Here is a 115,343-nt window from a genome sequence, read left to right on the forward strand (position 1 = left end):
ATACTTCGCCTATCCAGGCTCGTTTCCTCACTACGTTCCGGACGCCTCAATGGCTTGCCTCACTAACGTTCGGTAAGGCTAAGCATCCATCGCAAAATTCCGAACGAAGTAAGACAAGGACACCATCGAATAAAATGGCGTCCGCCCGCAGAAAAACGAGGAAGCGAGAGCAAAGCTCGAAGCATCGTTAAAAGACTAATATCACCCGAACGCGGGGTGGAGCAGCCCGGTAGCTCGTCAGGCTCATAACCTGAAGGTCGTAGGTTCAAATCCTACCCCCGCAACCAATAAAATCAACGCCTTAGTGGAAACACGGTGGGGTGTTTGTTATTGTCGGGAGACTGCCATGTTATTTGACCGGGCCTAGGGATTCTCGTATGCACAAAGTCGTTTCAAGTTTTATGCTTTTTTCTTTGACTTTACGGCCTGTTACTAGATTGACAAGAATTTGTGCGGCGTCTTTACCCATTTTCCTGTGGGGTACATGAACGGTTGTCAAAGAGGGGGATACAATGCTGGCGAGCTGGAGGTCGTCAAAACCAGTAATAGAAATATCCTGAGGTATTCTAATACCCATTTTCTTGGCTTGTCTCATCGCACCCGCAGCGAGAACATCATTTCCACAGAGGATTACTGTCGGTCTTGTTTTTGTTTTTATGACTTTTTTAAAAGCTTCAGCACCTTCGTCTATACCGTAGGATGTTTCGTAAATCGTCAAGCTTTGTTCTTCGATGTTTGCATCTTTAAGGGCGGATTTTATACCCAGAACACGTTGATAGGCCCGGTCATTATTGTGCATAGAAGCAGAAATTACGGCAATATTTTTATGCCCCAGATCAATTATTTTATTGGTTAATTCTTTCATGGCTTCACAGTTATCAAAACCAACGGAGTACTGATTAAGATCTGGTCGAAATACCCAACTCAATACAACTGGAATATTTCGTTGCTCCAGAAACTTATATATTTTATCAGACCGATGAGCTCCAATGAGAAGTAATCCGTCAGCACCACGTGACACCAGTTTATGGATTTGTTCTTCTTCTATCTCCTCCCGATAGGATGAACTTGCTACCAGTAGCGTAAAACCATGATACTTAAGCTCTTCCTGAAAAGCCTGAAGACCCCGAGCAAAAATTGCATTTTCCATTGTCGGAATTATTGCGCCAATTGTATTTGTCCGTTTGGCAGCTAAAACACGTGCACCAAAGTTTGGTGTGTAGCCTAACTCAGTAATTGCTGACATAACTCTATCTCGAGTCGAGGCTGAAACCTGATCCGGAAAATTGAGACACCTGGATACAGTTGCTGTGGAAACTTTAGCGCGTTTCGCAACATCGGCTAAAGTTGGAAGAGCCTGATTTTTCAATTACTTTGTGATCTCCGTATTGTTGCTGAATTGGTTTTTATATCTACCGGGCATCAAGGGCTTTTAGACGACTTAACTATACATGATAAATGTAAGCGCTTGCAAAAAATAATGTAAGCGCTTACATTGTGCTTAATAACGAAACTAAATGATCACCAGACACGGGGGAGCTTATGCTCCGAATTATTGCAATTCTTCTGTTTCTTATCTTTGCAAGCAATGTCGTTTTGGGATCATCTGGACAAGCCGTCTTCCTTGGTGATGTGACAGAAATGCTTGTTCTTTTCGCTGCGGTTATCGCTTTTGTGGCGATGATTTTGCAAAAGGAAGCTGTTCAAAAAGAAAAAAACAAGAGCAGCTGAAAATATAGCCATTTGGGAGGCTTGAAATGGATAACGATCATAAAGAAATTGAATCAAACGAGCGCCGTAATTTTTTCAAACTGTTTGGATCGAGTGCTTTTACTGCAGCCGTTGTAGCTGGGGCTGCCGGCACCTTGTGGTCTGAAGAAGCCGCAGCGCAGACTGCAATTGAAGAAAATGAGCGTGAAAAAGCTGCTGATCATATTATGACTATTGCGACGGCCTATATTTTAGGAGCATCGCGGAGTTACCCAATTCTGCAGCTGGATCTAAAAGAGAACATTCAAAATGCAACGAATGGTAAGGTCTATGTGAAACTTGCACCTGGCGGTCAGTTGGGGGCTGGCGGGGCTTTGGCTCAGAAAGTTCAAACAGGAACAATTCAAGCTGCTCAGCATTCACTGTCAAACTTTGCACCTTTTGCTTCTACCGTTGATCTAATTAATATGCCTTATTTTTGTGGTTCTAATCAGCGATTTACCAACCTTGTTACCTCTGAGGCATGGAAAAAAGAAGTCCATCCAAAGGTTGAAGCATCTGGTTTCAAAGCACTGTTTTATGTTGTCATTGACCCGCGTGTTGTTGCCGTCCGTAAAGGAGGGAATGCTGTTATTACACCAAGCGATCTGGCTGGTGTTAAATTTAGAGTGCCTGGGTCCAAGATGTTGCAACAATATTACCGCCTTGTAGGGGCGAACCCGACACCAATCGCCTGGGGTGAAACACCATCTGCGATCAAACAGGGCGTTGCCGATGCTTTGGATCCATCTGTTGGGGCACTTTATGTCTTTGGATTTAAAGATATTCTAAGCCATGTAACCTTCACGCAGGCAGTTCCTGACAGTCAGGTCTATTCTTGCAATCTGGAATGGTTTAATTCCCTGCCCGCGGATGTTCAGGAAGCTATCGAATTTGCTTCAGAGATCACGGCCCAGCAAAACCTTGCTAAGGTTCCAGCTGCAAGAGCCTATGCTATGTCTGAACTCACTAAATCGGGTGTTGAATTTCACAGTCTGTCGCAGGATCAATTGGCAGAGTGGAAAGAAACCGGGGGCTATCAACATCCTGACTGGGATGTTTTCAAGAAAGAACTGGCGGGCTCCCTTGATGCTTTCTCAAAGCTGGAAGAAGCAGCATCTACTCAGGGACGTTATTACGTACATGACGCCTGATAAGATATATAATGCAAGGTTTCAAATTAATGGAACCTTGCATGAATATTTGTTTCATGGTTGAGGCCAAGCCAATAGTGCCTTTGGGCGCATGACTTATGGCAGGCTGAAAATACTGAATCCATCAACAAGTCTGAAAAATATTAATCTGTTTTAGATTATTGGTTTGGAGGCAAGCCCATGAAGGGTTTTCTGAAAGCCCTGGATTTGAATGCCGAACGGTGGGCATTACTGGTTTTCTATACAATGCTGGTTGTTACCATGGCAGTTGAAGTCCTGCGGCGTGAAATATTCAGCTACTCATCAATCTGGGGTGAGGAAATTGTCCGATATTCCTTCATCTATCTGGCATGGGTTGGGGCTGCTGCGGCTGTGAAAGAAAGAGCTCACATTCGTATTGATGTAGTCATGCACTATCTTGGCAGGCGGGCAAAAACGTTACTTTATATCTTCGGCGATATGGTGATGTTTGCTGTTGCGCTTGTTGCTTTGTACTGGTCGTTTGAAACAGTTCTTGTTTCTGCGAAGTTCGGGTCCGTCAGCCATGGTCTCCGCGTATCAATGGTCTGGTTCCTGTTTGCTGTGCCTTTTGGGTTTTCTCTGATGATTTGGCGTTTAATTCAATCTTTTTTACGAGATGTGAAAAGCTTGCGTGATGGAAATCCTGTGTATGAAGGCGATCGCCTGTTTGACTGATTGGGGAATTTAATGCTCTGGAACACTTTAAATCAGGCAGTTGATCTTGGATGGGATTTTTATCTTCCAATCCTTTTGTTTGTTGTGCTTTGCGCAACGGCGGTGCCTGTTTGGGCGTCTATTGGTGTCGCGGCAATTGCGATGCTGGTTATGTCTGGTGACTTGCCTTTATCTTTAATTGGCGAAAGCCTTTTTGATGGAATAGATGCATTTGCGCTAACGGCTGTGCCTTTATTCATCTTAACAGGGGATGTTCTGGTCAGAACAGGATTGAGCCGGAAATTTCTTGATGTGGCAGATGCCTTAACCTGTTGGACACGAGGTGGTTTTGGTTCTGCAACAGTCCTCGTTTGTGGCATGTTTTCAGCCATTTCCGGGTCGGATGCTGCGGGTGCTGCAGCTGTTGGACGTATGACAATAGATCGTCTTGTCGAGAGCGGGTACCCACGCCCTTATGCATGTGCATTGGTCGCAGCAGGAGCTTGTACTGGAATCCTTATTCCGCCATCGATTGCGTATATTATCATCGGTTTGGTTCTTGGAATATCGGCTTCAACACTTTTCCTTGCCGCTCTGGTCCCGGGACTGGCAATTCTTATATCTATTCTGATCACCAATATCGTGATGAATCGAATTTACGCTTATGAAGGCGGAGGTGAAATCTCAGCAGGGGAATGGCTGGGTAATGTAGGGGCTGCTATAAAATCTGGATGGTATGCTTTTGTTGTACCGGGGATCATTTTTTACGGGATTTTTTCTGGCCGCTTAACGCCGACAGAAGCAGGTGCTGTGGCAGTTGTTGTTACTGTTATTCTCGGGTTGGCTCTGGGAACTTTAAAGTTATCTGATTTCCCCTCAATGCTGGTTAGTTCTGCTAAGGTTAACGGCATTATTTTACCAATTATCGCCTTCTCTCTTCCCTTGGCTCAAGCGCTTGCAATTATGGGTGTGCCGCAAGGCTTTGTTTATTCCGTAACATCTTTGACCAGCGATCCCGTCATATTGATTTTATTGATGATCGGTATTTTGATTGCGGCTGGTTGTATCATGGAAACAACGCCTAACATTGTCATTCTGGCGCCAATTCTCAAACCATTGGCAGATAACATTGGTATGAACGAAATCCAGTTTTGTATCATGATGATTACGGCGCTTGGTGTTGGATTTATTACACCGCCTTTGGGTTTAAACCTCTTTGTCGTTTCCGGAATCACCGGTGAATCAATCCTCAAGATTGCGTCACGTGCTGTCCCCTTTGTCTTCTTTATGCTGATGGTTGTGCTGCTCATTGCGTACGTTCCAGAAATCTCGACAACACTTTTGCCTGATATTTACAAGTAGGATTAAGAAAGATGTCAATTACATATTTAAAGAAGGCAACTTTAACCTCTAAATCTGATGCGAATGATGTATCTGATATCGTTCAAAATATCCTTGATGATATTGAAGCTGGTGGTGATGCTGCTGCATTATCATATGCTGCCAGGTTTGATCAGTACAAAGGCAATGTCATATTGACAAAGGAAGAAATAGAGGCGGCAATTGCCTTGGTCCCTGATCGTTTGAAGCGTGACATCGACTTTGCACATGATAACGTGAAGCGTTTTGCTGAAGCACAAAAAACGACATTACAGGATATCGAAGTTGAAATCATTCCAGGCTTGGTTGCGGGACAAAAATCTATCCCTGTACACACAGCCGGATGTTACATCCCTGGGGGCCGATATAGCCACATTGCCAGTGCGATCATGACTGTGACAACAGCCAGAGTAGCAGGCTGTGAACGAATTATTGCCTGTTCGCCACCACGCCCTGAAGACGGAGTTGCACCGGCAATAGTTTATGCTGCGTATAAAAGCGGTGCAGATACAATCATGGCAATGGGGGGGGTGCAGGGCGTAGCTGCAATGACTTTTGGCCTGTTCGATTTGCCCAAAGCAAATATTCTTGTCGGTCCAGGTAATCAGTTTGTTGCAGAAGCCAAGCGTATACTGTTCGGACGTGTTGGGATTGACATGATTGCTGGTCCAACCGACAGTTTGATTTTAGCTGATAAAACCGCGGACCCAAAAGTGATCGCTGTGGACCTGGTGAGTCAGGCTGAACACGGTTACAACTCGCCTGTGTGGCTTGTAACGGACAGCCAGATGATTGCCGAAGAAGTTATGAAACATGTCCCTGATTTAATTGATGATTTACCCGAGTTGAATCGTGATAACGCAGCAGCAGCTTGGCGTGACTATGCCGAAGTTATTCTTTGTGACACGAAAGAAGAGATGGCCCGGACATCTGATCGTTATGCTCCTGAACACCTCACGGTTCAGGCCGAAAACCTGGATTGGTGGCGTAATCGTTTGACCTGTTATGGCTCTTTGTTTCTGGGGGAAGAAACGACCGTATCGTATGGGGATAAAGCATCAGGTACTAATCACGTTTTGCCAACATCTGGTGCTGCGTCTTATACAGGGGGACTTTCTGTTCACAAGTACATGAAGATTGTGACTTGGCAGCAATCGACGAAAGAAGCCTCCAAACGAATAGGAGAAGCGACGGCAAGAATTTCACGCCTGGAAGGGATGGAAGGGCATGCGCGGGCTGCGGATGTACGCCTTGCCAAATATTTTCCTGATGAAGTCTTTGACCTGACAGTGGGTTGATCCAATGCATAATCGTGTTTCCACTCTCTTTGATGTTAGGGGCAAAGTTGCCTGTGTAACGGGTGCCAGTTCTGGCCTGGGACGAAGAGCTGCAACTGTTTTGACAGGGGCAGGGGCAAAGGTCATTGGGGTCGCCAGACGTCAAGATGTTTTGCAAGAATGGCAGGCTGAATCTCACGGAGATACGCATACCATTTCTTATGATCTTTGTAATCGGGATAACATCGAAGATTTAGCTCGACAGATATGCGAACCGTATGGTTATCCAGATATCCTAATTCATGCTGCGGGTATTAATACCCGTGAAGCTGCCGATGATGTTACAGTAGAAGGATGGGACACGACCCTCGCACTTAACCTGACCATACCCTTTTTTCTGAGTAAACACTTGCTTGAAGGGATGAAGAAAAAACAATGGGGGCGTATTGTTAACTTTGCATCACTTCAAACAACGCGTGCGTTTCCAGGTGGCATTGCGTATGGAGCCTCAAAAGCTGGTATTGGTCAACTAACTCGTGCAATGGCAGAAGCTTGGTCTGAGTATGGAATTTGTATAAACGCTATCGGACCTGGTTTTTTTAAAACAGAACTGACTGCAGCTGTCTTTGCTGATCCGGAACGTGCATCAAGAAATGCTGCTCTGACTTGTTTGAAACGGAATGGTGAACCAGAAGACATGGATGGCCCTCTGCTATTCCTTTGTTCGGAAGCATCTGGATATGTCACAGGCCAGGTTCTGATGGTTGATGGAGGGTTTACTGCAAAATGAAAGCTTTGCTTTATATGGGCCCAAAACAACTCGATTATCAGGATGTCCCCGATGCTGTTCCGCAAGAAGGTGAAGAGCTGGTCTGTGTTTCTCATGTGGGGATTTGTGGATCGGATATGCATGCTTATCTTGGGCATGATGAACGTCGTCCAGCACCTTTGATCCTCGGGCATGAAGCAGCTGGTTTTATTCAGGGCGGAGAAAATGACGGGAAACGGGTCGCGATTAATCCTTTGGTTTCATGCCTGAAGTGTTCGGTCTGTTTATCTGGTCGTGAGAACTTGTGTGCAAAAAGGCAAATTATTTCGATGTTTCCTCGCGAGGGGGCTTTTGCTGAATTGGTTGCTATACCACGCAATAACCTCGTGTTTATTCCTGATCATGTTTCTTTGACTAAAGCAGCTTTAACAGAACCGATTGCTTGTGGATGGCATGCATCACGTATGGTTCAAGAATCTTTGGATAATTCAATCACAAAACCTTCTGCTTTAATATTAGGCGGGGGGGCTATCGGAGTAGGTGCGGCCTTGAGTATCAAGGCGCAGGGTGTTCAAAATGTAACTCTTCTTGAAACCAATCCTGTGCGCCGAGATTACCTTGCTCGTATAAGAGAAATCAATGTCATCGGGCTTAATGAACTAACTGATAATATCATGTTTGATATCGTTATTGATGGTGTTGGTTTTGCCGGAACAAGAGAGGTTGCAACTAAATATGTTTTGCCCGGAGGTGTAATCGCTCATATAGGGTTGGGCGACAATGAAGGTGGTCTTGATATTCGACGTATGACGCTGCAGGAAATTACATTTATTGGGACTTACACCTACACTCAAAAAGATTTTAATCAAACGGCGATAGCAATATTTGATGATCGTCTCGGTGAATTGAACTGGGTTGAAAAGCGTTCACTTTCAGAAGGTGCGCAGGCTTTTAAAGATATTTATGAAGGTCAATGTTCTGCACCTAAGATCATTTTACAGCCTGAAATTTTGCCATAATTTAAGAGACGCAATTATGTATAAGCGCATCATCCTTTCCCTATCACTGGCTCATGGTTTTGCTCACAAAGCGATGACCCTTGCGCGTAATCTTTGTGATGAAAAAGGGGAGATTATTGCAGTCCATGTTTACGAAACACCTAGTGGATCCGTACGCTTTTTTGGACGAAGATGTTGTTGCCAAAGCCTACGCAGCTGCTGAAGATCGCCTTGCTGAAAGAGTTGCAGGAGAAGAGGGAGTTCAGGCCAAGATGCTCAAAGGGCATTCGGCTCAGGCTATAATGGATTATGCAAAGGATATTGATGCCGATCTGGTGATCGTTGGTTCTCATAAGCCAGGGCTAAGTGATTATTTCCTTGGCTCGACGGCTTCGCGTATCGTTCGACATGCTTGCTGTAATGTTCATGTGCTCAGGCATCTGTAAACTTATTGAATGTATTGAATTAATTATTTCAGATAGGAGTAATTAGAGTGTTATCAATTGATAAGACGATTGTGAAGGATCTGGTGGCCAATGACATTAGTTTCGTAACCACGGTTCCTTGTAAGCAATTAGCTGGCGTCATTGATGAAATAGATAACCACCCTGACGTTTTTCATATTCCATCAAATAAAGAAGACGAGGGCATGGGGCTTTGTGCTGGTGCCTGGATGGGGGGAAAACGCCCGGCAATTATTATGCAAAATACTGCTCTTGGCGTCACTCTGAATACGTTAGCAACTTTGACACAATACTACCGAATGCCTCTACCGATGCTAATTTCTTACCGCGGGGAATTGGGTGAACCGGTCGCTTGCCAGGTCGAGATGGCGTTGCATACCAAAGCATTATTGGCACAAATGAACATCCCGACTTATCACTTTCATAAACGTGAAGATGCTGAGGAACTGGATAGTATTTTGAAGTACACTTTTATGTGTAACAAGCCTGTCGCCATATTAACCGATGCGACGTTTTGGGGAGGGTACTAAGTAATGATCCGTTCTGAGATATTGAAAGAGATAGCACCAGTTATCCGTAATGAATTGGTGATTTGTAATATCGGTATTCCGAGCCAGGAGCTGCATGCTATTGATGATCAGGCAACTAATTTTTATATGCTTGGTACGATGGGCTTGGCGTCTTCAATAGGGCTTGGATTGGCCCTTTCCCAAGAGAAAACCGTTGTTGTGATTGATGGTGATGGCTCTGTGTTAACTAATCTTGGTACTTTACCAACAATCGCGAACAATGTTGCAGACAATTATATTCTTCTAATCGTTGATAATGGATCTTATGGTTCTACGGGGGATCAGGTTACCTATGCCGGTAAAAAAACGTCTCTGACAGAAGTTGCCAGAGCTTGTGGTTGCGACAATGTAGTTGAGTGCTGTGCGGAAGAGACTGCTAAGGTTCTAAGGGATGCAATTACTTCGCGAAGAATGACAGTTATTGTCTCGAAGTGTGAAAGCGGTAATGCAAAGATGCCAGTGATAACAATGGATCCTGTTGTTATACGTGATCGATTTATGAAAGCAGTACAGGCATAAAACATGTTATTTGAGGCTGGTATACATTCGGTTGCAGATGCCCGTCGGTTAGCACAACGTAGATTGCCCTGGATGGTTTTTGATTACATTGATGGTGCTGCTGGTGATGAAACTGGTCCGGAAGCAAACCGCCGGGCTTTGCAGGATGTTCATTTGATGCCTAGAGTCTTGCGTAACGTAAGTAATCGCAGTCTGTCGGTTTCTCTTTTTGGTGAGGAAAAAGAGCGACCATTTGGTATTTGCCCTATGGGAATGTGCAATCTCTCAACTCCGGGCGCAGATCTCATGCTTGCCCGCCTTGCTGCTAAATACAAAATTCCCCACGGTGTTTCTACTGTTTCCTCGACTACAATGGAGGAAATTTACGAAACATCCGAAGGACAAGCCTGGTTTCAGCTCTATTTCAGTGGAGATGGGGTGGGCACGATGAAACTTCTCGAACGGGCCAAAAACATTGGCTATAAAACGCTTGTTTTAACTTTGGATGTACCTGAAGTGGGCCGTCGTCCTCGTGAACTACGTCACGGATTTAAGATGCCTTTTAAAATTGGTCTCAGCCAGTTTGTCGATTTTGCAATGCATCCCCGCTGGTCTCTTTCAACTCTTTTAGCCGGGAAACCCCAGATGGCAAACTTCGACGGCAAAGAATATGTTTTTGATCGTACAGAAAGCCGGGCCGCTGCGGATTGGAAAACTTTTGAACGTATACGTGATTCCTGGCCAGGAAATCTGGTAGCCAAAGGAGTTTTGGCCTGTGAGGATGCAAGGCGTTTGAAAGATTCTGGAGTGGATGCAATACAGGTGTCTAGTCATGGTAGTCGCCAACTTAATGCGGCGCCGCCTCCTATCTTGGCTTTGCAAGAAATTCGTAAAGAAATTGGGGAAGATTTTCCTCTTTTTTATGATTCTGGTATTCGTTCCGGTGAAGATATTGTCAAGGCGTATGCTATGGGTGCCGACTATGTATTCCTTGGTCGTGCTCTCCTTTTTGCATTGGCTGCGGGTGGGGAAAAGGGACTGGTAAGGTTATTTGAAATTCTTTCTCGAGAAATTGATATTTCTTTAGCTCAATTAGGTGCAACCAAGATTTTACTGGGTAAGGATAGAAATAAGTTTGGTGTATCTTTAACTGTTAAGCCTTGAGTATCCTTTGGTAAATTCATGAATATGAAATTCATTATTCTTTTGGAAGGTACAGGCATCACGAAATTCGGTTAACAGAAACATTGGCGATTGTGTGCTTTCGTAATCAATGAAGGGGCTGTACCAGTTTGAAAAGAAGCGGGTTTTGAGCTTATGAAAGACGCGCTTGTACTTAATATCAAGATCATTAAACTCACTCGTAATAGGTACTATGAATTGAAGTGAAAAGAAGATTTTCATATGAGGCAGTGTGGATAGATGAAAACGTTTCTTCATCGGCTTGTTTGGGCGGGTGTGTTTATCGGGGTGATCTTTCCTGTCGGGCTGATCCTGTTTTATCGGGTGCTACCGCCCTTGGTGACGCCTCTTATGGTGCTTAGAGGTACGCCTGTGAGGTATGATTTTGTGAAGTTGGAGGATGTCTCGCCAAACTTGGTGAAGGCAGTTCTGGTTTCGGAAGATCAACGATTTTGCGATCATACAGGCTTTGACTGGAGACAAATGGAAATCGTTTTGAAAGAGGCCCTTTACAAGGGATCAGCTTCGCGTGGAGCCAGCACGATTTCTATGCAGACTGCGAAGAACCTGTTTCTGTGGCCCTCACGCAGTAAAGTTCGAAAGCTTCTTGAGGTCCCGCTTACTCTGATGCTTGAAACATTGTTACCGAAGCGACGCATTTTGGAGCTCTACTTGAACATCGCGGAATTTGGCGATGGTATTTATGGTGCAGAAGCTGCTGCTCAAAATCATTTCAATACAACAGCGAAAAATTTAACCCGACGTCAGTCAACTCGCCTTGCCGCAGTATTGCCGAACCCGCTGACTCGAAATGCGGCCCGACCCAGTCAGAATGTGCAAAATCGGGCTGATAAAATTCGAAGAGGCATCAGGATTGCTCCTGCTTCCCTATGGTCTTGTCTCTAGTTTGTATTTTCACTCAAACAGCAGAGATATATTTTGCGGTTCTTTTGCTGTTAATCAGATGGTTTCCTTGATGAGTTAACTTGATCATTTGCAGTTGTTATCCATGAGAAAATATAGGGTGAAATAAACACAGATATCAGGTTTGCAGAGAAGTGTAATAAGTCACATGCTATTATATGAATGGAGAGCTTCAAGAAAGGTTAAGCGTAGTGCCGAAACACTTTACTATCGATTTAACTAAGCGGAGTTAAATCTTTATGATTTCAGCATCCATTCATGGGCCGGGTCGTTATGGAATTTCCAGATACGTTTGGGGCCAGCCATAACATTGAGATAATAGAGGTCATACCCGTGAGGGGCACCGCAAGGATGGTAACCTTTCGGCACCAAAACGACATTGCCATCTTCTACCGCAAAGGTTTCGTCCAGTGATCTGTCATCTGTATAAACTCGCTGGAAGGCAAAACCCTGTGCTGGGTTCAGGCGATGATAATAGGTTTCTTCAAGCAATGATTCATTTGGCAGTTTATCCTGATCATGCTTGTGAGGGGGATAGGAAGACCAGTGTCCACCGGGTGTTATAACTTCTACAACAAGCAGGCTGTCCGCAGGCTCGGTTTCGGGCAGAATATTGGCTACATGGCGAACGTTTGTACCCTGTCCACGTGTCTCTCTGCTTGCCTGTTCCGGCGAAATGACACGAGGTTTGAGGCGTTTATCAAGAGAGGATGTTACAGGGGCTGAGCAAATCGCCAATTCCACATTTGTTTTTGCAGTTAAAGACCATGTGCATCCTCCGGGGATATAAACTGACCAGGGGCCGCCCTCGAAAGGGGACATGCGTTCGCCCAGAGAGCCGAAGTCCTGACCATCTACGATGACCTGACCTTTGCCCGAGATGAAAACGAGACAAATTTCCCGGTCAGCTGTTTGTTTAGACAGGGTCTGATCTTTTGCAAGTTTATGGATATTAAAGCCAACATATTCCCAGTCAGCACTGTCGGGGGTAATTTCTATCACTTTTCCATTTTGGTCAGGTGCTGATGGTTTTATAAGTAAATGGCTCATTCTGATTTCTCGTACGCTTAAACGGGGTCATCTAAATTCAATTATTCATTGGTTGCTGTGTTCTGTTTTACGCTGCTTCTTCAAGCAAACCTGATTCCGGCAAGATCGCTACCAAACTAGCACAACTCGTTTTCCAAATTCGGCCCACTCTTCGCCTTTTAAGATCGGGTGTTTGAAAAGGCTTTGTTGGTATGGGCTCTTGTTCATGAAGCGCGTGTTGCTTTTTCGACTTCTATCCATGCATCTGTCAAACGGCGGAATTTATTTTCCATATCTGCAATTGCGGCTTTGTCATCAATCTCGCCCTTTAACCATGCATTTGCAGCGGCGGCAAATATTGTGCGTCCAACCGCGAAGCCTTTGACCCAAGGAGAGGATATCGCAGAGGCAAAAGCTTCTTTGAGTTCGTCTTCGGGTGCTTCCAATCCTAAGAGTACAATCCCCCGGCAATAGGGATCGTTTTCTTCGATTACACTGCTTATGTTTTGCCATGCAACGGTGCTGGTCTGTGGTTCCAGTTTCCACCAGTCCGGTTTGATGCCTAGATTATAAAGTCTGCTCATGACCGTGGAAATTGTTTCGTCATCAAGAGGACCATTTTTCCCTGCAATGATTTCAATAAGAAGTTCACGGCCAACTTTGCGTGCTGCTTCGTGAAGCCTTAACAGAGCTTTTTCCTGTTGTTTCTTGAGGCTTTCTTCGTCGTCTGGATGGTAAAAGCAGAGACATTTTACAACATGATCCACCGGCCATTCGTTCAAATGTGATCCCAAATCTTCGATCTGGTCAAAATCCAGAGGGCGAGAACCCGGTAATTCCACAGGACGCCCAATCCATAAGGGTTCTTTTGCGACATCAAACAGTGCTTTCACACCATAGGTACTGTCTAGAAGCATGCCATAATTCGGACGTCCCTGCGCGATATTGCTGGCTGCTTGTGCGGCTAATTGTTTGAAGTAAGAGATGTGATCGCGAGATACACCGGCACGATCGGCCATATCTTCTAGTTGTGATCGGTGGTCAATGGCAAAAGCCATGAGGCTTGTATCCGCCGGGCGTCGTGTTGTTGCCCAGTGAATGTGATTGATATCCTGATCCTTGCGTAATACATGGTATTTGCTGCCGATTTTCAGGAAGTATTGTAGTTCGTCCCATGTCGGAATCTCTGGCGAGCAAAGCAGGCGTGATACGGCAAAAGCACCACAGGCATTGGCCCACTTTGCACAGATCTCAAAGTCTTCACCCCGGAGCCACCCTCGTAAAAAACCGGACATAAAGGCATCACCAGCTCCAAGCACATTGTAAACTTCAACGGGAAAGCCGGGACCTGTGATGCCTTCTTCGAGATTTGCCGGTATCGTGTCAGGATAGACCACACAGCCCATAGGGCCGCGTTTGAGCACAACCACAGCCTTGGAAAGAGATCGGATGACTTTAAGGGCTTCGAGTGTGTTTTCCGTGCCGCCAGCAATGTGAACTTCTTCTTCGGTGCCAACAATAAGATCACAGTCCGCTAGAACAGATTGAAGGTGCTTTGTTACAAGATCCGATTTAATGAAACGTTCTTCACCGGCTTCATGACCGGCCAACCCCCAAAGATTGGGGCGGTAATCGATATCAAGAATAACTTTGCGACCTGCAGATTTGGCAATGGATACAGCTTTTTGGCTTGCAGCAAGAACATTAGGTTTAGACAAATGTGTGCCGCTGATGAGAACCGATTGTGATCTATCAATAAACGCAGGATTAATGTCTTCTTCACACAGAGCCATGTCTGCGCAATTTTCGCGATAGAAAATCAAGGGAAAAGTGTCATCATCCTTTACCCCCAATAGTACCAGTGCAGTCAGTCGCTCTTTGTCGGTGATGATACCGTCGGTAGCGACGTTTTCACGGGCCATTTGCTCTCGGATATAGCGCCCCATCTGTTCGTCTCCGACCCGGGTGATGAAGCCGGAATGCAAACCCAATCTCGACGTACCAATTGCGATGTTTGCCGGGCATCCGCCGACAGATTTTGCGAAGCTTGCCATGTCTTCCAGACGGCCACCAATCTGCTGACCGTAAAGATCTACCGAAGCCCGCCCAATGGTGATAACGTCAAGATCGTGTTGCTTTGTCATGATTTTTGTCATTTCTTCTTAACAGCTTCATACCTTGTTCTTGTATTAATGGAACATGTATTCTATAAAAAAGTCAACTAGGAATAAATATTCCTTATGGAGGGTTTTTTGATTGGTTTTGGATTAATCGGTGCGGGTCGGATTGGCCAACTCCACGCAGATAATATTGTGACAAACAGTCGGGCAAATCTGATTACTGTTTCAGATGCTTTTGTTGAGGCTGCAGAATCTTTGGCGGTAAAAACAGGTGCCAAGGTCTCGTCAGTTGAAGACATGTTGGCGCGAGATGATGTCCATGCAGTTTTTGTCGCTTCTTCAACGGATACTCATGCAGATTTTATCGAAGCTGGAGCGCGTGCAGGCAAAGCTGTTTTTTGTGAAAAGCCTGTGGACATGGATGCGGACAGAATTCGTTCTTGCCTTGACGTTGTTGAGGGGTGCAAGCAATCGTTGATGATTGGTTTCAATCGCCGTTTTGATCCTAATTTTGCGTCATTACAACGACGATTGTCTGATGGTGAAATTGGGGATATTGAAATCGTTACCATTCAATCAAGAGATCCTTCACCACCTCCGGTTTCCTATATTGAGAGATCCGGTGGATTGTTCAGGGACATGATGATCCATGACCTTGATATGGCACGCTTTCTTTTGGGAGAAGAGCCGGTTTCTATCTACGCCACTGGTTCGGCATTGGTTGATCCAACTATTGGGGATGCTGGTGATGTGGATACTGCACTTGCTGTTCTCAAAACTGCAAGCGGCAAGGTTTGTCAGATCTCCAACTCACGCCGGGCAAGCTATGGCTATGACCAGCGCATCGAAGTTCACGGATCAAAAGGGATGCTTCGCGCGGGAAATGTCCATGAAACAACTGTGGAAATCGCAACGTCTGCCGGTTTCAAGACTGATCCTGTTCAGCATTTCTTTCTAGAGCGTTACATGGCGGCGTACCGAGATGAACTCAATGCCTTTATCGATGTTGTCGAGCAGGGCAAAAAACCTTCGCCAGATGGTTACGACGGCCTTATGGCGCAGACCCTGGCAGATGCAGCAACAGAATCCTTGAAAACGGGTGATCCTGTTTCACTTGTCTGACCTCAAGAACGAGAGGCTATTTGATGACTTTGCCTGATACCTATGATGCATTGAGGGATGAATTGGCATTACGCCATGGTGAACTTAGCAAACGCTTGAAGCAGATCGCAGAATATGCACTGGATAACCCAAACGATATGGCGCTGGAAACCGTTTCTGCAGTTGCAGAACGTGCAAAGGTTCAGCCTTCGAGTCTTATCCGTTTTGCCAAAACTTTTGGATACTCGGGCTTTAGTGAAATGCAGAAGGTTTTTCGTTCGCGCCTTGTAGAGAGTGATTCCAGTTATAAAGAACGTATCCGATCATTAAGTAGAGATAACGTACGTCAATCCAATAGTTCCAGCGTGGTGCTGGACAATTTTATAGACGGTGGTGTCGCTGCGTTGAATAACCTGCGTGAAGTGCTTGATCCAGAAAATCTGGAACAGGTTGTTGAGGTTCTGGTGAGTGCAGATGTTATATATCTGGCGGCGCAAAGAAGGGCTTTTCCTGTTGCGAGTTATCTGGCGTATGCATTGGCACAGCTGGAAAAACGCTGTGTGCTTATAGATGGCAATGGCGGCATGTTTTTTGAACAGGCACGCTCCATCCGTAAGGGAGATGCATTGCTGGCGATTAGTTTTAAAAGCTATGCCCCTGAAGTTATTCAGCTCGTTAGGGAAACGAAGAACAAGGATATATCCGTCGTTTCGATCAGCGATGGCGTTTTAAGTCCTTTGGCTCAGCATTCAGATGTGTGTTTGGAGGTCGAGGAAGTCGAAGTACATGCCTTCCGGTCACTTTCTGCAAGCATGACTTTGGCTCTGACGCTGGTTGTGGCTTTGGGGCATGCTTTGGATCAAGAGGTTTGATTTATGATGTTAATTGGACAGCGCCCTTTAGGGCAAAGAGACTCTAGGGGCGCTGTCGAGTTTCGCCAGATGTTATCTAGCGTGCTTTTTAACTAGAAGGCTTTATTTGTCATCCTTTTTCATCTTCTGGAACTCTTTGTTGAGTTTGTATTCTTCAGAAGACACATGTTTTTCCATATCTGCAGTTCGGCGTTCCAGATCCTCGAACTCTCGGCAAAGTTCGGAAAAATCCAGATTGTCATCTCTGCTATATTCATGGGGTGACGTTTGTTCCGCGCCTGCATAGGCATATTGTGTTTGGTATTTACTGCTATTATTACCGCTCGCCCAGTTTTTTGCTTTGTTGGCCATTTTGTTGAACTTTCCCTCTAGCCGGCCAGGGTTATTTACCCAGTAGAGGGAGAGAAAAAAAACGATTAAGGTCAGAACAAAGTTTATAAAAAGACCAATAATAAAGGCGGCCAGAACAAGTTTTCGTGGTACGCCAAAGCGATCAGCGATAGCGCGCGTTACCCGTTTGACCGGACCGTGATGATGATAGGCCTGATAACTGTGACAGCCTGATTTTTTTCTTTGATTGTGCATTTGAATAATCCCGTTCTCTTCTGGTCGCTGTTTTATTTGGTGAGAGTGCTGTTGGTGTCTAGGCACAGGTTTGGTTGTCAATCCTGTTCAAGTACTTTTTCTAGTGTGGCAACGCGGTCAGCCAGCTTTTTCGCAACGTCACGCATCTTTAAAAGTTCTTCTTTGGGGACAGCAACCATACCATTTCCCAGGTCTTGTTTTTTCATCGTTTTCCACTTTGTTATGTAATGGAAAATGATCCAGAGTGGGGCGACGATAGACAGGAACACCACCAAGGGGACGAAGAAAGCTACAGCGAAGCTCATTGTTTTGTTTTCTTTCTCAGTTCAAAATCTGTTTATTCTAAATCCCGGCCACTCTGGACCGTTGCAGGCTAGGGGCATTATTTCTTGGACTTCGACATTTTTGCCTTCAATGCCGCAAGTTCGTCAGCGATTTCTGATTCTGCTTCCAGTTCCGAGAATTCATCGTTAAGCGTTTTGGTGCGCCCGAGGTCATATGAATCAGCTTCCGCATCCAGTTCTGTGATTTTACGTTCCAGATTATCGTAACGAGCCAGAGCGTCATCAACGCGCCCATCGTAAGTTGTCTTACGAAGTTTTACTCTTTTTTCAGCTGTATTTAAACGAATTTCCATAGACTTCTTCTTGGCCTTGGCTTCGTCCAGTTTTGCCTGAAGTTTTGAAAGGTCGTCGTTGGATTTTGCAAGGCTTTCTTCTATATAGCCAAGTTCAGCTTGAAGGGCGTCAGCTTGCTCCTCAATCTTTCTCTTTGCCAAAAGAGCGCCTTTGGCGAGATCGTCACGACCTTTTGAAAGTGCGAATTCAGCTTTGTTTGCCCATTCAGCCTTGGACGTTTCAAGTGCTGCGAGCTTTTTCTCAATGTCTTTTTTGTCGGCAATTGCCTTTACAGAAGATGAACGGACCTCAATCAAGGTGTCTTCCATTTCCTGAATCATTAGGCGGGCCATTTTTTCCGGTTCTTCCGCACGGTCCAACAGGGAATTGATGTTGGAATTAACAATGTCGGTCAGACGGGAAAAGATACTCATAACAATTTCCTTTCGAGGAGTAAGAATGCTTTGATCGATTGCATGAGGTGTGCCAATTCTAAATCATATTTAAAAACAATAACTTAGAGAATGGACTTGAAAATTCATCTACTAATTCCGATATTAATTAGCGAATATAGATAACTTATGTAGCTAATTATATGGATGCTCTTGTCAATATTATCGGGGAAGACCCACATTTCCTGGATGTGGTCGAAAAAGCCTCTCAGCTTGCTTTGATCGATAAGCCATGCCTAGTGGTTGGAGAGCGGGGGACGGGTAAAGAGCTATTTACATCTCGTTTGCACTATTTATCCCGACGCTGGGATGGCCCCTTGGTCAAAATTAACTGTGCTGCTTTAACTGATAGCTTGTTGGAGAGTGAGTTGTTTGGGCATGAACGTGGTGCTTTTACGGGGGCGCAACGGACACATGTTGGGCGGTTCGAGCGTGCGGATGGCGGTACTTTGATACTGGATGAGATTGCGACGGCATCCAGTGCGGTCCAGGAGAAAGTTCTTCGTGTTATCGAATATGGAGAATTTGAGCGAGTTGGTGGCAGTGAAACGCTTCATGTGGATGTGCGCGTAATTGGGGCTGCAAACGTTGATTTGCCAGCTCTTGCCGCCGAGGGTGGATTTCGGGCGGATCTGTTGGATCGTTTGGCCTTTGATGTTCTGACATTACCGCCTTTACGTGTGAGGCCCAGAGATATTCTGACGTTGGCTCATCATTTTGCGTTGGAAGTCATCCGGGAAGTTGGGCGTGATCTTTTTCCCGGGTTTTCAGAGAAGGCGCGAAAGCAGCTTGTCGGCTATGCCTGGCCGGGTAATGTGAGAGAGCTTAAGAACGCCGTTGAGCGGACGATTTGCAGATTACCAGTCTCTGAGGCAGCAATTGATGAAATCTATATAGATCCCTTTGATAGTCCTTGGCGGTTCGGAGAAGTCGAGAAGAAAAAACAAGATGCCATAGAGGCAGAGAGTGTCGTCGTTAATAATTTTGCCGAAGCGGTTGCCGGTTTTGAACGTGGTATTCTCACGCAGACTCTCGAGAAGTATCAATTTAACCAAACTGATGCAGCACAAGCCTTGTCATTGAGTTATCATCAATTTCGGAGACTCCTAAAGAAGTATGATGTGTCTGTGCGATCAAAATAAACAGCCCACACACTTTCAGAGCCTAGAGAGCCAGTTTCAGGAACTTTATTTTCCGGTGTAGCGTTGCGCGGCTTATGCCCATGGCACTGGCAGCAGCAGAAACATTGCCATTTGTGTGGGCGAGTGCCTGAAGGATAACCCGACGTTCCGCGCGTTCGTATTCTTTGGCATGATTGACTTCTCTGCCTCTGAGATCGGCAAGTAGAATAGGTTCTTTTATGGGGCCATTCTCAAGCCCATAGAGGCGACGTGCCCCCCGGGAGGCACCAATGACAAGTCCATCCTGATCAACCGCTAAAAGAGCCGTTTGCAGGGTGGAGGATATCTCGGGTTGTCCGTTAGGCGGTGTGGCGAGAATAATATCGACGTTGTGGTAGGTTTGCCGAAAATACTCTGATTCTATTTGTCGGGCGGCATCGATAACAGAGAAAGAGATAATCTTTGCAAAATCAGGTGTTAAGTCTGCACGGCTGGATGAGACGTCAATGGCGGCGAGTAAATGGCCTTCGTGGTCAAATATAGGCGCTGCGCTACAAGACAGGTTCGTGTTTTTACTATGGAAATGCTGATCTTTGTGGATCGTCAGGGGGCGTTTTTCAACGATACAGGTGCCAATGCCATTGGTGCCCTCGCTCTCTTCACTCCATAATGCGCCAGTGCAAAGGCCCCAATCATCATAGGTTCTGTCGTCACCAACGGCGCCTCTTCTGTCAACTGCGATACCGCTTGCATCAGCAAGGACAACGCAACAGCCTGCATTTCCAACGGCTAGATAAAGACGGTCAAGACTCGTCTCTGCAGTGTGAATTAACGGGCCGAGTTTTTCCCGAGCCTGTTTCAGTTCCGAAGAAGATATACGTTCAGGTGGTCGCGTGTAATCGGGGGAGAGTTGGTGCAAAAGTTTGGAGCGACGCCATGAAGCTGCGATTGCATTCTGAGCGGCGGCGTTTGTCTCTAATGTATTTTCCACATGTGCTGCGTGGTTATTTGTCGATCCCATGTTCGTTGCCTCAAGAGCATCTCACAGGCAAATACACAGCTGTATTCCGGATATTGCTCTATTCCTGACGTTTTTAGTGTGCCGTTTATTTGTGTATTGTTATACTACGGTTTCACTATCCCTTTTGTTCTTTTGTGTAGAACATTGTTTTGTTATGAGCGCTTGTTTTGCACTCTTGTTATTTCTTCACGTTAAAACAAGTGGAATCATTTCGCAAACTTTACAAGTTTGCGAAGCTTTGCGTCTTGGCGTTGTTAGGGCAACTATCTCTGAATTTCTTAGGGCTAAAGAGACGCTGCGGCTCTGGAGGCTTGATCGTAAAGTCCGGAAATACTGCGCAAAATCTGGGCGGTATGAGTGACTTCATCAAATCTTGTGTCGGTGGCAACTGCCGGATCGATCAGACACAGTTCCCTGATTTTTCTATACTCAGAGCAAGCTTCAGCGCCTTCCTCTGTTGTAGAATAAAAAATCTCTTTCCCTTTTTTGGTTCCTTTGACCAGCTTGCCTTTTATCAGCTTTTTTAGTGAATAGTTCACTGTGTGGGGATCTTCTACGTTTAGAACAAAACAAATGTCGTTCAGTCGTTTTTCCCTATTGCGGTGGTTTACATTGTGAAGCACCAGAACATCCAGAGGGTTGAAATCCTGATGCCCAGCGGCATTCATGCAGCGAACCATCCAACGGGAAAAGCCATTAAATGCGATGATTAATCCATATTCCAGCTCACTCATCTGCCATCCCTGATCACTGGCCAGGTGTTCCGATGAAACGATGTGGCGCGGAGTTTTGGGTTTGTCAGACATACAGGAACCTTTTGATCAATAGAACGGATTATTTCGCAGTTGGCATGGTTATTTTGCCTACATATTGTTCGGAAGGTAGGTCACGATTTCCGGAACGGCAATGATAATAGCAAGCGCCAGTATCAACAGGCCAAAGAATGGCAGGGCAGCCTTTGCAACCGTTAAGATGTTTCGCCCGGTTAATGCCTGTAGAACAAAGAGATTGAAGCCTACGGGGGGCGTAATCTGTGACATCTCGACGACAATGACGATGTATATACCAAACCAAAGCGGATCAATGCCTGCCTGCTCTACCATTGGCATGATCACTGATGTGGTCAGAACGACAACACTGATCCCATCAAGGAAGCAACCGAGTACAACAAAAAATACGGTCAGTGCCGCGAGGAGGGCATAGGGGCTGAGTTCTAGCTCGCCAATCCATTCTGCTAATAGTTTGGGGATGCCAGTAAAGCCCATGGCCACTGTTAAAAAGGCAGCGCCAGCCAGAATAAAGGCAATCATGCAGGATGTTTTGGTTGCGCCCATCAAGCCTTCGAAAAATGTTGTTTTGTTCAGGTCCCCTGTAAACCAGGATAAGAGGAGGGCCAGAACGACACCAACAGCTGCGGCATCAGTCGGAGACGCGATGCCCGTATAAATGGAGCCAATAACACCGCTGATGAGAATGATGACCGGGAGCAGGCTTTTTGCACGTTTCAGCTTTTCGCCCAGAGATATCTCTTCAATAACGTCGGGCAGAATATCCCTATTCATCATGGCCCAGATAATGACAAAGCCGACAAAAAGGCCTACAAGAAGCAGGCCTGGCAGGACACCAGCGATAAAAAGACGGGCGATGGACTGCTCCGTGGCAACGCCATAAACAATCAGAATGATGGATGGCGGAATAAGCAGGCCAAGAGTGGCTGATCCGGCCAAGGTGCCAATCATCATACTTTCCGGGTATTTGCGTTTGGAAAGCTCTGGAATTGACATCTTGCCAATGGTTGCTGCCGTTGCGGCGGATGATCCAGAAACCGCTGCGAAGATTGCGCAGCCAAAGATATTGACGTGTAGAAGCTTGCCCGGAACTTTCCCCATCCAAGGGGAGAGGCCGCTGAACATATCTTCTGATAAGCGGGATCGAAACAGTATTTCCCCCATCCAGATAAAGAGGGGTAAAGCGGCAAGAGCCCATGAATTACTTGCCCCCCAAACGGTTGTGGCAAGAACATCTCCAACCGGTGCATCTGTGAAGAGTGTCATACCAAACAGGCCAACGCCAAAGAGGGAGAAGGCAACCCAGACCCCTGATCCCAGAAGAGCAAACAGGGTGAGCATGAGAAGAAGGGTTAAATAAATTTCTGACATCGTTCTTACCCTCCTTATTCAGCGTGATCTTGTTCTAGCAAGTTTTCACCCTTGCCTTCGTAGCTCGGTTGGCCACCTGTCATAACGCAAAGTAGCTCATCTATCAGGGCAACTGCGAGAATGGCTAACCCTATGAGCATGGGCAGCATGGGTGTCCAGATTGGTATCGCGACCATGCCCGGCGACAGGTCGTTGTATATGTATGATTCGTGCACCAAAAAGCCTGTGTAGACCGTGAAGTAAGCAGTCATTGTCGCTGCGATAGCCAGGCACCAGATTTCAACGCCATGACGTAGCTTTGGTGAGAGGTGTTGCAAAACCAGAGATACCCTGATGTGGCTGCCGTCTCTTAGTGTATAGGCAAGGGCGAGGAATGAGGCGCCAGCTAAAAAAAAGCCGGTAAAATCAGCGTAAGATGGGATTGTTAATCCTATTGCTTCACCGGTGATACGGCTACTGAGGCGATCAAGGAGGTTCAGGAAAACCTGTGCCATGACTATGAGGCAAATCGCGACAATAAAAAAAGCTGCCGTCCAACCGCTTATTGAGTATATTTTATTGAGTATTTGTCTCATGGTCATACACATTCTTGAGTGATGAACACGCCCGCAGGCATTTATTCAAATCAAGCTCTGATTTAAAGGCTCGGGATTTAAAGCCTAAATGAAAGCCGGTATAAGAAAGGGCGATTTATCCACAAACTATGGTGAGATGAACCGCCCAACAGAGAACTTATTTGTTGTAGGCTGTGAGGATCTCTGATCCTTCACTTCCTGCTGATTCTTTCCAATCAGAAAGCATACCGGCACCGACTTCTTTCAGGCCAGTCATCAATTCAGCCGCAGGCGGGTTCACGATTGTCACGCCGTTGTCTTGCATGACTTTGATTTTTGCAGCTGTTTCTTCCTGACTCATTGCCCAACCGCGCTTTTCAGCCTTTTCTGCGGCAGCTAAAACAGCTTTTTGTGTCGCTTCGTCAAGCTTGCGCCAGTATTTTTTGTTAATCACCACAATGTTTTTTGGTACCCACGCTTGAATGTGTGTGTAATGAGAAACAAAGTCCCAGGCTTTGCTGTTTGCGCCAGTGGACGGGGATGTGATCATTGCTTCCACACGACCAGTTGCGTAAGCTTGTGGAATATCAGGAACTTCTACCTGTGTCGGTGCTGCACCTGAAAGCTGGGCGAACTTCTCTAGCGTTGCGTTATAAGCTCTGAACTTAAGGCCTTTGAGGTCATCAACAGTGTTGACTTCCTTCTTGGTGTAAAGCCCTTGTGGTGGCCATGGAACAGAGAAAAGAGGCATCAGACCCTGTTTGTCTAGTAATTTGCTGATCACAGGTTTTTGAGAGGACCATAGCTTTCCTGCTTCGTCATAATTTGTCGCAAGGAATGGAAGCGAGTCTGCGCCAAATGCAGCATGTTCATTCGATAGGCGAGACAGAAAGAATTCTCCGATTGGAACCTGACCACTACGAACAGCATTTTTGATTTCGGGGTGTTTGAAAAGTGATCCGGCGGAATGAACTTTAATTTTCAGGTCACCGTTTGTTGCCGTTTCTACATCTTTGGCAAATTCAATGATGTTGGCAGTATGAAATGTTTTGTCCGGGTATGGTGTTGGCATATCCCAGGTGTCAGCAGCTGCTGTGGCAATTCCACCCATCGCAAGGGCGGCAATACCAGCGGTGAAGTTACGTAAGAGTTTCATTTTTAAAACCTCCCAGGTTTTTCTATCGGTTGGCCTAATATTCGTAGCGATATTTGTGGCCTTAAACGTTCTTTTTGGCTCAATCCTCTTCGTTGATTCGGGAAAAGGTGAGCAATACAGCGCGATGAATGAGCCAAAAATACTTGTGTCATCATTAACGCATGAATTAACGATGACGTTTTGTTGACAAAAAGTCAATAAAACAATAACGATTTATAGTTGATGCGTATCTAATGCTGTAGTTCAATAACGAAAAACTCAAAGAGAGCTAAATTGGATATCCGAGTCCTTACATTAGGCGACAGTGCCTTTACGATTGAGTTTTCTCAGTTTAAGGGAGCAGTCGGAGCGCGCTCAGTCCGCGCTTTAAGACGCTCTGTTGAGCAAGAAATTGAAGAGGGGCGTTTGCCCGGCGTTTTCGATATTATCTCTGCGAGTCGCTCTTTAACGGTGTGTTTGAACCCGGATTTGGTTGATTATAATCAGGTGACAGAACGCGTGGGTGCACTGGCACAGATGCCATCGAATGATGAGGGGGCAAACAAAGAACTTTGGATTCTACCCGCGTGCTACGAGGGTGAATTTGCCCCTGATCTGGAGGAAGTTGCCCAGCGTAGCGGGCTTTCGGTGGCTGAGGTCATAGATGTTCACTCGTCAGCAACATACGACATTTTTTTGATTGGCTTCTTGCCGGGTTTTGCCTTTATGGGAGAGATTGATCAGAGGTTACAATTCCCCAGAAGAACAAGCCCTCGAGTAAGAGTCCCGGCGGGATCTGTTGGTATCGCGAACGAGCAAACGGCTGTTTACCCATGGGAAAGCCCTGGTGGGTGGCATTTGCTTGCCCGCTGTCCGGTTCCTTTCTTTAACAGCGCTTGGGCACAGCCAAGTTTACTCTCCGCGGGTGGCTCGGTGAAGTTCAGGCCTGTTACCACAGAAGAATATAACGATATTAAAGCTGATCTATCTGCGGAGCGACTTGCGCCGCAGAGCTTTCTTTCTTGTGAAGGGGAGAGCTGATGGCAGCAGTCTTAAAAATCCTTTCTCCGGGCATACTCGCGTCTCTTCAGGATGAAGGGCGTCAGGGCTATGCTGGATTTGGTGTGCCAAGAAGTGGTGCGGCAGACTCACTGTCTTTGCAATTGGGAAATGCTTTGGTTGGCAATACACCCTTTGAAACCGCAATAGAATTTCGATTTCTGGGGCCAAAAGTGATCGCAGAAGGCGGGCGAATACGTCTTGGTCTTGCCGGCGACGTAACTGCTGAACACAAATTTGCTGATAGTGGTGAAAGTATAGCCATAAAACCCTGGCAATCATTAACTCTGGATGATGGGGATGTTCTTGCTGTCGATCCATTGAAAGATGGTGCAACTGGCTATCTGACCGTAGAAGGCGGTTTTGATTTGGCCCCAGTACTTGATAGTTGTTCGACGTATGCCCGGGCACGGTTGGGGGGGGTGAATGGTCTTCCTTTGCAAGCAGGGGATAAAATTCAAACAAAGCAGCTTCATCCCCAGGATGGTCTGGAGAGAATTGTTTCTGACCCCATCTCTACATTAACCAAAACGATCCGTGTGCTAGCTGGTCCACAGGATGACTATTTTTCTGAGGTCGAGATCTCTAAGTTCATTGGGGGGCACTATAAAGTTAGTTCCGATGTGGATCGAATGGGTATTCGGTTAGAAGGGCCTGAGTTGGAGCCTTTGCCGGAAAAGGGAAGTGATCTTATTTCAGATGGAATTGTGCCCGGAGCGATTCAGGTGCCGGGAAGTGGGCAACCAATTATTTTGTTTGTCGATTGCCAGACAATTGGCGGTTATCCCAAAATAGGCGTAGTTATTACATCGGACCTTCCGCTTCTTGGGCAGTTGGTGCCTGGGAATGAAATTTGCTTTCAACTGGTTTCGCTTGAGGAGGCGCAAGCTGCGCGGAAAGCTCGAAAATCAGAATTGGAGCGGGCCATATCATCTATTCAGGATTATTTCGGCGAAGGGGTGATGGATTTGAAGGCCTTGTACGAAGTAAATTTGATTGGTGGTGTTGTGAATGCCAGCTTAACAGGGCATTTCCCCGGCCATCTAGAGGGAGGCACAAATGAAAAAAATTAATTTAAATGCTGATATGGGCGAAGGCTTTGGAATGTATTCCATTGGTAATGATGCGGCGATGCTGGATATCATTGGATCTGCAAATATAGCCTGTGGTTACCATGCGGGGGATCCGTTGGTTATGTCAGATGTAACCCGTGCAGCCAGGGATAAAGGGGTGAGTATTGGTGCGCATCCGGCCTTCCCTGATTTGCAAGGGTTTGGGCGTCGTAAAATGCATCTGCCATTGCCCGAGCTGGAAGCTATGATGGTGTATCAAATTGGTGCTCTGATGGCCGTGGCCAAAAGCCAAGGCACCAAGGTCACGCATGTAAAACCGCACGGCGCATTAAATAATATGGCAGCTGTTGATATGGGGATGTCTTTGGCTATTGCCCGTGGAATTGCAGCTGTTGACCCTTCTCTTATCATGTTGGCAACTGCGGGATCTTGTCTATGTAAGGCTGGTCTTGAGCTCGGCTTGCCAACAGCGGGTGAGATTTTTGCAGATAGAACTTATGATGAGAACGGAAACCTGACTCCAAGGTCTGAACCTCATGCCGTAATACATGATCCTGAGCAGTCTGCTGACCAGATCCTCTCTTTTGTAGAGGAAGGTAAGATTATCACGCCATCTGGTAAGCGCATTGATACGCCTATTCATAGTATTTGCGTTCATGGTGATACTGCTGAAGCCGTTGCAATCGCCCGTCGTGTGAAAGAGCGACTGGAACAAGCTGGTTTTGAGTTGGCAACTCTGCCCCGAGTTATGGAAAGCTAGAGAAGCAAAATGCTTTAGCTTTAGTTGCAAGGGTTTAAGTTATTGAGGTTTATGTTACTAAACCTCTTGCACTTACCGCTGTTTTTTCAAGATGATGGCCGTCTAACAAGTAAACATAATCCACCATATTGGATACGACGCAGGCGTGGTTGGGGATGATATGAATTTGGTCCCCGACTTTCGGTGACCATTTACTGTTGCTGAGGTCAAGGATACCGTGTTCTTCACTCAGGCTGGCAATTTTTGCGTCTTGGGCTTCTTTGATCAGGCCGAAGCCTTCCATGCCCAGAAGATCCGATGTCAGCATTTTTGAGCCTGCATCTATGACCGCGCGATCATCTGTTGGGCGGCTGACAACCGTTGCCAGAACGCTCAGGGCGCAATCTTCAATCCGACAAAGGCCTGCTTGAACAAGGGACCTGTCGTTATAGATGTAGGTGCCTGACCTGTGTTCTGTTGCTACAGAAACGTCCTGTGAACGCCACATGTTTGGCGTGCCGCCGTTACTTATTTTAGGGCAGGGAAGACCATTTTCTATCAGTAGATCTTTTGCACGTTTCAGCCAGTTGTTCACTTGGCTCTGGTCGCCCATTGGGGGATAGGTCATTAATCCACCAAGTGTCAGGCCACTTGCGTTGTGAATTAAACGGCCGAGATCAAGTGCTTCCTCAGCCGATTGTACACCGCAGCGATTTGCCCCGGTATCGCACTCAATCAAAACTTCCAGCGGATATTCGGCCTTGGTAAAGGTTTTTGCCAGGCCGTCCACGACATAAGCATTATCGGCAACAACAGACAGGCTACATCTTTGAGCAAGCTTCTCCAGTCTATGTAACTTTTGAGCCCCGATAATGTTGTAGGTAATGAGGATGTCTTTGATGTCTGCCTTAGCCATCGTTTCAGCTTCACCAATCTTTTGACAGGTAATGCCGATTGCACCGGCTGAAATCTGGCGCTGGGCCATAGAGGGTAATTTATGGGTTTTGATGTGGGGGCGAAGCAGGATACCGTGTTGGTCACAGTGACTTTGCAGTTTCTCAATGTTTTTTTGAACGATGTGTGTGTCGATTATAACCGCGGGGGTCATGATATCGTTTGTTACGACAGTTTCAGCCTGTGAAGTATAATCCATACTCAATCCCCAATTGGCTGTGGGTCTGTATTGCCATGAAGAGCAGTGAGGGATGCTCTGATCCGGCGCAGCTTCTCTTTGGTTTTTTCGGGCATCTGGCGTGCGACAGATGCTGCCAAAATATCAATGACAGCAAGGAAGACTAGGCGCGACGCCGTGGGTTTATATATGTCCGGGTCTTCGGGAAGCTCCATACCGATGGTGATGGTGCAGACTTGAGAAAGCTCTGAATTTGGTTTGGTCAGACACACGGTTGTGGCGCCGTATTGATTAGCAATCTTGGCCGTGTCAATCAAAGCTCTGGGGGTGCCCGTTGATGAAATAAAGAACATAAGGTCATCCGGGCCGAGAGTGGCGGCATGCATTCTGAGAAGATATGCATCATGAAGAGACAGGGCTGTAATGCCAAGTCTGAAGAATCTGTTGGCGGCATCAAAGGCAACCGTTGTCGAGCCGCCACCAACGCCACAAAAGATGAGTGTCTTCGTTCGGGTCAGAGCATCGACGGCTCGGGCTATCTCCTCGTGATTTATTTGATTTTTGGCGATCTCGGTCGTTGAGATAAGGGCATCCAGAACCTGATCAACTGTGCTGTCTGTTGATGTGGTAGGTTTATCCGAGCGGGATAGGTATTGCATGCTGACAGCGACGTTTTGTGCCAATTGGATTTTAAAATCCTTGAAGCCATCACAACCAAGTTTTCTGCAAAAGCGAATGACAGTTGGTTCACTGACATCGCAAAACTTGGCTAATGAATTCACGCTGATTTGGCTAACGCTTTCAAGGTTGTTCAGTACGTAGGTTGCGACCTGTTGTTCTCGGGCTTTAAAGCTGCCGTCCATTTTTTTTATTTTTGTGATCAGATCAAAAGTCGCAGCCAATTGAACATCCTTATGCATTTAAGTTCGATATAAATCCATACTACGTAGTTAAATTACAAAAACAATGGTTTTTGATTATGAGGACTAGTTATGTCCATAAAGTTACGTCATGTTACTGCAAAATGAAATTAATTTACGTAATTTTACTTTACAAAAATCGATTCTGAACAGTAAATGTAGTTAAGCTACGTTTTGGGAGGGGTGATGAGAGCTTTTGCCGCAAAAGCCAGTAAAAGAATGAATTGGGTTGTGGAGCGCATTGTTGCTGTACTGATGCTGTTATTGGTTCTGGATGTATGGTTGGGTGTTGTTGATCGATATCTTTTTCATTGGCAACTACCCTGGCCAGAAGTTCTGGCCCGCTATCTGATGATCTGGGCGGCACTTCTGGCTATCTCGGCAGGGATTGCACGCAGAGAACATATCGGCCTTTCCCTCCTAATTGATCGTTTGCCACAGGTTTTCCGCAAGCCCCTCCTTATTCTAGTTGATGTGATGACTTTTGCCCTGTTCGCTTTTTTATGTTGGTACGGCATAGATTTTACTGTTGGTGGCGGGAACCGTCAGGCCATGATTTTTGGTATGACATTGGCGATGCCTTTTGCCGCGATACCGGTTTCTTCTGCTGTTGCTGCGATCCAGGTCTTGTTGGTTGCTTTCAGGGATCAGGGCGACGTAATGACCGATTCTAACGATAGCTTACCGTCTGGTGCAGGAGCAGTTCAATGATCGTTGGTATTGCTTTTGTCGTTCTGGTTTTGATTGGAATGCCCATTGGTTTTGCCCTCGGGCTTGCGGGGGTTATTGGGCTTGTTGACATGGGGGGAGGTGCTTTTTTTGCACTGGCTCCAAGTAAGATGTTCAATGGACTGAATATCTTTCCTTTTCTGGCAATGCCTTTTTTTATCCTCGCTGGTGAAATTATGAACCACACAGGGATTACACATCGTCTGGTGACTTTGGCACAGGCATTGGTCGGGCATTTCCGGGGTGGATTGGCGCACACCAACATGCTTGCTTCGGTTTTCTTTGCCGGCTTAACGGGGGCGGCAACGGCAGATGCTGCGGCTTTTGGCAAGACACTTGTTCCGGCAATGGTCAAGCGGGGCTATAGCCGGGATTATGCCTGTGCAGTAACAGCAGCGGGGTCCATTATTGGTCCGACGATTCCTCCCTCTGGTTTGATGGTTGTTTATGGCTCTTTGATGGGGGTTTCCATTGGTGGGCTGTTTGCAGCGGGAATTCTGCCGGGCTTATTGATTTGCCTTGTTTGTATGATTGTTATTGCTGTTGGTGTTAAGGCAAATAATCTTCCAGAAGCGGAAGAGAGGTCCAGTTTTAGAGAGCTTTGGCAGGTTTTTAAGTCTTCGATATTGGCACTCTTTATGCCAATTATCATTCTTGGCGGCATACTTGGTGGCATTGTTACACCTACAGAGGCTGCTTCGATTGCCGTGGGTTATGCGTTGTTTATTGGTGTTGTGGTTTATCGTGCAATTACAGTCTCTGATTTTATCGGAATGTTGATCCGCACAGCCCGTATCACCGGGGTAATTTTTGTCATCATTGCCTTTGCCGCAATTTTGGGATGGTGGATGAGCTTTAACCGCATCCCACAGGAAATTGCCGAAGCTATTCTGTCGATTTCAAACAACCCTTACATCATTATCGGTTTGGTTATCTTTTTGCTTCTTGCCATTGGGATGGTGATGGATATCACAGCCATCTTGATTTTGCTGGCCCCGGTTCTTGTACCATTGACTGAACATGTTGGTCTGGAACCTATTCACGCCGGGATCATTTTTGTTCTTGCTTTGAACATATCCTTGATGACGCCACCGGTAGGGGCCTGTCTCTTTGTCTTGTCTTCTGTAACGGGGGAAAGGCTGGAACGTATAGCGGCAAAGCTATGGCCTTTCCTTATTGCCGAAATCGTCATCCTGTTCATTTTTGCCTTTTGGGAGGATCTGGCCCTGGCCCTTCCCCGATTACTGGGATTTGCCTGATCCCAGCGAGATGAGGAGTGGCGGCTGCTCCTTCATTTTATTGAAACTACAGACGCAAGTTTGAAAAAGAAATAAATATAGGGAGACGTAAAATGAAGTTACTGAAAAAAGTGGCGACTTCTGTTGCAGTGGGTGCTTTGCTTTGTTCAAGTGTTACGGGGGCAATGGCGGGACCTAAAGTTCTCAAGTTCGGTCACGATAACAAGATGGACCCGTTTGAAAATCCGGCACATGCCTGTACAGCGGTTTTTGCCAATATTGTTGAGGCCGATACGAACGGTTCTATCGAAGTTGAAGTCTATCCTTCGAATCAACTCGGGTCTGCGAAAGAACACGTTCAGTTGGTGCGTGATAATGTGATACAGGCGACATTGACTTCCACGGGGGCAATCTCGTCTTACTATCCACGTATTGATGTTTTGAATCTGGCTTTTGCCTTTGATCATAATGCAGCGACCTATGACGTTTTTGATGGTCCCTTTGGTGCCGAACTATCCAGAGATATCGAAGAAACTGTCAGTGGTGTAAAGGTACTCGGTTTCCCCGACACAGGCGGTTTCTTTGCGGTGACAAACTCTAAGCATCCGATTAAAAATCTTGAAGATTTCAAGGGAATTCGTGTTCGTACAATGACCTTGCCATCTCATCAGAAGATTATTCAATCACTTGGTGGCGAAGCCTATCCTTTGGCGTGGGGTGAAGTTTATTCCGGTTTGCAGACAGGTGTAATTGACGGGCAAATGAATCCGGTGCCGATTATCTCGTTTGCCAAGTTCTCTGAAGTTCAGAAATACATGACCCTGACCAACCATCTTTTTGCGCCTTATACCTTTATGGTCTCAAAGGCTTTCTGGGATGACCTTACTGCTGATGAGCAGCGTGTTTTGAACTACGCGGCCAATTCCTGTGTGGTTGCGAGCCGTGGCCTTAGTCGTGTTATTGAAGCTTCTGATCGTGGCTTGGCGGGTTTGAAAGACAAGATTGAGGTTACCGCCCTGTCAGCAGAAGCCCGTGATCAGTTTAAATCTGCGGCACAACCTGTTGTTCTGAAACATGTAGAAGAAACACTTGGGGAAAAAGGTATTACGCTTCTGAATCTTTTCCAAGAAGAACTGGGTAAAGCCAATACACGTAATTATCTCAAATAATTACTCATTTAACCCGAGGGAGGAATCTCCCTCGGGCTTTCTTTTAGAATATTTATACGATTACTTTATAAGGATTTCCTGTGCGAATATTTTGCGCATCAATCGCTACCGAGACAAATACCTTTTCTCCACTGCGTGCAGATCTGAATGATTTTAAGGAAAGCTTCTACGCCGCGCCGGGGGAACACCCTGAAACGCCAACGCTTTGCAGTGCTGTTTTCCCTGTGTGTCGAAGAAAAGCAAAAGAAGAGGGGTGGGAGCTTGTTGAGGGGACGGCAACCTGGGCAGAACCGGGAGGCATTGTAAATGCGAAAACCTGGGATGCATTAAGAGAAGAAGTTCTGGATCAATTGCGATCAGCTCTTCCTGTTGATGCTGTTGTCCTTGGGCTACATGGGGCCATGGTCGCCCAGAACTGCCAGGATTGTGAGGGGGCATTACTCGAGGCTGTTCGGGAAATTGTTGGTCCGGATGTTGTTATCGGGGCGACCCTTGATCCGCATAGCCATCTTTCGCAAAAACGAACCAAGAATGCTGATATTCTTGTTGCCTTCAAAGAGTTTCCTCATACGGATTTTGTTGAATGTGCCGAGAGTTGTGTTGATCTGATTGCGCGTACGGTAAAAGGAGAAATTATCCCCGAACTTCATGTGGCCGATTGCAATATGATCGAAGTCCTGCCAACAAGCCGTGAACCAATGCGAAGTTTTGTGGACAAGATCAAGAACCTTGAAGGCCAAAAGGGTATTTTATCCATTTCTGTTATTCACGGTTTTATGGCCGGAGATGTTCCGGATATGGGGACAAAAGTACTGATTGTTGCTGAACAGGGACAAGAGCAAGCCTCGTTATTGGCTCAAGATCTCAGTCAGGAACTGTTTTCCTTTCGGGGGGCAACACGCCCGGAATTTTTGTCTGCGTCAGAAGCCGTTGCCCGGGCAAAGGTTTCTGATAGCTCCCCTGTTGTTATTGCTGATGTCTGGGATAATCCTGGCGGAGGTGTGCCGGGCGATTCAACAATTTTACTTCGCACCTTGGTTGAGCAAAAAGCCTTTGATGCGGCTGTTGGCACAATTTGGGATCCAATAGCTGTAAAGACATGCATTTCAGCAGGCGAAGGCGCCAGGCTCAAATTGCGATTTGGAAGTAAAATGTCGAACACAGCTGGCCCCCCCATAGATGCTGAAGTGACGGTTCTCAAAATTGTTCTGAATGCAACGCAGAATTTTGGGACATCTATTGTTCCGTTGGGGGATAGTGTTGCGATTGATTACCTCGGGATCACTGTCATCCTCAATTCCAACCGCAGTCAGAGCTTTGATCCAAGCTTGTTCCGAAACCTTGGTGTTGAACCGGAGTCAAAAAAGATTTTGGTGATTAAATCCACCAATCATTTTTACGATGCCTTTGCTCCCGTAGCATCGGAAATTCTCTATGCCAGTGTCGACGGACCTTATCCTAATGATCCCAGAACAACGGATTACAAGTTTGCCCGTGCAGATATTTGGCCGAGAAGAGGGGACGGAGCTAATTAATATTTTTGCCTGCTTCAGCAATGTCCCAAAAAAGCCCAGCCATGTTTCTAAGGCCATCTTTTACAATTGACTTGAGCAGGTGTTCATTGGGGGCATGTTGCGAGCAACCACCATAAGAGTGGGGCACCCATACTGTTGGAAGGCCTAGAATTTCACTAAAGGTTTCGTTAGGGAGAGATCCGGCGAGATTGGGAAGTATGTGTGGTGATTTGCCACTTGTTTTTTGAATGGATTTTGCGGCAAAATTTACCCAAGGATGGTCCGGGTCAAGGCGGGTCGCATGGAAAAAAGCTTCTTTACTTGGAATAATTTCAACAGAAGAAAAACCGGATTTATCAAGATGCCTGCGGAGTGCGGGGAGAATGTCATCCGTGTCAGTCCCAACCACAAATCTGAGCTGGCAATGGGCATTGGCATGACCTGCAATGGCATTCACCGGAGCTTCAGGGATACCACTTTTCATGGCAAGAACTGCAAAGGAATTCCAGCCAAAAGCACGTTGCGCCGGATCCAGTCCTTCTTCCCCCCAATCGTGGTTGATTTCCGGACCACCATCTATGGGAAGATCTTTTAAAGTATTTTTAATGTCATCTGTCAGACTTGATGGGCGCCATTCTGGAATTTGAATTTGACCTTTGGCATCTGTGATTGTTGATATGGCGTGGGATAGTATTATTGCAGGATCTGCGAGCAAGCCGCCCCAGTTACCTGAATGGTTCGCGCCATTCCGTAAATTAACCGCCAGGTCAAAGTTAATGGCCCCACGAGTTCCCATGAACAAGGTTGGGGTATCTGATTGAAGTCTGGGGCCATCAGATGCAATCAGGACATCGGCTTTCAAAAGGTCTTTGTGACTCTCAAAAAATTGAGCAAGGCCGGCTGATCCAGTTTCTTCGGACGTTTCAATAATAACTTTCAGATTGAAACCCAATGCCCTTCGTTCTTCTAGAAGACATGTCAGCGCGGCAAGATTGATTAGATGCTGTCCTTTGTTATCTGCGGTTCCCCGGCCATAGATTTTTTCGCCTTTGGTTTCGACTTCAAAGGGATGTAGCCCTTCCTGCCATTGATCCGTTTGTGCACGAATGACATCACCGTGACCATAGGTGAGAACTGTTGGTAAATCAGGAGATTCGAGTCGTTCGCCGATCAGGAAAGGTCCCCCGGCTGGATCAGGGTTTTCGTATATATGGCCCTTGATACCGAGTTTGTCCAAGAGCGGGGTTATTTCTTCGCGAAGATATCGATAAAGCTCTGTATGCTGATCCGGGTTTTGACTTTCGGTTTCAACCGCTATCAAACGCTCCAGATCAGTGAGAAACTGGCCATTATCAAAGTAATTTTCAGCCCGTTTTATCGTTGCTTCACGTGTCGCCATTATTCCGTTTCTCCCTCTGCAACAGCATCACCCCATGGTGACATGATTTCTGTGCATCCTGAATTCATGCCGTTTTCTCTGGAGACACCAGCAGGGCAGGCAAAGGCGTAGGGGAATACGGTTCGTTTTGTTGTGGTAACGTCGTGCTTCCTGGATAGTTCTGTAAGAATTTCAGGGGCAAGATCTTCGTCCGCAATAATAACATCACCGCCGGAAACATCCATTCTGGGATGATGAAACGCGTCTTCGAGGCTCATGTTATGATCTGTCATAAAAGAAGAAAGCTGCATAACTGCGGGCATGATTTTTCGTCCGCCCGAGGCACCAATCGCAAAGCGTCGCAGGTTCTGCCCATCTGCTCCCTGTTCGTCGATGACCTGCTCGCCGATTATGGGACAGACATTCATCAGGCAGCGTTTGTTAGGTGCAAGGGAATTTGGATGCCCCTGTTCCGGATCAAACCACATGATGCCATTATTCATAAGCAATCCGGTACTCGGTGAGATAACCCGCGATCCAAAAAGAGACAGCAGCGTTTGAGTCATGGAAACCATATTGCCGTGTCGATCAACAATGGAAAAGTGTGTGGTGCAGGATGGGGCATGGGGAGCATCCTGGTCCCCCATTGTTGCCAGTCGTCTTTCATATGCTTTATTCAAAGCCTCAGCATAGGCACTGAAGCTTTTCACTGAGGGAGAACGTTCAGGCGTAAACATCTGTTCCATTTGCCCTAAAGTATCTGCGAGTGTTGGTCCGGCAGTAAGCATTGGTGTGGCGAATATACGGTTGCCTCTATAGGGAATGGCCAGAGGATCTTCAAACTCGATTGCATAGGAGGCAAGATCATCCAGAGAAAGAAAGCCGCCTTTGCCTTGAATGTCTTGCACCATTGAGGCGGCGATATCTCCCCGATAGAAGTCTTCGGGACCTTGTTCCGCTAAATGGGTTAACGTGCTGGCAAACAAAGACTGATCTATGCGTTTTTCGGATAAGGCTGTCCAACCCGCGATAGTTGGCCATTGTCCATTTTCTAAAAACATCGCAGCTGCGTCTGGGTCTTTGGACAGTGCCTGAGTGGCCGAGGCTATAATCAAGGCAGCATACCAATCAACGAGCAACCCGGATCTTGCTTCCTTGATGGCGGGCTGTAACAGATCTTTCCAGGGCATCTTGCCAAATGCTTTGTGGGCTTTTCCTGCGCCCGCAACAGTACTCGGAACGGCAATGGAAAGAGGTCCCTGGACGTTTAAATCACCTTCTACGGCGCGCCAGGGGAAAAGGTCAGCGGCTTTCCCGTCTGCTGATAGTGGAAAGGCGTTAATATCCAGTGATCTAGGTGATTTCATTCCGTAAGTGAGAGCATAGGATTTTTGTTCCGCCTCGCGCCATATCATCATGGCCCCTCCACCTGCCGGGCCACTCATCCAGGGTTCAAGAACGCCCATTGCAAAGGAAACGGCAACCGCAGCATCAATCGCATCTCCACCTTGTTCCAGAACTTCTGCACCTATTTCTGCTGCTTTTATGTGTTGAGCTGCGACAATGCCGCCATTTGATTTCGTGGCAGGTTTACGGACGATTTGAGATCTGGAAAAACTATGTGACACAGGGAGTACTCACTGAAAATCATGAAAGGATGATACGGTCAGGAAAGCTATTTTGTCGATCTTATGAACAGAGGTCAAAGAATTGCTGACACATAGTGTGATTGGATGAATAGCAAGGAAGCAATCATCGGATTCTGAAAATTAACCATATATATTCATTCTGCCATATATATTCATTTTGATTGTATGCTGTAAGAAACTCAGATGAAAAGTTTTTTATGGCGATAAGAGCACGCACTGATTGATAACAGGGAAAGGGAAAAGAATGGGCGAGATCATATCGTTGCTGGCAGCATCCGTAATCGCGGTTTTGTTGTTTAGTCGATTGGGTCTTGGATCAGTTCTTGGATATCTTGCCGCGGGCGCGTTTATTGGCCCGGCTGGCTTTGGTCTTGTAAATGATGCCGACTATATGCGTCATATCGGCGAATTTGGTGTTGTTTTCCTCCTCTTTTTAATCGGTATAGAAATCAAGCCACAGCGTCTTTGGGTGCTGAGAAAGTTGGTGTTTGGTCTGGGCGGGCTTCAGGTTGCCGTTACGGGGGTATTTATCGCTGCTCTTAGTTATTTTGCTTTCGGAATTACGCGGGAAACAGCACTGGTTATCGGCTTTGGCTTGGCACTTTCTTCTACGGCTTTTGGTGTTCAGATCCTGGCTGATCAGCATCAAACGACCAGCCACTGGGGACGGACAAGTTTTTCTATCCTCCTTTTTCAGGATCTTGCGGTTGTTCCTTTATTGATTCTGCTGCCTCTATTGTCATTTGGTGAGATGCGGTTTTCTGTGTCCATGGGGTTTGCGCTTTTACAATCAGTGGGCATTTTTATCTCGGTTCTGATTGCCGGGCGTTATGCCATCAATCCGATACTACATGCTATTGCCCACAGTAAGAATAGTGATGTTTTTGTCGCGACCGCTCTTTTGCTCGTACTTGGCTTTGCCTGGATTATGGAACTTGTTGGGCTTTCCATGGCAATGGGCGCTTTTATTGCCGGTGTCCTGCTTTCTGAATCAGAATACAAACAACAGATTGAAGCAGACGTAATGCCATTTCGGGGTCTGTTGCTCGGGTTGTTTTTTATGAGTGTAGGCATGTCGTTTGTGCCAGAAACTGTCCTGGATAATCTGGAAGTCGTCATCCTTGGTGCTGGTGCTCTTATTGCTGTTAAAGCAGTGGTTATTATTGTCTTGGCCAAACTATGGAAGACGCCAGTTGCAATTGCTGTTAAGTGTGGATTCCTACTCTCTCAGGCCGGGGAATTTGGATTTGTACTCTTTACCCTCGGCGATAGCCTGGGTCTGTTACCAGAAGACATGATGGAGACATTGATCGCTGTCATTGTTTTGAGCATGGTGACAACGCCTTTGATGGTTAAAATAGGCGAATTACTTGCAGAATGGCTGAAATCGCCAGCATCGGATGCGATGGAGGTTTCTGAACCTGTGCCGGAACGCCCCGTTATTGTTGCTGGATTTGGGCGGGTAGGGGAGGTGATCGCCGGGATGTTACGGAAGGTTGATGTCTCGACTGTGGCAATTGATATGGATGCCAAGAAAGTCGCCGAAGGTCGTCGTCTTGGTTACAATGTTCTTTTTGGCGATGCCAGCCGCCCAGAAATCTTAAAATCAGTCGGGGCAGGTCGTGCGCGTCTGGTTGTGATAACGCTGGATAATTATAAAGCTGCCGAAGGAGTCGTACGGACAATGAAGAGACACTATCCTGACATACCACTCCACGTGAGGGTCAGGGATTGGCCGGATGCGGATCACTTTACAGGGCTCGGTGCATCCCACGCGATCCCGGAGACTGTAGAGGCCAGTTTGCGCCTAGGGGCTTCTGCTCTTGAGGCAGCAGGGGTCGGGGAAGAGGAACGGCGTACGCTGTTTGAATATCTTCGTGAAGGTGATTACGAAAAACTTCGGGATTATCACAAGCTCTAGTGATACCAGCTTATACCGTATTTATCGGAGAGTTCAGTTGCTGTTTCCCGCATGGAAGCATTAATCTTTGTTCCTGTTATCATTGAGGATTGAAAGGCAAAATGGCAGATTTAATAATCAGATTTTGAGATGCGCCCTCGGCCCTTTTTTATTTCTCCGCGCTGTTTCTTTTTGTCCGTTCGTTTGGCCTTGGCGGATTTTGAAGGCTTGGTTGGTCGGCGGAATTTTTGCTGCACTGTCGCTTTCTTGATTAAATCGGCAAGTCTTTCACGGGCATCCTGACGGTTTCGTTCCTGAGTACGATGGCTGTTTGCGGTAATCAGGATCTCGCCGTCCTGTGTCATCAGATGACTGGCAATATTCTTTAAGCGGTTGAATACAAATATCGAAATAGCAGGGCTGGTTTTTGCATTAAACCTTAATTGTACAGCCGTAGATACTTTATTGACGTTTTGACCGCCAGAACCCGAAGCTCTGATAAAGGTTTCTTGCAGTTCTTCCTGAGCAATCTGAATAGTGTTGGTAATCTTTAACATGATTTTGCCTTTGGAAAATCAGCATGCGTTCATTGGAACTACTGTTCTATTCGTTATCCCGTTTTTACTTATGAGTTTTTATATTTGATTTTCTTTACGATTAGACTTTTTTAGTCAGAGTGTTGTTCCGGGAAATAGGTTATGGGATCACCTGTGGCCCATACAGGGTATTTTTTCAAAATCCCTTTGAAGCGAGAAGAGTCAAGAAACTCATATAACCAGAGCTTCAGATGTGGATAATTTGTTTGATCAAACCACGCACGGTCAACATTGGCGAACTGCCTGATAAAAGGTGCTATGGCCATATCAGCCAGTGATCGTCGCGAGCCAAATAAAAAGAGGTCTTGGGTGAGTAATTTGTTTAATTCATCCAAAAAATCTTCAGCCTGCGTGCGATGCATTATCGGATCGGCACCTTCATAACGCGGGGCATATTTGTATCGATCCAAATGCTCCTTGAACTCAACCTCGCAACGATTAATGAGATCCAGCATTGTATCCAGGGTGCCTATTTCAGGGTTTAGCCAGCTCTCTGGATCATTTTGATTGAGGGCCCAGAGCATAATATCCAGGCTTTCTTCCAGAACATCATCATTTGACAGTACGAGAACAGGAACTGTCCCCTTTGGTGAGGCCTGAAGCATTTCCGTAGGTTTATTGCGTAAAACAATTTCCCTTATTTCACAGATCTGATGGCTACTTTGCAAGCCTAACCTGGCTCGCATGGCATAGGGACAGCGTCTAAAACTGTAGAGAAGGGGAATTTTTTGCGGCATGATTAATGGGTCCGAAAAATAATTATCTTTATGAATTTATCGCTATCGTTTTGTCGTTTCAATGCCTTATACACCGCACATATTCTGTTGCTTTAATGGAAAATTATTCTCTAGGTATTATTGCGGATAGAGATAAATTTTATATGTAAATATATATTTATGATAAATGAAGTAGATAATTGAAATGCATTGTCTGTATTTGTTCACATCAAAAGGATGTAACAAGGTCAAGAGATGAAACAGGGTGGCGTTCTGCTGCTGCAGAGCTGGTTTATGGGGCAGTTTATAGAATGAAGTCAGAATACGACAGATTGATAACACTGGATTTTCTTGACTCCTGTCCAGAAAACATTCGGGAATTCTACAAATATTGGGATTCAAAACGTAAAGGGCGTTCAATGCCTTCACGCTCTGACCTTGAGCCAGTTGAAATGAAGTCATTTCTGGCAAGTATGATTTTGGTTGATGTCAAGCGAAAGCCGCTTGATTTTATCTATCGCCTTGTTGGGACAAAAGAAGTCGAAGCACGCGGGTTTGATCCTACCGGTAAACCTGTTGCAGAAGGTAGCTTTGGCATAACAGTAGAAGACGTATTGACAAACTATCGCATTGTGTCAGAAAAAAAGTGCCCGGTTTATGATCGCGAAGGTGTTCCATCAGATATTCCGCATTTATGGCAAGGGGATGTTATTTTACTCCCACTATCGGATGATGATGAAATCGTGAATATGGTTGTTACCTTTACGGATTTTATTCATCTTTAATGACGAGATAAGTTTTTCTTTTTTAGTATCGTTTGATGCGAAGCGAGCTTTATGCTGCTTGGCGCTTGGTGAATCTTTTCTGGGATCTGTTTTCACCATTGGTGTTTTGAGCCTGACGATTGCCAAAACCACCATTGCCGTTACCTGCGGAACGACCACGCCCTGAACTGCCACGTCCGGGGCCACCGCGACCACGATTACTTCCGGGCTTGCCACCAGGTTTGCCAAAGTTCCGACCACGACGATTGTTCGGGCGCTGGGAATTTGCATCGCGTTTGCTGATTTCAACGTGGAAAGGGTGATCCTTTTCAACGGTGATATCCTGACGGATGGATTTCTCAATGCGTTTCAGCGTACCAATTTCTTTCGGTGAGCAGAATGAATAGGCATCGCCAGTCGCTTCGGCACGACCAGTACGACCAATACGGTGCACATAATTTTCCGGGTCGGTCGGCAAGTCGATATTCACAACAACCTTGATGCCTTGTACGTCAATACCACGGGCAGCAACATCGGTTGCAACGAGAACGTCAATATCACCGCGACGGAATTTATTGAGAACTTTTGTTCTGATGCGCTGTTGTTTGTCACCGTGAATTGCATCCACGCGGCGCCCATCTTCGCGAAGGGCGTCAGACCAGCGATCACATTCTGCTTTGGTCTGCATGAAAACCAGAACACGCTCGCCGGGATGTTTATCCAGAATATGGCCCAGAAGAGCCTGTTTCTGTCCACCGTGAACATAAAACGCACGCTGTGTAACGTTGGTTGCAGTTGTTGACTCTTTCGCTGTTTCAATGCGAACCGGATCTTTCAAAAGCTGTGTGATCAGACGATCAACAGATTTTGGCATTGTCGCAGAGAAAAGAACCGTCTGATGTTCACTTGGCAGACTGTTTGCGATTTCAATTACTTCATCTGAGAAACCAAGATCAAGCATGCGATCAGCTTCATCGAGAATAAGCGTTGTTGTGTGGTCGAATTTAACAGATCCACGCTTTACGTGATCGATCAGACGACCAGGTGTTGCCACAAGAATATGCACGCCGCGATTAAGGTCACGGAACTGTGGGAACATTGGTGCACCGCCAGTAACCGTTGTGTAACGGATCGGCAAGAACTTTGACAAGCCGCGAAGAACGTGACCAATCTGCATGGCTATTTCACGTGTTGGTGCAAGAATTAATGCTTGTGGATGGTTGGCAACATAGCGCTCTTTTCGTTCGTACAGACGCTGTAATAGCGGAAGAACGAAGGCAGCTGTTTTTCCACCACCTGTTTGGGAAAGACCAATAACATCTCTGCCTTCCATAAGGGCAGGAATAGTTTTGGACTGAATAGCAGTAGGCGTGGTGAAACCTTGTGCGTCGATAGCACGTTGAAGCGGCTCAATCAGATTGAGCTCGGAAAACTGAGTCATGCAGGAAAGTTCCTTTAAAAGCATGGTGAAGGCTATACCTGGATCAATCTAGCTCTTCGCCGCACTTTTGGAGACATCAATGTCCAACACAAGGATAAGCGCTATCGATCTAGGCGGGGCTATTACACAACCCCATCAGAGCGAAAAACCATGTGCCGAAACCCACGCTCTCTCGCGAAGTGACGCTTGAATATAGGAAGGGCCTCTTGGGGTCAAGCCCGATCCACTGATATCTTTTGCATGGCGCCTATGCATTGATCGTAATCGCAATCAGATTTGGACAGTGATTCAATGAAGTGGAAAAGACGCTCAAGTCTTAGGATACTCTATTTTCGGCGATAAAAAGTTGCCTGTTCCAAGCCCTTCGACTACCGTATCCGCCATAAAAATATAGGGAGGTTCCGGGCTGTTGGCTTCGGACCGTAAATCGCGAGACAAGTTCTTGGCTCGTTTTTCAAGGGGCAAAAAATGAAAAAAAACAAACATCTGTTACCAATGTTAATGGCGGGTGCAATGGCACTAAGCGCAGGTTTTGCATCACCAGCAGTTCAGGCTGCGGAACCTGTTAAAATTGGCATGATCACAACATTATCCGGTGGCGGCGCCAGCCTTGGTATTGATATTCGTGACGGGTTCATGCTCGGTCTGAAAATGAAAGATGGCAAGCTGGGGGGCGTTGAAACGCAAGTTATTGAAGTTGATGATGCCCGCAAGGTTGAAAATGCGAAGCAAATTGCGACGCGGATGATCAAACAGGACGATGTTGATATTGTAACCGGAATTGTCTGGTCAAATCTGGCGATGGCTGTTGTTCCAAGTGTGACTCGTGCTGGCAAGTTTTACATCAGCCCGAATGCAGGTCCTTCTGCTTTGGCGGGTAAAAAATGTCATGAGAACTATTTCAATGTCGCATGGCAAAATGACAATTTGCACGAGGCTGCCGGGCAATATGTGACCGATAAGGGGTTGAAGAACGTTTATCTCATGGCCCCGAACTACCCGGCAGGTAAAGATGCGATTGCCGGTTTCAAGCGGTTTTATAAAGGTAACGTAGCAGGCGAAGTTTATACGAAACTTGGTCAGGTCGACTATGCTGCTGAGTTGGCGAACCTTCGTGCGGCAAAACCGGATGCCGTTTATTTCTTCCTGCCAGGTGGTATGGGGATCAACTTTGTGAAGCAATATTCTCAGGCTGGTCTTGGTGCTGATACACCGCTTTTTGGCCCTGCGTTCTCATTTGACGAAGGCATTTTGAAGGCTGTTGGTGACGCGGCTATTGGTGTTTACAACACATCACAGTGGAACAAGGATATTGATAACGCTGCAAATGCATCCTTTGTGAAGGCATTCAAAGAAGCTTATGGGCGTAATCCGTCACTCTATGCCAGCCAGGGGTATGATGCTGCGCTTTTGATTGATTCAGCAATTACGTCTGTCGATGGGGATCTTTCTGATGATGACAAGTTCCGCGATGCCCTTCGCAAGGCAGAGTTTGAGTCCGTTCGGGGCGACTTCAAATTTGGATCAAACCAGCACCCGGTACAGGATATTTATGTACGCATTGTTCACAAAGACGGGGACACTGTAACCAACAAAATTGTGAGCAAAGTCTTCTCTGCGCATCAGGATGCTTACGCGGCAGAATGTAAGCTTTAAGTATAACCAAAGCCGAATGATAGGCCCTTATAGTGTCAGGGTCGGTTACCATCTGGACAAGTGTTTTGCACACTTGGGATGACAACCGATCCTGCTGTTATATGAGGGTATCTGGCTTGGTCATATCTAGACCGTTTCTGGCCATATCTGGAATGTATTTATGTTAACGATAGAACTGTTTTTTGAACAGTCGCTGAACGGGCTTCAACAGGGGGTAATGCTTTTCCTTATGGCAGCGGGATTGACGCTGGTTTTTGGGATTATGCATCTTATTAATTTGGCTCATGGTTCTCTCTATATGATCGGGGCTTATGTCGCGGCCAGTGTAACGCAGGCAAGTGACAGTTTCGTCCTTGGCATTCTTGCCGCCCTGACGGCGGCGGGATTGACCGGAATGTTACTGGAATTCTCTGCTTTGCGCAGATTGTATAACCGCGATCATCTTGATCAGGTGCTTGCAACCTTTGGCATGATACTGTTTTTCAATGAGTTGGTTAAAATCCTGTGGGGGCCTCAAGCTCTGTTTCTATCAACGCCGGAACTTCTTTCCGGAACACTGGAATTTATTCCCGGTGCCCCATATCCATCCTATCGGCTGTTTATTATTGGGGCAGGTCTTGTTGTGGCTTTGCTTCTGCGACATCTGATCATTCACACCCGGGTCGGTATGTTAATTCGGGCAGGGGCAACGCACCGTGAAATGGTTGGGGCCCTAGGGGTGAATATTGATCAGCTTTATACAATTGTCTTCGGGTTAGGGGCGATGCTGGCGGGCCTTGCCGGGGCTTTGGCCGGGCCGATGCTGGCGGTTGAGGTCGGGATGGGGGAGAAAATTCTGATCCTTACCTTTGTGGTTATTATCATTGGAGGAATTGGCTCTGTTCGTGGCGCATTGGTTGGTGCGTTACTGGTGGGGATGGTCGATACCTATGGTCGCGCTTTTTTACCCACGATCATGCGGGAACTTCTTGATCCTGCATCTGCTGATACTGTTGCTGCCTCTATGTCTTCTGTTGCCATTTATGTGCTGATGGCAGTGGTGTTGATCTGGAAGCCTCGCGGCCTGTTTCAGGCATATGGGAGCTAGCTGATCATATGTTTCTAAATAAAATTATTGGTTCTGAGGCTAATTTAAGAGCAAAGATTGTTGCCTTGATTGGACTTTTTGTGCTTTTTACCGTTCCGCTATTGGCCAACCTTTTCAATGAACCTTTTCTGGTTGATATCGCAAGTCGTATTCTGATCTATGCATTGGTTGCTGTTAGTCTTGATCTTATCCTTGGCTATGGAGGAATGGTTAGCTTTGGTCATGGTGCTTTTCTCGGATTGGGGGCCTATGTTGTCGGTATCTTGACCCATCACAGCTATGAAGGCACCGCTGTGGCCTTTTTGCCGGGTGAATGGCGGGGAACTACGCAGGCCTTTATCCAGTGGCCGCTCGCAATGTTTCTCAGTGGCTTTCTGGCATTGATAATCGGGGCATTAAGCCTGCGAACATCAGGTGTGTACTTCATCATGATAACGCTGGCGTTTGCTCAGATGTTGTACTTTTTCATGATCTCTATTCCGACCTATGGCGGCGAAGATGGCCTTAATATCTGGGAGAGAAGTGAAATTCCTCTGTTGGATCTTTATGACGCCCAAAGCTTCTATTTTACCTGTTTATTTCTTTTGCTTTTGTGTCTGTGGTGTTGCTTGCGGGTCGTGAAAAGCCGTTTTGGTATGGTTTTACGCGGGTGCCGACAGAACGAAGTCAGAATGAAGGCGCTGGGGTATCCTGTATATCGATACAAGCTGATGGCTTTTGTTTTGTCAGGTATGATCGCTGGCCTTGCAGGCGCTTTGCTGGCGAACCATACCGAGTTTGTTGGTCCCGGCCTGATGCATTGGACCCGTTCGGGTGAGATCATGATCATGGTCATTCTCGGTGGGATGGGGTCTTTGGTTGGTCCGGTTCTTGGGTCTGCGGCCTTGTTGATGATGGAAGAAATTTTGGCAGGTTTAACCGAGCACTGGATGATTTTCCTGGGGCCAATGCTGGTCTTGACTGTTCTTTTTGCGCGCAAGGGGCTTTACGGATTACTTGTCGGGAAGGGAACAGATCATGGCTGATCCTATTCTCGAAGTGATAAGTTTGACGAAATGCTTTGGCGCCATTGCTGCAAGTGATGGCCTGACCTTTTCTGTCAAGCGCGGCACCATTCATGGGTTAATTGGTCCGAATGGGGCGGGTAAATCCACAGCGATTGCACAGTTGTCCGGTGAACTGCAATCTGACGCAGGGCGTGTTCGGTTTGATGGACAGGATGTGACTCGCTGGCCTGTGGACAAGCGGGCAAGATCTGGATTGCAACGATCGTATCAAATCACCAGCTTACTGCCGGAATTCACGGCTGAAGACAATGTGGCAATGGCGATACAGTCCCAGCAAGGTCACAGTTTCCGTTTTTGGGATAATGCGCGCAGAGATCACAGCTTGCGTACGCCTTCGCGGAAAATACTGGAACGTGTCGGCCTCTCAGATTTTGCAGATAGTCCGGTTATGGATCTGGCGCATGGACAGCAAAGGCAGTTAGAGTTGGCAATGGTCTTGGCGACAGCGCCGTCGATGTTGTTGCTGGATGAACCTATGGCCGGTATGGGGCAATCGGAATCTTTACGAATGATGGAACTTTTACGTCCCTTGAAAGGGGATGTAACGATGCTGTTGGTTGAGCATGATATGGATGTTGTATTTGCGCTTGCTGATATGATCACAGTTTTGGTCAAGGGACAGGTACTGGTAACGGGAACACCTGACGAGATCAAGAACCATCCCGAGGTGCGGCGTGCATATCTGGGGGAGTATTAAATGGGTAACTTGAAGCTCTCGAGTGTTGAAACCAGTTATGGTCCCAGCCAGGTTCTGTTTGGTGTTGATCTGGAAATCAAGGCTGGAGAGGTCGTAACGCTTATGGGACGTAATGGTATGGGTAAAACCACCACTGTTCGTTCAATTATGGGACTTACGCCTGCGCAAAAAGGCGAGATCTCTTTTGGTGGTGTCGCCATTCAGGATTTTCGAAGCCATAATATAGCACAGCTGGGTATCGGTTATGTTCCTGAAGGCCGACAGGTTTTTTCAAACCTGACCGTGCTTGAAAATCTGGTTGCTACTGCAGCCAACCACGCTGGCGTTGACGACCCCTGGTCCATTGATATGGTTATGGATTTATTCCCCCGCCTTAGAGAAAGAGCCAAGCAATATGCACGGACACTTTCTGGCGGTGAACAGCAGATGTTGGCGATTGGTCGCGCCTTGATGACCAACCCTAGCTTTATGATTCTAGACGAAGCCACGGAAGGGCTTGCCCCTATTATTCGCGATGAAATCTGGCATGTTCTGGAGCATAATCTCAAAAAATCCGGACAGGCAATTCTCGTAATTGATAAACATCCCGAGGCGATGGCCCGGATAGCTGACCGACACTATGTAATGGAAAAGGGACGCGTTGTCTGGTCGGGAACCTCTGAAGATCTCTTGGCAAATGAGGATATGCAACATCGCTATCTGGGGGTATAGGCTGTGATGATAGATCCAGAACGAGACAAGCTTTATAATGTCCGTGCTGCGATACCGGACCATATGGATATTTTTGCGAAATGGGAACGATGCGCGGCGGATTTCAACCAAACCTACGCCGGATTGTTGGATCTTCCTTATGGGACTGGTGAACGGACGAAGCTGGATCTTTATTTGACTGAGAATAAAGAGGCGCCATTGCATGTCTTTATTCACGGTGGTTATTGGCAGGCAATGGATAAAAGCCAATCCAGCTTTTTGGCCAAGGCTTTTCTGGATGCAGGCGTGAATGTTGCCATGCTTGGCTATGACCTTTGCCCAACAGTAACATTGAGAGAGCTTGTTGAAGAAGTCAGGCAGGCTTTTGTCTGGCTTTGGCATCGTGCGAATGAATATGGCTATAACCAACATAAAATTCAGATCAGTGGACACTCGGCAGGGGGGCATCTGGTTGGCATGCTATTAGCCACAGATTGGTCGAAATATGATCTGCCATCTGATGTCGATCCAATACACAGTGCAATTGCAATTAGTGGCCTTTTTGACCTTACACAGTTGGTTCCGACATCTATCAATAACAAGTTGGGGCTGGATATGGGGGAAGCAAAGGCGTTAAGTCCTTTATTTGTTGAACCCGAAAATATTTGCCCTTTTCTTCTCGTGGTCGGTGATGATGAAAGCAATGGTTTCCATCAACAGTCTGATAATCTGGAAAGGACGTGGGGAGACAAGTTTGAACAAATTGACCGCATGAGTGTGACAGACTGCCATCACTTATCTGTTGTGGCTTTGCTGGCCGAGAAAGAAAGCGCTTTGTTCCAATGGGCTATACATCAGCTTGGATACTGATGCATAGCCTCATTTTTGTATAACCGAAATGATTGCTTATTATCGCCTGCTTTGTGCGATGTAATAAATAAAATCGTTGAGATGTTTGTCATTGAAGTCGATAATTTTCTTTAGAATATCAGGATTATTCTCTCGAAAGCGATTACCTGCATCAGGTGTGTCGTAATAGATAACAACCGCTTCATCTGGGGTGGGAATACCATAGGCTTGTGATACGCCGACAAAGGCCTCTGTTTGGTAGGTATCTGTTCTTGGATGAACAAGTGTTCCCAATGTTGATAGATCTTCATCTCTCTGGGCAGGATTACTGTTATTGTAGTAGCTTACCTTGAGGATAAAGGAACGGGTAGTTGCTGTTCTTTCGAAAGATGCTTCATCATGTAAAATAGTAACTCCTTCTACGGCAACCGCGTATTCAAGGCCTTGGTTCAGTTGTGATATTAACTTTCTGCCATCTGTATGTCCCAGAAATGAAGATGAGCAAGTCATATAGATAAAGCGGTTGGGTTGATCCAGATCTATATCCCCGTCTTCAGCAAGAACGGGGCCTTCACGTAGAATACGACAGCCCTGTGCGTTAACCCGAGTTTCAAAGGTGCCAAGTTTATTGTCATAGGTGGCAACATCGTCTGTATTGATCAGGGCAAGGACTCCTTTGCTGGTTGTCTCTGCAAGGGATAAAGAGTTGCTACTGACAAAGAAGCTTGTTGCCGTGAGAAATAGTGCCATCAATTTCATTTTTGTCTCCATATAGATGCATTTAAGTCGTCAGATGATCTTTAAACTTCGAATTCGACGATGTTGTTTTTAAAGACATCAACAGGGGATGTTTCTGGTGTTGGTTTCAGTGCATTGATGCACTCAATCGGCTTGCCGAGGAAGGTCATAGGGTGGGCTGGTTTGGGCATGCTAGGCGCGAAGCCATTAAAGCGTGCAGTGAAATGTTCCGGCGTCCAGAAATAATCAAGAGTTGCCAACGTTTCACCTTTCGTTTCGATTGCCAAGCTCATTTCGCCGTTCATGGCTTCGCGAATATCAGCTTCAATTAGTGTTACTTGGTATTTCATTTTTCTATCCATCTTGTGTTTGTGTGAGCAGGAATAAGAAAAAGATGGCATGAAGTAAGTGGATGTGAAATTATCCAAAATTAAACCGCTGTGGACGAAAAATGATCCAACCATTTAATTGGGATGATATTCGTATCTTTCTGGCATTAACCCGATCTGGTTCTGTTCGAGAAGCATCCCGACGATTAAACGTGACGCATGCCACTGTTTCCAGGCGGTTACGGATTTTGGAAGAAAATGTTGGTGTTCCTTTATTTGAACGTGTCACAACTGGACTGCATTTAAGTGAAGCCGGGCGTGAAATTCTATCCGCAGCCGAAGATGCTGAAGCCTCTATGCAAGAACTGGATCGCAGGGTTTTTGCGCGCGATACGCAAATTGCGGGCAAAGTACGGCTATCAATGTCAGAAACACTTTTCCTAAGTTTGTTGCATCCAAAAATCGCATCTTTTCAAGAGCTTTACCCCATGGTGGAGCTGGTGCTGGAAAGTTCTGACCAAATGGCAAAGCTCTCGCAACGTGAAGCCGATGTTGTCATCCGTATTACCCGTAATCCTCCACCGGAAGCCGTGGGGCGGCGAATTGCCGAAAGCCCTCTGGGATGTTACGCCTCTACAGAGTATTTGGCGGATCGCCCCAAGCTGGATCGCTGGATTTCACAAAGCTACGAAGGGGCCGCAAAACCTGTCTTGCCAGCGCGGATTTCTGCGACGGCTACCTCTGCCAATTCTGTACAGGTTATGCTGCGAAATGGTATGGGGATTGGTATGCTTCCCTGTTATATGGGGGATACTGATCCTCATTTGGAACGTGTCCCGGGGACAAAGTTGATTCCTGATAATACGATGTGGGTTTTGGTGCATGCCGATATAAAAGAAAATCGTCGGGTAAGAGTTCTGCTTGATTTTCTATATGAAGCAATGGAAGGCTATAAACCTGTTATCGAGGGGAAAGGCAAGCAAAGTAGATAAAGACTTAGCCGGGCATGAGAGAAAAAAAGGCTCCGTAAAAAACGAACCAAAACCCAAAGAAAATTTTTATAATTTGTGATTGAGAGAAGATTTTTTGAAGATAAAAGAGAACGAACTGGCAGAACACAATGACCAGTGCCCATCGAAAAAGGCGTGCTGGAATACTTATCAGAACAAATTGTACGAGGTTTATTGATTGTTGCCCTGCTTCATAAGAATACAGTTTATAGGGTACACCAGTGAACGATCCGACAACTAAACTGCTTAATCCATACTGGGTTTTCTCTCTCACTTCTTGCATCATATCAGTGTTGATAGCAGGCAGCCTTTCCAGCAAATTATATATGATTTCAGGATAAGCACGTCCCAAATAATATAATAAGACACCCCCGACTAATGCCCCAGCCAATGTCAGCAATGAGAAACAAATGGCTTGATATGCGTTATAACGAATGCAAATCAGACTGAGGAAAAGGTCCGGTACAATAAAGAAGAAAGTCGCTTCAGAGATCCCCCATAAAAATGCAACATAATATAGTGAAACTATACTGATGAGAGGGAATAGTCTTTGGTTTGCGGGTTGATGATTCTGTTTGGAATGAAACATTCTGAATCAATTTGAAGTTCTGATGGTAGCTGAGTTTATCAGCTACCATCAGAAGGTACAGGCGTTTTAGATTACCTGGTCAGTATACAATGATATGTCAGTTTGTAGGAAAAGATCTGCACCAGAAACCAAATCTGTGTAGTGAGTAAAGGTTTCTCCATGCGCTTCAACTGTTCCAAGATTTTGCATATTGGCATCAATCGTGACGCTGTCTTGATTGGCATCACCAAATACAAAAAGTTGATCATCATCATTCATATCCAGAATATCACTAATATTCAGAGCAAGAGTATCTGATTCAGGGTTCTCCCAATCTCGCATGTCAATTGCTTCGATATTCAGCAATCGTCCTGTTAGCGAGATTTCATCTGAAGTATTCTCTACTGCTGCCAGTGATAACGTATCAAAACCATCTCCACCTGATGTCCATGAATCTGCTGCATCGTAGAACAACACATCGTCTCCATCTCCACCATAAAGATAGTCTGCACCTGCACCGCCATAGAGAACATCGTTACCATCGTGACCAAATAGTTTTTCACCAGCATGATCACTTCCGATGACAATATTGTCCTCTGCGTTACCATTCATATGTTTTCCGGCGCTGTGACCATCATTGATAAGAACTTCAACATGATCGGCAAGGGTATATGCCCATCCTCCTTTCCAGATTACGGCATCCAGGCCTTGGCCTGCAGTCTCGACGATTTCATGCTGGCCATTGGCAAGATAAACATCATCTCCCAATCCGCCAGTTAAAGTTTTCATACCTTTTGTCACAGCTTCCAAAACGTCATTACCGTCTGTGCCGTTCACAGTATGTGTACCCCAGCCTTTGCTGAAATAGAAGCCGTCATTATTGCCTACATTATCAATATATTCAGGCATAAACTGTGCTAATGCATCAGGAATCTCTATTTCAGATACTCCGGATTCATCAACATGGCGTGCACCATCTGGTATCACTGGTGGTTCAGGATCCGGGTCCGGGATTGGATCCGGATCGGGTACTATTGGTTGTGGAGTATCTCCACTATTAATGAAATCAAGGATATCGTTATATGTATATACCCCTTCATTCATAGCCACGTGTTCTACATTGGCCATTATGGTGTCTGTATTTCCATTCTGATGTGTGAGACGAATTTGTGAAGAATTACCAATCAGAGTGAAATCGGTTAGATTTCCTGAAATAATAACGGTGTCTTCACCGTCGCCTCCATCAAAGCGATCTCCGCCATTTGCGCCACCAAAGAGAATGTCATCTCCATCATGACCGTTGAGGCTTTCCCCGGAGAACTCACTGCCGACAATAATATTGTCTATGGCGTTTCCATGCATGTGGGTGCCTTTGCCTCCGGCATTGAATAGAACTTCAACATTGTCGGCCAAAGTATAAGCCCATCCACCGTTCCAGATTAAAGTGTCAAAACCTTCATTTGCATCTTCAATCACTTCATGTTGACCATTGGCCAGATAAATATCATCGCCAAGTCCGCCGGTCAGAGTTTTCATACCTTTTGTTACTGCCTCCAGAACATCATTACCGTCTGTTCCGTTTACAGTGTGTGCACCCCAACCCTTGCTGAAGTATCTACCTCCGTTTTGTCCGGCTTGCTGTTCAAAATCCGTAAGGTAGCTGTCCAATTCTGCAGGTATATTGTATTTACCTAGTTCTGCATCATCGACTGGCAACCCAAGATCAGGATCAGGAGTTGGATCGGGATCGGGATCGGGATCAGGATCTGGGTCCGGATCAGGATCAGGAATTGGATCCGGATCAATCCCGGCAATAATATCCTGTAGTTCCGAGAAGGTGTACGTTGCATCCGAAAAGGCAATGTTTTCTACATTCCCAAGAATTGTATCAGAAAGCCCATTTTCATAGGTCACTCTGATCTGGCCTGTTCCGGAAAGTTCATAATCGTCAAGAGCACCGTCAAATACGACAGTATCAGTACCATTACCTCCGTCGTATCTGTCTCCGCCTGAATTCCCACCAAACAGAACGTCATCACCATCGTGGCCGTTAAGGTTCTCACCGCTATGCTGGCTACCCATGATAACGTTGTCAAGATCGTTACCATTCATGTAACGCCCTTGCGAATTCCCTTTGTTGATAAGGTTTTCTACATTCTCCGGAAGAGCAAAGGCCCAACCGCCATTCCAGAATACCGTATCTGTTCCTTCGTTGGCGTTTTCTCTTATTTCATACTGTCCATCCAGAAGGTATACATCATCACCAGCTCCGCCGGACATGATCTTGTTACCTTTGTAAATAGCATGCAATACGTCTCGCCCGTCAGTTCCTTCCAGATGGGCATCACCCCAGCCAGCCAGCTTGTAAACACCACCATCGCTTACCCAGTTATACTCAGGCTGTGCGCCGGGAAGGTCTCCAAAATCAAAATGTTTCGGTGGCTGGAGTTGGAAATTATCCCACTGTGGATCAAATGATCCATTCTCCATAGGAGTACCGTTTAAGGTATTTCCTTCACTCTCATAGCGGTTGTTTGTGATTTTAAGCTGTCCGCCATGATCTGTAATGATATTGTCGTACAGATTAATAATAACATGCGGATCATCTGTTCCGACGCCAATAATCGTACCGCCTTCGCTGCCCTGATTGTAGTGGTTGATAATTTGATTTCCGCGGATAATAACTTCACCGCCTTCAATGGAATTATCCCGGTCCGTTGAATACCACATAATATTGGGATTATCAGAGGCGTTTGACTGGATGATAGTGTTGTTTTCAACCAGCATGTCACCACCGGCAGTCACATCGACAGCCATACTGGCTGTGCCGTTACCATCATCAAGAATACTGTCACGAACAATTGTTTTCTCTGCGAGGGATTTTACATGGTGACCGATATTGGTGTCTTTGAACTCGCTGCCCTCAACGATAAGCGCATCGCCTCGGTTTGCGTATATGGCGTGGCTGAAACCGTCACCCATGCCATTGTCGACAAATTCTGAATCAATGATGTGGATTGTATGTCCGTCTGCGCCACCCAGAATACCGTTTTCGTTTGATTCAAAAGTTGAATCCACAACGGTCAGATCCCCGTCCTGATGACGGATACCGGCACCGTTGAAGTCTCTGTTGTTTGCACCCTGGAAATGGATGTTTTCAACGTACAGACTTCCGCCTTCTGTTGTAACCAACGCACCTTTGGAGACGTAACCTATGTCAAATACAACATCTCCCACGCCAATAATCTGTGTTTGCTGAGAAATGTTAAGCGGATGGTCATCGTCATAGCGATGATAATATTCGTTCCCTGAAAAGGAATATGTTCCCTCGAAAACGAGAATTGTATCTCCTGGCTGAGATGCTGCCCACGCTTCTTGGGGGGTCGCATATTGTTTGCCGGCACCGACTTCCAGATAAACTCCGGAACCTGGGGGACGGATATGATCGTATTGTGAATTTAAGTTTACAGTCATTGAATACCTACCTCTTTAAATTGAGTTTCTCAAATTCTCACAGGTACATCGATCTGCAACTTTTTGGCATAAACAGACATACCCCCCCGATGTGAGGGTGACATAATAAACGTTAGCAATAGCTTATTTATTGTGACAAAAAAGAGGCCTGGTAAGAAAATTGTCTATACTTCATTTAAGTGATTGATATAAAACAATTTATTTTTTGTGAATTATTTTTACCCTTATGATTGAAATTGTTGGTACATGATATGTTAAATGATGTGTTAACTATACTTTGATCAGAAGTTTATTAAATGTTCTTATGATATGTTGATTCCTGCGTTTTCAGAAACAGGTAAATCATAACCTTGGTAGATTATGTTTATCGTGAATTAGTAATGATTATGAGATGAGATTTGACGTTATGATACTATTCCCATTCGGGAAAGTTCCCTTGCTGCGAAAGGTCGGCGATCTGTGTTTCCAAATTTTGCATAAAATAATCTTTTTCTCCATACCAAAATTGAGCATCTCCTACAAATATATCGCAAAAGAACGGGACAAAGACGGCATCTCCTTTGGGAAGAGCTTTTCCTAATCCATGTAAAAATAATGGCGTTATTGGGACGTCCGGGAATTTTTTACTGATCAGGGAAATACCCTTTTTGAATTTTGTTAATTCTTCAGGCTGACCACGAGATCCTTCGGGATAGATAATGAGAATTTCATCGTTCCGTAGTGCCTCAAAAGCTTGATGTAACGGATTTCCACCTTTGCTTGATCGTTGAATGGGAATGATGCCAATAATCTTGGTCGCAAACCAGGCGAGAACAGGATTGCTGAGAAAGTAATCCGCAGCAGCAACGGGACGAACTCTGGGTAAGAGAGACAGGGGGAAAAGAGACAGGATCACCAATGTATCAAGGTGCGAATTGTGATTGGCAATAACCACAGCAGGACCTTGGGTTGGTAATGACTGTCTGTTGCGAATATTGATCCCTAAGCCGATTAGTACCAAGGGACGGACAAGCAACATAAAGAACAGCGATCTAAGAAGAGTATTGATCATCGTTAATAATAAAAATAGCGAAGGAAATGGAAAAAGATCGGTGCCGTGTAGGTCAAACTATCTACCCTGTCGAGTAAACCGCCGTGACCGGGTATTGTACTTCCTGTATCTTTTACTTTCAGGTCTCTTTTCACTGCAGAAATGGTGACGTCACCGATAAACCCTGTAAAGGAAATGATTACGCCGGCCAGAGCTGCCATATGCAGTGACATAGGCGAGATCACGAGTGACAGCAGCATAGATAGTAGCGCTGTCGAAACGATACCTCCTAAAAAGCCTGCCCATGTCTTCCCTGGACTTACCTTGGGAATAATTTTAGGGCCACCAATAAGTCGCCCCCACACATATTGAGCGACATCATTAAACTGTGTCAGCAGTACGAGTAAGAATAAAAGCGCTGCACCACTTTTATCAAACACAGGAGTATGGTGCTCCGAAGCCGTTTCGGGCAATACAATCAGATACGCGGCATGTGAAAGGCTGAAGACTGTCATCATCAGTCCCCAATTCAGGGTTCCAATAGCCTTGAGGAAACCGTCAGTCTCCCCCTTTAGAACCATTCGGAAGGGAAGGAAAAGGAAGACCCAAACGGGAATGAAAATAATAAACATGCCGTACCAACCGCTATAGACCCAATAGTACTGCAAGGGAATTGCGATGTAGGCCCAAAAGAGTACACGACGATCGGCACGTCGGGTTGGGATCATCGACAGATATTCTTTCAAAGCCAGGTAGGATATCAGGCCGAGGAAGATAACGGATAGTGTACGGTTTATGCAGATTGCAAAGGTAAAGATGGTAATCATATACCACCAGGATTTTACCCGGAGCCAAAGTTCCAGATGTTTTTCCGGTGCCTGTCCTCGACGCATCAAGGAAACAATAACTGTTGCCAGGCACAAGAGTACATAAACGCCAGCAATGATATAAAGCAGGTTTTGTGTGATTGGTAATTGCTCAAGGAGATTCATGATGATTTCCTTGCTTCTCGCAGTGCTTGCCTTGCTCGATTAAATATTGTGTAACAAGACAGGGCAATTAAGGCGGAAAATAATATATTCAGCCAAAAGTCGGGTGCAAAATCCAAGGCTAAGACGACGGCAATAAAGCCGAAGGCAAAAGCGCGATCACTTTTCCCAAAAGGGCCGTCATAACGACGGGACGCACCAATTTGAATAGACACAACCCCAATCATTTCGACCAGAATTCCAAGTGTTACAAGAGCGACAATCAAATAGGCATTGATGCCGGGTATAAGCGCAAAGGGCAGATAAAGCAGAGCGTCGGCGATTACATCTGTAAGTTCATTGAGTATGGCACCCAGATTGCTTTTTTGATTAAACTCCCGCGCCATCATACCGTCGATGGCATTAAGAGCCATTCTGATAAAGAGTAAGACAGGCAAAAGTAACAAAGGTACCGAGCTTGTTGAGTAAAACAAGATTGCAGCCCCGCCAGCTGCGGATAATACAGCTGCGAAAACAGTGACCTGATTTGCTGTTATCCCCGCGGATACAAGTTTGGTGCAAAGAGGGCGAAGAAGATTTTGAAACCTGGGTTTCAAGTCATATATAGTAATCACGTTTAGCCTGCGTGGATTATTTGTAGCTCATAAATAAGTTACAATAGAGGCTTGAAGATAGGGTTGCAAACATTTGGGAAGTCATTCAATCAAACGTTTTCTGAGATTGCTGTCTGGCAATAGGCAGCTGTCAGCGCGCCCAAATAAACGATATCGGTTTTGCGCGACCAGATCATACAACCAGTTATCAATCGGAGAAGGCAGAAGTCTGGCTAGACTTAGGAATTTGGCAGGATAGGGTAAGAGAGACGTTGTTTGAGAAAATGCAGACATCTTGGCATAGGCTTTGCCTTTTGAAATCAAAAGGTTGGTTTCAAAGTTTACAGTATCCAAATTATAGTGCGTGAAGAGTGCCTGACCTAAACTGGATTGTCCTGTTGTAAATTGAAATTCTTCAAACTTATCGTGTCTGATAACAAATTGAATAAAAGCAGAACAAAGAGCACATTCGCCATCGAAAACAATTATCGGTCTGCTGTCGTCAAAGTTAGAAAACTTGATGGCATCTCGGTAACTATAGTCTTTAAAGGGCAGTGCATTTGTTGACATAGGTTTTCCTGATAAGGTTTTGTATCAGTATTACCCAAGCCTAAAACAAAGAAAAGTTGTTAACCTATTTGTGATATAGTTCCTCTTTAGTGGGTTTAAACATCAGCTTGACTGATGGAATATAAAGAGGTTGGCGATGATATCGCGCGTATGTTCGGTTGTTTTCCTAAGCATTTTAGCATGCTTTTGGGCGCAGGTTGCGACTGCGGCTGCTTGTGAGAGAGCTTATTCTATTGCTTATTCCAATAATTATATTCCCTATCAATATGTTCCCAAAAACTTGATTCCTACCGGGTTGGACATTGATGTTGTGAAGTCTGTCATGGCAGAAATGGGCTGTGAATATAATTTGCTTTTGATGCCTTCTAAACGTGGACAAATGCTTTTGAAGCGCGGTGCATTGGATATTATGCCTGCGGCTTCTATAACCGTCGAACGATCTGAATATGCTCATTTCTCAGCGCCTTATCGCGATGAAACTGTGACGATGTTTGTTCGGGCATCAGATTATGATCAATACAAAGGCTATAAGTTCAAGGATGCTGTCGATCAAAGGTTGAGTATAACTGCCGGGTTAGGCGGGTGGTATGGTCCAGAGTATGGTAAGGAGAAGCAAAGAGCGCTGGATACCGGTGCGCTGAGTTTAAATGCGCAAACTGAGGCCCGTATTCAGCAGTTATTGCATAATCGTGTGGATATGGTTATTGCAGATTTGTACGTTGGATACCACCATGTTATCAAAGCACGTCAACTCGATGCCATTCGTCCTTTGCCCCATTTTCTTAATACTGATCCCGTACACTTTATGTTAAGCAAGAAGTCTGTATCTCCTGACTTTGTGTTAACGTTCAATCAGGCTTTGGCGGTTGTTTTAAAAAGCCGGGAATACAAAGAGCTTCTTGGAAAATATCGACCAATAAAGAGCACTCCGTCAAATTAACCCTGTTTCAGGATAATGTTAAGAGTATATAGAGCGCCAAGCCCACCAATAATACCTGACGTAACATTGATGTTGGTAATGCCCCCTGGCGAAAGTCGGGTGCGTAAAACACTGCCTATGAAGATAATAATTATCCACTATCCCAGAGATCCTAAGAAAATTTCCGTGGTTATAACCGATTTCCCTTCATGAGGTACTTCATCCTCTAATCCAGAAAATATCGCCAGAAGGACCAGTATGGCCATCGGATTCATCTTGCCCTGTTGCTTGTTCTGTTGTGATTGATTTCTTTTGTGAAGGAGATGGTTTTTTCTGGACTTGAAAAATAACCAAGCGATCATAATGTTTTAGGTTGTGTTTCTTATACCTTTTAGGTGAAATTTACTTCTTGCTATTCTATTCAGGTGAAAATTGTGTCCGGACATATTTCGCAATCGACAATTTTGAATGCTCACGATTTGATACGCGCGCATATTCGCCGCACCCCGATTTTAAGAGTACCTGCGGGTGAACTTGTCGATAACGTTCCTGTAACCTTAAAATTTGAACAAATGCAGTATTCCGGCTCTTTTAAAGCCAGAGGCGGGTTCAATGCGCTTTTGTCTGGGGATGTTCCCGAAACTGGAGTTATTGCTGCCTCTGGTGGAAATCATGGAGCAGCTGTTGCCTATGCCGCAAGTAAATTAGGGGTTCGAGCTGAGATTTTTGTCCCTGAAATTATATCACCCGCAAAATTGGCAAAGCTGGAACAATACGGTGCTCGGATTAATGTCATCGGAGAAAATTTCTCTGAATCTTTAGCGGCGTGCCTTGAACGTCAGAAAGAAACTGGCGCCAAATTACTTCACGCTTATGACCAACCGGAAATTGTGGCTGGTCAAGGAACTGTCGGCCTCGAATTTGAAGAACAGGCGCCCGAGCTTGATAGTCTGTTGGTGGCTGTTGGCGGTGGTGGACTCATTGGCGGTGTGGCGTCGTGGTATCGTGGACGAATCAAAATTATCGCTGTTGAAACTGAAGGAACGGCCACATTACACTCTGCGTTAAATGCGGGCCATCCCGTTGGTGTTTCTGTCTCTGGCCTTGCTGCGGATGCTTTGGGGGCTAGCCTGATTGGTGATCATGGCTTTGAAGCTAGTCAGAATTTTGTTCATCAATCTGTTCTGGTTAATGATGGTGATGTCAAAGCCGCACAGGATTGTCTTTGGAATAGTTATCGTCAGATAGCTGAACCGGGTGGGGCAACCGCGCTGGCTGCCTTGTTATCCGGAGCTTATGTTCCGGAACAAAATGAGAAGGTCGGCGTTTTGGTTTGTGGTGGTAATGCTTTGCTATCTTCTTTTTAGCGTTATTACTCTTCTTGTCGCGTAAGATAGAAAACGGCTAACCAATTAAATGATTAGCCGTTTTCTTGTGAATAGGCCTTTCCGGGGGGGGGCGCCTATTCTGTAACCTTCGGGAGCTTAGGTTACTTTAGCCTTGCAACGCCGAGAGGAACGTCGAATTTTTCACACCAAACATAGATTTCGTTGAAGTTTGCCGGGTTGATGTTTGCTGGAAGGCTATATTCCTGTTTGCCGGTTTTGCTTTTGAGAGGCGCAAAGATTGTGCTTCTGTCAACACCATCTTTACCAAAGGCAAGTTTTGGATCCGGGGCTCCATCAAGTGAGAAGTTGTCAGCAAGAATGACAATGTAACTACCATCACTTGCTTTTTTGATTTCAACATTGCCAGTCGTGATGTGATCGCTTCTGCCTTCAAAAGATCCTTTTGAAACGCTACCGCCGGCGTGCGCAGATGTGATTGAGAAAGTTGTCGCTGCCAAGAAAGCTACGGCGAGGAATTTGAATAAACGTTTCATTTTTTGTCTCCACAATAAAGAAGTAGCTGAACGGTTTTAATTAAGCCATCCATCATCTGATATAGATCTCTACCCGACCGAACACTTGATCCGGCTTCCTAGCTAATATAGTATTAGGAACTGATCAGTCAAAAACACAAAAGCGTGATGATGACGTTATGTGGGTGTACCCCAATGTTTTGGCGACCTAATGCGAAAGAAGTGCCAGTTAAATATTAGATTATATGGACAAGCTAAAAGGATAGAATAATTGGCAAGACCACGTGAGTTTGATGAAGCGGATGCATTAGACAAAGCAATGCAGGTTTTCTGGTTCAAAGGCTATGAAGGGGCTGGGATCAGTGACCTTCTTGAGGCCATGCAAATTGCCCGGGGGAGTCTTTATAAAGCTTTTGGTGACAAAAAAGGCTTGTTTCTCGCTGCATTAAAGCAATACGAAACCAGCTGTATTGAACCGGGGTTACAGCTGCTAAATGACAAGAAAATTCCAGACGGGGCGCAGCGGATTCAACTGTTATTGGAAACGGTTGTTGCGGTTGTTGAAAACGGCAATGATCGCCGGGGATGTTTCCTCTGTAATACTGCTGTTGATCAGGCCCCGCATGATCCGGAAATAAGTAAAACCTGTCAGGATATGATGGGAAAAATGGTGCAGGGATTTTTCTGTGCCTTGAAAGATGCCGCCCAACATAAGGATCTCGATGAAGAGGCTTTACAAAAGAAAGCAATGGGGCTGAACATTGCGTATAATGGTCTTCGTGTGATAGTCAAAGCGGGCTATACGCCGGAAGACGTTCGAAAAACAATCAATTCTATATTGGCCGAGTTTGATCTTTTGGAATAATGCCTGTCTGTATAATTTCGATCTCTAAAGCGTCGCATTGATCTTTTTGAGAATGAGAACTTGCAGATCTCAATGATAGTTTCCTACGATTCATGCCTTGATGAATGCCATTTCATGCCTTAGCTTCCTTTTGCCTGCATGTGGTTTGCACAAACAATGCGGGCAAAATTCAAAAACGTCTGGAAATGGGGCCTGCAAACGAGGCCTGAAAAAGGGGTGTGAATGTCGTCTCAACGCTGGGCAATTCTGTTTCTGATAATTGCGCAATTCCTTTGGTCGGGGAACTTTATTGTTGGGCGCGCTGTTTCTACAGAGATAGCGCCTCTTACGCTTTCTTTCTGGCGTTGGACCCTTGCTCTTACTTGCTTGTTTCCCTTCACGGTCTTTTCACTAAAGAAAGATTGGCATCTGTTTCGTCCGGTTATGGGGAAGATGATTATCTTGGGATTATTGAGTGTTGCGAGCTTTAATACGCTTCTTTATTTTGGGCTACAGACAACTGCTGCCACGAATGCTGCGCTTTTTAATTCTATGATCCCGGTTATTATTATTGCCCTGTCTTTCCTTGTCTTTGGCGACAGAATTCGGTCAATACAGGCTGTTGGAATTGTGATTTCCTTTTGCGGCGTTATGACTCTTCTTGTCAGAGGTCATCCGGAAAATCTTTTCAGTTTGACCCTCAATAGCGGTGATTTGTTTGTTCTGGGTGCTGTGATGAGTTGGTCTTTGTATTCCTTATTACTTCGCTGGAAACCAACGGGTGCATCACCGTTTTCATTCATTTTATTAAGCGTGCTTATTGGTGAAGTCGCTCTTGCCGTGCTCTATTTACCCGGTTGGATAGAGTCAGCTCCTTTGGAAATGACAACCAACAATTTGCTTGCGGTGTTCTATGCCGGGGTTCCGGTTTCTATTGTTGCCTTCATTTGCTGGAATGAAGGGGTGAAACATGTTGGCGCCAGCTTGGCAGGGCAGTTTATTCATCTCTTGCCTGTCTTTGCTGCAACCCTGGCTATTCTTTTGTTGGGGGAAAAACCAGAGGTTTATCACGCTGTTGGCGCAGTATTAATCGGGTTTGGTGTCTGGCTATCCGTTCGGAAAAAGCGTAAGCCAGTGGTCGTGTCGTCGCAATAACAGCACGTTGTTAAAGATTCTATGAGATCGGGCAGGTAAGACTTATGGGGGCACTATCCATACTGTTTACGAGTATCGGGAACAGAGCTTCTGTTATTTTAGCACTGAGCTTACCGCTTTGTGCCTATCTTCCTTCTGCAGTTAGCAATGCTCTTCTGCCCTATATGACCTTTATTATAATTGGTCTTATATCAGTTGCTATGATCAGGGTTGATTTAACGCGTGTCGTCGGTCACTTAAAGAACCCGGTTTCTCTACTGATTGCTCTGGTTGTTTTGATGCTGGCCTTTCCTTTGGGTGTGCATTGGATTGCAAGATATTTTTCACTTGCTGGACCTGTTCATATCGCACTTGTCCTGATGGCTTGTGCGCCCCCCTTAGGTTCTGCGCCAAATCTCGCGTATCTTTTGAAGCTTGATGGCGAATTGGTGTTCAATATCACCTTGGCGGGAACTGCGATTGTTCCTCTGACAGCACCCTGGATTATTGGCATTACACTGGGGGATCAGATGTCGTTTGACCCGTGGATGCTTTTTCAAAAACTGTTGATTACGGTTGGAAGCTCTTTTCTGATTGCGATTGTCGTCCGTAAGGTCTTGGGGCGCGAGCGAATTAAAAGAAGTGGTGCTCAATTGGATGGGATAAGCACAGTTATAATGGTGCTTTTTGTTGCAACAGCAATGGCTGGGGTATCGGAAACGATTGAAAGTGATCCTGTTTATATGCTGTTTCTGTTATCTATCGCTTTTGCATCTAATTTTGGCGCTCAATTTCTATTTTCAATCGCGGGACTTTTTGTTCGGCGTATCTTCCAATTGTTCAATTCGGGCGAAGGTATGAAAGCGGAGAGTGTTTTATCTTTTGCAATGGTTGCCGGGAACAGAAATTTGGGACTTGTGGCAGCCGTTATCCCGATTGCTTTTCTACAAGAGATCCTACCTTTTTTAGCTCTTTATCAGGTGCCGATTTATTTGACGCCTCTTATGGGAGGCTTGTTTTACAGGTATGTATTGAGAAGAAAATAAATGTGTAACGGGTGGAAGTTCTTACCTGAGAATTGTCTCTTGTGCAGGCGCGATTCGTCTGTAATTTGAAACGTTATGACATCCATTCTGCGTGTATTAATTATTTGACTTACAAATATTATTTTTGTTTTTGTGATTGATTTTAATGATTTTGTTCTCTTTTTGTTCTTTTTGATGTATTTCTTGTTTATGAGGCAAAATACAGACCATATACCGGAAAAAAGAGAAGAGCTTCTAAAGGGACAGCTCCATCCAGATGCCCGTCGTGGACGGGGGGCGATTACAAATCGTGTTGGCCGTTTTGAGGTGTATGAGCGTGAACGAACAGATGATGGTTGGGGAAGTCTGGATGAAGGAGAAAAACTACAGACTGAGATCTCTCCAGGTCCCAGTCGTTCGGTAATCTCAAAGAATAATTCTCCGGATATACCCTTTGAGCTATCTTTCAATCCTTATAAGGGGTGTGAACATGGTTGTATCTATTGTTTTGCGCGGCCAACGCATGCATATCTTGGTCATTCACCCGGTGTAGATTTTGAGCGCCTGATCTATGTGAAAGATGAGGCGGCTGAATTGTTGGGTAAGGAGTTATCAAAAAAATCTTACAAATGTAAGGTTATCGCATTTGGGGCGAATACAGATCCATATCAGCCTATTGAGCGGGAACAAAGAATTACCAGACAAGCTTTGGAAGTCTGCGAAGCTTTTAACCAGCCCGTTGGTATCATTACTAAAGGCTATCTAGTGATGCGGGACGCAGATATTTTGCAACGTATGGCGCAAAAGAAACTGGTTTCTGTAGCGATATCGGTAACGACACTTGACCGGAAGTTAGCCCGGGCGATGGAACCCAGAGCGAGTACACCGACCAAACGTCTGGACGCTGTCCGACAACTTACAGAACTTGGCGTACCTGTCTCGGTGTTAATGGCACCAATTATTCCAGCGTTGAATGATCATGAAATAGAACGCGTTCTGGGGCTTGCAGCACGTGCAGGCGCTGTTTCCTGTAGCTATGTGTTGCTGCGTTTGCCCGGCGAGATAAGAGACCTGTGGATCGAATGGCTCCAGTTACATTATCCGGATCGGGCAAATCGTATCATGGGGATATTGAAATCGATGCGAGGGGGGCGTGATTATGATTCGCGTTGGGGAAAACGTATGCGTGGTGAAGGTGTCTTTGCACAGCTCATTGCTGACCGTTTCTCTTTGGCTCGAAAGCGCTATGGGTTAAACAAAAGATCTTTGCGGCATCTCGATGTTAGTCAGTTTTCAGTTCCACCTGATTTTTGCAAGTCGGATACTGGTAATAGGTCAGGTACTGATAAGAATATCACATCTACGAAGCAGATGGATTTATTTGGCTGACATGATCATCAAAACTCTAATCCTGTGCTCGCAAATAGTACATTATGTCTAGGGAAGGAGGTGCAACATTGGTTTGACTTAAAAGACAGTGTACTTGACCACGATGGTGCGTTTGATGGTTAAAGGTATGCCGAAGAAGAGTACTCATCGGATCGCAATGGGTGTTACCGGCAATATTGGTATAGGTCAGGCTACTGTCCAGTGTGTTCTGAGTAGTGTTTCGAGCGTATTCAAGGATACGTAAATCCTCTGTATCACGTGCCGTTAGCAGGCTGGCAAAATCCTGGCACAGGATATCGGATAAAGAAAGTTTTTCGGGTTTGCCTTCGAAACGACCAAACCAAATTCTATCACCAACGAGGATGTGATTCAGCGTGTTGTGGATTGATCCGAAAAAGCTGGGGCGTTCTGCCTTGTATTCAGTTTCAGAAAGATCAGAGCAGCTTTTATAGAGGGTTTGATTGGCCCAGTGGTTATATTCGGCGAGTTGTTGTAATTCGTCTGGTGTCATGTGCTGGCGGTTCCAATTTTTGACATAATTTTGAGCTAAGTGGTGTGTGGTTGAGGTGTAAATTTTTCAATATTATAATGACGTAATTTATTAATATAAAAGGTTTTTTGTGACTGAAAGTACAAGTAAAGATCATTTTGAAATTCGCCTTGCCAAAGAAGACGAAATCCAGTTTTTGTGCGATCTGGCTGCGGGTGAAGGCTGGAACCCCGGTCTTAGAGACATTGAGTGTTTTTATCAGGCGGACAAGACCGGCTTTTTTATTGGGCTTTTGAATGATGAGCCTATTGCATGTATTTCTGCCGTTAAATACGGCGCTGATTATGGATTTGTCGGCTTTTATATCGTCCGGGAACCATGGCGGGGTAAGGGCTTTGGTCTTGCTATATGGGACTATGCCTTGAATAGCTTGAGCGGCCGTATTGTTGGCTTGGATGGTGTTGTTGACCAACAGGATAACTATATCAAATCAGGCTTTAAACTTTCGCACCGGAATATTCGTTTCGAAGGTACAGCGCGGATACAGGAAAAAAAGGCACCAAATCTGGTTGATGTGAAGACCCTGCCTTTTGAACAAATTATGGCATTTGACGCGGGGTGTTTTTTCCTGGAACGTGAGAATTTTTTGAAAACCTGGCTTGGTGAAGAAGGACACTTGGGCCTTGCAGCCTTTGATGGTCATGAGATCAAAGGTTACGGTCTTATTCGTCCTTATTGCGACGGTTATAAAACCGGCCCTTTGTTTGCGGATACGCCTGTTGACGCTAATGATATTTTCAATGCGCTCTGTGCAGAGGTAGAAGGCAGTAATATTATTCTGGATGTGCCGGAAAATAACGTGAACGGGTTACTGTTGGCAGAACGTTACGGGCTTGTGCAAAGCTTTGAAACCGCTCGAATGTACAAGGAAGGAGATGTGGATCTCCCGCTGGATAGGATATACGGGATCACGTCATTTGAACTGGGCTAAAGATTTGATGAATTGGGCGCGTTGTCTGCTAAGATAATGCTGCGACGTTGTGAAGCGTCACTTTGTTATCGTATAAAGCGCAATTACAGACTATCTATTGTTCCATAACAAATCGGTCCTGCGCTTTTTAGCAAGGTACCGAATAACAATGTGGAATTGAACATGCACGATACAGCAGAGAAGGTTTATCCCAAACTGTCTTCTATGAAGACGGGTACCCGTGGGAAATGTCCAAGATGTGGCGAAGGTAAAATCTTTGACGGATTTTTAACCGTTGCCAAAGGGTGTAAAGTTTGTGGTCTTGACTATTCCTTTGCAGATCCTGCTGATGGTCCTGCTTTTTTCATTCAGATGTTGTTTTGTATTCCTGTTGTTGTCTTTGCGCTCTGGTTCGAAGTGAAGTTTGAACCTGCTATCTGGGCGCACTTTCTCACAACGATGCCCTTGCTTTTGTTGACCTGTATTCTTCCTCTGCGTCCTTTGAAGGGGTGGTTGATTGCAAGCCAGTTCTTCTTCAAGGCTGAAGAAGGACGGTTGGTTGTCGAGAGCGACGACAACTAAAATTCAATATAGAGCTTTGAAACTCGATCTATTGGTTCTTGGTCTAGGCTTCTAATTCTCGGTTAAGAACCAAAGATGTTTTTAGCTCACTGACAACCGGGTTTGCAGACAATCTGTTCCGTACATCGTTGAGGGCTTCGGGAGTGTTTGCCATGACTTCAACCAGAAGATCAGGTTCTCCGGCAAGGGAATAACAACGGATCACTTCCGGGAAACTGGATATTTCGGTAATTAAATCCTTTGCAGGTGTGTGCGCCAGATTCAAAAACAGGAACGCTCCGAAGCCACGGGTTGATGCATTTTTAAGTTCAACTCTGTACCCCGTAATGATTTGGTCTTCTTCAAGACGCTGGAGACGGTGACGTACTGTGGATCTGGCAATATTGGTCTGTGCCGCTATTCCCTTGATCGTTTCGCGCGCGTTGTGGCGTAGAACCTGTAGGATCAGGCGATCAATCTCATCTAAATCACGCATCGAACCGTCAACATCAATTGTTTGGTGAAAATAACGGGCAGAGAATATCAGGCACCTACCATAAAAACAATCAAACGCGCATAATGGCGAAAGATATGGGCGTTTATTTTTTCTATACTGTTTTCAACAGATTATTCCAGAAGATTTCTCAGGAAATTACTTCGGAGATTCCCTAGGGTAATATCGGGAAAATGAACAACAGAGACAAGTCTCTGAAACAGACACAGTACAGGGTGCATCAGATGTCCGTAGATAAACTCCATGTTTACACTGAAAGTGAAGCCGAAACTCTTTTTCAGGAGTTTTATGGTCTTGCTGCAAAAGCCAGTAGTCTGCCAAGTGAAAGGGATCAGAACTTTCGAATGAATGCAGCAGAGGGGCAGAGCTATGTTCTCAAACTATATGCACCTGAGACAGTCATTTGTTGGCTGGATGCACAGGATCAGCTGCTCATAGAATTGGCAAATCAAGATGCGAGTTTGCCGCTGCCGCGGATTATCGAGAATAAACAAAAAGCAACAACAGATAAGATTACGGATTGCGACGGACAGGTTCGATATATCCGCGTACTCACTTGGTTGGATGGCGACGTCTGGAATAGGGCTGCAAAGGAACAGAAACTTGATTTCTCTCAAATCGGGAGCTTGATGGGACGCATGGATCTGGCTTTGAAATCTTTTATGCATGCCGGGGCGGATAGAACCTTTTTATGGGATATTGCTCAAGCATCTGCACATACGGCATTTGTTGCCTTGATTGAAGATGTCGCTATACGTGAAATCGTTGTGTCCATTCTGGATAGATTTTCCAGAGAAACGGCCAGTGCTTTGAGCCGATTGCCACGACAGGTCATTCACAATGATGCCAATGATTACAACATTCTTGTCGATAAACAGGGAAATATTAGCGGCCTCATTGATTTTGGTGATTTCATTCAAAGTCATCGGATATGCGAAGTCGCTGTCGCTTGTGCTTATGCCATGTTGTCACAGAACGATCCGGTAGGGCGCGTCTGTGATGTTGTCTCAGGTTATCACAGGGTAAATCCATTGCAGGAAGACGAGCTTGCCATTCTGTATGATTTGATACGGGTGCGTTTGGCGGAATCATCCTGTATGGCTGCACAGCAATATGCGGCCAACCCTGATAATGAATACCTGTTGATCAGCCAGAAAGACATACGTGATATCCTGCACAAGATGGAACAGATCAATCCACAGGTAGTGCACTATCGTTTGCGTGATGTCTGTGGTTATGAGGCCTGTGCCGGGGCGCGGAAGCTGGAACAGTGGCTTTTGAAAAATGTAGACAGGATCGGCCCAATTTGCCAACACGATCTCTCGCCTGAAAATGTACTGGTTCTCGATCTTTCTCCCTTGTCAGTGAACGATGAAGGGATACCGCGCAGTGCCGAAGAGGCTACTGATGTCATTTTTACTATGATGAAAGGCGCTGGTGCTGCCGTTGGGGTTGGTAGTTATCTGGAAGATCGCGATGTGTATAAAGGAGATTTTTTTGAGACAGTAGATCCGGATGAAAAACGCACAGTTCATCTGGGTATTGATCTCTTTCTTCCTGCCTATGAGCCGCTCTATGCGCCATTAGACGGAATTGTTCGTGTTCATAATGATAACACGCGGGATTATGACTATGGTCCGGTTGTTATTCTGGAGCACAAGACAGATGAGGGACAGGTATTCTATACAAAATACGGTCATTTGAGCCGGACATCACTAGAGCTTTGGGAAGATGGTAAAGCCTTTAAGAAGGGGGATGTTATCGGTTATCTCGGCCCTTATCCTGAGAATGGAAACTGGGCACCTCATGTACATTTTCAACTTCTGCTGGACCTTATGGGCATGGAAAACGATGTCTGTGGCGTTGCTGCACGTAGCGAAATCAATGTCTGGTCATCTGTTTGCCCAAGTCCGAACCTTATTCTCGGGATGAAAACCAAATGTCAGGGGGATATGACGCGTAGTTCTAAAAGCATCCGCGAAGAACGCACCAGACATTTAAGTCCCAATCTGAGCTTGTCTTACTCGGAGCCTCTCAAAATTGTTCGCGGTGAAGGACAGTACCTCTATACCGAACAGGGCGAGCAGTATCTGGATATGGTGAACAATGTTTGTCATGTGGGGCACTGTCATCCTCGGGTTGTTGCGGCGGCTACCGAGCAAATGCCAGTTCTCAACACAAATACACGTTACATGCACGATAATATTGTCAATTATGCACGTGAATTGTTGGCAACTTTTCCGGACTCTCTGGAAGTATGTTTCTTTACGAATTCTGGCAGTGAGGCTAATGACTTGGCTTTGCGTTTGTCACAGAACTATACCGGGCAAAAGGATATGCTGATTGTTGATCATGCATATCACGGAAACCTGACGTCTCTCATTGATCTAAGCCCCTACAAATTTAATCGCAAAGGGGGCAAGGGCTGTCCGGATCATGTGAAAATCTGTCCGATGCCAGATGGATATCGCGGCCCGGTAAAATGGGATGATCCTGATTGTGGTTTAAAATATGCCGATATGGCTATTGAGCAGTTGGAAGCCTTGCAAAAACAGGGGCGAAAACCTGCGGCTTTTATTGCTGAATCCTTATTGGGATGCGGCGGGCAAATTGTTCTGCCTGATGGGTATCTGAAACGTGTTTATGAAGTCGTGCGAAGTGCAGGCGGTCTTTGTATTGCGGACGAGGTGCAGGTCGGTTTTGGTCGCATCGGAAGCCACATGTGGGGCTTTGAGTTGCAGGATGTTGTGCCGGATATTGTAACCCTCGGAAAACCGATCGGAAATGGCCATCCTATGGGGGCAGTGATCACAACCCGGGCCGTTGCGGATGCTTTTTTCAATGGTATGGAATATTTCAATACTTTTGGTGGAAATCCTGTTTCCTGTGCAATAGGTCGGGAAGTGTTACAGGTCATCAGGGACGAACGCTTGCAACATAATGCTGGCGAAGTTGGGCAACATATTCTGGAGGGTTTGACCGAAATGATGGAACGCTATCCATTGATCGGTGAAGTTCGTGGACGGGGGCTCTTTATCGGGGCTGAATTGGTGTACGACCGAGAAACCCTGGAGCCTGCAACTGCGGAAGCCAGCAAGATTGTTAACTTTATGAAGAGAAAGAAAATTCTGCTGTCAACAGATGGTCCTTTGGATAATGTCGTGAAAATCAAGCCGCCAGTTTGCTTTACTATGGAGAATGCGAATCAGTTCCTGAAAGAGTTTGATACCTGTATGGCTTTGATTAGTCAGGCCTGATCTAATTTAAAAGGCTTCATGTGTTACCCCAAAGGAGTTTGAGCAGTTTCAGGTTCTTTTGGGTTTTCGTTTGCGTATTGAGTAGTATAGTGAGTACTTAATCACAGTTGGAATTGGGGTGATTAATTTATGCGTGATGGCACGGCGACAAAAAACAAAATCAATCGGGTGGCAATGGAGCTCTTTGCTGAAAAAGGAGTGACGGAAACCACGACCAAAGATATTGCAGCCGGGGCAGAAATTGCGGAAGGTACAATATACCGCCATTACAAAAGCAAAGATGAACTCGTGAAAAAACTGTTTCTGTCGCTCTATGAAGAACAGGGAAATTATTTACGCGACATTGCTGCGACAGAAAAAAATATCAAGCAGAAAATTGCCGACATGATTGCCAGATTTTGCCAGCTGTTTGCAGAGGACAAAGCTCTCTTTACCTTTTTGCTTTTGACGCAACATGGACAGCTAAGGGAAGTTCCCGATGACATGGTTACGCCAGTCGTTGTTTTGCGTGATTTAATCACGCGCGGGCAGAATGCCGGTGCTGTAAAGCAGGGCGATCCTGATTTGATGGCAGCAATGGTTCTGGGGGTGGTTGTTCAACCCGCTGTCTTTCATGTTTATGGTCGGCTGACGCAGGATTATAAGAGCTTCACACAAGACCTGACAGAAGCTGCGTGGGGCGTCCTTGGCCTTAATTGAGGGAGTATAGAACCTGTCAGGTCTGATGCTTTATGTTTTGACTAGGCGACCATTTGGTGAAAACGATCAAGTTCCCGCCAAGTGCCAGTATAACGCCGAGAATTGCTGTCTCGGTCCAGATATATCCTTCAAAAAAGGTTGAGAGTGACAGGGCCACAATTGGGAACAGGACAGTGGAATAGGCCGCTTTCTCAGCACCGATTTTACCGACAAGTTTCAGGTACATGGCGAAACCTATCACTGTCCCGGGAATGGCAAGATAAATGAGTGAACCAAGGTACTTAAAGGAGCTTTCCATATCAAAAGAATAACCCTGGATCAGGCACCAAATCCCGAGTGTCATACTACCATAAACCAAGGCATAAGAATTCGAAACAAGGACGTTTCTACCCATTCTTTGCTGGTGCTGTGAGACTAGGTTGCCAAGAGAGAAACAATAGGTTCCCGCGACAGACAAAAGTAAACCCAGTAGGCTGTTACTGGCCCAGTTGCCGAGTTGAATGTCTTCCCAGAAGAGAGCGCAAACCCCTAAAACACCGAGGCATGAACCAATCAAGGATCTTAGTGTTGGTGGCTTCTGCTGAAAAACAAAGGCATTAATCATGTTGAAGATACTGGCCAGAGAGAAAACAACGGCAATCAACCCGCTGGGCAAAAATTTTGCGGCGTTATAAAAGAAAATGAAATTCAGACAAAAAAGACACCAGCCCTGAAGGATGAACCACTTATGCTGTCTGACAGGCACCCAAGTTATTTTTCGTAATGCCAGCATAAAGAGGATCTGTACAAATGCTGCCAGGGAAAAACGATAAAAGGCTGAAACCTCTACCTGTACAGTTCCAACCTGGAAAGTAATTGCCAACCACGTGGTTCCCCAAATTAAGACTGTTCCCAGATACAGCAGTATGTTCACAAAACTATCCTGACAAATTTACGGCTCGAAATAGGCAGAAGTCATAGAACAGAAGAAGTCAGGCTGTATATCAATTTTAAATGTTTTTTTCACATTCCTGCGGTTAAGTGAAAGTTGAAACCTTCTCAAAAGAGAACAAGAGGACTAAACTAAAGGAAACTTGTTTCAGTAAATGTCATGCGACCAGAAGAACTGTATATATATAAAACCCTGAAAAAAGTAGGGGCACAGTCGAGTCAGACTCTTGATGTTGGATCGGGACTCTCTTTGTCTGCATGGCATAATGACGGAGGTTATGCAGTGTATGAGAGGGCTAGTCATCATACGCTGAGTTATTATCTACAGGGTGGCAGAGGTACGCGACGTCATCATGGAGAACGCTCGCTCGGTAAGGGGCATCCTGGTGCTGTTTGTATTATGCCCGCAGATGTTCGTTCTGAATGGAGTATTGAAGCACCCTTCAAATTTATGCATCTCTATTTTGATCAATCAGAGTTCAATCGGATTGCTTTGGAAAGTTACGATATTGATCCGGACCTGGTTGAACTGGAAGACATTGCTTTTCAAAGTGATCCTGTTATTGAACAGCTATTTCGCCAAGTTATTCTGCCTTTGGATTGGCAAAATCCTGCGGATAAAATGAGTTTGTCTCATGCTGGGCAGATTCTAATACAGCATCTTTTTCGACACTATAGTAATCAAAATGTCGAACCAGAGTTTGTTCGGGGCGGATTGTCCCCTTTTGTTACAAAAAGGGTGAAGGACTATGTTGAAGAAGCATTGGGGCAAGGACTGGTTGTTGAGGATTTGGCCAGGATTGCCGATTTAAGTCCGTTTCATTTTACACGGATGTTTCAACTTACAATGAGGGTTAGCCCACATCAGTATGTTTTGTCCCGCCGTGTACAAAGAGCAAAAGATTTGCTGGGTGATACTCATAATACGTTGAGTGCAATTGCGCTTCAATGTGGCTTTAGCAGCCAAAGTCATCTGACAACACGGTTTCGGCGGGCAACCGGTTTAACACCGAGTAAGTTTCGACAGCTGTCTTAAAAATTTATCTGGCTTAAAATCTTATTTTATCGCGTTAATCTCTCTGGGTTCAAAGTCCGTCCCATGTTATGGCATGTTTAGCTGATAATATTCTTGTCTAAATAGGGGGAAATGAGATGGCTTTGCCGGAAGATCGAAATAAACCTTTTCATATCGTTGCTGTGGTCGGGAGTTTACGCAAAGCTTCTTATAATCTTGCATTGTTGAAGGAAGCGGTTGCAGCGGCACCGGAGGGGGTGACCGTCGAAGTTTTTGACCAACTGGCTGATATGCCGTTTTTTAATCAGGATGTTGAAGATATTGAAACACCTGCTGCGGCGTTGGCGTTTAAAGAGGTTATTCGTAAAGCAGATGGATTGCTTGTTGTTACACCAGAATATAACAGTGGTTTACCGGCTGTTTTGAAGAATGCCATTGATTGGGCTTCGCGCGGGACACCTTCAGTTTTTAAAAATCTTGCTGTTGGTATTATGGGGACTAGTCCGGGGGCTTTGGGGACATCGAAAGTACAGCAGCAATTAAAGCAAAGCTTCTCTGGGTTAGGTGCCTATCCGCTGGCGGCACCGGATTTCGTTTTGCCACTTTACAAAAATCAATTTGATGTCGAGATGAAATTGAGTGATCCCAAAACAGTAACACGTATCACCAGCTATCTGGATCGTTTGCGAGAATTGGGATTATGCCTCAATGCTATCCGTCCTAAATCATAATGGTTTGAGGCGATGATAGGGTGTTATTCTATTTCAGAAACATAATTCATAACCAAGAGGTTCACGGTGCCTGTAGCTAGTTTGGGGATGAGTGATGCAATCGCACAGCAACTCAGAAGTGAAATTCTCAGGGGAGAAATTTCTGGTGGAGATCGTTTACGTCAGGATCATATTGCTGCGCGATTTGGCGCAAGCCACGTCCCTGTCCGTGAAGCCTTGCAAAAGCTTGGTGCCGAAGGGTTAGTACTTTTCCAGCCTCGGCGAGGAGCAATGGTCACACCCTTGACAATGGAAGATGCTCAGGAAATTACGGATATTCGTATTGAACTGGAGTGTCTGGCCCTTAAAAAGGCGATAACCATGTTTCCTGTAGCTGATTATGAAAGCGCACAGCAGGCTATTAGAAAGGGGAATGAAGCAGAGGATCTTGATCAGCTAATGTCGGCGAACTGGGATTTTCATCAATCTATTTATGCCGGGGAACAACAACCCAGATTGATGAAGTCACTTGATGCGTTGTGGTTGCATAATGAACGGTATCAGCGGTTGGTGTTTGAAACGATCCCTTACAAGTTGAAATCTCAACAGGAGCATGCCGATATTTTAGCTGCTGTAGAAGCCGGTAAGTCTGATGAGGCTGTTGATTTGCTCGCACAGCATATCAATGAGGGAGGAGCGATGATGATACAAATACTAAAGAAACGATTGCCTTGATTCTTGTTGCCAAAGTTAGGCGTTCTCTGGACTGGAAAGTTAGTAATTCTGGTGCTAAATCTAATGCAGACTACAGTAGTGATGCTTAAAATTGACATAATTCAGATATATTTTCTCTTGGTTTATACTTTGATTTCTTTCAAAAAGGTTCTCCCGTGTCGTTTCAAAATTATTGTCAGACTGTTGTGAAAAACTTTGAAGCACTAAGTGCTTTGGGGGAGGTCATGGATGAGGCTGCTGATGTTTGGGTGCAGGCACTCAAACGTGGTAATAAAATTATCTTCTGTGGAAACGGGGGATCTGCGTCTGATTCCCAGCATTTGGCTGCAGAGTTAGTTGGACGGTACATCATCGAGCGTGATTCTCTTCCCTCCATCGCCTTAACCGTAGATACCTCTGCCTTGACGGCAATCGCAAATGACTATGGATACGAACAGGTCTTTGCACGCCAATTAAGCGGTCTGGGCAAAGAGGGAGATGTTTTTGTTGGTATCACGACAAGTGGTAATAGTGAAAATATTGTCGCTGCTGTTGATGTGGCAAAGAAGATGGGAATTACGGTGATGGGGTTCACTGGACAGGGTGGTGGCAAACTTGCCGAACTTTGTGATCTCTGTATCAAGGTGCCATCGGATACAACAAACCATATTCAGGAAATGCATATTGCTGTTGGGCATTATATCTGTGGTGTGATCGAAATCAGATTGCGAGACGAAAAATAAACGTAGTTGAATTGTTGTCGGTTATCCCGGTTCATGCCCGGTTTTCTTGTTCTTTCGTTTATCATGATCAAAAGAAAAGGGCGTTGGAGCATAAAAAAGTATTAGGCTATCAATAGTGGCAGGTTCTGAGCATCTTTAATCGAGTAAGCTTCTTTGATTTGATAATCTGAACTGGTTAGTTGTCTTGCGAGAGTGACTTCTCCTGCGCGAGATCCGTGCCCGGTTAAAACGTGTAAGCCACCAGCCAATCCCGCTTTTTTTCCAGCTTCAAGATCTGAGGCTCTATCGCCGACAATCCATGATTTTCCCATGTTGATTGAAAACATCTTGCTGGCCCGTAAAAGCATACCATTATTGGGCTTTCTCGCTTCATGATCTGAATGTCCGCCCCAAGGCGTTTGCCCTTTTTGGTGAAAGGGGCAGGCGTAGACCGCGTCTACATAGGCGTCTTTGGCTTCCAGTTCTGCATGCATTCTGTTTTGGACATCTTGAAAGTCCTGCCAATCAAAATAGCCATAGGCGATTCCCGCTTGGTTGGTAACAACAATCACTGGAATGTTTTGTCTGTTGGCAGCTTTTATCGTTTCAATAGCACCGGGAATGAGTTCAACATCGTCCGGATTTTGAAGATAGTTCACTTCTTTGACAATAACACCATCACGATCAAGAAAGAGTGCTGGACTGTTTGCTGGAAGCGTTTGGCCTTGATATTTTCTGCTTTCACACCAGATGCCATCTTGCTGAATATGAGGCATTGCTGTGTAAGGAAAATCTGGATCATTAAAGAGTGTATTCATGTCTCTCATGCTGTCGGTCAATCAATAGAGAATATATAGCCTGAGTATCTTGATGAGTACAAACTCTGAAACACAGGAAGGTGCAGAAAGCGGGTAAAATACATTTATGTGATGTTATTTATGGTTTTTATTTTACATGGCCTTGGCTTTGAAATGATGAGAAATTCCTTAATTAATTGAAATATATTTATAATTTTAAAAATTTATAATAACATATTTTTTGTGTTTAATTGTAGAAATATCTTTTAATGTTGTTAAGTAAAATGTATTACCTATTTCATGGATTATTATGGCGCTGATTTTTGTTATTAACAAATTTTAAGTGTTTAATTTGTAGCTCTAATTTTGACTAAGAACTTGACATCTGTTGAGTTTATGGCTGCTTTGGGGCTGAATTATTTGTACTTTACCTGCTTGATAGCAGTATATCGGAGAAAACGGTGAACGACCCGTATCTGACACACTTAAAACAGCTCGAAGCTGAGAGTATTCATATCATTCGTGAGGTGGCGGCAGAGTTTCGTAACCCTGTGATGCTTTACTCCATTGGTAAGGATTCTGCCGTTATGTTGCATTTGGCACGTAAGGCCTTTTATCCTTCAAAACTTCCCTTTCCTTTAATGCATGTCGATACCACATGGAAGTTCAGGGAAATGATTGCTTTCCGTGATAAAATGGCTGCGGAATATGGATTTGATCTCATCGTTCATACCAATGAAGAAGGTCGTGAAAAAGGGATGAACCCTTTTGATCACGGTTCTGCGCTTTATACCGACGTGATGAAAACCGAGGCGTTGAAGCAGGCATTGGAAAAATACAAGTTCGATGCAGCTTTTGGCGGCGCACGCCGGGACGAAGAGAAATCGCGTGCGAAAGAACGGGTATTTTCTTTCCGATCAGAGAACCATCGCTGGGATCCGAAAAATCAACGTCCAGAGTTATGGAATGTGTACAACGCACGGGTAAAACCGGGTGAGAGCATTCGTGCTTTCCCGATTTCCAACTGGACCGAGTTGGATATCTGGCAATACATCTATCGTGAAAATATCCCTATTGTTCCGCTTTATTATTCTGCGGAACGTCCAGTTGTTGAACGTGATGGTGCTCTGATAATGGTTGATGATGATCGTATGCCATTGAAGCCTAATGAAAAACCTGAGATGAAATCTGTCCGTTTCAGAACCCTTGGGTGTTATCCGCTTACGGGTGCGGTTGAATCCGAAGCTGCAACATTGCCGGATATCATTCAGGAAATGTTACTGACAACGACTTCAGAACGTCAGGGACGTGTCATTGATCACGACCAGGCGGGTTCAATGGAAAAGAAAAAGCAGGAGGGCTACTTCTAATGGCCCACAAAGATACCCTTATTTCCGAAGATATTCTGGCCTATCTTAAGGCACAGGAAGAAAAAAGCCTGTTGAGGTTTATTACCTGTGGTTCTGTCGATGATGGAAAATCCACACTTATTGGTCGTTTGCTTTATGATTCAAAACTTATTTTTGAAGATCAGTTAACGGCGCTGGAAAGCGACAGTAAAAAGGTTGGAACAACAGGCGAAGATATTGATCTGGCCTTGTTGGTTGATGGTCTTCAGGCTGAGCGAGAGCAAGGCATTACAATTGATGTCGCTTATCGCTTTTTTTCGACTGACAAACGCAAGTTTATTGTGGCGGATACACCGGGCCACGAACAATACACCCGTAATATGGCAACGGGGGCATCAGGGGCAGAGCTTGCGCTCATTCTCGTTGATGCGCGCAAAGGTGTTCTGACTCAGACGCGACGTCATAGTTATATCGTGTCTCAGTTTGGCATAAAAAATGTCGTGCTTGTGGTCAACAAAATGGATCTGGTTGACTATTCTCAAGACAGATATGACGAAGTCGTTGAAGAGTATCTGGCCTTTGCGGATAAGTTGGATATTCCAAACATTATCACGACACCGATCTCTGCGCTTAAAGGCGAGAATGTTATTGAACAGAGCTCAGCAATGGATTGGTACAAAGGCCCAACCTTGCTTGGTCATCTTGAAACCGTTGATGTTACCACGGATATAACCGAGACAGCTTTCCGGATGCCTGTGCAATGGGTCAACCGTCCGAACCTTGATTTCCGTGGCTTTAGCGGAACGATTGCATCTGGCCGGATCAAACCGGGGGATGATATTGCGGTTTCTCCATCAGGCAAAACATCCAAAGTTGATCGCATTGTTACCTTTGATGGCGATCTGGATGAGGCGATTGCCGGGCAAGCAGTCACTATTACCTTGCAGGATGAAATTGATATCAGCCGTGGAGATATTCTGTCCAAGGCTGATGAAGTGCCAGAGCTTAGCGACCAATTACGGGCTCACATCCTGTGGATGCAGGAAGATGCCTTGTTACCTGGGCGTCCATATCTTCTGAAGACGGCGGCGACGACTGTTCCCGTAGTTATTTCAGATCTTCATCACAAGGTAAATGTGAATACGCTGGAAGAACAGGCAGGTAAAACACTGGAGTTGAATGAGGTTGGTGTTTGTAATTTGGCTCTGGATCGCGCTATTCCTTTTGATGCCTATAAAGATAATCGTGAAACAGGTTCCTTCATCCTGATTGACCGCTATTCCAACGCAACGGTTGGTGCAGGGATGATTGATTTCGGATTACGCCGCGCAAGTAACATTGTTTGGCAGGAGCTTGATGTTAATAAAGGTAATCGAGCTGAGCAGAAGGGGCAAAAACCTTGCGTTCTTTGGTTTACCGGCCTGTCCGGTGCAGGTAAGTCGACAGTTGCAAACCTGGTTGAGAAAAAACTCTTCGCCGAAGGTCGGCATACCTACACCCTGGATGGGGATAATGTACGTCATGGCCTGAACAAAGATCTTGGCTTTACAGATGCTGACCGTGTTGAAAACATTCGCCGTGTCTCTGAAACCGCCAGCCTTTTTGTCGATGCTGGATTGATTGTTCTGGTATCTTTCATTTCACCCTTTAGAAGCGAGCGCCGTATGGCACGTGAACTAATGGGTGAAAGTGAATTTCTCGAAGTCTTTGTGGATACGCCACTGGAAGTTTGTGAAGAACGAGATCCAAAAGGGCTTTATAAAAAAGCCCGCGCCGGAGATATCAAAAACTTTACAGGTATCGATTCAGCTTACGAGGCGCCTGTTAATGCAGAGATTGTCTTGGCGGGCGGAAGTGCAGAGCCAGAAGTTTTAGCGGATCATGTTATTGCCCAGCTCAAAGAGCGTGGTTTTATATAGAAACACACTCGATTTGGTGTGAAGACAAAGGGGATGGTATTTTTTTACCATCCCCTTTTTTGCGCCTTAATCTTACGCGAAAGTAGGTAATGTTAATACTACCTTAGCCCGTATTATGGTCTACTGAGTAGTAGAAGAATTGAGATATGATGCGTTTTGATCTCTGAATTGTGATTTTAAGGTGAGGGTGATCGTACACAGATAATTACTGTAAGACCTTTTATTCGACAGAGGTATTACAGATAACGGCTTAGGTGGGGAGATGGATACAGAACTGGACCTCGACTTTAAACCTACATATGACTGGTGTGTGAAGGCTTTTTCCCTGGTTAAAAAGCGGTTGGGCATCAATATCTGTTTGCATGATGATTACGATAAATTTGCCGAGGGTGATATTTATCTCTTCAATCATTTTGCCCGATTTGAAACCATTATTCCTCAATACCTTATCCATGAAGAAACAGGCAAATATTGTCGTTGTGTTGCAGCGGGTGAATTGTTTGAAAACAGTGAGGCCTTTACCAGTTTTTTATATGGCGTTGGTGCTGTGCCCCATAATCATCCCGGATTACTTCCGTTCCTAGCTGCTGAAATTCTGAGAGGGCGAAAAGTAATCATTTTTCCAGAAGGGGGAATGGTCAAAGACAGGCATGTTGTCGGTCCTTCTGGGGAATACAGTATTTTCTCCCCAACAGCGAAGACAAGGCGTAAGCACCATACCGGAGCAGCTGTCCTTGCGCTGACTGTGGAGCTATTTAAACAACGTGTTTTGTCTGTTTTTGATGCCAATGAGTATGCGCGCCTTGAGAGATGGGCGAAGGCGCTGGAAATGGAGACAACAGAAGAACTTCTAGCTGTTGCGAGTAAGCCGACCGAAATCATTCCGGCAAACATCACTTTTTATCCAATCAGGGCGAGCGACAATATTTTAAGCCGAAGCGCGGAATTTTTTAGTAAGGGAAGTAACCCCAGGCTAGTTGAGGAAGTCTTGATTGAGGCGAACATGATCCTCAAGGATTGTGATATGGATATCCGTGTTAGCAAGCCTCTGGACGTCAGGCATGTCTGGAGATGGTGGGAAAAACGTTTGTTATCCAGAGTGTTTAATCAAATAAATTCTCTGGATGATTTCTTCAAACTTTCTCATGCACCAGATACGCTGAATGAAAAGATATTCAAACTATGTAGTACACGTGGCACCAATCGTCTGCGTGACTATTATATGGATGCCATCTATTCCGGGGTCACGGTTAATCTTTATCATCTAGCTTCGTGCTTGATCAGATATCTGGTTTTGAAAAAAGAAACCAGAATTAGCAAAGTTGACTTCCATAGAATTCTCTATTTAGCGATTAAATCCTGTCAGAAAAAAGCGGATATTCATCTACATCGTAGCCTGACAAAGCCAGAGAATTATTGGAACCTGAACAATGGTCAAACATGTGACATTCTAGAAAAGTATATGTCTGCGGAAGGTTGTGCGGAACATATAAACGAAGATGGAAATGATTACCTGTTTGATGAAACGGTCCTTGAGGAGACAAGTTTCAATACGGTGCGTTTGGAAAACCTGATCCGTGTTTATGCCAATGAGGTTACGCCCATAAAAGAAGCGGTGATAAGTGTCGAAGATGCGCGTGAGACTGTATCCGATATAGATAGAAAGATGTTGGCACTTTATCTTTTGGATGATGAAGATTTATCCCTTGTCTGTGATCGTAAAACTTTCACGAAACCTCAACATCATGACGTGAATGTTAAAGAAACAGCCAGTACTCCGGCTGACCCTTATTTGATTGTACCGGAAAACTGTCGTAATACCGGGGTCCTTGTTGTTCATGGCCTTCTGGCTTCACCAGCAGAGCTTTATGAGTTCGGAAGAGACATATCCGAACTTGGGTATGCTGTTATGGGAGTCCGCTTGAAGGGGCACGGCACGTCCCCCTGGGATTTGAGAGATAAGCACTGGGAAGATTGGATGGCTTCCATCGCACGCGGGCGGCAGATCTTGTCAGCTTTTGTCGATGATATAAGTTTGGTTGGCTTTGCGACGGGTGGTACTCTTTCCCTACTTGAAGCTGCTCATAATCCAGAAGGCATATCATCCGTTTCTGCTGTTTCTGTTCCTTGGCAGTTCAAGACCAGCAATCTGTTGTTTGCGCATCTGGCTCATGGACTGGAAAGACTGACAAGCTGGGCTCCGGCGATAGAAGAAAAGGGTATATTCAAAGAACATCCCAGCGAAAACCCGAAAATCAATTATCGCAGTGTACCCGTGCGTACGACCTATGAACTATATCAATTACATGAACAGCTACGGGAAAACCTTCCCAGTGTCTCTTGCCCGGTGAAGCTTTTTCAGGGGATAGAGGATCCAATTGTCGATGCCAAAGGAATTAATGAAGTCTTTGATTTAATCGGTACGCACGACAAAGAGCTAATTATGGTTGAAGCAGAAAGGCACGGAATTCTGCATGAAAATATAGGAAACTGTCGTCAGGGCATCCTTGATTTTCTGAAAAGCATTGATCAGCAAGCAGCAAACTATTCCGAGGTTCAGGCAAAAGAGAGATCAGAAGAATATTTGCAAGAAAAACGGGGTGCTGGCCCATGAGCAACAAGGCAAAAAAAGCGTCTCACAGAGGAGCCTATCCCGAGGCCTCTTTATTGCGCGATGATACTGTTCGGCCTGATAACCAGTCTCTTTATCAGAATATGGAACAGGTTACGGCGCGTTTCCCTGACCGCCTCTGTGTCGAGTTTCTCGGAAGGAGCTATAGTTATGCCGACATTTTTGAGCAGGTACAATTAGTTGCCGCAGGATTGCAACGTCAAGGGGTAGGCAAGGGTGACTGCGTGGTCCTGTTCTTGCCGAACTGTCCTTATTTTGTTGTTTGTTACTATGCGATTCTAAAAATTGGTGCGATTGTTGTTAACTCAAACCCTTTGTATGCACCAGAAGAGTTGGAGCATCAGCTGAATGACTGTGGTGCGAAGCTCTTGATTACACTGGATGTTAAAGAGCTTTGCGAGAAAGTTGAAAAACAACTTTCTCAAACACCGCTGGAAAAAGCCGTGATCTGTCGATTAGCTCAGTCGATGCCAACGATAAAAGGGGCGTTATTTTCTTTATTGCAGTTTCACAAGATATCACACCCCTCGGGGCCTGAGTTTATAGAGTTTACTGATTTGGTTGAAACTACTGAGGGAGCTTATCCTGTTGATGTTTGTCGCAAAGATACAGCAGTATTGCAGTATACGGGGGGAACCACCGGGAAACCCAAGGGGGCCATCTTAAGCCATGGTAATGTTCTGGCCAATACAGCCCAGGTTGTTGCCTGGTTTTCAGACGCTGTGCCAGGAGAAGAACGTATCCTCGGTGTTTTGCCGATGTTTCATGTTTTTGCAATGACGACAGTTTTGAATATGGGAATTGCTCTGGGAGCTGGAATAATTCTGCTTCCTCGTTTTCAGTTGGGGCAAATGTTAAAGGCAATTGATCGATTAAAACCCACGATAATGATGGGTGTGCCCCCTTTATACGGTGCGGTGAATAATTCACCTGTTGTCGAGCGATATGATCTGTCTTCTATCAAGTACTGTATCTCAGGGGGAGCACCTTTGCCTTTGGATGCAAAGAAGCAATTTGAAGCTTTGACAGGCTGTGTTCTTGTTGAAGGTTATGGTTTGAGTGAGGCTTCACCAGTTTGCGCCTGTAACCCGGTTATAGGGCAGAATAAAGAAGGATCTATTGGGCTTCCGCTACCAGAAACACATTTTGAAATACGGGACATAGAGGCTCCTCATGCCTTGCTTGATATTGGTGAGAAGGGAGAGCTTTGTGTTATGGGGCCGCAGGTTATGCAAGGTTATTGGCATAATGAGGAGGCAACAGGGCTAGTGATAAGAGAAGGTCGTCTTCATACCGGGGATGTCGGTTATATGGATGACGAAGGATATGTATTTCTTTTGGATCGTCTCAAAGACCTGATTATATGCAACGGATACAACGTTTATCCCCGAAATATTGAAGAGGCGATCAATCGCCATTCATCAGTGGAAGAAGTCACGGTCATTGGTATTGCCGAGGCTGAACACGGCGAAATTCCCAAAGCCTTTATCAAGTTGCGTGTAGGCTTAAGTTTGGGCGAGGATGAACTTATAGAATTCCTTGAAGAGTATTTGTCCCCAATTGAAATGCCGAGGGAAATTGAATTCAGGTCTGAACTACCTAAAACCATGATTGGTAAGCTTTCAAAGAAAGAACTTCGGGAAGAAGCGTCTTCACCGTAATACTTTAAAGAGAATAGTAACCAGAGCTTAAATGCAGAACAAAGGTTCCGAGAACAACTGAGGTAAGAAGATGGTCGATATTGTTATAGCTGGCTACGCGCGGTCTCCCTTCCATTTCGCGAATAAGGGAGCTTTGATTAAAGTTCGACCTGACGATCTCGTTTCCCAGGTGATCAAAGGCTTGGTGCATAAAACCGGGATTGAAGGTAAAGCCATTGAAGCAGTCTTCATGGGATGTGCTTTTCCTGAAGGAGAGCAAGGGCTGAATGTCGCCCGTCTGGCCGTGTTTCTTGCTGATTTACCTCAATCAGTGGGGGGCGCGACGATTAATCATTTTTGTGGGTCGTCCATGCAGGCAATCCATATGGCTGCCGGTGCTATTTCTATGGGGGCCGGGGATGCTTATATTTGTGCGGGCATCGAATCAATGACGCGGGTGCCAATGATGGGCTTTAACCCTCTGTTGAATCCAGCTCTCGCAAAAGAATATCCCACGGCTTATGTTTCCATGGGGGAAACGGCTGAGAATGTTGCGGATAAATACGCCATCAGTCGTAAGGACCAAGATCAGTTCTCTCTTAAAAGTCATCTTAAAGCAGCTGAAGCACAGGATAAGGGAAATTTTAAGGATGAAATTATTCCAATCAAAACTGGTGCTGGGGATATAGTTGATCAGGATGGATGTATTCGGGGCAACAGTACGATTGAAAGTTTGTCCGGTCTTTCGCCTGCTTTTAAAGAAGGTGGAAATGTAACGGCGGGGTCTTCATCACCTCTGACAGACGGAGCAACCGCTGTCATTGTTTGTACGGCTGATTTTGCGAAAAAGCAGGAGTTGGATGTGCTTGCCAAAATTCGCAGTATTGCCGTTGCGGGTTGCGCACCGGAGATAATGGGGATTGGCCCTGTAGCAGCAACCAACAAGGCAATTGCCCGTGCAGGAATTTCTATTTCTGATCTGGATGTTATCGAGTTAAACGAAGCTTTCGCCAGTCAGGCATTAGCCTGCATGGCGGATTTGCAACTGGACGAAAGTAAAATCAATCTTGATGGCGGTGCGATTGCCATAGGGCATCCTTTGGGCGCAACGGGCGCTCGTATTACAGGTAAGGCTGCCCAGTTGTTAAGGCGAGAAAAGGGCAAGTTCGCATTGGCAACTCAGTGTATTGGCGGAGGTCAGGGAATAGCGACCGTTTTGGAGGCTATTGAATGAAGGGTGTAAATAAAGTTGCCGTTATTGGTGCAGGTGTCATGGGCGCGGGCATTGCAGCACAGATTGCGAATGCGGGTGTATCAGTTCTCCTTTTTGATCGCCCACCAGAAAATTCAGGAGATAAAGAAGAACGCAATCAGATAGCCAAGAATGCTATTGGTAAGCTGATCAAAAGCAATCCAGCTGCTTTGATGAGCAAGCAAAATGCAAACCGTATTACCCCAATGAACACAGAAGATGATCTTGAGCTTTTGGCCGATTGTGACTGGGTTATTGAGGCGATTATCGAAGACGTTGGTATCAAGCAGGCGCTCTATAAAAAAATCGATAAGTTCCGCAAGAAGGGTGCCGTTGTCTCGTCGAACACTTCTACCCTCTGCCGAGAACAGCTTGTTGCTGATTTACCTGAAAGTTTCAGACGTGATTTTCTGATTACCCACTTCTTTAATCCTCCTCGTTATATGCGTTTGCTTGAATTGGTCTCGGACCCTGAAGTTTCTGAAGAGCAATGCAAACGTATTGAGAGATTTTGTGATCACAGTTTGGGTAAAGGGGTTGTTCATTGTAAAGACACGCCGGGTTTCCTTGCTAACCGTATTGGTATTTTCTGGCTGCAATGTGCCGTTGTTGAGGCCATGAAACAGAATATATCTATTGAAGTTGCAGATGCTGTGATTGGCCGTCCTTTTGGCATTCCCAAAACAGGTGTTTTTGCACTTTTGGATATGGTGGGGCTGGATCTAATGCCTCATGTTCTTTCATCCATGTCAGAAAGTTTGCCGCCTGAAGATCCTTTTCATGGAATTTATCAAGAACCCGAGTTGATCAAGACGCTTATTGCCGATGGGTATACCGGGCGTAAAGGGAAAGGAGGCTTCTATCGCCTCAAGCCTGATAGTGTTGAGAAGATAAAAGAGGCGATCAATTTAAAGACAGGTGAATATGCAAAAGCGGAACGTCCCGCCGTTGCAATTGTTAAAAAGGCCGGCCGCAAGAACCCGCGCAAGGTTCTGGAAGATGATAGCTTAGTTGGTCGCTATGCGTGGTCTGTTATGTCAAAAACCTTGGCATATGCAGCATCGCTTGTGCCGGATGTTTCTGATGATATTGAAGCTGTCGATGAAGCTATGCGGTTGGGATACAATTGGAAATATGGCCCTTTTGAGCTGTTGGATCAAATTGGCGTGGAATGGTTTTGTGCAAAACTACGGTCCGAAAAGACAGATATTCCCACTGTTTTAAAAAGTATTGGTAAGGGAAAATTTTATCGCAAGTCAAAAGGCTTTCGAGAAGTTTTTGGGCATGAGGGACAGTATTTAAAGCGCTCTCCCAATGCAGGTGTGCTCAAGCTTGATGATATTAAAGCCAGATCAAAAGCTGTCATGCGTAATCCGTCCGCATCTTTGTGGAATCTGGATGATGATGTCTTGTGTCTGGAATTTCATAGCAAGATGAATTCTCTCAATCTTTGGACTTTGTCCATGATGGATCGGGCAAGGGAAAAAATTGAAAACAGTGAATACAAAGCACTGGTTGTTTATAATGATGGAACCAACTTTTCTGTTGGCGCCAATATCGGTTTAATGTCTGTTGCGGCCAGATTGTGGGCCTATCCTTTTATTGACTATATGGTTCGGCGCGGTCAGGAAATTTATAAGGCGTTGAAATTTGCACCATTTCCGGTTGTTTCTGCCCCATCGGGGCTAGCGTTGGGTGGTGCCTGTGAACTGCTATTGCACAGTGATGCTGTACAGGCACATGCAGAAACATATACCGGTTTGGTAGAGGTCGGCGTTGGTATTATCCCGGGATGGGGTGGTTGCAAGGAAATGATGTGTCGCTGGTCTTTGGCACCTGATGTACCACGAGGTCCAATGCCTGCTGTATCCAAAGTTTTTGAGTTGATCGGATTGGCACAGGTTGCCAAATCGGCAGAAGAAGCCCGGGATATGAAAATCATCCGTGCGAGTGACGGGATAACGATGAACCGTGACCGAGTTCTTGCAGATGCCAAAGAGCGTGCGCTTGAAATGGTTTCTGGATATCGCCCGCCAACAGCAATTGACTTAACTTTGCCGGGTGAAAGTGGGAAGGTTGCTTTGGACTTGGCAGTAGAAGGTTTCCGTAAATCGGGCAAAGCCACGCCTCATGATGTTGTCGTTTCATCTGCTCTTTCGACAATCCTTAGCGGTGGTGATACGGATATGACTGGCAAAATCACGGAAGACAAATTGTTGGAGTTGGAGCGCAAAGCGTTCCATACTTTATGTCGCCATCCTGATACTATTGAGAGAGTACATCACATGCTTAAAACGGGTAAGCCTTTGAGAAATTAGGTGCGGTTATAAATTTGATTGAAATCTGAGGTAGCAAATCAGTAAAAGGAAGAGGTCCCCATTATGATTATCTTTTTCGCTTTTGTACTTGCGATTATTGTTTTCGCAACGCTGTTATATCGCGGACAAGGATTTTGGGGATGGGTGTTGGCTTTTCTGGTGCTCATCGCAGGTGGTGACCTAGCTGGAATGCCAACCGTTCTTACAGGGTGGGCAATCATCTTTACGGCTGTTCTTTCCGGTTTGTTTGGAATTCATTCCATTAGACGGCCTTTCCTAACTGCAGCGTTAATGAAAATAGTCAAACGTAGCTTGCCAAAGATCAGCGAGACAGAACAGACGGCATTGGATGCAGGTACGGTGTGGTGGGATGCCGAAATATTTAGCGGAAGGCCTGACTGGGATAAGCTCGAAGAATTTAAGGTTTCCGGGTTAACAAAAGAAGAGCAGGCTTTTGTCGATGGGCCTGTAGAAGAAGTCTGTCGGGAAACGGATGACTGGAAGATTGCTCAGGATCGAGATCTTCCTGAAGAGTTATGGCAAAAACTAAGAGACATGAAGTTTTTTGGGATGATCATTCCAAAGAAATACGGCGGTTTGGGGTTTTCTGCGCAGGCTCATTCTGCTGTGGTGTTGAAACTCTCATCCCGTTCTCTCCCCCTGTCGGTTATTGTGATGGTGCCTAACTCTTTGGGGCCTGCTGAACTTTTGCTCCACTATGGGACAGAGGAACAAAAAGATTATTACCTCCCTCGTTTAGCTTCCGGGGTAGAGATGCCGTGTTTTGCTTTAACAGAGCCAAAGGCGGGGAGTGACGCAGCCTCTATTCAAAGTCACGGTATTATTTGTGAAGAGAAAATAAAGGGTAAAAAAGTTCTGGGCATTCGCCTTAACTGGCGCAAGCGCTACATTACTTTAGCTCCCGTTGCGACGGTGATTGGCTTGGCGTTCAAGCTGACTGATCCCGATGGTTTATTGGGCAGCAAGGAAAATTTGGGTATAACCTGTGCGCTGATCCCGAGGGATACAAAAGGTATGTCGATTGGCAGACGTCATGATCCGATGGGCATTCCCTTTCCAAATGGCCCCATTGAGGGGAAAGATGTTTTCATCCCAATCAGCTATGTTATTGGTGGAGAAGAAGGTGTCGGTCAGGGCTGGCGCATGTTGATGGAATCCCTCGCTGCGGGTCGATCAGTTTCTCTTCCATCCCTTTCTTTGGGAGCCTCACAATTGGCGACGCGTGTGACGGGGGCCTATTCTGCTGTTCGTCGACAGTTTGGATTACCAATTGGCAAGTTTGAAGGGGTTGCTGAACGACTGGCCCGAATTGGTGGATTGACCTATGGGATGGATGCTGCACGTCAATTAACCTGCGCTGCTGTTGATGCTGGTGAACGACCTTCCGTGTTATCGGGAATAGCCAAGGCTTATTTAACTGAAAACATGCGAACGGTTTTTTTGGACGCGATGGATATATTGGGTGGTGCTGCCATTTGCCGAGGTCCCAAAAATCTTTTGAGCCGAGCTTATGATGGCCTGCCGATTGCTATTACTGTTGAAGGGGCGAATATCCTTACCAGGTCCATGATTATCTTTGGTCAGGGCTCAATTCGTGGCCATCCTTTTGTCCCCAAAGAACTGGAAGCTGTGGCTAGCAACAGTCTCAAAGATTTTGATGATGCCTTTTGGGGGCATATCAACTTTACGGTTTGTAATGCTGCTAGAGCTGGTATTGATGGTTTGACAGCAGGGCGTTTTCTAAAGGTAAAAGGTACGGCGAAAGCTCGTCGACATAAGCAGTTGATAACCCGTTATTCATCAGCCTTTGTCTTGGTCGCGGATGTTTCGATGTTGTTATTGGGCAGTAGTTTAAAGCGGCGGGAAACGCTCAGCGGGCGTTTAGCGGATGTTTTATCCTGGCTTTATTTGGCAACAGCAGCGGTGAAGCGTTTTGAAGATGAAGGAAGTGCGAAAGAAGACGAACTTTATCTGGACTGGTTTTGCGCTCATGCTTATCAGGAAATTGAAAAGGCATTGCTGACAATAACCCATAACTATCCGGTGAAGTTTGTTGGGACGATGCTTCGCCTGCGTTTGTTCTTGCTGGGCCAAAAGGCTCACGGTCCAACAGATCTACAGAACATTGCGCTGGCCAACCGGATGATGGGTGATCTGGGGGGACGCGAGAAACTGTCCAGCGATATTTCCAAGTCGGATAAACGGGATGATGCCATGGGTGCTTTGGAAGAAGCTTATCGTAAGATGCAAATGGTTATTCCGTTGGAAGCGCGTATTCGAACGGCCCGCAAAACGGGCGTCTTGAGAGGTGTTGAGCGTGAAGAGTTATATCGGGTCGCTGCAGAAGAAGGTGTTGTTGACGATGAAGAGTTCCAGCAATTGCTGGAAGCGCAAAGCCTTGCTGATGAAGTTGTGGAAGTGGATGACTATAGCCAGACAGCTTACAAACGATTGAAGGGGTGATGGTTGCATCAAGCCTTTGAGATTAAAGAAACAGGTTGTAAGTACAGGTAAATTATAGCACTTATCAGTTTCAGAATAATAAGCTAATTTCATTAGGCGATGAGTAACTCTCGTATTGTAATGTCAGGGTATGGTTTTAATTACGGTCTGATTGATGTTGATCAATATCAACTGAACAAATCTTGCATTATATCAGCTGTGAAATGCGGTAAATATTATCAGAGCTATTCAATGATGTCGGATGTTTTGGTGAGTTTACTTAAATAAAACTCGACAGAGAAGAAAGATTGCTGGGGGAAAGTATGGAACGGTATGAACTTGTTGTTATCGGAAGCGGGCCATCGGGGCGTCGTGCCGCTGTTCAGGCTGCAAAATGGAACAAACGAGTTCTTGTTATTGAAAAAAGCCCTGCAATTGGTGGGGTTTCTGTTCATACTGGTACATTGCCAAGTAAAACGCTGCGGGAAACGGTTTTGAACTTGTCAGGCTGGCGTGAGCGTACTTTCTATGGCCGCTCTTATCGTGTGAAAGATAACATTACCGCCGAAGATCTTCTTGAACGTTTGCATATGACCTTGCAGCACGAGGTAGATAACCTTGAACATCAGTTTGTTCGTAACAAGGTCGAATGGATACAGGGACTTGCCCATTTTGTTAGCCCTAACACGCTTGAGATCGTTGATGATGACGGTGAGGTGACGTCTGTTCATGGCGATAAAATTCTTATTGCGACGGGTACCCAGCCACACAGACCTGACTATATTCCCTTTGACGGGGAAACGATCATCGATAGTGATGAGATTATTGATTTAAAAACCTTGCCAAGGTCACTTGCTGTGATCGGGGCAGGTGTTATTGGTATTGAATACGCCACTATATTCAGTGCACTGGATGTTGCCGTAACGGTTATTGAACCGCGAGAAACAATGCTCGATTTTATCGACCGCGAGCTTATTGCTGAATTTATGCACCTCCTTAGGCAGCAAAATGTCACTTTCCGTTTTGGGCAAGGTGTTGAAGCAATCGAGAAAGTTGAGGGCGGCGGCAATATGATTACGCTTGAGAACAAACGTATTGTGAAAGCCGACATGGTTCTCTTCTCTGCTGGGCGAATGGGGGCAACTGATAAACTTGGTCTGGATAAAGCTGGTATTAAGGCTGACCATCGTAATCGAATTCAGGTTAATGAGAATTTTCAAACCGAAGTTGATCACATCTATGCGGCCGGAGATGTCATTGGTTTCCCAAGTCTGGCGTCAACATCAATGGAACAGGGGCGTATTGTGGCATGCCATGCTTTTGAGAAAGACGCTTATGATGCTCCTGAATACTTCCCTTATGGTATTTATTCTGTCCCGGAAATGTCCACAGTTGGCATGTCAGAGGAAGAAGTACAACAGCGCGGTATTCCTTATGAATGTGGTATTTGTCATTTCCATGAAACAGCACGAGGACAGATTATGGGCCTCAGCCATGGTATGATGAAAATGATTTTCTCGCTCAAAACCCGACGTCTTCTGGGGGTTCATATTGTCGGGGAGGGGGCAACTGAACTCATTCATATTGGGCAGGCCGTTCTCAACCTGAAGGGAACGTTGGAGTATTTTGTTGAAAATACATTCAACTATCCAACACTTGCCGAAGCCTATAAAGTCGCAGCATTGGATGCATGGAATAGAATGCCGTCTGAATAGAGTGATAATCACGGTCAGTTTCTTTGCGTCTGACCGTGAATGTTGAACTGATTTATGCTCCGATTTTTATTTGAGGCTTGTGGTGAATTGGGAAGTTCACTGATCTGGCAATAAAGCAGAGTTTATTTGCCTCATGATGTAGCTGAATAGCTTTTTCTTTATTTGAATCCTCACTTATGGTGATCACCGGGTTAAGCGTTGCTGTTGAAAATTGTCCGCTACCATCAGCGTTCATGATCATCGTTGCTGTCGACGTGTCTTGATAATCTAGGACAATGATTTTATTGATTGAACAGAGATGTAAATACCAAAGCATGTGACAGGAAGAGATCGAGGCAAGCAGTAGATCTTCCGGATTATGTCTCGTGGGGTCGCCGCGAAAAGCCGGATCTGAAGAGCCCGGCAACGTGGTCTTACCTTCAATTATAATATCGTAATGACGATCATAAGCTCGGTAGTTACTCGTCCCGGTTCCCTTGTTTCCTGTCCAGGAAAGGTGTGTTTCGTACTGGTGCTCTTGGCTCATTGGCATAATCCTGTCACAGGGTTTCGATATTTAGTTCAATTTTCCCAAATTTTGTCCAAGTAAAATTATACGTAATTAAATTTATAAATAAAAATGTTTGTTTTTGATCAATATTAGTACAAAAATGAATAAATGAATAAATGAATAAATGAATAAATGAATAAATGAATAAATGAATAAATGAATAAATGAATAAATGAATAAATGAATAAATGAATAAATGAATAAATGAATAAATGAATAAATGAATAAATGAATAAATGAATAAATGAATAAATGAATAAATGAATAAATGAATAAATGAATAAATGAATAAATGAATAAATGAATAGATGAATAGATGAATAGATGAATAGATGAATAGATGAATAGATGAATAGATGAATAGATGAATAGATGAATAGATGAATGATTGGGATGATTATCGATATTTTCAAGCTGTTATTAAAAACGGCGGACTTTCTGCGGCTGCACGAGAGCTAGATGTTAGTCAACCAACCGTTGGACGACGCATTACAGCTATGGAAGAGCGGCTTGGACAACAACTTTTGGAACGCGATGGCAAGTATGTACGTCCGACTGCTTATGGCCTGCTACTTGCCAAGCGGATTACGCCCCTTGTTGAAACGGCTTTTCGTCTTGAAAGAGAGTTGGAGAGCTTTGGGCAACGTGATTATCCACCTGTTCGTTTGACGGCAACTGGGGGGTTAGCTACCTATTGGGTACCGCAAGTTGTCGCTCAACTTCAGTTGCGGGAACCGGATCTGAAAGTCTTACTAAAACCCGGGAACCAACTGGAAGATATACATCGTGGTGATGCTGATATTGCTTTCAGAATTAGCGGGCGCAAAGATACAGAGCTGATTGAAAAGCAGATATTCGCGTTAAAAAACGGATTGTGGGCATCGGAAAAATACCTTGAAACCTATGGTGTGCCTAGTTCTCAGACTGATCTAAGTTCACATAAGCTTGTTGCCTTTAACGAGGCTTATATGTCGATGCCTGCTATGGAAAGTTTTGCATCTCGCGCAGTTTCCAAGAATATTGTCTTTCGATCTGATAATGTACCTGTTCAAGCGCAGGCAGTACAGGCGGGGGTCGGTATAGGTATTTTACCTAGTTATATCGCAACATCCCTAGGGCTTTGTCGAATCAGGTGGGAAGATTCAATACCTGAAACTGAGGTCTCAATGCTGTGTCATCCTGAGGTGCTTAAAAACTCTCATGTCAACTTCCTGTGGCATAAGTTCTTACAAGACGGTGCAGGGTTAATGGCCAGCCTTCAAGCCTAGGATATCATAGACATCCTAGGCTTGATTACGATCGATCAGGGATATTATTACCCCTTTTGTCTTTGCGAGATTATCGTGATGACAATACCCATGGCTATGATTCCTGCTCCGCCCCAGGTAAAGAGACTATAACGTTCACCTAGAATAAAGGTTGCGGTAATAAGGCCGACTGCCGCGGCAACATACCCAATCTGGCTAAGAAGAACAGGCCCGCCTTTTTGTTGCAGTCTAAAGAAAACCGGAAAAGTTAAACCCGCAACAACAGCTTGGGTTAGTGCTATCCAAGGAATGACCGCCAATTCTGAAATGCGAACTGTTCCTGTGGTCGCAAGAAGCAAGACGATGAATACAAAGATTGCAAAGCTATGGCTCCAGAATGCAAGGCTATCGGGTAGGGCATTTTCAGGCCAATCGATGGTTCTATAGATGTTACCGCACGCCAATGTTAGCGGTATGAGGATCGCTGCGATGATCCAGATAAGTTCCGGTGCTTCCGCAGATCCGGCACGGGTGATACTGACCACGATGGCGCCGACCAGGCCGATGGCAATGCCTGTTATTCCCAAAAGATTAGGTGTTTTTAGCCTGAATAAAGTTGCAAGCGCCAGTGTGAACACAGGCGAGAGGGCAAACATTAATCCTGTGTAACCCGCCCCGGCATGAGGGATAACGCTAAAGAGCAAAAGGTTAGGGATTACAAAGGAAATAAGGGCAGATAAAACCGCGTAGCGTAACGTTCTACCTTTGGGTATTTGCAGTTGCTTGCGAAAAAGCAAGTTTGGCAAAAGTAGGCTGCAAACCCCGACAGAGACCAGAAGAGCCCAAATCATTGGTGAAACGTTTGCTTCACCAGCAATCTTCCCCAAGGGAAAGTTGAAACCAATCAATGTGCCGGTAATCAGGAGAAGGCTGGTTGGGCTTTTCAGTACGTTATTACCTTTTATATTCTTTCCGCCTATATTCTTATCGGAAGTATTCTCTGTGGTTGATAAACTCATATTATCTTCTCCTGAGTACTAGAGCACTTTTGCACTTCTCTGAAGCTGTAAAAAAACATTACGTATGAAGCTCTATGAAAAGGTGCCTGCAAAAATAATATCGTTACTTTCAAGGCGTTGACTTGGGATTTCTCTTTCCTGTAGTTCAGGGGCAAGAAAATCCGGGGTTGTATTTTTGCCAATTGCAACGGCAATCTCGACCTTGTAGCGCTCGGGGAGTTTTAAGGCCTCTTGCGCTTTATCGAAATATAGACCTGCCATCGCGTGGGCTTTGTATCCACTGATAGAAGCCTGGAGAGCCAACTGAGCCCAGGCAGCACCTGCGTCAAAGCTATTGTAATTTGAAGGCCTGTCCGGTCGTGTGCCATCTCCCGAGACAATCTTGTCCGATATTACAAAGACAAGTGCCGAAGCATTTTGCGCCCAACTTTTGTTGAATGGATCTAGAAGGTCTAGTTGTGTGTTCCAGTGCTCATCGCCACGGTGAGAATAAACAAAGCGCCAGGGTTGGACATTAAACGCTGAAGGTGCCCATCTTGCTGCTTCGAGAATGGTTTGCAGGTCTTCGTTTGGAATATTGTTGCTATCAAAAGCACGGGGCGACCATCTGTTGATAAATATTGAATCAATTGGGTAGTTAGGGGAGCGGTGTGGAAGTGGTGTATTTGGCATAACGAAGTCCTTTACAATTTTCAGGACGTCATGTATCTCTGTTTAGGATAATTTGATATAAGATATTTTGACGTCAAATAATTTGATATCAAAATAAATAAGGATTGTTTTGAGATGAGTCAAGGCCCTAAAAAGGCGATTCTAAAAAATAGCGCTACACCGCAGGCTGTAGAAGGCGGCCCAATGGAAGGTATTTTGGCACAATGGCGTCGGGAAAGGCCCGATATTGATCCCGCGCCAATGGCCGTTTGTGGAGAGGTTTGGCGGGCCGGGGAAAAACTTCGACAGGGAGTTCTAGGCAACATTTCCAACTATAATCTGGACTTTGCCGGCATGGATGTTTTGTTGACGTTACGTCGTCAAGGGGAAGGAGAGACGCTGTCTCCTTCGTTGTTAGCTAAAGACATGATGCTGTCGACATCTGCTATGACCAATCGGCTGGATCGCCTTGAAAAGCGCGGTCTTGTCGAGAGGAAGATGGATCCGAATGATAGACGGGGGCAGATGGTTGCCTTAACCCGTGAGGGTTTTGAATTGGCCAATGAAGTCGTGGTAACGCATGTGGAAACAGAAGAAAAAATGTTGTCAAATCTATCAAATGAAGAGCGGCAACACCTTCGCTTTTTATTGGAAAAAATAACTTGATGATGAGTTAGGAAAGAAGCCGGGACGTTTAGTCAGGCATGGTAATAGCCACCAGGTTTGACAGAAGGGGGAAGGCTTTCTTCATTTAGTGTCTCTAGCAAATTGATTTCATATTATAAGACATTGTGGTCAGGGCAAGATCGTGTGCCGAAATACCAAAAGGATCTTTCAGTTCTTCCCCCTAAAGCATCCGTTCAGAAGAATATATAAGCACACAAACGACAAGATTGATGGGAATTTATGATCAGTGCAATTCGTATATTTGATGTTGCGAACAGAGAGCATAGAACTCTCAACTCTCTGCGGAAATAACGTTGTATCTCAGCTTTGTTAGAGCGAGCCTAGCGCGCCTTATATTGTGAATGTGCGGTAAAGAGTGTCCATTCAACAAGTTTTTTAGTGACTTTCCCCAAACCTTCATCGAAAGCTGCAACAACTGAGTTCAGTTGATCTGATTGGGCAGGAATGTTTGCTTCGAAGCTTAGCGAGCCAATGATGGTTCTACGGGGCATCTGTACAATTTTTGCATTGATAACCACTCTGACTTCAGGCCGATTGCCCAAATAAAGTGTTTGGAATTCACGAAGTTCTGTCTTCAGAATAAAGTCTGATCTCAAACCAATGGTTTCTCGACCAACAGCAACAATTTTACCCGTGTTTTCAAATGATTCTACCAGAAGCGTCTGTACCATGATAGGGGCTTTGTCGACCCATCCGGCGTTTGCGTAGTATTCCATCTGATTGGCTTTACGTTGCAAGGCGATCTTTGTCGTATTCAGACTAGCATTGGCTGAAGTCTGTTCCAGAACCAGTTGCCAAGGAACTTTGGGTAAGGCTGTGTCAAAGGTACTTTTGGGCGATAGGCGATAGAGGTCGGGCAATGGTCCTTGGCCGGGGATAAGTGTGGAACAGGAAGCAATGAGCCCGGAAACAGGAAGCAGGGCAGCAAGTTTCAGGAAGTGGCGTCTATTGTTATCTTTTGTATTGTTCATTGGGCTCACTTGTTCTGTCTTTGTCATTGTTGCTTTAGAGAGATCGTAACAATTCGATCCTGGTTCTTTAAGGGGCATGATTCTTATGTATCATAATACCTGTACATTATTCTGGTGGTTCAAAACCTTTTTGCTTGTCACCAAAGAAAAACCTCGCGGGGTCGCGTTCGATTTCTCCGGCAATAAGTTGTAAATCTCTGACAAGAGTTCTGGTTTCGGACAATAGATTTGCAAACTCGTACAGGCCTGTAGAGGTGAAATCTTGAAGTGGTTCTCGGTTTTCTTTGATTAGGGCTTCGACCTGATCACTTGTCTTCGCAAAACTGCGGGCTGTTTGTTGGAAGTCCTGTACCAGCACTTTAATTTCCGGTGAGCTTTCGGCAACGAGCTTGTCAATGGATACAGCAGCATTATCTAATGAAGCTATTGCATTGTTGGTTTTACCTATTATTTCCGAACTGCCCTGTTGCAGGTCTTCGGTTAGCTCTTTTACCGATACTGACACTGCCTTCATATTACTGGCGGTAATTGCGGTATCATCTATAAGCCGTGCAATTTGAATTTCTTTCTCGGCAAGTACTTTTGTCAGGGCTTCAATATTTTGCAACGTTTGGGCAATGCTTGCTCTGTTTTGATCTTTCAGAAGGTCATTTCCGCGGGCAAGGAGTACGTTGGCGTTTGAGACAAGCTCTGGTGCACCTTCCAATAACTGATCCAATGCTGATGTTTGGGATTTGATAACAGGGTGTCCATAAGGGCCCTCTTCGACAAGAGCTTCTGACTGCATGTTACCGATTGTTAGTTGGACGGACTTAACTCCTGTAATACCTTCGAGTTGAAGGGTTGCTGTTGTGTCTTCCTTTACCGGTGTGCCTTCTTCGACTTCCAGCAGAATAACGACTTCTTCGGCAGGTTTATCTGGCGAAAGGGCAACATCAATGACTTCCCCCACATTGACCCCGTGATAACGGACCGGACTACCGGATTTCAAGCCTGTCACATCCCCACGGTAGATGATGTTGTAGTGGGTATAACTACGATCTGCTTCAAACTTGGCAAGCCAGACTACAAAGATTAAAGCCCCTATAAAAAAGGCAATGACAAAAGAACCGACAATCATATGGTTTGCACGGGTTTCCATTATATCTCCTCGCCTGAACAGGACGCGTCAGCATAAGCTTTGGTGGGATTGCTGTTGTCAAAACTGTTCAAAATAGCTTCGTCATTATTTATATAGTTATCAATCATGTGATCTCGTTGCAGCACGCCCTCTGGGACCGCCAAAGTATTCTTTAATCCAGAGATCAGTTTCCTTGGTCAATTCATTGATCGTACCAACCTTGATCTTTTTATCCAGTAAAACGCCAATACGATTACAAATGGCATGAAGTGAATCCAGATCATGGGTAATCATGACGACCGTGAGACCCAGGGTGTCTTGCAGCTTTGCGATTAAGGCGTCAAATTGTGCTGCCCCAATTGGATCGAGACCGGCTGTTGGCTCATCCAGAAAAAGAATATCAGGGTCCAGAGCTAACGCGCGGGCAATACCAGCTCTTTTCCTCATGCCCCCTGACAGTTCTGAAGGGTATTTGTCTCCGGCTTCAACGGGCAGGCCAGCCAACGCGATTTTCAGGGCTGCGATCTCTCGGACAAACTGTGCGGGTAGTTTTGTGTGTTCATTGATCACAGCTTCGATGTTTTGCGAAACAGTAAGCGAGGAAAAGAGGGCGCCGTCCTGAAACAGAACCCCCATGCGTTGCCTTAAAGTACTTAGTTCTGCTTGTGATATCCGATCGACGTCTTGGCCAAGAATTTTAATTGTCCCGGCTGCTTTTTGATTAAGCCCGACGATTGTACGCATAAGAACTGATTTGCCCGTTCCAGAACCACCTACGATGCCAATGACTTCGCCTTTTCTTATATCCAGGTTGAGATGATTGTGAAGGACTTGATCACCGAACTGATTTCGAATGTCTCTAAGAGATATGACAAAATCTTGAGATTTAATTTCTTTGGGCATCCTCAAATCCCCATAACTGAAAAGAGGATGGAAAGAAGGGCATCCAGAACAATGACAAAGAAGATAGCCTCGACAACGGATCGGGTTGTTTGTCGCCCGACTGATTCGGCACTTCTGCTGACCTGAAGACCTTCATGACAGCCAATCAAAGCGATTATAAACGCAAAAATTGGTGCCTTGATCATACCAACAAAGAAATCGCCCAGAGATGCGGCATCCTGAAGATACCGGATGTATTGAAAAAGTGACAGGTCCAGAGTGATCATGGTCATAGCGGCCCCGCCGAGTAATCCCATGATATCCGCATAAAAAGTGAGCAGAGGTAATACCAGAATGAGGCCGAAGATGCGGGGGAGGACTAAAACATCAATTGGATCAAGACCGATGGTGCGCATGGCATCAATTTCTTCATTAACCTTCATTGTTCCAAGCTGGGCGGTGAAAGCACTGCCTGATCGGCCAGCAACGATGATTGCCGTTAACAAAATCCCCATTTCTCTCAAAACGCCAACGGCAACAAGATTAATGGTAAAAATTTGCGCCCCAAAGCGTTCTAATTGTCCCGCACCCTGGAAAGCAAGGACAACGCCGATAAGGAATGAAATGAGCCCCACAATTGGAAGAGCATGAATTCCGATTTGTTCCATTTGGGCAACAAGTGGTGTCCAGCGGATACGCTTTGGATTGACAAGTTGTTTACCAAATGCGTTGAGAACAAGTCCCAAAAAAGAGATCAGTTCATACCCTTGCGCCATAATTGTGTAAAAGCTTTCACCCGTATCGGTGAGCAGTTTTTTCATGCCTTTGGGGGCGTTTTCTGGTGGGCACTCTTTGATACGGTGCTCTTGTACGGTATCAAGAATCTGTCTGACATGCTTGGGGACATTCTTGAGTAATGTTTTGTGCCCGTTTGCTTCTGCTTTGTCTTGATATTGTAAAAAGTAGAGCGCACCTGCTGTATCCATGATCTCAACGGTCTTGAGGTCAAAAATCTGTTCTTTACAGGCTGTTTCACTTTTATTGGCTGTTTGGGGGATAACACGCGCAAGTTCTTGCGTTGTCCAGGAACCGGAAAGAGAGCAAGTCAAGGTCGTTTTGTCTGAGGAGAACTTGATTTCCGGTGAAGTCAAATTATCAGTGGCCGCATTTTTGTTTCAATAGGTTAGTGAATATATATTAAGCGTTCTTTTCCTTAAAAGGCCAGTTTAAAGAAAGTTATGTGACCTGATATGTGGAAACCAGTTTCTGAACAGCGTCTCCACCAGCGATAAAAGCGGCTTCAACCTGTTTGGCATAATCCACATGTAAAAGGCGTTTGTTTGACAATGTTTTGTCATGTCGACCTGTACCACCCAAGACATAATCTTTTATCAAGGCTGGCGGTGTTGGAACTATTCGTTGTTCTTCGGGTAACTCAACCTCTGCCAGAGAGAAATAGGTTTTTCCCTGATCTTTCAAGAAATCCACATCCCATGTCATGCCATCAACGATGAATTTGAAACGAATTTTTGAAACATCGTATTCGCGCACAGACCAAAGGCGATTGAAATCCTCTTCGGATATATCCGTCTCGACTTCGATGACGTCGTCATCTACGCGATGTTTATAGGTGAAAATATAGCGAACGGTTTGAGATTGTAGATCATGCCATTCGCGAATACGAGCACCTTTTCGGATATAACCCTGCCGTATAGCGACACGAAAACAATCCGAGGTTAACAGCTTTTCTTCCAGTTTGCCATCTGGGTCGTATAGAGCAAACTTATACTCGTTTTCAACTGGCACTATTTCGCCTTTCACCTTTGCTGAGAAGATTTATTACCTTTTTCCAGCAGCGCAAGCCAGAGTAAGAAGTTGCTGTCACAATAGTTTCATATTTCTCAATTTTCTCTAAATAACAGTGTAAATATGCCGCTTTAATATAACACTTTATGGCTGGTGGGATTGTTGTGATGATTCGCTCGTACTCGCCGAAAAACCATGGGGTTTCTATAACGAATCAGGATATTTGGACGTTATTATAGTTTCTTATTTCGAAACCTTACCCAAGTTTTTGGGCGAACCGATTGAAATTGTTAGCGTATCAAGGCAGAGATTTATCCTGGGGATGGAGAAGGGTGAATATGATCTGGCAGTTACATTTCCTGAATATCTATCGGAAAAGTTTGCAACACCGCTAGAGCTTACAATACGGTTTGATAAAATGCTTATTGGCCTAAAGGGACTTAACATTTCCTCAACAAGCGATATTGAGAAGTTGCGTTTGGCTATTGTTAAGAGAGCAAACACAGACACATGGATAGATCAGAGCCGTACAATCTAAAAGGTTGAAACGGCAAACTTTACAGAAGGTCTCTGGATTTTGAAAAAGGGCGAGTGGGGCGCTCATTACACTGAACCCTCTGACTTTAGTCGGAGGAGGTTCAGTTGTAGTGCGCTAGTGCGTCTTGACGGTCATAAAATGCAGCTTCTTGCGTATTTTCAAGAGTAACGGGGCGTGCCTTGATATACTTATTCTTGCGAGCCGCTTCCTTAGCTTGTGAAGCTTTCCATTTCTTGGAAATTTTCTGACGCCATGCCGCATCTTTTGCCAAAGCTGCAAGGTTTATGGCCTGGCCTTTATGATTCTTGGGAATACTGACGTCTGAGGAATAGGCCTGGCTTGAGAGTGAGAAAGACATCAGGATAAGAGATATGATAAGGAAAGATTTTTTCATTATTAAGAACTCAATTACAGTTTTTAAGGTGATGAACTTATTTTGTTTTGTCGGCTTGACTAACTAATGTGGTAATCAGCCTGTGCTGTTCTTGGCGTGAAAGATCGACGTTAAAGCTGCACGAAATAAACTTCATTTAGACACGGCATAAATACTGCAATCCGGGCTCCTCTTATTTTAATCTGTCTAACTTTGGTTAGAATATTAATCCACGATGGTTTTAATCTTGAGATAACCCTAATGGATGCGAGGAAGCCTGTGGTGTGATATTTAAAAGACAATCATTTGTTCACAAAGAGGCAGAAGAAAATTGGTGCGTTTCAAGAAGAAATAGTGTTTTATTTTGTCATTAATAACAGTTGCTTATGTTATTTGACTTTGTAGGTGACTGTCTCTCTCTTAAACGTACTATGTCACGTTGTGACACATAATTCTCACAGAACGGCCCTTCTTTATGTTGCCCGATGTTTCTTTCAGTTTCTATTTTGTTGCGGCGATAGCCGTTCTTATAACCGGGATTTCCAAAAGCGGATTTTCAGGAGGAATGGGGGCTTTAACAGTGCCCTTGATGGCAATGTTCATTTCGCCTTTCAAGGCTGCTGCGATAATGCTCCCTATTCTGTGTTGTATGGATGTGCTCAGTATTTGGGCCTATCGGAAGAGTTTCCATCGTAAAAATCTGATGGTGTTAGTCTTAGGGGCTTTATCAGGTATTGGTATCGGCGCTTTGACCTATAGCTATGTAGATGCCAATAATATCAGGGTTCTACTCGGGCTCCTGACCTTGTTGTTTGGGATGAGTTATTTTATTGGGAATCAGAAAGAGAAGAAGCAGGCGCGGGTATCCACATCTGTCGGTGTTGGTTGCGGACTGGTAGCTGGATTTACCAGTTTTGTCGCGCATGCAGGCGGGCCGCCGGTTAAATTTTTTCTTCTGAGGCAGAGGTTGGATAAAACGGTTTTTGTTGGGACAAATGTCGCCTTCTTTTTAATTGTTAATCAGCTCAAGTTGATACCCTACGCCTGGATGGGGCAATTTTCTGCCGAAAACCTGATGTTATCGCTTTTCTTTGTGCCAATTGTACCTTTGGGTATTTGGTTAGGGCTTAAGCTACATAAAATAATCGCACCGGATTTATTTTACCAAATCAGTTACCTGATGATGATTCTTGCAGGTACAAAGTTACTCTATGATGGAATGTCACCACTTGTTTGGTAAAAAAACAAAAAGCCCGATCCTGATGGGGCGAGCTTTTTGTTAACTTGTCGGGGTGACAAGTTAAGTGTATTTGCGTCCGAGAACACGCAGGCGACTTTCAAAATCGCTTCGATCTACATAGCAACCTCTTAGGTGTCTTGCGCCGCTATAGCCTTCGCCAGCTTCGAATGCATTCCGACCATGCATGACCCTTCTGTTATCAAAGATGCATAGATCACCGGGTTTCATTTTTACGGAAATAACAAATCGAGGATCATTAATCAGGACCATGAGTTTTCTGAACGCTAAATAGAAGCCGTCTATCATGCTTTCATCCATGTCGAAGGTATCAACTAGGTGAGGGCTGTACCTCAATTCGACAAGTTGACCGTTTTCATTCGCCTTTATAATTGTATTACGTGTACGAATGTCGGTTTCCGTATCGTAAAAGCGCATTGGAACAGTAACGGTACTCAGTAAATGAAAAGCTTCCGGGTCTGTTTCTCTGAGCTCTTCGATAATTTTAAAGCCGTCAGCGTAGGTAGATTCTCCACCCTGGCTGTCATTCACAAGACAGTGCAGAAATTGATATCCTGGTGGTATCTCCTGATTGATCAAATCAATGTGCAGTGGGAGAGCTTCGGATGTATAGGCATTATTGATTGGGTTTGGCTTTGATTGTACATCAAAAACAATTCCAAAATTCGTTTGCCGCAAGAAGGAAATACGATTGGCAACGTTGGTTACACCTTCATCTATGCAGGGCACGTTACGCACGTAGGAAATACCGGATTTTTGCACTGCTTTTAACCAATTGAAGAGGGCAAGATCATCCTGCATCAGGTCGTTGTAGTCGACCTCGTACATATTATTCAGGATTTCTGTTCCCCAAGGTACGATAGTGGATGTATCCGTTTTCTTGAAATCCGGAGAGTAGGCGTTTTCATAAAGCCACTGAAGCCGGTATGCGCTTTTGTGTGCGCCCTCTGACCAGGTGATATAAAGCGTGTTTTTGTCGAAATGACCGTTAATGGCGTATATGTCGGGGCTTACGCTTGTCAGGTTGAACAAGCGTTCTTGCGTCGATGGATGAAAGCCATTGGGGCAATTATCGCGAAGCCATAGGTAATGGAATGTTGCAATTTTGCCGTCTGACCACCTGATTTCAAGTGATCTTTCTGAAAGACTGAGTGTTTCTACTGAAACAGTAAATTGCTCTTCTTGGGCGAGCGAACTCATTTGCTACTCCATATATAACTGTTTCGTCCCAACTGAGTGAGGGAGAATTTGTTGATGATTTAAAAAGAATTTGGAGTAGGTCAGTTTTATCGGGAAGTGATTTTATTTGGTGAACCAGTCAGTTTTTCTCAGGGAATGATGAGAATAGCAGAATTCTAAATAATAGTTTCAACTTTCATTGTGTGAAAATCGGCTAAGGTGTTACTATTAATACAAGAAATTCTAAACGGGAGCCAAAACCATGAAAGATGCCAATTCTGTCCTCTCTTCCTATAGTACCACTGTTTTTGAAGTGATGTCGCAATTGGCGCTGGAGCATGATGCTATCAACCTGGGGCAGGGATTTCCCGATGAAGATGGTCCTGAAGAGCTGAGAAAAATAGCGGCTGATAGCTTGATGGAAGGACCTAACCAGTATCCATCAATGATGGGCATCCCGGAATTGCGTCAGGCAATTGCGAAACACGACAAAAAGTTCTATGGCATCAGTCTGGATTGGAAGACAGAGGTGATGGTGACCTCTGGCGCAACTGAAGCCTTGTCGAATTGTTTATTCGGGCTGATTGAACCGGGCGATGAAGTTGTCGTTCTGGAACCATCGTATGATTGCTATATCCCCTTGATTAAAAGGGCAGGTGGAATTCCGGTAACAGTGCCTATGTCGGCGCCGGACTGGAAGTTGCCGATCGAAGAGCTGGACGAAGCTCTTACGCATGACACCAAACTGATTATTATCAACAGCCCGATGAACCCCACTGGAAAGGCGTTTCATTGGGATGAACTGGAAGCCTTGGCTGAATTATGCCTGCGCTATGATATCTATGCGGTTTGTGACGAAGTTTATGAACATCTCATTTTTGATGGACGGAAACACTATCCGCTGATCACACTTCCAGGGATGAGGGATCGAACAGTTCGTATTGGATCTGCTGGAAAAAGCTTTGCACTCACGGGGTGGAAAGTTGGTTATGTTTGTGGAGCACCAGAGGTTTTGACGCCTATTATCAAGGCGCATCAGTTCACGACCTTTACCACACCACCAAATTTGCAAAAGGCTGTTGCCGCTGGTTTGTCAAAAGACCAGAGCTATTTCGATAGTCTGACAAAAGATCTGGAAGCTAAACGGGATTATCTGGCGAAGGCCTTGGCTGATCTTGGTTTTGATGTTCTACCCTGTGATGGAACCTATTTCGTGACAGTAGATATTCGTGGTGTCCATAATGGCCGTGATGAAGATTTCTGTCGTTACATAACGACCGAGGCAAAGGTGGCTGCAATTCCGGTCAGTGTGTTCTACGATATCGAAGGCCCATCCAACCTTGTCCGTTTTTGCTTTAGTAAACGCATGGAAGTTCTTGAAGAAGCGATGAGCAGGCTAAAACAAGCTTTGGTGTGATTTTCCATAAGTTTAAAGCGCTCGGAGATCCTCAGTTATTAGAGGATCTCTTTCAGTATTCTTGCCATACCTTTGATGCCATCGGGAATTTTTTCTTCAGGTGTGCCTGCAAAGCCGATCATGAAACCTTTCCGCTTAAGTGGTCTCATGCAGTAATAGTCCAGATTGTTCACGGCGTAGCCAGCGGCTCGTAAGGTTTGCTCTACCTGTTCAGGATCTGCGTGATCCGGAAGCCAGGCATTACAGTGAAAACCTTGTTCCACTGGATTTATTTCCACCAAACCTTTGAGGTGTTTTTCTGCTGCTTCAATAAGAATTTGCTGACGCTGGTGGTATATCCGGCGCATTTTTCGCATGTGTGTTGTGAAGAAACCTTCGTTTATAAAGTCGGCGATGATCTGTTGGGTTAACTTGGGGGTTGAGCGTTGTAAAATAGTTGCGGCATGGGCAAAATCCTCTGCCATTGATTTGGGGACGATCATATAGCCCAGCCGAAGGCCGGGGTAGAGTATCTTGGTAAAAGAGCTGACGTAGAGAACACGCCCGCCCTTGTCCAGACCTTGCAGGGCAGACAGGGGGCGACCTGTATATCTGAATTCACTGTTATAATCGTCTTCAAATATCCAGGTATTGTTTTGCTGTGCCCATTCCAAAAGTTTGATGCGCCGAGTGAGAGGCATGCGATAACCCAGGGGATGTTGACTGGACGGCGTTACATAGGCAAGGCGTGCCTTTTTATTTTGAGCCTCTTCCGGGCAAAGGTCAGGGTTGAAACCATGTTCATCCGAAGAAACGGGAACGACATTGGCACCAGTTCCTTCGAACACACAACGTGCTGCTGTATGGCCGGGATCTTCCATCCAGACCGTATCGCCAGGATCAAGCAGGAGCTGACTGGCAAGATTAAGAGCGGACTGTGTCCCAGAGGTGATAATGATTTGCTCGGGCGTGCACCGCACAGAACGTGACGTTTTCAAATAACTTGAAATGGCTTCTCTTAAAGGCATGAATCCGCCACGATCAGCGTAGGTCAGATCGTCGTTAGACGGCTTGCGTTGGTATCTGTTGGTCAGGCGAGAGAATATGTCGTGCGGTAACAGTTCATAGGCTGGCTGACTGGGTCTAAAGGTATAGATGCCTTCCGGTTCATATTGGTGAGGCAATTCCGAATATCTAAGGCCGCGCTTTGAAAGCGTTAGATCGGAATCTTCTTCGAAGCAATCGGGGTCGTCATCGCTGGCAGATTGGTAGAAATCTGTCATGGCTGATAAACGGCGAGTTACATAAGTGCCGGCTCCCCGACGTGTTTCAAGAAAACCTTCGGATATCATTTGCTCAATTGTGTTGATAACGGTCGTTCTGGAAATTTCGAGCTCAGTGGCGATTATGCGGCTCGCCGAGAGCTTGGTTCCAGGGGGTAAGTCGCCGGAAAGAATAAGCTTTCGTATCCCGCTATAGAGTTGTCTGTAAAGCGGGGTTTGTGATGTTGGGTCCAGTTTGATGCCTTCGAGCAAGGCGCCGGATGCAAATTTAGCCATAATCGTGAACTTAATGTAAAATTGGTCTGCTTGGGTGTCCAATAATGGATCTTAAAGTAATGCCACTATCTGTGTAATATTTCCAAAATTACAAAGCCGCAAGCAAAACTGTGTAAAAGCGGAATTGCAAACAAAGTTCAATGTCACTGTAATACATGCCCTGTAGGTGTGCATTCATGATAGAAAAATGTTCCTTCTGAACATTGAAATCAGACTTGGAGAGCTCTTGTTCGGTGAATAAAAAATCCCTTTGGGGGTTGGGACGCATTCGAACATGCGCATTTATAAACACGGAGGTTTTTTTATGATTAACACGAAAGCCAAGCTTTCGCTTAAACAGGCAATTCTGGGTGTGACTGCTATCGCAGGCCTGGCGTTTGCTGGTCAGGCGCACGCAGAAGAATTACGTCTTCTTACCTGGGGTGGTTATGCTCCTGAATCTGTTGTTAAGCAGTTCAAGGAAGAAACTGGCATCGATGTTAAGGTTACTAAATCTAATAACGAAGAAATGATCGCAAAGCTTCGTGCGACTGGCGGTGGCGGGTTTGACCTTGCACAACCAAGCCAAGACCGTATTTCCGGTGCGCAGGCCGAACACAGAATTTACAAGCCAATTGATCTTTCCAAAATCGATTCCAGCCAGTTCATTGGCTCGATGCTTGAAGCTACTAAAGCCAATACAACTTTCAAAGACGAAGTGTATGGTGTTCCTCATGTATGGGGCACAAGTGGTCTCGTACTTGATACTAAACAAGCTGCCGTGATTAAAGATTATACGGATCTATGTAATGATGCTGTTGCTGGTAAGGCTTCTTATCGTCTAAAGCGTCCGACATTGATCGGTTTTGCTTTCGCTCTTGGTCATGATCCTTTTGCTGCTTATGGCGATAAAGCAAAATATGAAGAAATCATGGGCGATGTTGAGAAAACATTGATTTCTTGTAAGCCTAAAGTGAAAGCATATCATGAGGGTGGTGATTCTCTTCTGAATCTTGTTCGTTCTGGTGAAGTTGTTGCTGCCATGGGCTGGGATGCCGGTGGATGGAAGCTTAACAATGACAATGCCGACATTACTTTTGTGGCGCCGAAGTCTGGTGCCCTTGGTTGGATGGATACCTTTGCTCTACCCAAGAAAACAGAAAACGAAGCTGCTGCTTACAAGTGGATCAACTTCGTAATGCGTCCTGAAATTGCTGCACAGATTACCGCTGCGGCTGGTAACTTTACAGCATCTAAAGGCGCTGACGAGCACGCTGATGACAAACTGAAAGCTCAGTTCCAGGGTAGTTTCCCTCAGGCTGACCTGGACAACATCAAATGGTACCCGACTGTACCACCAGGGCTTGAAACTATCGAAGGTAAAGTTCTGGACCGTGTTAAGGCTGCTTCTTCTAACTAAGAAGAAGTTGATATGCGGTGCATAAACGGCAACCCCCGGTCTTTGGTAAGATCGGGGGTATTGCCATCAGCGGTGTAATGGATCATTTTCCGCTCAAGTCCTAATCTCGGGGGCCTCTAAAGCCCGGCATAAGAGGTCGATAGACCTGCTAAAACACAACGTCCTTTCACAGGTAAATAAAGAATATGAGCAATCAATTGGATCTTGAGTGTCGCCAGCTGGTGAAATCCTTTGGGAAGTTTACAGCGGTTGATAATGTGTCTTTGGAAATTCCAAAGGGATCTTTTTTCTCGATACTCGGTCCAAGTGGCTGTGGTAAAACCACTCTTTTACGTATGCTTGCCGGTTTTATTGAACCGAGTGCGGGTGACATTGTGATCAAAGGACAATCCATGTTGGGGGTTCCCCCAAACAAACGCCCTGTGAACATGGTTTTCCAGCATCTCGCACTCTTCCCTATGATGAACGTTGCTGAGAATATTGCCTACGGCCTGAAACGCAGGAAATTGCCACAGGCAGAAATCGATAAAAAAGTCGCAGATGTTCTGGAACGGGTAAGCTTGCCAGATGCGGGACCAAAGGATGTCACACAGCTTTCCGGTGGACAGCGTCAGCGCATCGCAATTGCGCGATCCCTTGTCCTTGAGCCGGCGGTTTTACTTCTTGATGAGCCATTAGGCGCTCTCGATTTAAAGCTTCGTGAACACATGAAGGTTGAACTGAAACAGCTTCAACACGAAGTTGGAACAACCTTTGTTTATATTACGCATGATCAGTCCGAAGCCTTGGTGATGTCCGATAATGTTGCTGTTATGAACGAAGGCCGTTTTGAGCAAGTGGGATCTCCGCAGGATCTCTATTATAATCCTCAGACAGCTTTTGTCGCCGGCTTTGTTGGCGATTCAAATCGCTGGAGTGGGCGGGTTGATTCTCTTGATAACGGGAAGGCGCTGGTGTCGCTTGACGATGGGGGTGCTATTGCCGGTATTAGTGGAAATGACAGAGTACTTAATGTTGGCGATCGCGTAGAGCTTTTTGTTCGTCCAGAAGCTATTACGATTGAACGTGACAGCTCTGCACAAACAGGCACCCATATAGAAGATGGTCAGAATACCCTGTCAGGGATTGTTGAAAACCTTTTGTTTGATGGAGCAAACAGCCGCGCGCAGGTACGGGATCAGCAAACAGGTCATCAAGTAACCGTTTCCTTGCCTCAGACCGGTGCTTTTAGTGATCTCAAGTCAGGTGAGCAGATTCGTTTATCCTGGGGTGTAGATAAAGCTCGCGCTTATGTCTCTCAGGCTGGTGTTGGTAAGGAGCAGGCAGCATGAGTACGCTCCAGATGACCTCTGGAACAGAAAAGAGCACAACAATTCCGATGATCAAGCTCGGGACTTTCCTGTTGATGCTGCCGCTTTTGCTTTGGCTGTTCTTGCTTATTATTTTACCGCATCTAGATCTTCTGACGGTTTCTCTGCGTGAAAAACTCGGGTATCGGGAATACGCTTTCAGTCTTCAGAACTATATCGAGTTCTTTACCGAGCCGCTTTATTGGAACACCTTTGTTCGTACCGCGGTTATGTCAATTGTTGCAACAGCGATAACCCTGATCGTGGGCTTTCCGGTGTCCTATTACATCGCCAAAGTTATCAAGGGTAAAAAGCGCAACCTGCTCTTTATGATGTGCCTGATCCCTTTTTGGGTTTCCGAGCTTGTCAGAACCTTTGGGTGGATGATCTTGCTGCGTGAATCCGGCGTAATAAGCAACTTTCTGCAATGGACAGGGCTTGTTGATGGTCCAGTTGAATTACTCTACACCGATGCAACCTTGATGGTTGGTTTGGTTTATACATCCATGCTCTTTATGGTCGTGCCGCTGGTTTCTGTTCTGGACACGCTGGATGATAGTTTGATTGAAGCCGGGTATGATCTGGGTGGGAGTACCTATTCTATTTTGCGTGAGATTGTTATTCCACACGCGATGCCGGGGATTGCTTCTGGCTGTATTGTCGTCTTTATGCTGACGTTGGGGAATTACCTAACGCCAACGCTTCTTGGCGGGAAAGACAGCCTTTGGTTTACCGAACAAATCTATAACCAGTTTATTACACGGTTTAACTGGGAATCAGGATCTGCTTTTGGTTTCTTATTGCTGTTCCTCTCATCTGTCATTGTGTTTGTTGGCCTGAAACTCAGTCGCCAAACGCTTGCCGATACCGTGAAATAGGGGGCTTTGATATGATACCATCTCTTCCTCAGTCAAAGTTCAGCACGCGCCTTTACGCGGCTTATATAACGCTGTTTTTTATTTATCTGGCGGCACCGCTTGTGGTCGTTGGTGTCTTCGCTTTCAATGATAGTTTGTTTCCTTCCATGCCTTGGAACGGTGTTACCTTTGATTGGTTTATCGGCACTGAAGAACCTCGTATTGGTGTTTTCAATGATGGTCAGCTTTTGGAATCAATTGGCTATTCCGGCTTTATTGCTGTTTGCGTTACGCTGTTGTCGGTCTTTGTTGGGACTTGTAATGCGTTTTTGTTCGAACGCCATAATTTCCCGGGAAAAAATGTTCTCTATATCTTTGCCCTGATGCCATTGGTTATTCCCGGCGTGATTTTGGGAATTTCGATTTTGATTTTCACCAACTCGATTGCCAATGGTGTAGAAGATAGCTTTGGTCTGGATCTGGACTTTCTTCGCCCGGGTTTGTTTATCGTCATTATGGGGCAGTTCGCTTTTGTAACGACGATTACAACACTCGTGATTTCGGCGCGACTACGAAAGTTTGATACCAGTTTGGAAGAAGCTGCTTTGAATTTGGGGGCAACAAAGTGGGAAGCGATGAAGACTATTACACTTCCCTTTTTGAAGCCGGCAATGATAGGTGCAGGGATTGTCTGTTTTCTTATGTCTTTTGAGAATTTCAATACAACTTTGATGCTGGTGGGATCGGACTCACCTCTGACAATCACGATGTTTGACCGTCTCAAGCAAGGGTCGACGCCTGCATTGAATGCTGTGTCGTTGATGTTGATGGTCGTGTCAGGTGCCCTGGCCCTTGTCTCGGTATTTGTACAGCGTGACAAGAATGTACCAGACAATGAGTAATTGTGTGGCTCTGAGAAAATTAACTGAGGGATTTCTGTTCAGATTAGAAGGATTATGTGTCGTCCGATCCAAAGGGTGACAGATAAAAAAGTTGCTCTTCAAGTAATTTACCCCACGACTTGCCGGGCTTATTAGCCCGGTCTTTTTTCGATTGCGTTGTAAATGTTGAGTTACTTTCAGAGTGGCTTTTTTGTGGCGAGCCTATTATGCTGTGTGCTGATATCTCGTTGAAGGATTGGGGACTGATCTTTGACAAGGGTATATTAGGTATTTTGATAGCGTTTTATTTAACTGGATTAGGCAAATGGGTTAAGTGGGGGCTTGGCCGTATTGTCTAAATTAAGAATGTATTGGAAAGTATCAGTCCATGGTCGTGCCGTATCGTCCACCTGCTCAAAGTTCACAGGCCTTTTGCCCATCTCATTGCGAGAAAAGCGTTGTCCAAGTTGAAAAATCAGATCATGAAATTAGTCGCCGTCATCTTCTCAAAGGTGCGATTAGCTTTGCGGGAATAGCTTGTTCGTCTCCCTTTCTTGCATCTCCGGCCATTAGTGCAGAACAAGAACTGGAAGTATTTTCCTGGCAGGGGTATTTCAGTGATGGCATGATCTCAGAGTTTAAAAAAGATACAGGCATACAGATTTATTTGACTGAATACGAGAATAATAACGAAGCCCTCTTGACCTTAAAGGCGACAAAAGGGCGAGGATTTGATCTCGTATTCCCATCATTGTCTTTCCTGACAAACTGGTATCTGGCAAGAGATCTCTTGCGCCCGATTGAAGAGGAAAAACTAAACCTTGATCTCATACATGGCAGCATTTTGAAGAGTGCTGAAAATATGGGAACGATATACAGGGGGCGACGATACGCATTGCCTTTTGTTTGGGGATGCGAAGGCATTATCTTTGATAGTATTTTGCGAGATTACCAACCGGGTGAACTTTCATGGAACGATCAATGGTCATTTGAGAATAAAGGTTTTGTGACAACGCGCCCTGAATCTGCACTGAACTCAATGGCGTTAATGCTGGATGGTACCGGGGAGCGTTTGAATTCTGCCTATCTTAACGAGGAATCAGCCCGCCAGATTTTAGGCGAAGCGCTTCTTTTTGCACAAGAGCATAAATCCCATGTTCGCCAATTTTGGATGGATACAGAAGGCTTGACCTCTGCCTTTACGCTTAACAACTGTGTTGTCGGGCAAGGTTGGGGGGGCACGGCGCACACGCTATGGAAACAAACAACCAGCCGGTTTAAATTTCTGGCCCCGAAAGAGGGCGCGTTTGCCTGGATGGATACGCTTGCTATTCCCGAAGGGAGCCAGAATGTGGATCAGAGCTACGAGTTGATTAACTGGTTGCTCTCACCTAAAGGTGCTGGAATGTTTATGGCTTACTCCGGGTATAATTCTGCAGTCAAAGATGCTCATAAAGAGCTGGATCTGGCTGCGCAAGAGTGGTTCAATTTCTCTTATGATCAGGGAAAAGCTATTGAGGACCTTTATTGGCTCAAGCCAGAGCCTGCTTGGTTCAAGGATTTACAGGCCGTTTATGTTCGTAAATATAAAGAAGCCTGATCTCATTTTTTTGTTGGAAATGATGAAAGGTATTTCGGTATGAGCTGAAATGTTTGGTTTCTAACATGATGTGTACTGTTCAAATACAAAGCAAAGTTTTAAAGTTTTTGAAATTTTATGTCAAAAAAAGATCTAATAAAGTCGTTTTTGTATAAATAATAGAAAATTTACGATCTATAATGATTGTATAATACACAAGAAAAAGGAACTGTGACATGGCGAGTACCGTTATCCTTACAGTTATTGGCTCTGACCGACCCGGATTGGTTGATGACCTGTCCACGATGGTGAACAAACATGGTGGAAACTGGCTGGAAAGCCGGATGACCAGACTATCCAGTAACTTCGCTGGTATTGTTCGCGTTTCGGTTCCTGAAGGAAATCATGAGGCGCTAGAGCGCGATATTCAGTCTCTTGGATGTGCAAACTGTCAACTTATTATGGAACAAGAATCCAAGGCAGGATCTGATGAAACACTGCGTGAGTTGAGTTTGGAAATTATCGGTCCGGATCATCCTGGCATTGTTCAGGATATTTCCCACGCACTGGCAGAGAAAAAAATCGGAATAAATGAAATTTCAACAGACTGTCAGGATGGTGCAATGTCTTCTGAAAGAATTTTCAGTGCCGAGATAAATATTGCGATCCCGTCTTCTGTTCCTGTTGATAGTATTCGTGACCAGTTGGAAGAGTTGGCAAATCAATTGTTTGTCGATATTACGATGGATGACTTACAAGGGACGGTGACACGAATTTAAATTCACATACAATAAGAAATCAATAAAGACAGTCAAAAGTTGGTTCAGAAAAGTCGTAATGGTTTAAGCGTTATGGACTTTCAGGAAGAAGCCAATTGATAGCTGTCTTTTTTTGTTGTTCCAGATAGGCATTTGCTTGGGAAAAATGCCTATTCCCAAAGAAACCACGATGTGCACTTAAAGGTGAAGGGTGAGGTGATTGCAGAACAAGGTGGCGATTTCGATCAATAACAGCTCCCTTTTTCTGCGCATAGCTTCCCCATAACATAAAGACCAAGCCATGATGGCGGTCATTAAGTGTTTCAATTATTTTATCGGTAAAAAGCTCCCAGCCACGCCCTTGATGGGATCCAGCTTTATTTTGTTCGACAGTTAGAACTGAATTGAGCAACAAAACGCCCTGTTTGGCCCAAGAGTTTAAATAACCATGTAATGGTTGATGAATCCCAAGGTCCTGTTCCATTTCCTTGTAGATATTCTTGAGTGACGGGGGGATGGGAACACCCGGTTTAACAGAGAAACACAAACCATGGGCTTGACCGGGGCCGTGGTAAGGATCTTGCCCTAAAATAACGATTTTCACTTTATTTAAAGGGGTCAGGTCAAGTGCTTGAAAGTACTCTGTTCCCTTTGGGAATATGACTCTCCGGCTTTCTTTTTGTTGCTTTAAAAAGGTTTTCAGGTTTCGCATATAGTCTTTGCCAAACTCGGAAAACAGAGCCTCTTTCCAACTTGGGTCGAGTTTAATTGTATCTGCTGTTGTATTCATTACAAGATGTTAATCATCAATAAGTGTCAGGAGAACTTCCATGGCATTTTCTGCACCTTGAGCAATGTCAGGTACAGTGGCATCCAACATATAGCACGGCGTTGTGACGAGCTTGTTCGTACGATCAACAATGACTTCTCCGTGCCCTGTGGTTTCGTGGTGAGCCCCCATACTTTCAAGTGTGCTGGCTGTATCGACATCTTGTCCGATGGTAAGTGTGGGGTGATTGTATAAACGGGCGACTACTGCTGGTGATATACACAATGCAGCGACCGGTTTGCTCATTTTGATCATTCCACTGATTGCATTTTCAACATCGGGATTGATGGTGCAATCGGCGCCGTCATGCGCAAAGGATGAGAGATTTTTTGCCGCACCAAAGCCACCGGGAAGGGCCATTGCATCGACATTAGCGGGATTAAAATCAGCTAAATCACTAATTTGCCCACGCGCTATTCTCGCAGATTCAATCAGTACATTTCTGCTTTCACTGAGAACTGTTTTTTTTGTCAGGTGGTTTACAACATCGTGTTGCTCGATATCTGGTGCGAAACATAATGTTTCAGCCCCTAATTTTTGCAAGGCATAGAGTGTCATGACTGCTTCATGGATTTCTGCGCCATCCAGAAAGCCACAACCAGAAAGAATAACCGCAACTTTGACACTCATTTTTTTCTCCTAAGCTTACAATAGAATTTGCAACGATGCTTGATTAGCTTTTCTGACCAGCTTCCTGTAGTTGCTTTTCGACATCCAAGCGCTTGGTATGTTTAAAGAACTCTTTTGCAATGGGCGAACTGGGTTCTCTCTTCGCGATAATCATGCCGATCTTGTTGACAAGTCTGGGCTCTGAAAGCGGTATGGCAACAACACCTTCCAGATTTCG

Annotated in this window: 109 protein-coding genes and 1 tRNA gene (1 of these 110 running past the window's edge); 65 read left to right on the forward strand and 45 right to left on the reverse strand. The window is 45.3% G+C overall.

Annotated features, from left to right (window positions below; all coding sequences use genetic code 11):
* The first annotated feature begins 210 nt into the window (after positions 1–210).
* Positions 211–287, forward strand: a tRNA-Met gene (locus D9A03_RS08505).
* A gap of 62 nt (positions 288–349) precedes the next feature.
* On the opposite strand, the gene D9A03_RS08510 is transcribed toward D9A03_RS08505, so the two are convergent.
* Positions 350–1,369 (reverse strand): LacI family DNA-binding transcriptional regulator, encoded by a 1,020-nt coding sequence (locus D9A03_RS08510; protein WP_120496783.1) that lies wholly within the window; start codon positions 1,367–1,369, stop codon positions 350–352.
* Between the two features lie 173 nt (positions 1,370–1,542).
* Here D9A03_RS08510 and D9A03_RS08515 point away from each other — a divergent pair, with 173 nt between their 5' ends.
* The 12 genes from D9A03_RS08515 to mtgA all read left to right on the forward strand — a co-directional run bounded on the left by D9A03_RS08515 (position 1,543) and on the right by mtgA (position 11,621).
* Positions 1,543–1,731 carry a hypothetical protein gene (locus D9A03_RS08515; RefSeq protein ID WP_120496784.1) on the forward strand — a complete coding sequence of 63 codons (189 nt, stop codon included), beginning with the start codon at positions 1,543–1,545 and terminating at the stop codon, positions 1,729–1,731.
* A gap of 26 nt (positions 1,732–1,757) precedes the next feature.
* A complete protein-coding gene (locus D9A03_RS08520) occupies positions 1,758–2,903 on the forward strand; it encodes a TRAP transporter substrate-binding protein (protein ID WP_120496785.1) in 1,146 nt (381 codons plus the stop codon).
* Between the two features lie 180 nt (positions 2,904–3,083).
* Positions 3,084–3,599, forward strand: coding sequence for a TRAP transporter small permease (locus D9A03_RS08525; protein ID WP_120496786.1), 516 nt, complete (start codon positions 3,084–3,086; stop codon positions 3,597–3,599).
* A 12-nt stretch (positions 3,600–3,611) separates the two neighbouring features.
* The gene (locus D9A03_RS08530; protein WP_120496787.1) at positions 3,612–4,940 is read left to right on the forward strand and encodes a TRAP transporter large permease; all 1,329 of its coding nucleotides are present in this window, start codon (positions 3,612–3,614) and stop codon (positions 4,938–4,940) included.
* Between the two features lie 11 nt (positions 4,941–4,951).
* Complete coding sequence (gene hisD / locus D9A03_RS08535; protein WP_120496788.1) at positions 4,952–6,256, forward strand: histidinol dehydrogenase; 1,305 nt, start codon at positions 4,952–4,954, stop codon at positions 6,254–6,256.
* 4 nt (positions 6,257–6,260) lie between these two features.
* Positions 6,261–7,025: an SDR family NAD(P)-dependent oxidoreductase gene (locus tag D9A03_RS08540; protein WP_120496789.1), complete on the forward strand. Its 765-nt coding sequence runs from the start codon at positions 6,261–6,263 to the stop codon at positions 7,023–7,025.
* Positions 7,022–8,023: an alcohol dehydrogenase catalytic domain-containing protein gene (locus D9A03_RS08545; RefSeq protein WP_120496790.1), complete on the forward strand. Its 1,002-nt coding sequence runs from the start codon at positions 7,022–7,024 to the stop codon at positions 8,021–8,023. The genes D9A03_RS08540 and D9A03_RS08545 overlap by 4 nt, the downstream gene beginning before the upstream one ends.
* Before the next feature lie 125 nt (positions 8,024–8,148).
* Complete coding sequence (locus tag D9A03_RS08550) at positions 8,149–8,448, forward strand: universal stress protein (protein WP_216825425.1); 300 nt, start codon at positions 8,149–8,151, stop codon at positions 8,446–8,448.
* Positions 8,449–8,495: 47 nt separating this feature from the next.
* On the forward strand, positions 8,496–8,996 hold the full coding sequence (gene comD / locus D9A03_RS08555) for a sulfopyruvate decarboxylase subunit alpha (protein WP_120496791.1): 501 nt from the start codon (positions 8,496–8,498) through the stop codon (positions 8,994–8,996).
* Positions 8,997–8,999: 3 nt separating this feature from the next.
* Complete coding sequence (gene comE, locus D9A03_RS08560) at positions 9,000–9,554, forward strand: sulfopyruvate decarboxylase subunit beta (protein ID WP_120496792.1); 555 nt, start codon at positions 9,000–9,002, stop codon at positions 9,552–9,554.
* 3 nt (positions 9,555–9,557) lie between these two features.
* Positions 9,558–10,697, forward strand: a complete 1,140-nt coding sequence (locus tag D9A03_RS08565; RefSeq protein ID WP_120496793.1) for an alpha-hydroxy acid oxidase — start codon at positions 9,558–9,560, stop codon at positions 10,695–10,697.
* 258 nt (positions 10,698–10,955) lie between these two features.
* Positions 10,956–11,621, forward strand: a complete 666-nt coding sequence (mtgA, locus tag D9A03_RS08575) for a monofunctional biosynthetic peptidoglycan transglycosylase (protein ID WP_120496795.1) — start codon at positions 10,956–10,958, stop codon at positions 11,619–11,621.
* Positions 11,622–11,876: 255 nt separating this feature from the next.
* Here mtgA and iolB read toward each other — a convergent pair whose 3' ends face one another.
* Positions 11,877–12,689: a 5-deoxy-glucuronate isomerase gene (gene iolB, locus D9A03_RS08580; RefSeq protein WP_120496796.1), complete on the reverse strand. Its 813-nt coding sequence runs from the start codon at positions 12,687–12,689 to the stop codon at positions 11,877–11,879.
* Between the two features lie 203 nt (positions 12,690–12,892).
* Positions 12,893–14,812 (reverse strand): 5-dehydro-2-deoxygluconokinase, encoded by a 1,920-nt coding sequence (iolC, locus tag D9A03_RS08585; RefSeq protein WP_120497636.1) that lies wholly within the window; start codon positions 14,810–14,812, stop codon positions 12,893–12,895.
* 96 nt (positions 14,813–14,908) lie between these two features.
* Between iolC and iolG the strand changes: the two genes are divergently transcribed.
* Together iolG and D9A03_RS08595 are read left to right on the forward strand one after the other, a co-directional pair.
* Positions 14,909–15,910 carry an inositol 2-dehydrogenase gene (gene iolG / locus D9A03_RS08590; protein WP_216825427.1) on the forward strand — a complete coding sequence of 334 codons (1,002 nt, stop codon included), beginning with the start codon at positions 14,909–14,911 and terminating at the stop codon, positions 15,908–15,910.
* Between the two features lie 23 nt (positions 15,911–15,933).
* Positions 15,934–16,761 (forward strand): MurR/RpiR family transcriptional regulator, encoded by an 828-nt coding sequence (locus tag D9A03_RS08595; RefSeq protein WP_120496797.1) that lies wholly within the window; start codon positions 15,934–15,936, stop codon positions 16,759–16,761.
* 102 nt (positions 16,762–16,863) lie between these two features.
* On the opposite strand, the gene D9A03_RS08600 is transcribed toward D9A03_RS08595, so the two are convergent.
* The 3 genes from D9A03_RS08600 to pspA all read right to left on the reverse strand — a co-directional run bounded on the left by D9A03_RS08600 (position 16,864) and on the right by pspA (position 18,397).
* Positions 16,864–17,346 (reverse strand): hypothetical protein, encoded by a 483-nt coding sequence (locus D9A03_RS08600; protein WP_120496798.1) that lies wholly within the window; start codon positions 17,344–17,346, stop codon positions 16,864–16,866.
* A 77-nt stretch (positions 17,347–17,423) separates the two neighbouring features.
* A complete protein-coding gene (locus D9A03_RS08605; protein WP_120496799.1) occupies positions 17,424–17,651 on the reverse strand; it encodes an envelope stress response membrane protein PspB in 228 nt (75 codons plus the stop codon).
* A 77-nt stretch (positions 17,652–17,728) separates the two neighbouring features.
* Positions 17,729–18,397, reverse strand: a complete 669-nt coding sequence (gene pspA / locus D9A03_RS08610) for a phage shock protein PspA (RefSeq protein ID WP_120496800.1) — start codon at positions 18,395–18,397, stop codon at positions 17,729–17,731.
* A gap of 161 nt (positions 18,398–18,558) precedes the next feature.
* Here pspA and pspF point away from each other — a divergent pair, with 161 nt between their 5' ends.
* The gene (gene pspF, locus D9A03_RS08615; protein ID WP_120496801.1) at positions 18,559–19,557 is read left to right on the forward strand and encodes a phage shock protein operon transcriptional activator; all 999 of its coding nucleotides are present in this window, start codon (positions 18,559–18,561) and stop codon (positions 19,555–19,557) included.
* A 22-nt stretch (positions 19,558–19,579) separates the two neighbouring features.
* On the opposite strand, the gene D9A03_RS08620 is transcribed toward pspF, so the two are convergent.
* The 5 genes from D9A03_RS08620 to D9A03_RS08640 all read right to left on the reverse strand — a co-directional run bounded on the left by D9A03_RS08620 (position 19,580) and on the right by D9A03_RS08640 (position 24,426).
* Positions 19,580–20,557 (reverse strand): GAF domain-containing protein, encoded by a 978-nt coding sequence (locus D9A03_RS08620; RefSeq protein WP_120496802.1) that lies wholly within the window; start codon positions 20,555–20,557, stop codon positions 19,580–19,582.
* A gap of 284 nt (positions 20,558–20,841) precedes the next feature.
* The gene (locus tag D9A03_RS08625) at positions 20,842–21,363 is read right to left on the reverse strand and encodes a winged helix DNA-binding protein (RefSeq protein ID WP_120496803.1); all 522 of its coding nucleotides are present in this window, start codon (positions 21,361–21,363) and stop codon (positions 20,842–20,844) included.
* Between the two features lie 57 nt (positions 21,364–21,420).
* Positions 21,421–22,716: a TRAP transporter large permease gene (locus D9A03_RS08630; protein ID WP_120496804.1), complete on the reverse strand. Its 1,296-nt coding sequence runs from the start codon at positions 22,714–22,716 to the stop codon at positions 21,421–21,423.
* Positions 22,717–22,730: 14 nt separating this feature from the next.
* A complete protein-coding gene (locus tag D9A03_RS08635) occupies positions 22,731–23,297 on the reverse strand; it encodes a TRAP transporter small permease (protein ID WP_254055001.1) in 567 nt (188 codons plus the stop codon).
* Positions 23,298–23,448: 151 nt separating this feature from the next.
* Entirely contained in the window at positions 23,449–24,426 is a 978-nt protein-coding gene (locus D9A03_RS08640; protein ID WP_120496806.1) for a TRAP transporter substrate-binding protein, read from the reverse strand.
* 273 nt (positions 24,427–24,699) lie between these two features.
* Here D9A03_RS08640 and pxpB point away from each other — a divergent pair, with 273 nt between their 5' ends.
* From pxpB to D9A03_RS08655, 3 genes are read left to right on the forward strand one after another with little or no spacing between them, the layout of a single operon-like run.
* Complete coding sequence (gene pxpB / locus D9A03_RS08645) at positions 24,700–25,446, forward strand: 5-oxoprolinase subunit PxpB (RefSeq protein WP_162938048.1); 747 nt, start codon at positions 24,700–24,702, stop codon at positions 25,444–25,446.
* Positions 25,446–26,537, forward strand: coding sequence for a biotin-dependent carboxyltransferase family protein (locus D9A03_RS08650; protein ID WP_120496808.1), 1,092 nt, complete (start codon positions 25,446–25,448; stop codon positions 26,535–26,537). Before pxpB ends, D9A03_RS08650 begins: the two co-directional genes overlap by 1 nt.
* A complete protein-coding gene (locus D9A03_RS08655) occupies positions 26,524–27,297 on the forward strand; it encodes a LamB/YcsF family protein (protein WP_120496809.1) in 774 nt (257 codons plus the stop codon). Before D9A03_RS08650 ends, D9A03_RS08655 begins: the two co-directional genes overlap by 14 nt.
* Positions 27,298–27,346: 49 nt before the next feature.
* On the opposite strand, the gene D9A03_RS08660 is transcribed toward D9A03_RS08655, so the two are convergent.
* Positions 27,347–28,429 carry a D-TA family PLP-dependent enzyme gene (locus D9A03_RS08660; RefSeq protein ID WP_120496810.1) on the reverse strand — a complete coding sequence of 361 codons (1,083 nt, stop codon included), beginning with the start codon at positions 28,427–28,429 and terminating at the stop codon, positions 27,347–27,349.
* Positions 28,430–28,431: 2 nt separating this feature from the next.
* A complete protein-coding gene (locus D9A03_RS08665) occupies positions 28,432–29,310 on the reverse strand; it encodes a MurR/RpiR family transcriptional regulator (RefSeq protein ID WP_254055002.1) in 879 nt (292 codons plus the stop codon).
* A 204-nt stretch (positions 29,311–29,514) separates the two neighbouring features.
* Between D9A03_RS08665 and D9A03_RS08670 the strand changes: the two genes are divergently transcribed.
* The 4 genes from D9A03_RS08670 to D9A03_RS08685 all read left to right on the forward strand — a co-directional run bounded on the left by D9A03_RS08670 (position 29,515) and on the right by D9A03_RS08685 (position 33,999).
* Positions 29,515–30,039, forward strand: a complete 525-nt coding sequence (locus D9A03_RS08670) for a TRAP transporter small permease (RefSeq protein ID WP_120496812.1) — start codon at positions 29,515–29,517, stop codon at positions 30,037–30,039.
* Entirely contained in the window at positions 30,036–31,316 is a 1,281-nt protein-coding gene (locus D9A03_RS08675; protein ID WP_120496813.1) for a TRAP transporter large permease, read from the forward strand. Before D9A03_RS08670 ends, D9A03_RS08675 begins: the two co-directional genes overlap by 4 nt.
* A gap of 92 nt (positions 31,317–31,408) precedes the next feature.
* Complete coding sequence (locus D9A03_RS08680; protein WP_120496814.1) at positions 31,409–32,464, forward strand: DctP family TRAP transporter solute-binding subunit; 1,056 nt, start codon at positions 31,409–31,411, stop codon at positions 32,462–32,464.
* Between the two features lie 80 nt (positions 32,465–32,544).
* Positions 32,545–33,999 (forward strand): M81 family metallopeptidase, encoded by a 1,455-nt coding sequence (locus D9A03_RS08685; protein ID WP_120496815.1) that lies wholly within the window; start codon positions 32,545–32,547, stop codon positions 33,997–33,999.
* Here D9A03_RS08685 and D9A03_RS08690 read toward each other — a convergent pair.
* Complete coding sequence (locus D9A03_RS08690; protein ID WP_120496816.1) at positions 33,992–35,377, reverse strand: M20 family metallopeptidase; 1,386 nt, start codon at positions 35,375–35,377, stop codon at positions 33,992–33,994. The two genes, D9A03_RS08685 and D9A03_RS08690, sit on opposite strands and share 8 nt — an antisense overlap.
* Entirely contained in the window at positions 35,377–36,984 is a 1,608-nt protein-coding gene (locus D9A03_RS08695) for a gamma-glutamyltransferase family protein (protein WP_120496817.1), read from the reverse strand. The genes D9A03_RS08690 and D9A03_RS08695 overlap by 1 nt, the downstream gene beginning before the upstream one ends.
* 265 nt (positions 36,985–37,249) lie before the next feature.
* Here D9A03_RS08695 and D9A03_RS08700 point away from each other — a divergent pair, with 265 nt between their 5' ends.
* Positions 37,250–38,926 (forward strand): monovalent cation:proton antiporter-2 (CPA2) family protein, encoded by a 1,677-nt coding sequence (locus D9A03_RS08700; protein ID WP_120496818.1) that lies wholly within the window; start codon positions 37,250–37,252, stop codon positions 38,924–38,926.
* Between the two features lie 110 nt (positions 38,927–39,036).
* Here D9A03_RS08700 and arfB read toward each other — a convergent pair whose 3' ends face one another.
* Complete coding sequence (gene arfB, locus D9A03_RS08705) at positions 39,037–39,462, reverse strand: alternative ribosome rescue aminoacyl-tRNA hydrolase ArfB (protein WP_120496819.1); 426 nt, start codon at positions 39,460–39,462, stop codon at positions 39,037–39,039.
* Positions 39,463–39,572: 110 nt separating this feature from the next.
* The gene (locus D9A03_RS08710) at positions 39,573–40,238 is read right to left on the reverse strand and encodes a glutathione S-transferase (RefSeq protein WP_120496820.1); all 666 of its coding nucleotides are present in this window, start codon (positions 40,236–40,238) and stop codon (positions 39,573–39,575) included.
* A gap of 290 nt (positions 40,239–40,528) precedes the next feature.
* Between D9A03_RS08710 and D9A03_RS08715 the strand changes: the two genes are divergently transcribed.
* Positions 40,529–41,002 carry a PAS domain-containing protein gene (locus D9A03_RS08715; protein ID WP_162938049.1) on the forward strand — a complete coding sequence of 158 codons (474 nt, stop codon included), beginning with the start codon at positions 40,529–40,531 and terminating at the stop codon, positions 41,000–41,002.
* A 49-nt stretch (positions 41,003–41,051) separates the two neighbouring features.
* Here D9A03_RS08715 and D9A03_RS08720 read toward each other — a convergent pair whose 3' ends face one another.
* On the reverse strand, positions 41,052–42,422 hold the full coding sequence (locus tag D9A03_RS08720; protein WP_254055004.1) for a DEAD/DEAH box helicase: 1,371 nt from the start codon (positions 42,420–42,422) through the stop codon (positions 41,052–41,054).
* Positions 42,423–42,890: 468 nt separating this feature from the next.
* Between D9A03_RS08720 and D9A03_RS08725 the strand changes: the two genes are divergently transcribed.
* From D9A03_RS08725 to D9A03_RS08750, 6 genes are all read left to right on the forward strand, one after another.
* Positions 42,891–44,078, forward strand: a complete 1,188-nt coding sequence (locus D9A03_RS08725) for an ABC transporter substrate-binding protein (RefSeq protein WP_254055005.1) — start codon at positions 42,891–42,893, stop codon at positions 44,076–44,078.
* Positions 44,079–44,238: 160 nt separating this feature from the next.
* The gene (locus D9A03_RS08730; protein ID WP_174233643.1) at positions 44,239–45,165 is read left to right on the forward strand and encodes a branched-chain amino acid ABC transporter permease; all 927 of its coding nucleotides are present in this window, start codon (positions 44,239–44,241) and stop codon (positions 45,163–45,165) included.
* Positions 45,166–45,173: 8 nt separating this feature from the next.
* Positions 45,174–46,190, forward strand: coding sequence for a branched-chain amino acid ABC transporter permease (locus D9A03_RS08735; RefSeq protein ID WP_120496823.1), 1,017 nt, complete (start codon positions 45,174–45,176; stop codon positions 46,188–46,190).
* Positions 46,183–46,929 (forward strand): ABC transporter ATP-binding protein, encoded by a 747-nt coding sequence (locus tag D9A03_RS08740; RefSeq protein ID WP_120496824.1) that lies wholly within the window; start codon positions 46,183–46,185, stop codon positions 46,927–46,929. Before D9A03_RS08735 ends, D9A03_RS08740 begins: the two co-directional genes overlap by 8 nt.
* Entirely contained in the window at positions 46,930–47,640 is a 711-nt protein-coding gene (locus D9A03_RS08745; protein WP_120496825.1) for an ABC transporter ATP-binding protein, read from the forward strand.
* 6 nt (positions 47,641–47,646) lie between these two features.
* The gene (locus D9A03_RS08750) at positions 47,647–48,489 is read left to right on the forward strand and encodes an alpha/beta hydrolase (protein WP_120496826.1); all 843 of its coding nucleotides are present in this window, start codon (positions 47,647–47,649) and stop codon (positions 48,487–48,489) included.
* A 39-nt stretch (positions 48,490–48,528) separates the two neighbouring features.
* Here the strand turns inward: D9A03_RS08750 and D9A03_RS08755 are convergent, their stop codons facing one another.
* A complete protein-coding gene (locus D9A03_RS08755; RefSeq protein WP_120496827.1) occupies positions 48,529–49,227 on the reverse strand; it encodes a hypothetical protein in 699 nt (232 codons plus the stop codon).
* A gap of 41 nt (positions 49,228–49,268) precedes the next feature.
* Positions 49,269–49,556, reverse strand: coding sequence for a hypothetical protein (locus tag D9A03_RS08760; RefSeq protein WP_162938051.1), 288 nt, complete (start codon positions 49,554–49,556; stop codon positions 49,269–49,271).
* 101 nt (positions 49,557–49,657) lie between these two features.
* Between D9A03_RS08760 and D9A03_RS08765 the strand changes: the two genes are divergently transcribed.
* Positions 49,658–50,527: a LysR family transcriptional regulator gene (locus D9A03_RS08765; protein ID WP_120496829.1), complete on the forward strand. Its 870-nt coding sequence runs from the start codon at positions 49,658–49,660 to the stop codon at positions 50,525–50,527.
* Between the two features lie 4 nt (positions 50,528–50,531).
* On the opposite strand, the gene D9A03_RS08770 is transcribed toward D9A03_RS08765, so the two are convergent.
* The 6 genes from D9A03_RS08770 to D9A03_RS08795 all read right to left on the reverse strand — a co-directional run bounded on the left by D9A03_RS08770 (position 50,532) and on the right by D9A03_RS08795 (position 57,769).
* The gene (locus D9A03_RS08770; RefSeq protein ID WP_120496830.1) at positions 50,532–51,134 is read right to left on the reverse strand and encodes a VTT domain-containing protein; all 603 of its coding nucleotides are present in this window, start codon (positions 51,132–51,134) and stop codon (positions 50,532–50,534) included.
* Between the two features lie 66 nt (positions 51,135–51,200).
* Complete coding sequence (locus tag D9A03_RS19830) at positions 51,201–54,587, reverse strand: hypothetical protein (protein ID WP_174233644.1); 3,387 nt, start codon at positions 54,585–54,587, stop codon at positions 51,201–51,203.
* Positions 54,588–54,999: 412 nt separating this feature from the next.
* The gene (locus D9A03_RS08780) at positions 55,000–55,605 is read right to left on the reverse strand and encodes a lysophospholipid acyltransferase family protein (protein ID WP_254055006.1); all 606 of its coding nucleotides are present in this window, start codon (positions 55,603–55,605) and stop codon (positions 55,000–55,002) included.
* A gap of 35 nt (positions 55,606–55,640) precedes the next feature.
* Positions 55,641–56,609, reverse strand: a complete 969-nt coding sequence (locus tag D9A03_RS08785) for a phosphatidate cytidylyltransferase (RefSeq protein WP_120496832.1) — start codon at positions 56,607–56,609, stop codon at positions 55,641–55,643.
* Positions 56,606–57,220 carry a CDP-alcohol phosphatidyltransferase family protein gene (locus D9A03_RS08790; RefSeq protein WP_120496833.1) on the reverse strand — a complete coding sequence of 205 codons (615 nt, stop codon included), beginning with the start codon at positions 57,218–57,220 and terminating at the stop codon, positions 56,606–56,608. The genes D9A03_RS08785 and D9A03_RS08790 overlap by 4 nt, the downstream gene beginning before the upstream one ends.
* An 81-nt stretch (positions 57,221–57,301) precedes the next feature.
* Positions 57,302–57,769 (reverse strand): thiol-disulfide oxidoreductase DCC family protein, encoded by a 468-nt coding sequence (locus D9A03_RS08795; protein ID WP_120496834.1) that lies wholly within the window; start codon positions 57,767–57,769, stop codon positions 57,302–57,304.
* A gap of 136 nt (positions 57,770–57,905) precedes the next feature.
* Between D9A03_RS08795 and D9A03_RS08800 the strand changes: the two genes are divergently transcribed.
* Together D9A03_RS08800 and D9A03_RS08810 are read left to right on the forward strand one after the other, a co-directional pair.
* The gene (locus D9A03_RS08800; protein WP_120496835.1) at positions 57,906–58,709 is read left to right on the forward strand and encodes an ABC transporter substrate-binding protein; all 804 of its coding nucleotides are present in this window, start codon (positions 57,906–57,908) and stop codon (positions 58,707–58,709) included.
* Positions 58,710–59,122: 413 nt separating this feature from the next.
* Positions 59,123–60,055 (forward strand): threonine/serine dehydratase, encoded by a 933-nt coding sequence (locus tag D9A03_RS08810; protein WP_120496837.1) that lies wholly within the window; start codon positions 59,123–59,125, stop codon positions 60,053–60,055.
* Between the two features lie 122 nt (positions 60,056–60,177).
* On the opposite strand, the gene D9A03_RS08815 is transcribed toward D9A03_RS08810, so the two are convergent.
* Positions 60,178–60,570: a DM13 domain-containing protein gene (locus D9A03_RS08815; protein ID WP_120496838.1), complete on the reverse strand. Its 393-nt coding sequence runs from the start codon at positions 60,568–60,570 to the stop codon at positions 60,178–60,180.
* A 250-nt stretch (positions 60,571–60,820) separates the two neighbouring features.
* On the opposite strand from D9A03_RS08815, the gene D9A03_RS08820 reads away from it, so the two are divergent.
* From D9A03_RS08820 to D9A03_RS08835, 4 genes are all read left to right on the forward strand, one after another.
* Positions 60,821–61,414: a TetR/AcrR family transcriptional regulator gene (locus tag D9A03_RS08820; protein ID WP_120496839.1), complete on the forward strand. Its 594-nt coding sequence runs from the start codon at positions 60,821–60,823 to the stop codon at positions 61,412–61,414.
* A gap of 222 nt (positions 61,415–61,636) precedes the next feature.
* Complete coding sequence (locus tag D9A03_RS08825) at positions 61,637–62,548, forward strand: DMT family transporter (RefSeq protein ID WP_120496840.1); 912 nt, start codon at positions 61,637–61,639, stop codon at positions 62,546–62,548.
* 44 nt (positions 62,549–62,592) lie between these two features.
* Positions 62,593–63,573, forward strand: coding sequence for a hypothetical protein (locus D9A03_RS08830; protein WP_120496841.1), 981 nt, complete (start codon positions 62,593–62,595; stop codon positions 63,571–63,573).
* A gap of 189 nt (positions 63,574–63,762) precedes the next feature.
* Entirely contained in the window at positions 63,763–64,941 is a 1,179-nt protein-coding gene (locus D9A03_RS08835) for a PA0069 family radical SAM protein (protein ID WP_254055007.1), read from the forward strand.
* 16 nt (positions 64,942–64,957) lie between these two features.
* Here the strand turns inward: D9A03_RS08835 and D9A03_RS08840 are convergent, their stop codons facing one another.
* A complete protein-coding gene (locus D9A03_RS08840) occupies positions 64,958–65,452 on the reverse strand; it encodes a DinB family protein (protein ID WP_120496842.1) in 495 nt (164 codons plus the stop codon).
* Between the two features lie 109 nt (positions 65,453–65,561).
* Here D9A03_RS08840 and D9A03_RS08845 point away from each other — a divergent pair, with 109 nt between their 5' ends.
* Together D9A03_RS08845 and D9A03_RS08850 are read left to right on the forward strand one after the other, a co-directional pair.
* The gene (locus tag D9A03_RS08845; protein ID WP_216825429.1) at positions 65,562–66,422 is read left to right on the forward strand and encodes a GNAT family N-acetyltransferase; all 861 of its coding nucleotides are present in this window, start codon (positions 65,562–65,564) and stop codon (positions 66,420–66,422) included.
* A 162-nt stretch (positions 66,423–66,584) separates the two neighbouring features.
* A complete protein-coding gene (locus D9A03_RS08850; protein WP_120496843.1) occupies positions 66,585–66,983 on the forward strand; it encodes a DUF983 domain-containing protein in 399 nt (132 codons plus the stop codon).
* 43 nt (positions 66,984–67,026) lie between these two features.
* Here D9A03_RS08850 and D9A03_RS08855 read toward each other — a convergent pair whose 3' ends face one another.
* Positions 67,027–67,458 carry an Lrp/AsnC family transcriptional regulator gene (locus D9A03_RS08855; protein ID WP_120496844.1) on the reverse strand — a complete coding sequence of 144 codons (432 nt, stop codon included), beginning with the start codon at positions 67,456–67,458 and terminating at the stop codon, positions 67,027–67,029.
* A gap of 242 nt (positions 67,459–67,700) precedes the next feature.
* Between D9A03_RS08855 and D9A03_RS08860 the strand changes: the two genes are divergently transcribed.
* On the forward strand, positions 67,701–70,733 hold the full coding sequence (locus D9A03_RS08860) for an aminotransferase class III-fold pyridoxal phosphate-dependent enzyme (RefSeq protein WP_162938052.1): 3,033 nt from the start codon (positions 67,701–67,703) through the stop codon (positions 70,731–70,733).
* 129 nt (positions 70,734–70,862) lie between these two features.
* The gene (locus D9A03_RS08865) at positions 70,863–71,432 is read left to right on the forward strand and encodes a TetR/AcrR family transcriptional regulator (protein ID WP_120496846.1); all 570 of its coding nucleotides are present in this window, start codon (positions 70,863–70,865) and stop codon (positions 71,430–71,432) included.
* A gap of 16 nt (positions 71,433–71,448) precedes the next feature.
* On the opposite strand, the gene D9A03_RS08870 is transcribed toward D9A03_RS08865, so the two are convergent.
* Positions 71,449–72,345, reverse strand: a complete 897-nt coding sequence (locus D9A03_RS08870; protein WP_120496847.1) for a DMT family transporter — start codon at positions 72,343–72,345, stop codon at positions 71,449–71,451.
* A gap of 177 nt (positions 72,346–72,522) precedes the next feature.
* Here D9A03_RS08870 and D9A03_RS08875 point away from each other — a divergent pair, with 177 nt between their 5' ends.
* The 4 genes from D9A03_RS08875 to D9A03_RS08890 all read left to right on the forward strand — a co-directional run bounded on the left by D9A03_RS08875 (position 72,523) and on the right by D9A03_RS08890 (position 75,544).
* Positions 72,523–73,398, forward strand: coding sequence for an AraC family transcriptional regulator (locus D9A03_RS08875; protein ID WP_120496848.1), 876 nt, complete (start codon positions 72,523–72,525; stop codon positions 73,396–73,398).
* A 116-nt stretch (positions 73,399–73,514) separates the two neighbouring features.
* Positions 73,515–74,108: an NADPH-dependent FMN reductase gene (locus tag D9A03_RS08880; protein WP_120496849.1), complete on the forward strand. Its 594-nt coding sequence runs from the start codon at positions 73,515–73,517 to the stop codon at positions 74,106–74,108.
* A 66-nt stretch (positions 74,109–74,174) separates the two neighbouring features.
* Positions 74,175–74,822, forward strand: coding sequence for a GntR family transcriptional regulator (locus D9A03_RS08885; RefSeq protein WP_162938053.1), 648 nt, complete (start codon positions 74,175–74,177; stop codon positions 74,820–74,822).
* Positions 74,823–74,977: 155 nt separating this feature from the next.
* Positions 74,978–75,544, forward strand: a complete 567-nt coding sequence (locus D9A03_RS08890; RefSeq protein WP_120496851.1) for an SIS domain-containing protein — start codon at positions 74,978–74,980, stop codon at positions 75,542–75,544.
* A gap of 101 nt (positions 75,545–75,645) precedes the next feature.
* On the opposite strand, the gene D9A03_RS08895 is transcribed toward D9A03_RS08890, so the two are convergent.
* A complete protein-coding gene (locus tag D9A03_RS08895) occupies positions 75,646–76,341 on the reverse strand; it encodes an HAD-IIIA family hydrolase (RefSeq protein WP_162938054.1) in 696 nt (231 codons plus the stop codon).
* A gap of 455 nt (positions 76,342–76,796) precedes the next feature.
* Between D9A03_RS08895 and cysD the strand changes: the two genes are divergently transcribed.
* From cysD to sthA, 8 genes are all read left to right on the forward strand, one after another.
* On the forward strand, positions 76,797–77,690 hold the full coding sequence (gene cysD, locus D9A03_RS08900) for a sulfate adenylyltransferase subunit CysD (protein ID WP_254055041.1): 894 nt from the start codon (positions 76,797–76,799) through the stop codon (positions 77,688–77,690).
* Entirely contained in the window at positions 77,690–79,588 is a 1,899-nt protein-coding gene (cysN, locus tag D9A03_RS08905; RefSeq protein WP_120496854.1) for a sulfate adenylyltransferase subunit CysN, read from the forward strand. The genes cysD and cysN overlap by 1 nt, the downstream gene beginning before the upstream one ends.
* A 262-nt stretch (positions 79,589–79,850) precedes the next feature.
* Positions 79,851–82,202, forward strand: coding sequence for a serine aminopeptidase domain-containing protein (locus D9A03_RS08910; RefSeq protein ID WP_120496855.1), 2,352 nt, complete (start codon positions 79,851–79,853; stop codon positions 82,200–82,202).
* The gene (locus tag D9A03_RS08915) at positions 82,199–83,881 is read left to right on the forward strand and encodes a long-chain fatty acid--CoA ligase (RefSeq protein WP_120496856.1); all 1,683 of its coding nucleotides are present in this window, start codon (positions 82,199–82,201) and stop codon (positions 83,879–83,881) included. Before D9A03_RS08910 ends, D9A03_RS08915 begins: the two co-directional genes overlap by 4 nt.
* A 70-nt stretch (positions 83,882–83,951) precedes the next feature.
* Complete coding sequence (locus tag D9A03_RS08920) at positions 83,952–85,094, forward strand: thiolase family protein (RefSeq protein WP_120496857.1); 1,143 nt, start codon at positions 83,952–83,954, stop codon at positions 85,092–85,094.
* A complete protein-coding gene (locus D9A03_RS08925) occupies positions 85,091–87,430 on the forward strand; it encodes a 3-hydroxyacyl-CoA dehydrogenase/enoyl-CoA hydratase family protein (protein WP_120496858.1) in 2,340 nt (779 codons plus the stop codon). The genes D9A03_RS08920 and D9A03_RS08925 overlap by 4 nt, the downstream gene beginning before the upstream one ends.
* A gap of 63 nt (positions 87,431–87,493) precedes the next feature.
* Positions 87,494–89,914: an acyl-CoA dehydrogenase gene (locus tag D9A03_RS08930; protein WP_120496859.1), complete on the forward strand. Its 2,421-nt coding sequence runs from the start codon at positions 87,494–87,496 to the stop codon at positions 89,912–89,914.
* A 302-nt stretch (positions 89,915–90,216) separates the two neighbouring features.
* Positions 90,217–91,608: a Si-specific NAD(P)(+) transhydrogenase gene (gene sthA, locus D9A03_RS08935; RefSeq protein WP_120496860.1), complete on the forward strand. Its 1,392-nt coding sequence runs from the start codon at positions 90,217–90,219 to the stop codon at positions 91,606–91,608.
* A gap of 52 nt (positions 91,609–91,660) precedes the next feature.
* On the opposite strand, the gene D9A03_RS08940 is transcribed toward sthA, so the two are convergent.
* A complete protein-coding gene (locus D9A03_RS08940) occupies positions 91,661–92,134 on the reverse strand; it encodes an OsmC family protein (protein WP_120496861.1) in 474 nt (157 codons plus the stop codon).
* Positions 92,135–92,538: 404 nt separating this feature from the next.
* Between D9A03_RS08940 and D9A03_RS08950 the strand changes: the two genes are divergently transcribed.
* The gene (locus D9A03_RS08950; protein WP_120496862.1) at positions 92,539–93,426 is read left to right on the forward strand and encodes a LysR family transcriptional regulator; all 888 of its coding nucleotides are present in this window, start codon (positions 92,539–92,541) and stop codon (positions 93,424–93,426) included.
* A gap of 47 nt (positions 93,427–93,473) precedes the next feature.
* Here the strand turns inward: D9A03_RS08950 and D9A03_RS08955 are convergent, their stop codons facing one another.
* Entirely contained in the window at positions 93,474–94,424 is a 951-nt protein-coding gene (locus tag D9A03_RS08955) for a DMT family transporter (protein ID WP_120496863.1), read from the reverse strand.
* A 72-nt stretch (positions 94,425–94,496) separates the two neighbouring features.
* A complete protein-coding gene (locus tag D9A03_RS08960) occupies positions 94,497–95,096 on the reverse strand; it encodes a nitroreductase family protein (RefSeq protein WP_120496864.1) in 600 nt (199 codons plus the stop codon).
* Between the two features lie 114 nt (positions 95,097–95,210).
* Here D9A03_RS08960 and D9A03_RS08965 point away from each other — a divergent pair, with 114 nt between their 5' ends.
* Complete coding sequence (locus D9A03_RS08965) at positions 95,211–95,741, forward strand: MarR family winged helix-turn-helix transcriptional regulator (protein ID WP_120496865.1); 531 nt, start codon at positions 95,211–95,213, stop codon at positions 95,739–95,741.
* Between the two features lie 341 nt (positions 95,742–96,082).
* On the opposite strand, the gene D9A03_RS08970 is transcribed toward D9A03_RS08965, so the two are convergent.
* The 5 genes from D9A03_RS08970 to D9A03_RS08990 all read right to left on the reverse strand — a co-directional run bounded on the left by D9A03_RS08970 (position 96,083) and on the right by D9A03_RS08990 (position 100,541).
* Entirely contained in the window at positions 96,083–96,733 is a 651-nt protein-coding gene (locus D9A03_RS08970; protein ID WP_162938055.1) for an ABC-type transport auxiliary lipoprotein family protein, read from the reverse strand.
* Between the two features lie 106 nt (positions 96,734–96,839).
* Positions 96,840–97,874 carry an MlaD family protein gene (locus tag D9A03_RS08975; protein WP_120496867.1) on the reverse strand — a complete coding sequence of 345 codons (1,035 nt, stop codon included), beginning with the start codon at positions 97,872–97,874 and terminating at the stop codon, positions 96,840–96,842.
* 99 nt (positions 97,875–97,973) lie between these two features.
* The gene (locus D9A03_RS08980; protein WP_120496868.1) at positions 97,974–98,756 is read right to left on the reverse strand and encodes an ABC transporter ATP-binding protein; all 783 of its coding nucleotides are present in this window, start codon (positions 98,754–98,756) and stop codon (positions 97,974–97,976) included.
* Between the two features lie 2 nt (positions 98,757–98,758).
* A complete protein-coding gene (locus tag D9A03_RS08985; RefSeq protein WP_254055008.1) occupies positions 98,759–99,886 on the reverse strand; it encodes an MlaE family lipid ABC transporter permease subunit in 1,128 nt (375 codons plus the stop codon).
* A gap of 85 nt (positions 99,887–99,971) precedes the next feature.
* Positions 99,972–100,541, reverse strand: a complete 570-nt coding sequence (locus tag D9A03_RS08990) for a hypothetical protein (RefSeq protein WP_162938056.1) — start codon at positions 100,539–100,541, stop codon at positions 99,972–99,974.
* A gap of 322 nt (positions 100,542–100,863) precedes the next feature.
* Between D9A03_RS08990 and D9A03_RS08995 the strand changes: the two genes are divergently transcribed.
* Complete coding sequence (locus tag D9A03_RS08995; RefSeq protein WP_162938057.1) at positions 100,864–101,079, forward strand: hypothetical protein; 216 nt, start codon at positions 100,864–100,866, stop codon at positions 101,077–101,079.
* 100 nt (positions 101,080–101,179) lie between these two features.
* Here D9A03_RS08995 and D9A03_RS09000 read toward each other — a convergent pair whose 3' ends face one another.
* A complete protein-coding gene (locus tag D9A03_RS09000) occupies positions 101,180–101,473 on the reverse strand; it encodes a hypothetical protein (protein WP_120496871.1) in 294 nt (97 codons plus the stop codon).
* A gap of 454 nt (positions 101,474–101,927) precedes the next feature.
* On the opposite strand from D9A03_RS09000, the gene D9A03_RS09005 reads away from it, so the two are divergent.
* Positions 101,928–102,692, forward strand: a complete 765-nt coding sequence (locus D9A03_RS09005; RefSeq protein ID WP_120496872.1) for a sulfite exporter TauE/SafE family protein — start codon at positions 101,928–101,930, stop codon at positions 102,690–102,692.
* A gap of 60 nt (positions 102,693–102,752) precedes the next feature.
* Here D9A03_RS09005 and D9A03_RS09010 read toward each other — a convergent pair whose 3' ends face one another.
* Positions 102,753–103,910, reverse strand: coding sequence for a TauD/TfdA family dioxygenase (locus D9A03_RS09010; RefSeq protein WP_120496873.1), 1,158 nt, complete (start codon positions 103,908–103,910; stop codon positions 102,753–102,755).
* Between the two features lie 241 nt (positions 103,911–104,151).
* Here D9A03_RS09010 and D9A03_RS09015 point away from each other — a divergent pair, with 241 nt between their 5' ends.
* Positions 104,152–105,306 (forward strand): aminotransferase, encoded by a 1,155-nt coding sequence (locus D9A03_RS09015; protein ID WP_120496874.1) that lies wholly within the window; start codon positions 104,152–104,154, stop codon positions 105,304–105,306.
* 38 nt (positions 105,307–105,344) lie between these two features.
* On the opposite strand, the gene D9A03_RS09020 is transcribed toward D9A03_RS09015, so the two are convergent.
* On the reverse strand, positions 105,345–106,844 hold the full coding sequence (locus D9A03_RS09020) for a PLP-dependent aminotransferase family protein (RefSeq protein ID WP_120496875.1): 1,500 nt from the start codon (positions 106,842–106,844) through the stop codon (positions 105,345–105,347).
* Between the two features lie 304 nt (positions 106,845–107,148).
* Between D9A03_RS09020 and D9A03_RS09025 the strand changes: the two genes are divergently transcribed.
* The 6 genes from D9A03_RS09025 (at position 107,149) to D9A03_RS09050 (ending at position 113,688) form a co-directional block, all read left to right on the forward strand.
* Positions 107,149–108,243, forward strand: a complete 1,095-nt coding sequence (locus tag D9A03_RS09025; RefSeq protein ID WP_120497643.1) for an extracellular solute-binding protein — start codon at positions 107,149–107,151, stop codon at positions 108,241–108,243.
* Positions 108,244–108,428: 185 nt separating this feature from the next.
* A complete protein-coding gene (locus tag D9A03_RS09030; RefSeq protein ID WP_120496876.1) occupies positions 108,429–109,574 on the forward strand; it encodes an ABC transporter ATP-binding protein in 1,146 nt (381 codons plus the stop codon).
* Positions 109,571–110,470 carry an ABC transporter permease gene (locus D9A03_RS09035; protein ID WP_216825430.1) on the forward strand — a complete coding sequence of 300 codons (900 nt, stop codon included), beginning with the start codon at positions 109,571–109,573 and terminating at the stop codon, positions 110,468–110,470. The genes D9A03_RS09030 and D9A03_RS09035 overlap by 4 nt, the downstream gene beginning before the upstream one ends.
* 11 nt (positions 110,471–110,481) lie before the next feature.
* Complete coding sequence (locus D9A03_RS09040) at positions 110,482–111,351, forward strand: ABC transporter permease (RefSeq protein ID WP_120496877.1); 870 nt, start codon at positions 110,482–110,484, stop codon at positions 111,349–111,351.
* 367 nt (positions 111,352–111,718) lie between these two features.
* A complete protein-coding gene (locus D9A03_RS09045) occupies positions 111,719–112,930 on the forward strand; it encodes an extracellular solute-binding protein (protein ID WP_120496878.1) in 1,212 nt (403 codons plus the stop codon).
* 215 nt (positions 112,931–113,145) lie between these two features.
* Positions 113,146–113,688: a glycine cleavage system protein R gene (locus D9A03_RS09050; RefSeq protein WP_120496879.1), complete on the forward strand. Its 543-nt coding sequence runs from the start codon at positions 113,146–113,148 to the stop codon at positions 113,686–113,688.
* Positions 113,689–113,758: 70 nt separating this feature from the next.
* Here D9A03_RS09050 and ung read toward each other — a convergent pair whose 3' ends face one another.
* The 3 genes in view from ung to D9A03_RS09065 are tightly spaced (at most 43 nt apart) and all read right to left on the reverse strand, a layout consistent with a single transcriptional unit that may run on beyond the window.
* Entirely contained in the window at positions 113,759–114,457 is a 699-nt protein-coding gene (gene ung, locus D9A03_RS09055) for a uracil-DNA glycosylase (protein WP_120496880.1), read from the reverse strand.
* 9 nt (positions 114,458–114,466) lie between these two features.
* The gene (gene elbB, locus D9A03_RS09060; protein ID WP_120496881.1) at positions 114,467–115,126 is read right to left on the reverse strand and encodes an isoprenoid biosynthesis glyoxalase ElbB; all 660 of its coding nucleotides are present in this window, start codon (positions 115,124–115,126) and stop codon (positions 114,467–114,469) included.
* Positions 115,127–115,169: 43 nt separating this feature from the next.
* Positions 115,170–115,343: the 3' portion of a LysR family transcriptional regulator gene (locus tag D9A03_RS09065; protein ID WP_162938058.1), read on the reverse strand. It continues 744 nt past the right edge of the window; the window shows 174 of its 918 coding nt (coding positions 745–918); its start codon lies beyond the right edge, outside the window; the stop codon is at positions 115,170–115,172.

It is taken from the genome of Kiloniella sp. EL199 (genome assembly GCF_900313065.1).
GTDB lineage: Bacteria > Pseudomonadota > Alphaproteobacteria > Kiloniellales > Kiloniellaceae > Kiloniella.

Excerpts from the sequence above, each read along its gene's own strand:
- D9A03_RS08550 (WP_216825425.1), top strand. The coding sequence starts at position 8,149 with ATGTTTACGAAACACCTAGTGGATCCGTACGCTTTTTTGGACGAAGAT.
- D9A03_RS08795 (WP_120496834.1), bottom strand. The coding sequence starts at position 57,769 with ATGTCAACAAATGCACTGCCCTTTAAAGACTATAGTTACCGAGATGCC.
- D9A03_RS08760 (WP_162938051.1), bottom strand. The coding sequence starts at position 49,556 with ATGAAATACCAAGTAACACTAATTGAAGCTGATATTCGCGAAGCCATG.
- D9A03_RS08520 (WP_120496785.1), top strand. The coding sequence starts at position 1,758 with ATGGATAACGATCATAAAGAAATTGAATCAAACGAGCGCCGTAATTTT.
- pspA (WP_120496800.1), bottom strand. The coding sequence starts at position 18,397 with ATGAGTATCTTTTCCCGTCTGACCGACATTGTTAATTCCAACATCAAT.
- D9A03_RS08735 (WP_120496823.1), top strand. The coding sequence starts at position 45,174 with ATGTTTCTAAATAAAATTATTGGTTCTGAGGCTAATTTAAGAGCAAAG.
- D9A03_RS08530 (WP_120496787.1), top strand. The coding sequence starts at position 3,612 with ATGCTCTGGAACACTTTAAATCAGGCAGTTGATCTTGGATGGGATTTT.
- D9A03_RS08680 (WP_120496814.1), top strand. The coding sequence starts at position 31,409 with ATGAAGTTACTGAAAAAAGTGGCGACTTCTGTTGCAGTGGGTGCTTTG.
- D9A03_RS08910 (WP_120496855.1), top strand. The coding sequence starts at position 79,851 with ATGGATACAGAACTGGACCTCGACTTTAAACCTACATATGACTGGTGT.
- D9A03_RS08865 (WP_120496846.1), top strand. The coding sequence starts at position 70,863 with ATGCGTGATGGCACGGCGACAAAAAACAAAATCAATCGGGTGGCAATG.
- D9A03_RS08670 (WP_120496812.1), top strand. The coding sequence starts at position 29,515 with ATGAGAGCTTTTGCCGCAAAAGCCAGTAAAAGAATGAATTGGGTTGTG.
- D9A03_RS08605 (WP_120496799.1), bottom strand. The coding sequence starts at position 17,651 with ATGAGCTTCGCTGTAGCTTTCTTCGTCCCCTTGGTGGTGTTCCTGTCT.
- D9A03_RS08970 (WP_162938055.1), bottom strand. The coding sequence starts at position 96,733 with ATGAACAATACAAAAGATAACAATAGACGCCACTTCCTGAAACTTGCT.
- D9A03_RS09005 (WP_120496872.1), top strand. The coding sequence starts at position 101,928 with ATGTTGCCCGATGTTTCTTTCAGTTTCTATTTTGTTGCGGCGATAGCC.
- D9A03_RS08830 (WP_120496841.1), top strand. The coding sequence starts at position 62,593 with ATGGGGGCACTATCCATACTGTTTACGAGTATCGGGAACAGAGCTTCT.
- D9A03_RS08840 (WP_120496842.1), bottom strand. The coding sequence starts at position 65,452 with ATGACACCAGACGAATTACAACAACTCGCCGAATATAACCACTGGGCC.
- D9A03_RS08825 (WP_120496840.1), top strand. The coding sequence starts at position 61,637 with ATGTCGTCTCAACGCTGGGCAATTCTGTTTCTGATAATTGCGCAATTC.
- D9A03_RS09030 (WP_120496876.1), top strand. The coding sequence starts at position 108,429 with ATGAGCAATCAATTGGATCTTGAGTGTCGCCAGCTGGTGAAATCCTTT.
- D9A03_RS08545 (WP_120496790.1), top strand. The coding sequence starts at position 7,022 with ATGAAAGCTTTGCTTTATATGGGCCCAAAACAACTCGATTATCAGGAT.
- sthA (WP_120496860.1), top strand. The coding sequence starts at position 90,217 with ATGGAACGGTATGAACTTGTTGTTATCGGAAGCGGGCCATCGGGGCGT.
- D9A03_RS09000 (WP_120496871.1), bottom strand. The coding sequence starts at position 101,473 with ATGAAAAAATCTTTCCTTATCATATCTCTTATCCTGATGTCTTTCTCA.
- D9A03_RS08785 (WP_120496832.1), bottom strand. The coding sequence starts at position 56,609 with ATGAATCTCCTTGAGCAATTACCAATCACACAAAACCTGCTTTATATC.
- D9A03_RS08730 (WP_174233643.1), top strand. The coding sequence starts at position 44,239 with ATGTTAACGATAGAACTGTTTTTTGAACAGTCGCTGAACGGGCTTCAA.
- D9A03_RS08525 (WP_120496786.1), top strand. The coding sequence starts at position 3,084 with ATGAAGGGTTTTCTGAAAGCCCTGGATTTGAATGCCGAACGGTGGGCA.
- D9A03_RS08655 (WP_120496809.1), top strand. The coding sequence starts at position 26,524 with ATGAAAAAAATTAATTTAAATGCTGATATGGGCGAAGGCTTTGGAATG.
- D9A03_RS08835 (WP_254055007.1), top strand. The coding sequence starts at position 63,763 with ATGAGGCAAAATACAGACCATATACCGGAAAAAAGAGAAGAGCTTCTA.
- D9A03_RS08755 (WP_120496827.1), bottom strand. The coding sequence starts at position 49,227 with ATGAAATTGATGGCACTATTTCTCACGGCAACAAGCTTCTTTGTCAGT.
- D9A03_RS09040 (WP_120496877.1), top strand. The coding sequence starts at position 110,482 with ATGATACCATCTCTTCCTCAGTCAAAGTTCAGCACGCGCCTTTACGCG.
- D9A03_RS08725 (WP_254055005.1), top strand. The coding sequence starts at position 42,891 with ATGAAAAAAAACAAACATCTGTTACCAATGTTAATGGCGGGTGCAATG.
- D9A03_RS08850 (WP_120496843.1), top strand. The coding sequence starts at position 66,585 with ATGCACGATACAGCAGAGAAGGTTTATCCCAAACTGTCTTCTATGAAG.
- iolC (WP_120497636.1), bottom strand. The coding sequence starts at position 14,812 with ATGACAAAGCAACACGATCTTGACGTTATCACCATTGGGCGGGCTTCG.
- D9A03_RS08955 (WP_120496863.1), bottom strand. The coding sequence starts at position 94,424 with ATGAGTTTATCAACCACAGAGAATACTTCCGATAAGAATATAGGCGGA.
- D9A03_RS08720 (WP_254055004.1), bottom strand. The coding sequence starts at position 42,422 with ATGACTCAGTTTTCCGAGCTCAATCTGATTGAGCCGCTTCAACGTGCT.
- comE (WP_120496792.1), top strand. The coding sequence starts at position 9,000 with ATGATCCGTTCTGAGATATTGAAAGAGATAGCACCAGTTATCCGTAAT.
- D9A03_RS09015 (WP_120496874.1), top strand. The coding sequence starts at position 104,152 with ATGAAAGATGCCAATTCTGTCCTCTCTTCCTATAGTACCACTGTTTTT.
- D9A03_RS08625 (WP_120496803.1), bottom strand. The coding sequence starts at position 21,363 with ATGTCTGACAAACCCAAAACTCCGCGCCACATCGTTTCATCGGAACAC.
- hisD (WP_120496788.1), top strand. The coding sequence starts at position 4,952 with ATGTCAATTACATATTTAAAGAAGGCAACTTTAACCTCTAAATCTGAT.
- D9A03_RS08965 (WP_120496865.1), top strand. The coding sequence starts at position 95,211 with ATGAGTCAAGGCCCTAAAAAGGCGATTCTAAAAAATAGCGCTACACCG.
- D9A03_RS08995 (WP_162938057.1), top strand. The coding sequence starts at position 100,864 with ATGGAGAAGGGTGAATATGATCTGGCAGTTACATTTCCTGAATATCTA.
- D9A03_RS09025 (WP_120497643.1), top strand. The coding sequence starts at position 107,149 with ATGATTAACACGAAAGCCAAGCTTTCGCTTAAACAGGCAATTCTGGGT.
- D9A03_RS08690 (WP_120496816.1), bottom strand. The coding sequence starts at position 35,377 with ATGGCGACACGTGAAGCAACGATAAAACGGGCTGAAAATTACTTTGAT.
- D9A03_RS08875 (WP_120496848.1), top strand. The coding sequence starts at position 72,523 with ATGCGACCAGAAGAACTGTATATATATAAAACCCTGAAAAAAGTAGGG.
- D9A03_RS08540 (WP_120496789.1), top strand. The coding sequence starts at position 6,261 with ATGCATAATCGTGTTTCCACTCTCTTTGATGTTAGGGGCAAAGTTGCC.
- D9A03_RS08620 (WP_120496802.1), bottom strand. The coding sequence starts at position 20,557 with ATGGGATCGACAAATAACCACGCAGCACATGTGGAAAATACATTAGAG.
- cysN (WP_120496854.1), top strand. The coding sequence starts at position 77,690 with ATGGCCCACAAAGATACCCTTATTTCCGAAGATATTCTGGCCTATCTT.
- D9A03_RS08595 (WP_120496797.1), top strand. The coding sequence starts at position 15,934 with ATGACTTTGCCTGATACCTATGATGCATTGAGGGATGAATTGGCATTA.
- D9A03_RS09035 (WP_216825430.1), top strand. The coding sequence starts at position 109,571 with ATGAGTACGCTCCAGATGACCTCTGGAACAGAAAAGAGCACAACAATT.
- elbB (WP_120496881.1), bottom strand. The coding sequence starts at position 115,126 with ATGAGTGTCAAAGTTGCGGTTATTCTTTCTGGTTGTGGCTTTCTGGAT.
- D9A03_RS08770 (WP_120496830.1), bottom strand. The coding sequence starts at position 51,134 with ATGTTTCATTCCAAACAGAATCATCAACCCGCAAACCAAAGACTATTC.
- D9A03_RS08915 (WP_120496856.1), top strand. The coding sequence starts at position 82,199 with ATGAGCAACAAGGCAAAAAAAGCGTCTCACAGAGGAGCCTATCCCGAG.
- D9A03_RS09010 (WP_120496873.1), bottom strand. The coding sequence starts at position 103,910 with ATGAGTTCGCTCGCCCAAGAAGAGCAATTTACTGTTTCAGTAGAAACA.
- D9A03_RS08925 (WP_120496858.1), top strand. The coding sequence starts at position 85,091 with ATGAAGGGTGTAAATAAAGTTGCCGTTATTGGTGCAGGTGTCATGGGC.
- D9A03_RS08710 (WP_120496820.1), bottom strand. The coding sequence starts at position 40,238 with ATGCCGCAAAAAATTCCCCTTCTCTACAGTTTTAGACGCTGTCCCTAT.
- D9A03_RS08630 (WP_120496804.1), bottom strand. The coding sequence starts at position 22,716 with ATGTCAGAAATTTATTTAACCCTTCTTCTCATGCTCACCCTGTTTGCT.
- D9A03_RS08940 (WP_120496861.1), bottom strand. The coding sequence starts at position 92,134 with ATGAGCCAAGAGCACCAGTACGAAACACACCTTTCCTGGACAGGAAAC.
- pspF (WP_120496801.1), top strand. The coding sequence starts at position 18,559 with ATGGATGCTCTTGTCAATATTATCGGGGAAGACCCACATTTCCTGGAT.
- D9A03_RS08715 (WP_162938049.1), top strand. The coding sequence starts at position 40,529 with ATGAAGTCAGAATACGACAGATTGATAACACTGGATTTTCTTGACTCC.
- D9A03_RS08650 (WP_120496808.1), top strand. The coding sequence starts at position 25,446 with ATGGCAGCAGTCTTAAAAATCCTTTCTCCGGGCATACTCGCGTCTCTT.
- D9A03_RS09045 (WP_120496878.1), top strand. The coding sequence starts at position 111,719 with ATGGTCGTGCCGTATCGTCCACCTGCTCAAAGTTCACAGGCCTTTTGC.
- D9A03_RS08960 (WP_120496864.1), bottom strand. The coding sequence starts at position 95,096 with ATGCCAAATACACCACTTCCACACCGCTCCCCTAACTACCCAATTGAT.
- D9A03_RS08745 (WP_120496825.1), top strand. The coding sequence starts at position 46,930 with ATGGGTAACTTGAAGCTCTCGAGTGTTGAAACCAGTTATGGTCCCAGC.
- ung (WP_120496880.1), bottom strand. The coding sequence starts at position 114,457 with ATGAATACAACAGCAGATACAATTAAACTCGACCCAAGTTGGAAAGAG.
- D9A03_RS08780 (WP_254055006.1), bottom strand. The coding sequence starts at position 55,605 with ATGTTGCTTGTCCGTCCCTTGGTACTAATCGGCTTAGGGATCAATATT.
- D9A03_RS08920 (WP_120496857.1), top strand. The coding sequence starts at position 83,952 with ATGGTCGATATTGTTATAGCTGGCTACGCGCGGTCTCCCTTCCATTTC.
- D9A03_RS08660 (WP_120496810.1), bottom strand. The coding sequence starts at position 28,429 with ATGGATTATACTTCACAGGCTGAAACTGTCGTAACAAACGATATCATG.
- iolG (WP_216825427.1), top strand. The coding sequence starts at position 14,909 with ATGGAGGGTTTTTTGATTGGTTTTGGATTAATCGGTGCGGGTCGGATT.
- D9A03_RS08640 (WP_120496806.1), bottom strand. The coding sequence starts at position 24,426 with ATGAAACTCTTACGTAACTTCACCGCTGGTATTGCCGCCCTTGCGATG.
- D9A03_RS08600 (WP_120496798.1), bottom strand. The coding sequence starts at position 17,346 with ATGCACAATCAAAGAAAAAAATCAGGCTGTCACAGTTATCAGGCCTAT.
- D9A03_RS08855 (WP_120496844.1), bottom strand. The coding sequence starts at position 67,458 with ATGCGTGATTTAGATGAGATTGATCGCCTGATCCTACAGGTTCTACGC.
- D9A03_RS08700 (WP_120496818.1), top strand. The coding sequence starts at position 37,250 with ATGGGCGAGATCATATCGTTGCTGGCAGCATCCGTAATCGCGGTTTTG.
- D9A03_RS09020 (WP_120496875.1), bottom strand. The coding sequence starts at position 106,844 with ATGGCTAAATTTGCATCCGGCGCCTTGCTCGAAGGCATCAAACTGGAC.
- D9A03_RS08930 (WP_120496859.1), top strand. The coding sequence starts at position 87,494 with ATGATTATCTTTTTCGCTTTTGTACTTGCGATTATTGTTTTCGCAACG.
- D9A03_RS08740 (WP_120496824.1), top strand. The coding sequence starts at position 46,183 with ATGGCTGATCCTATTCTCGAAGTGATAAGTTTGACGAAATGCTTTGGC.
- D9A03_RS08635 (WP_254055001.1), bottom strand. The coding sequence starts at position 23,297 with ATGACCATGAGACAAATACTCAATAAAATATACTCAATAAGCGGTTGG.
- D9A03_RS09050 (WP_120496879.1), top strand. The coding sequence starts at position 113,146 with ATGGCGAGTACCGTTATCCTTACAGTTATTGGCTCTGACCGACCCGGA.
- D9A03_RS08950 (WP_120496862.1), top strand. The coding sequence starts at position 92,539 with ATGAATGATTGGGATGATTATCGATATTTTCAAGCTGTTATTAAAAAC.
- D9A03_RS08515 (WP_120496784.1), top strand. The coding sequence starts at position 1,543 with ATGCTCCGAATTATTGCAATTCTTCTGTTTCTTATCTTTGCAAGCAAT.
- D9A03_RS08750 (WP_120496826.1), top strand. The coding sequence starts at position 47,647 with ATGATAGATCCAGAACGAGACAAGCTTTATAATGTCCGTGCTGCGATA.
- D9A03_RS08980 (WP_120496868.1), bottom strand. The coding sequence starts at position 98,756 with ATGCCCAAAGAAATTAAATCTCAAGATTTTGTCATATCTCTTAGAGAC.
- D9A03_RS08800 (WP_120496835.1), top strand. The coding sequence starts at position 57,906 with ATGATATCGCGCGTATGTTCGGTTGTTTTCCTAAGCATTTTAGCATGC.
- D9A03_RS19830 (WP_174233644.1), bottom strand. The coding sequence starts at position 54,587 with ATGACTGTAAACTTAAATTCACAATACGATCATATCCGTCCCCCAGGT.
- D9A03_RS08975 (WP_120496867.1), bottom strand. The coding sequence starts at position 97,874 with ATGGAAACCCGTGCAAACCATATGATTGTCGGTTCTTTTGTCATTGCC.
- D9A03_RS08765 (WP_120496829.1), top strand. The coding sequence starts at position 49,658 with ATGATCCAACCATTTAATTGGGATGATATTCGTATCTTTCTGGCATTA.
- iolB (WP_120496796.1), bottom strand. The coding sequence starts at position 12,689 with ATGAGCCATTTACTTATAAAACCATCAGCACCTGACCAAAATGGAAAA.
- arfB (WP_120496819.1), bottom strand. The coding sequence starts at position 39,462 with ATGTTAAAGATTACCAACACTATTCAGATTGCTCAGGAAGAACTGCAA.
- D9A03_RS08860 (WP_162938052.1), top strand. The coding sequence starts at position 67,701 with ATGTCCGTAGATAAACTCCATGTTTACACTGAAAGTGAAGCCGAAACT.
- D9A03_RS08565 (WP_120496793.1), top strand. The coding sequence starts at position 9,558 with ATGTTATTTGAGGCTGGTATACATTCGGTTGCAGATGCCCGTCGGTTA.
- mtgA (WP_120496795.1), top strand. The coding sequence starts at position 10,956 with ATGAAAACGTTTCTTCATCGGCTTGTTTGGGCGGGTGTGTTTATCGGG.
- D9A03_RS08880 (WP_120496849.1), top strand. The coding sequence starts at position 73,515 with ATGGCTTTGCCGGAAGATCGAAATAAACCTTTTCATATCGTTGCTGTG.
- D9A03_RS08675 (WP_120496813.1), top strand. The coding sequence starts at position 30,036 with ATGATCGTTGGTATTGCTTTTGTCGTTCTGGTTTTGATTGGAATGCCC.
- D9A03_RS08895 (WP_162938054.1), bottom strand. The coding sequence starts at position 76,341 with ATGAATACACTCTTTAATGATCCAGATTTTCCTTACACAGCAATGCCT.
- D9A03_RS08815 (WP_120496838.1), bottom strand. The coding sequence starts at position 60,570 with ATGAAACGTTTATTCAAATTCCTCGCCGTAGCTTTCTTGGCAGCGACA.